The organism is Microbacterium binotii (assembly GCF_021398715.1).
Lineage (GTDB): Bacteria > Actinomycetota > Actinomycetes > Actinomycetales > Microbacteriaceae > Microbacterium > Microbacterium binotii_A.
Map to the genome: position 1 here is coordinate 1,063,101 of NZ_CP090347.1, position 115,343 is coordinate 1,178,443.

A 115,343-nucleotide genomic window follows, 5' to 3' on the forward strand; every position below is an offset into this window, starting at 1 on the left:
TGAGAGCCGCTACTTCGCGAGTTCGGCCTTCGCGTAGGCGACGATCGCGTTGGCGTGGCCGTGCCCCATCGCGTGAGTGCTCTTGAGCTCCGACACGACGGTCATGTGGGTCTCGCCCGCCGTCAGTCGCGCCACGACGAAGTCCAACCACTCCTGCATTGGACGGCCGTAGGTCTTCTCGATGCTCGGGAAGTAGGACGCCGGGCCCTTCGGTGTGCTGCCCGGCTCCAGCGGCGGGGCGACGACGCGCTTCGCAGTCATGCGCTCAGCGTAGGCCCCGGTTCGCGGCGTCACGAAGCGTCACCCGAATTTGCCGGTCGCACGGCGCGCGGGATGCTGGGATTCCCCCACCGACCCGGAAGACCCATGAGCACGCCCACCACCGCATCCGCGCACGACGACACCATCCGCAGCCTGCTCGAGGAGCGCCGCACTTTCGCGCCGCCGGTCGACTTCGCGGAACGCGCGAACGTGACCGAGGAGTGGATCCGTCGCGAGTGGATCGAGCGTGCGGATCGGGACCCCGAGACGTTCTGGGCGCACCGGTCCGAGATCCTCGACTGGGCAGAGCCCTGGCACACCGCTCATCGCTGGGAGCCCACGGACGGCGAGAGCATCCCATCCGCGGAGTGGTTCGTCGGCGGTCGCCTGAACGCCTCGGTCAACGCGGTGGACCGGCACGTGGCCGCCGGGCACGGCGACCGGGTCGCGTTCCACTTCGAGGGTGAACCCGGTGACCGGCGCACGATCACGTACGCCGAGCTGCAGCGCGAGGTGGCGAAGGCCGCCAACGCGCTGAGCGCGATGGGGATCGGCAAGGGCGATCGGGTCGTGGTCTATCTCCCGGTGCTGGTGGAGACGGTGATCATCCAGCTCGCCGTGGCGCGGATCGGCGCCATCCATTCGCTCGTGTTCGGCGGGTTCTCCGCGGAGGCCGTGCGCTTCCGCGTCGAGGACACCGGCGCGAAGCTCCTCGTCACCACTGACGGCCAGTTCCGCCGCGGAGCCGCCGTGCCCGTCAAGCATCAAGCGGATGCGGCGGTCGCCGGTGTCGCCTCGATCGAGCACGTGCTCGTCATCCGCCGCACGGGCGACGACGTCGCCTGGACCGAGGGTCGCGACCTCTGGTGGCACGAGACGGTCGACGTCGCGCCGGATACGCATGAACCGGAGTTCTTCGACGCCGAGACCCCCCTGTTCATCATCTACACCAGCGGAACCACCGGACGGCCCAAGGGCCTCGTGCACACGACCGGCGGTTGGCTGACGCATGTGGCGTGGACGTACTGGGCGGTGTTCGACGCGAAGCCCGAGACCGACGTGTACTGGTGCACCGCCGACCTCGCCTGGGTCACCGCGCACAGCTACGAGACGTACGGGCCCCTGCTCAACGGCGTCACGAGCGTCCTCTACGAGGGCACGCCCAACACCCCGGACTGGGAGCGGCATTTTCAGATCCTGGAACGGTATGCGGTGACGACGTACTACACGGCGCCCACCCTCATCCGATCGCTCATGAGCAGATTCCCCGACGGCCCGCCGGCCCGCTACGAGCTCTCCTCGCTGCGGCTGCTCGGCACGGTGGGCGAGGCGATCAACCCCGAGGCGTGGATCTGGTTCCATCGCCACCTCGGCCGGGGCGAGACGCCGATCGTCGACACGTGGTGGCAATCGGAGACCGGCGGCGCGATCGCCGCCCCGCTGCCGGGCGTCTCCACGCTCAAGCCCGGATCGGCGCTCACGGCGCTGCCGGGTCTGCGTGTCCGCGTCGTCGACGCCGAGGGCGCGGATGTGGGGCCGGGTGGCGGCGGACTGCTCGTCGTCGACGGCACCTGGCCGGGGATGTCGCGCACCGTCTGGGGCAACCCCGAACGGTACCGGGACTCGTACTGGAAGCGTTTCGCCGCGCAGGGGTACTTCCTCGCCGGCGACGGTGCGAAGCTCGACGCCGACGGCGACCTGTGGGTACTGGGCCGCGTGGACGACGTGATCAACGTTTCGGGCCACCGGCTCTCGACGATCGAGATCGAGTCCGCACTCGTCGCGCATCCCGCCGTGGGGGAGGCCGCGGTCGTGGGCGTCGCCGATGACGTCACCGGGCAGGCGATCGCCGCCTTCGTCACCAATGCAGAGGATGCGGCGGCGCTCCGCCGGCACGTGCGAACCGCGATCGGGCCCGTCGCACAGCCGACGTACGTCTTCACGGTGCCCGATCTTCCGAAGACGCGCAGCGGCAAGATCATGCGCCGCCTGCTCGTGGACCTCGTCGACGGACGGCCGCTGGGTGACACGACCTCGCTGCAGGACGACACCGTGCCGCCGCGGATCGCGGAGATCGTCCGCGAGTCCCTCGGTCGCTGACCGGTTGCCGGTGCCGGTTCTGCGCAGCATCCCGCCGGGTTGCTGAGCGCGGCAGAACCCCGGTTCGCCTGTCACAGATCGGCGCTGGCGCTGCGATCTGTGACAGGCGAACCGACAAGGCGACTATTCCCCTGTCGCAGATCGGCGCTGGCGCTGCGATCTGTGGCAGGCGAACCGAGAAGGCGAAGAAGGCCGGGGCGCGGGAAGTGGACGTCAGGGGCGGGTGGAGACCGTGACGGTGAACTTCGCGTTGCGGGCGACCTGCCGCGTCGGGCCGACGAGACGCTGGAGGGCCGGGCGATAGCGCAGGGCCGAGTTCCACACCGTCCACAGCTCACCTCCGGAGCGGAGCGCCCGCGCCGCATCCTGGAACAGAGGCGCGGCGAGGTCGGTCGTGACGGCGGCGCCGGAGTGGAACGGCGGGTTCAGGGCGATGAAGGACACGCTGGCGTCCGGGAGCGCGGTGAGGCGGTCGTCCCGCACGACGCGGATGCGGTCGTCCACGCCGTTCGCCTCGGCCGTCGCCCGCGCCGATGCGACCGCTGCCGCGGAGCGATCGGAGGCGTAGACGGTGCGGTCGGGATGGCGCAGCGCGAGGGATGCGGCGACCACGCCCGTTCCGCACGCGAGGTCGACGAGAGGGCCGCCCTCGGGAAGGCGCGCGGGAAGGTGCGCCAGCAGGAACCGGGTGCCGATGTCGATCGCCGTTCCCGCGAACGCGCCGCCGTACGCGCAGACGGTGATGCCGTCGTGGACCGCGCGCCGCGGCTCGGGGTCGTGTCCGGCAAGAGGGTCGCGGGCGACCAGTACGCGGGACTTCTGGCGAGCGTGCATGACGTCGAGCGTGCCGAAGAAGCGGCGGAGGACCTCGTTCATCGCCGTCGACATGTGCTTGATGCGTCCGCCGGCGAACACGACGACATCCGGTGCTGCGTGCGCGGCGATCAGGGCGGCGGCGTTCTCCAACGCGTCGAGGGAGCGGGGGAGTCGGAGCAGGACGAGCCGGGCGCCCGCCACGAGCGCGCCGGTCAGCTCCATCGGCCGATAGCGGTCCGTAAGGCCCAGTCGGTGCGCGTTGGCCGCCAGGGCCTGCTCGCCGGTGAGCGCGTCCTGATGCACCCGTACGATGCCGGAAGAGGCGGCCGTCGCGCCCAACGCGAGCGCGCCGTACTCGTCGCCGATGACAGCGATGTCATCCGCGCTCATCGAGGTGCGCCAGGCGGCGGATTCGTCGAGCAAAAGCCGGTCGGCGGCATCGACCGCGACGAGATCGGGAGACTCGACGTCTGGCCAGCGTCGCAGCACGTCGAACCGGAATTCCATCCCTTCACGCTACCGGCCGCCGCGGAGTGTCGACGGATACGATGGTCAGATGGCCGACAAGACGCACGGGGCGCCGCAGCCCGCAGGGCAGCGCCCGCCGTTCAGTCCGGTCATCGCGCTTCTGACGGTGTCCGCCGTCTGGGATACTCGTCTGAACGCGGCGCTGAAGGACCTCGGTCTCACGACCCGAAAGTACGGTCTTCTCGCGCACGTGCAGGCGACCCCGGGCATCTCGTTCTCCGAACTCGCCCGCCGCTCCCAGATCACGGTGCAGACGGCGCACACCGCCGTCAAGACGCTCGCCGGCGAGGGGTTGGTCGAGGACGCCACCGCGCATGCGGGCGCTGCATCCGATCTGCGTGTGACGACGAAGGGCGCGGCGGCTCTCGCCGAGGCGGATGCGCGTCTCGCAGCGCTCGACGAGGTGTTCGGCGCGGGCGTTCCCGCTCTCTCCTCCGCACTGCAGGGACTGCACGAGCAGCCGTTCGGAGAGATCCTTCAGCAAGACTGAAGATTTCCGGTCTAGGCTGCGAGGAGCGCCGACCCGAGCGCGTCGACCGAGCCCCGGAGTCTCCCGTGTTCCGCACGCCCTACGCCCTCTTCCGCACCCTCGCCATCGCCGAGATGATCTCGTGGACCCTGCTCATCGGCGGGCTCATCGTGCGGGCCGTGACCGGTTTCGCGCCTGCCGTGACGATCGGCGGAGGCATCCACGGGTTCATCTTCCTGTCGTACGGCGCGACGGTGATCCTCGTGGCCAAGAACCAGCGGTGGGGCGCTGCCGTGACCGCTCTGGCGCTGGTCAGTGCAGTCGTGCCCTACGCGACCCTGCCCGTCGAGCTGTGGCTGTCGCGCACCGGTCGGCTGAGGGGTGAATGGCGGATGCAGGCCGGCTCCGACCCGCGGGATGCGGCATGGCACGACCGTGTGCTGCGCTCCGTGCTGCGTCGGCCGGTTCTGTCGGCCGTCGTGATCGCCGCCGCCGTGGCCGCGGCCTTCACCGTGCTGCTCGTGATCGGCCCTCCCGGCGGTCGGGCCTGAGCGGACCTACTTCGCGCGGGCCCGCACGTGGATCGGCAGCGCCATCGCGGCCGAGATCAGCAGGATGCCGGCGACGAAGATGACGGCCTGGAAACCGGGCACCGAGAACGAGATGCCGAACGCGAACATCCCGAGCAGGAACAGCAGCAGGGACACGATGTACATGGCACTCCTTCGGAAGACTCCCTCCAGAGTACCGGGTCGCCTGCGTGCGAACCGACCGCATCCGCGTCCCTGAGCGGGATCACTCCTCGGTCGGCCACACGCTCGCCGCGAGGCGGGTGGCGCCCACCACGGCCGCGGGCATCGTGAACACCGCGCCGAGCGGGACGAGGAAGCACAGCTGCGTCATGATGCCGAAGCCGAGCGCCCGGCCGCGGGCTTGTCGCAGCAAGCGGCGCCGAGTGCGGCGATCGACGCCGCGCGCCGTCAGCGCGCGCCCGGAGAGCTCGTCCGCGAGGATCCACCCCGAGAGCACGACACCGGTCACTGCGCCGACCACGCCGCCGACCAGGGGGATGAAACCGAGCGCGAACGCGAGCGCGGCCGCGAGTGCGCCGCGCACGAGGAGACCGGTGGCATCGGCCAAGGCCGCCCGCCAGCCGGGGTTGCGTTCAGGGACGACGCCAGAATCGGCGATCTCGACGCTGCGCCAGATCCGGTCGTAGAACGGTTCGCCCACGATCAGGGTCAGCGCGGTGAAGGTCGTCGCGGCCAGCAGAAGCGCGCCGGCGAAGACCGCGACGCCGAGCGCGACGCGCAACGCGATGGTCCAGACCGCCGGCCAATCGTCGGCGAACGGTGTGACGGCATCCGTGAGCGGGGCCAGGGTCGTTGCGAGAGCGACGAGGGCCACCGAGAGGCCCGCGCTCACGATGAGCGCGGGCAGGAGTCCGAGGAGCATCAGGCCTGGGCGCCGCGTGAACCACCCGAATCCGCCGAGCAGCAGGCGTGCGCCGTGGAGCACCTCGTTCACTCGTTCTCCTCACCGCTGCGCTGGGTCGAGCGTAGTGGGAATATCGTCGCCTCTCCCGTGTTGAAGTTGATGTGTCGCCGCTCAACTCCGTTTTGCAGAGCGGCACCCCGAACCCGATCAGGAGAACAGATGCCTGAAGATTTCACCCCCGACGAGGGCCGCGACGCCTTCGACGACTTCCTCTCGCGCTACCTCGCAGGTGAGCGCGGACGCGCGGCGCGGTCGATCGATCTGTCGCGCTACCTCAGCGCCCGCACGCAGGAGACACTGCAGGATGCGGGGCGTTTCGCCCTCGCACGTGGCCAGCACGAGCTGGATGCGTTGCACGTGCTCCGCGAGATCGTGCGCGTCGACCAGGTGCGCGACGCGATCGCCCGACTCGGTGTCGATCCCGAGAGCATCGTCCGCGAGTCGGAGCAGCGTCTGCCGGCCAGCGCCGACGTGGCCGACGTCGACAGCGCGGTGGTGACGACGTCGGTGCAGCGCGCCCTCTTCCACGCGTTCCAGGTCGCGCGTTCCTCCGGCTCGACCTACATCGACCCGGAGCACCTCTTCTTCGCGCTGGTGCTGGCGCAGGACACGCCCGCCGGCCAGATCCTCGCGCGCGCCGGCGTGACGGCGGAGGCGCTCACGCAGAGCGTGCGCGAGACCGTGACCGGTGGCGATCGCGCTCCGGAGCAGGCGGCCGCATCCGAGCCCGCCACCATGCTGGAGCGCTACGGGCGCGACCTCACCTCCCTCGCCGAGGCGGGGGAGCTCGACCCGGTGATCGGCCGAGCGGACGAGATCGAGCAGACCATCGAGATCCTGAGCCGTCGCACGAAGAACAACCCCGTGCTCATCGGCGAGGCCGGTGTCGGAAAGACCGCGATCGTCGAGGGGCTCGCCCAGGCGATCGTCGCGGGTGATGTGCCCGAGCAACTGCGCGGCAGCCGCGTCGTCTCCTTGGATCTTCCCGCGATGCTCGCGGGCGCCCGCTACCGCGGCGACTTCGAGGAGCGCTTGACCGCGACGATGACCGAGATCGCCGAACGCAAGGGCGAGCTCATCGTCTTCATCGACGAGGTGCACACCGTCGTCGGCGCGGGCGCCGGCAGCGACGGCGCGATGGATGCCGGCAACATCCTCAAGCCCCGCCTTGCTCGTGGCGACCTGCACCTGGTGGGCGCGACCACGCTCGCCGAGTACCGCACCATCGAGAAGGATCCCGCGCTGGAGCGTCGGTTCCAGCCGGTGAAGGTGGGGGAGCCCTCGGTCGAGGATGCGGTGCGGATCCTGCACGGGCTGCGCCCCGCCTACGAGCAGCACCACGCCATCACCTACACCGACGACGCGTTGCGTGCCGCTGTCGAGCTCAGCGACCGCTACCTGAGCGACCGCGTCCTGCCGGACAAGGCGATCGACCTCATCGACCAGGCCGGAGCACGACTCCGGCTGCGGCTGGGCGTCGCGGTCGACGTGTCCGAGCTCATGGCGCAGCTGGCCACGCTCGAGGCGGACAAGAACGCAGCGGTGGCGGCTGAGCGCTACGAGGACGCGATGCGTCTGCGCGACGAGATCGCCGATGTGCAGCGCCGCATCGACGAGGCGACCCGTCGCGACGCGGTGCGCGGCGAGCAGGTCGTGGATGCCGAGCACATCGCCGCCGTCATCAGTCGCAGCACGGGCATCCCGGTGTCGCGTCTGACGGAGAGCGAGCGCGGGCGGCTGGCAGGACTCGAGTCCGAGCTGCACGCTCGGGTGATCGGTCAGGATGCGGCGGTCGCCGCCGTCGCGACGGCGGTCCGGCGCAACCGCACCGGTATGGGCGACAGCCGCCGACCGGTCGGGTCGTTCCTCTTCCTCGGACCCACGGGTGTGGGCAAGACGGAGCTGGCGAAGACCCTCGCATCCTCACTCTTCGAGGACGAGAACGCCGTGATCCGCTTCGACATGAGCGAGTTCGGCGAGCGCCACACGGTCTCCCGCCTCGTCGGCGCCCCTCCCGGATACGTCGGATACGACGAGGCGGGTCAGCTGACCGAACGGGTGCGTCGCGCCCCGTACTCGGTGGTGCTGTTCGACGAGATCGAGAAGGCGCATCCCGACGTGTTCAACCTGCTGTTGCAGGTGCTCGACGACGGTCGGCTGACCGACGGCCAGGGGCGCACGGTCGACTTCCGCAACACCGTCGTCATCATGACCTCGAACATCGGCAGCGAGTTCCTCGCATCGCGCTCCGGCGCGATCGGGTTCATCGCCGACGGCGGCGGGGCGACCGGATTCGGCGACGAGAGCGAGCTGCGTGCGCGTGTCATGGGCAAGCTTCGCGAGGCGATGCGGCCGGAGTTCCTGAACCGCATCGACGAGATCGTGCTGTTCCGCAAGCTCGAGAAGGCGCAGCTTCGCAGCATCGTGTCCCTCCTCCTGGAACAGAGCGCAACCCGGCTGGCGCGGCGTGAGATCTCGTTCGAGGCGACCGAAGCGGTCGTGGACTGGCTGGCCGAGCACGGCTACGAGCCCGAGTACGGCGCACGACCGCTGCGCCGGCTCATCCAGCGGGAGATCGACGACCGTATCGCCGACCTGCTCGTCTCCGGCGAACTGAGCGATCAGGGTGCCGTGCGCATCGACGTCGTCGACGGTCGGCCGGTGGCTGCGGCCGTGGTCCGCAGCGCCGTCGCCGCCTGACCCGAACAGACCGCCACCCCCTGCCGCGCAAGGGGTGGCGGTCCTCGTATGCACGCGGCAGGGTGAAGGGATGGTGCTTCCCGCTTCACTCTCCCTCGGACTGGCCGGGGCCCTCGGGCCCGATCTCGTCGCCGCCCTGGCCCCCGCCGCCGAGGAGGCCGGCTTCGCCACGCTCTGGGTGAACGACACTCCGAGCGGCGACGCGGTGGCGGCGCTCGCCGCCGCGGCGACGGTCACGGACCGGATCGGGCTCGCCACCGGGGTCGTGCCGCTGGACCGACGGGAGCCGGACTCGCTCGTCTCCGCGCTGCAGGCCGCGGACCTGCCGGCAGGCAGGCTCACGGTGGGCATCGGCTCCGGGTCCGCGCCCTCGCATCAGCTGGCACTCGTGGAGCGGGGGATCGAGGCCCTGCGCGCGGGCGTGCCCGGAGCGCAGGTCGTCGTGGGCGCCCTCGGCCCGCGGATGCGCCGGCTCGCGACATCGGTCGCCGACGGCCAGCTGCTCAATTGGTTGACCCCCGATGCCGCCGCCGCGCAGCGCGATCCGGACAGTCGCACCATCCTCTACGTGAGAACGGCGCTCGATGCGGCGGCGTTGCCGCGGCTGCTCGCCGAAGCCGATGCGTATGCCGGCTACCCCGCCTACGCCGCCAACTTCGCGCGCCTCGGATTCAGCGCGCGCGACACGGTGATCGGCTCCCTCGACGACGCGGCGCGTGTGATGGCGTACCGCGCTGCGGTCGACGAGGTCGTCCTCCGGGTGATCGTCGAACGGGACGACCCAGGGCACTATCTCGACTTCATCCGGACCGCGGCGGCGGCGCTGATCGACGCGGACGCGTCATGAGCGCGGTGTCCGAGCACGCAAGCGCACCGACCGGGTGGGGCTCGACAGGCGTCTCGAAGCGAGGTGGAATCAGAGCATGAGGATTTTCGCACGGTGGGCGCTGGGCGCCGCCATGGTGTTCGCCGGTGTCAGCCACCTGTTCTGGGCGCGAAAGGAGTTCCGCGCGCAGGTGCCCGACTGGGTCGTGGACGCCACGCCCCTCGACGAGGATGCGGTCGTGCTCGCGTCGGGCGCGGTGGAGATCGCCCTCGGCACGGCCCTGGTGGCACTGCCATCGCAGCGCCGGCGGATGGGTGCCCTGCTGGCGGCGTTCTTCATCGCGGTGCTTCCGGGCAACTGGGCCCAGTTCACCCACCGTCGCGACGGCTTCGGGCTCGACACCGACGTCAAGCGACTGGTCCGACTCTTCTTCCAGCCGGCGCTCGTCGCCTGGGCGCTGTGGAGCACGCGCACCCCGCGCGACTGAAGGCGAGCCGGATGCGGTCTGTCAGCGCTTGGCTTCGACCAGCCGCATCCGGACGATGTTGTCGGTCTCGTCCATCTCGGCGATGTCCGGATGCGCGGCGACGAACTCGGTGAAGCTGCGGTGGCCCAGGGCCTTCTCGCTGAACGAGGAATCGAGGCGGGTGATCAGGCTCTTGACGGCGGACGCGTGCTGCCACTGCGACGGGTCCTTGTCGTTCTCCAGGCGCAGCGCGCGCTCGAGCAGATCGGCCGCGGGATCCACGGACCGCTTGCGCGAGCGGGGAGCGTTCGAGCCCGCATCCTTCTTCGCGGGTTCGGGGACCTGCACGCCGGGCAGCGAGTCGTAGGCGTCGAAGCGGTCGCAGGCGGCCGCGAGCGATTTGGCGGTGGAGCCGGCCACTCCCACACCCACGACGAAGCGCCCGAGGCGCTTGCACCGCTGCGCGAGGGGCACGTAATCCGAGTCGCCCGCGACGATCACGACGTGCGTCAGATCCGGCAGGCGGAACATGTCCTCCACGGTGTCGACCGCGAGTCGGATGTCGGCGCCGTTCTTGGCGTAGGCGGCCGCGGGGAACAGCTGCACGAGGTCGACCGCGCGCGCCACCAGCTGCGACCGGTACTCGGCGTTGACCGGCGACGACCAGTCGGCGTAGGCGCGTGTCAGCACGAGCGTGCCGAACGATGCGGCGTAGTCGATGATCGCGCCCACATCGACCGTCGCGCGCGCCAGCTTCTCGGTGATCTCCGGATCGTGCGGCTGCTCAGCGATGCGCGACCGGTCGCGCGAATAGGCGTTGCGGCCGTGCACGCGGTCGTACCAGCTCATGACGATGTTGTCGAAGTCCAGATAGACGGCCACGCGGCTCGTCGACAGATCCGCCATGTCAGCCCTCGCTCGGGTAGCGCACGCCGATTTGCGTGCGGATGTCGTCGAGCTGTCTCATGATCGCGACCGTCTCGGCGATGGGCAGGCGATCACTGTCCCGGCGACCGTCCGCGATGATCTGCTCGGCCGCAAGCGCCTGGTACTGCATGCCGCGCCCGGCATCCGGGCAACGGAACGTCTCGACGACATCGCCGGAGCGGTTCGTGAGCGTGAAGCCCGTCGCGTTGTACCAGGTCGGGTCGATCTCGATGCGGGCATCTGCGCCGATGATCGCGGCGCGGTTCGGCCCGACGCCCTGGGCGGAGGAGAAGGTGGTCGCCAGCGCGCCGTTCGCATAGGAGGCGAGGGTTGCGACATCGATGTCGGCGCCCGTCTCACCCCGCCGCCCGCTCGCCGTGAGCCGGACGGGCGCCCCCAGCACGTCCCAGGCGAACGACAGCGGGTAGATGCCGAGATCGAGCAGGGCGCCCCCGCCGAGCTCCAGCGCGTTCAGGCGGTGGGCGGGATCGGTCGAGATGAACTGGGTGTGATCCGCCGTCACGGCGCGCACCTCGCCCAGCGCACCGTCGGCGAGCAGCTCCTGAATGCGCATCATGTGCGGCAGGTACCGGGTCCACATGGCCTCCATGGCCAGGAGCCCTGCTTCCTCCGCCGCGACGCGCACGCGCTCGGCCTCATCGCCGGTCAGGGTGAACGGCTTCTCGACGAGCACGTGCTTGCCCGCTGCGAGGGCCTCCAGCGCGTTCTCGGCATGAGCGGGATGCGGGGTCGCGATGTAGACGATGTCGATCTCGTCGTCGGCCAGCAGTGAGGCGTAGTCGCCGTGCGCATGGGGGATGTCGAACTCCGCGGCGAAGCGTTGGGCGCTTTCGAGCGAACGCGAGCCGACCGCGCGGACGTCGAGGCCCGCAGTGCGCAGATCGCTCGTGAACGTGTGGGCGATGTTGCCGGTGGCGAGGATGCCCCAACGCAGGCGAGAACTCGAGACAGTGGTCATGCGACCACCGTACCCAAGGGGTACGGCAGTAGGCTCGGCTCGTGGCGACGGCACTGGACAGACTGCGCGAACTCCTGATGATCGCGACGGTCTCCTACGCGGACGAGTCGCGGGTCGACACGGCGGCGTTCGACGAGTTCCACGCCGCGCTCGAGCGCCTGTATCCCCTTGTGCACGCGCGGCTGCAGCGGGAGCTCGTCGCCGGTCATGCACTCCTGTTCCGATGGCCGGGGCGTTCGTCGGAGCGACCGGTCGTGCTCATGGCGCATCAGGACGTCGTCCCCGTGGTCGAGGAGGACTGGGATCGTGATCCGTTCGGCGCGGAGCTCGTCGGTGACGGAGCCGACCAGGCGGTCTACGCGCGGGGAGCGATCGATGACAAGGGCGCGCTCGTGGCCATCCTGGAGGCCGTCGAAGAACTGCTGATGCGCGAAGTCGTGCCCGCGCACGACGTGTACCTCGCCTTCGGGCACAACGAGGAGACCGCAGGCGACGGCGCGCGCGCGATCGCGGAGGCGCTGCGCACGCGCGGTGTGCGGCCTGCGCTCGTGGTCGACGAGGGCGGTGCCGTCGTCGACGGGGTGCTTCCGGGGATCGCGCGTCCGACGGCGATGATCGGTGTCGCCGAGCGCGGCACGATGACGGTCTGGCTCACCGCGCGCGAGCAGGGGGGTCACGCATCCACGCCGCCGGCGCGTCCGGCGACGGCGCGGCTGGCACGTGCCGTCGACCGGCTGGCCCGGCATCCGTTCCCCGTGCGGCTCGTGCCTCCGGTGCGCGCGATGCTCCGCACGCTCGCACCGCACGCGCCGAGGCCTCTCGGCACAGCCTTGCGCTCCCTCGCGTTCACGGGCCCGCTGATCGCGGGTGTGCTGGCGCGGCTGGGCCCCGAGACGAACGCCCTGGTGCGCACGACCGCGGTGGCGACCGAGCTCGAGGGTGCGCCGGGGGAGAACGTGCTGGCCGCGACGGCGCGTGCGGCGATCAACGTGCGCCTGCTCACCGGTGACACGGCCGCATCCGCCGTCGCGCGGATCCGCCGCGTCATCGCCGACGAGACGATCGAGATCGAGGTCCGCGCGGCGAGCGAGCCCTCACCCATCTCCCCGTGGCGTGGTGAGCCGTGGCGTCGCATCGCGCGCGCGATCGACTCGTCGCTGGGCAGCGAGATCGTGGCGACGCCCTACATCCAGTTGGGTGCGAGCGACAGTCGCTGGTTCACGGGGATCTGCGACAACGTCTACCGCTTCACGCCCTTCCACCTCACCCGCGCCGAGCGCGAGGCGCTGCACGCGCACAACGAGCGCATCCGCGTCGAGGTGTGGCTGCGGGGGATCGGCTTCTACCGGGACCTCATCACCGGGAGCTGAGAGGGCGCGGCGCCACATCGTCGAGCGCCAGGACGAACCGCAGGATGGCGCGGCCGGTGTCCGTGATCACGGGGCCGCGCCCGAACTCCCACTCCTCGTCGCTCGCGCGGACGGTGTGGCCGCGCAGCGCCGCGCGTCGATCGAACGGTGCGGTCGTCGCGGCGTAAAGCGCGACGGCTCCCGTCACCCCGGCATCGACACGCGGGGCGACGGCGAGCGCATCGCCGAGCACCAGAAGCGCCCGGACGACGCGGGTGAGCATGCGGATGCTGCGCTTGCGTCCCTGGCGGACGGCGACCGCGAGAGCCCGGAGCTCGTCGGGGTTGCCCCCCGCAGCGCCCGTTCCGAGGCCGGCCTCCTCGAGGAACCGGCGCGCCCTGGCGCAGTGCTCCGCGTCGTCGGACGCGGACTCGGCGAGCAGACGTGCCGCCTCATCGAGCGCATCGGCGATGGCCGCGCGTCGGTCGCCGCTCACGGCGGACTCGTCTCGGCGCTCCCTGTTGCTCAGGGGGAGACGTCCGAGGAAATCCGCCATGGATCCACAGTAGACCGTGCGCCTCGGCCTGCACCGGGAAGTTTGTCCGATGCCTCCTATGCGACTGTCACACGGCCGCAGGAAGCGGGCTGCCGCGGGCATGGCGTGCATAATGGCAACGGGCGTGTGACCGTGCGCACGGCCCGGGAGATCCAATGAGCGACGATGCGACGGGGCGACGGCCCAGTATCCGCGATGTCGCGCGCTTGGCGGAGGTCTCCCATCAGACCGTCTCACGGGTGATCAACAACCATCCGAGCATCCGGCCGGAGACGCGCGAGCGAGTCCTCGCCGTGATGGCGCAGGTGCAGTACCGGCCCAATCGAGCCGCACGGGCGCTGGTGACCAGCCGCTCGCAGACCATCGGGATCCTGTCCGCGTCCAGCACGCAGTACGGACCGGCATCCAGCATCGCCGCCATCGAGTCCGCCGCTCGCGAGCGCGGCTACTGGGTGAGCACCGCGAACATCTCGCCCCATGACCCCGATTCGATCCCCGACGGCATCGCGCATCTGATGGCGCAGTCCGTCGAAGGTCTCGTCGTCATCGCGCCGCAGGTCCGCGTCTTCCGCGCGCTCGCCGAGCAGCACCTCGACGTGCCGTACGTCACGCTGCAGTCCACCGAGCTCGATCCGCAGCACGCGCTGTCCGTCGACCAGATCGCAGGCGCCCGCCTCGCCACGCGCCACCTGATCCAGCTCGGCCATCGCTGGATCTACCACCTCGCGGGGCCACAGGACTGGATCGAGGCGGAGGCACGGATGCGGGGCTTCCTCGAGGAGATGAGCGCGAACGACGTGCCCACCACCGCCCCCATCCTCGGCGACTGGACCGCGGAGTTCGGCTACTACGCGGGCCGGGAGCTGCTGCGCGTGCGGGACTTCACGGCGGTGTTCGCCTCGAACGACCAGATGGCTCTGGGGCTGTTGCATGCGATCCGCGACGAGGGCCTCGATGTCCCGGGGGACATCAGCGTCGTGGGCTTCGACGACATCCCCGAATCCGCGCACTTCTGGCCGCCGTTGACCACGGTCCGCCAGGACTTCGCCGACCTCGGCCGGCGCTGCGTCGACATCCTGCTGGGACCGGCGGACGGCTCGGATGCGGTCGTCGCTCCCATCGTGCCGGAACTCATCGTCCGGGGATCCTCCGGGCCGGTCAGCCCGATCTGACGGGCGTTACCAACCCGAGATCTCTCAGCGGGTTGACAGGAAGCCGATCCGTGGCGTTACACTTGCGCAGCAATGTGAACGGTCACATCGATCGTCACAACGGGGTTTCGAGAGACGAAGGAGTCGACGCGTGTCCGCAATCGATGCCGCTCGAGGCGAGGGCTACGCCACGGGGGTGAAGACCGAGGTCGTGATCGCTCGCGTGCGTGCCGAGGTCGCAGCCCTTCACGGCGAGCTCATGCGCTACGGGCTGGTCGTGTGGACAGGCGGCAACATCTCGGAGCGCGTGCCGGGTGCGGATCTGTTCGTGATCAAGCCGTCGGGGGTCTCGTACGACGACGTGGCGCCCGAGAAGATGATCCTCTGCGACCTCGACGGAAGGGTCGTGGAAGACACCCCCGGCAGCGACCGTCAGCCCTCCAGCGACACGGCGGCGCACGCATACGTCTATCGGAACATGCCTGCCGTGGGCGGCATCGTGCACACGCACTCCGACTACGCGACGGCCTGGGCCGCGCGCGGCGAAGAGATCCCTTGCGTCATCACCGCGATGGCCGATGAGTTCGGCGGTCCGATCCCGGTCGGACCGTTCGCGATCATCGGCGACGACTCGATCGGCAGGGGCATCGTGGACACGCTCACCGATCACCGCTCGCCGGCGGTGCTGATGGCCGGGCACGGCCCGTTCACGATCGGCGCCACGGCGAGGGATGCGGTCAAGGCCGCGGTCATGCTCGAGGACGTCGCCCGCACCGTGCACCTCGCCGCCCAGCGCGGCTCGCTCACGCCGCTGCCGGAACAGGTGATCGATCGCCTCTACGAGCGCTACCAGAACGTGTACGGCCAGCACGGCGAAGCGCACCGGACTCCTCGTTCGGCAGCCTGAAGACTTCCCCCCTACGTACAACTGAACACAGCAGACAGAGACGTCTTACGAAAGGACACACTGTGAAGAGCACCAAGTTCCTGTTCGCCGCGGCAACCGTTGCCGCCGGCGCGCTCATGCTCTCGGGCTGCGGCAGCAGCGCGGGCGGCAGCGGCGGGGACAGCGGCGGAGACGGCGGACTCATCGGCGTCGCCATGCCCACCAAGAGCTCCGAGCGCTGGATTCAGGACGGCAACGCCGTCAAGGAGCAGCTCGAGGCGCAGGGCTACACGGTCGACCTGCAGTACGCAGAGGACGACATCCCCACGCAGGTCTCGCAGATCGAGAACATGATCACCAAGGGCGCCAAGGCCCTGATCATCGCCTCGATCGACGGCACGACGCTCACCAGCGTCCTGCAGGAGGCCGCCGACGGCGACATCCCCGTCATCGCCTACGACCGCCTCATCCGCGACAGCGAGAACGTCAACTACTACGCGTCGTTCGACAACTACAAGGTCGGCGTGCAGCAGGCCAACTCGCTGCTCAACGGCCTCGGTCTCACCGACCTCGACGGCAAGGCCGCGGCATCCGCTCCGGCCGGCCCGTTCAACATCGAGCTGTTCGCCGGTTCGCCCGACGACAACAACGCCACGTTCTTCTGGAACGGAGCGATCGACACGCTCCAGCCCTACATCGACAAGAAGGTCCTGGTCGTCAAGAGCGGTCAGACCGACTTCCAGCAGGCGGCGACGCTGCGCTGGGACGGCGAGACGGCGCAGAAGCGCATGGAGAACATCCTCACCTCGACGTACTCCGACGGCTCGAAGGTCAACGCGGTGCTCTCGCCCTACGACGGCATCTCGCGCGGCATCATCTCGGCTCTCACCGACGCCGGCTACTCGGTCGGTGCCGAGTGGCCGATCATCTCGGGCCAGGACGCCGAGATCGACTCCGTGAAGGCCATCGTCGCCGGTGAGCAGTACGCGACCATCTTCAAGGACACCCGCAAGCTGGCCGAGGTCGCCGTCAAGATGGCCTCCGCTCTGCTGAAGGGCGAGGAGCCCGAGGTGAACAACACCGAGGACTACGACAACGGCAAGAAGGTCGTCCCGTCCTACCTGCTCGAGTCGCAGATCGTGGTCAAGGACAACATCCAGGAGGTCCTGGTCGACAGCGGCTACTGGACCGAAGACGAGATCAACGGCTGATAACCGAGGATCCGTGCCGGGCGGCCCCGTGCCGCCCGGCACACTCCCGTCGGCGACAGGAAAGAGGAGCAACGATGTCCCAGAACATCCTCGAGATGCGTGGGATCACCAAGACATTCCCGGGAGTCAAAGCGCTCTCGAACGTGAATCTCGCCGTCCAGCGCGGCGAGGTGCACGCCATCTGCGGTGAGAACGGCGCCGGTAAGTCGACGCTCATGAAGGTGCTGTCGGGTGTCTACCCCCACGGCACGTACGACGGACAGATCGTGTACAACGGCGAGGAGGTCGCGTTCCGCAACCTCCGCGACAGCGAGGCCAAGGGCATCGTGATCATCCACCAGGAGCTGGCGCTCAGCCCGTACCTGTCGATCGCCGAGAACATCTTCCTCAACAACGAGCAGCGGGGCCCGCTCGGTCTCATCGACTGGAACGCGACGAACTTCGAGGCGGGCAAGCTCCTCGCCCGGGTCGGTCTGCGGGAGAACCCGACGACGAAGATCAACCAGATCGGCGTCGGCAAGCAGCAGCTCGTCGAGATCGCGAAGGCGCTCTCGAAGGAGGTCAAGCTGCTGATCCTCGATGAGCCGACCGCCGCGCTGAACGACGAGGACTCCGCCCACCTCCTGGATCTGATCCTGCACCTGAAGGGTCAGGGGATCACGTCGATCATCATCAGTCACAAGCTCAACGAGATCAAGAAGGTCGCCGACACGGTCACCGTCATCCGTGACGGCAAGACGATCGAGACGATCGCGAAGAACGACGTCACCGAGGACCGCATCATCAAGGACATGGTGGGTCGCGACCTCGAGCACCGTTACCCGGATCACGAGCCCCACATCGGCGAAGAGCTGCTGCGGGTCGAGAACTGGACGGCCCACCATCCCGTCGACACCTCGCGCGTCGTCGTCGACGACGTGTCGATCACGGTGCGGGCGGGGGAGATCGTCGGGATCGCGGGCCTCATGGGCGCCGGTCGCACCGAGTTCGCCATGAGCCTGTTCGGCCACAGCTACGGGACGCGGATCTCCGGTCGGGTGTTCATGCGGGGCAAGGAGATCAAGACGCGCACCGTCTCGGAGGCCATCGACAACGGACTCGCCTACGCGACCGAGGACCGCAAGACGTACGGGCTGAACCTCATCGAGGACATCAAGCGCAACGTCTCCATGGCGTCGCTCAAGAAGCTCGAGAAGGCGGGCCTGGTCAACGACAACGAGGAGTACCGCGTCGCGAACGAGTACCGCCGCGACATGAACATCAAGGCACCCAGCGTGCTGGTCAAGACGGGGAAGCTCTCCGGCGGCAATCAGCAGAAGGTCGTGCTCTCGAAGTGGATCTACTCGGATCCCGACGTGCTGATCCTCGACGAGCCGACCCGCGGCATCGACGTGGGTGCGAAGTACGAGATCTACACGATCATCAACAAGCTCGCCGCATCCGGGAAGGGCATCATCGTCATCTCGTCCGAGCTGCCCGAACTGCTCGGCATCTCCGACCGCGTCTACGCGCTGTCCGAGGGTCGCATCACGGGCGAGCTGCCGATCGCAGAGGCGAGCCCCGAATCCGTTCTCAAGCTCATGACCATGGAGAAGCCCCGCTGACGGGGCTCGCAGGAGACAACGACATGTCGAACAACGACACCGCCGCCGGGGCGACGATCAACCCGGTCGACAACAAGGCCACCCGCTGGATCACGCACGTGCTCACCGACCTGGGCAAGAACGGCATCTTCATCGCGCTGCTCGCGGTCGTGGTGCTGTTCGCCGTCCTGACCGACGGCATCCTGCTGCGTCCGCAGAACATCTCGAACCTGGTCGTGCAGAACGGCTACATCCTCGTGCTCGCGATCGGCATGGTGATGGTCATCATCGCCGGTCACATCGACCTGTCGGTCGGATCGGTCGCCGCCTTCATCGGCGCGGTCTCGGGCGTCTTCGCGGTGCAGTGGGGATTGCCCTGGTGGCTCGCGATCATCCTGTCGCTCGCCATCGGCGCGCTCGTGGGTGCGTGGCAGGGCTTCTGGGTCGCCTTCGTCGGCATCCCCGCCTTCATCGTGACCCTGGCGGGCATGCTCATCTTCCGCGGGCTCGCGCTCGTGGTGCTCGGCAACGCGAACATCGGCTCCTTCCCCGACGAGTACCGCGCGCTCGGCAACGGCTTCCTCGACGGCATCTTCGGCGGCGACCCGGATGTGTTCACGCTGCTGATCGGTGCCGTCGGCATCATCGCCCTGGTCGTGCAGCAGTGGCGCACCCGTGCCGGACGCCGCAAGTACGGACAGGATGTCGAGCCGATCGTCTGGTTCGTCGCCAAGCTCGTGCTCATCGCCGCAGCGATCGCGTTCTTCACTTACTCGCTCGCCGCGTACAAGGGGATCCCCGTCACGCTCATCGTGCTGGCCGTTCTCGTGCTCGTCTACGGCGTCGTCATGAACCGCTCGGTCTTCGGCCGCCACATCTACGCGATCGGCGGCAACCGCCATGCGGCGGAGCTGTCGGGTATCAAGACCCGCCGGGTCGACTTCTGGCTGTTCGTCAACATGGGACTGCTGGCAGCGCTGGCCGGCCTCATCTTCACCGCTCGTCTCAACCTCGCCGGACCCAAGGCCGGTGACGGCTTCGAGCTCGAGGCCATCTCGGCGGCCTTCATCGGCGGCGCGGCGGTGCAGGGCGGCGTCGGAACCATCGGCGGTGCGATCATCGGTGGTCTGATCATCGGTGTGCTGAACAACGGTATGTCGATCATGGGCATCGGCATCGAGTGGCAGCAGGCGGTGAAGGGCCTCGTGCTCCTGCTCGCCGTCGCCTTCGACGTGTACAACAAGCGGCGCTCCGGCAACTGAGCACCGTCACCATGACGAAGGGCCCCGCCGATCGGCGGGGCCCTTCGTCATGTGCGTGTCAGCGCACGGCGAGCCGCTCGGCGATGCGTGAGGGCAGGGTGCCGTCCGCCGCGCTCGCGCCGTCGGTGAAGGCCCCGCGGTAGCGCGCGGCCGGATGCGTGTCGGCCACCCGGGCGTGGCCGGCGCCGTAGAGCGACTCGCGCAGCGTCGATCCCGCGTACTCGGTCTGTGCCCGACCGCGGCGCTGGAGCTCGGGCACGACGAACTCCACGAGATCCTCGAACGAGCCCGGTGTGATCGCGTACGCGAAGTTGAAGCCGTCGATCTCGCCCTCGTCGACCCAACGCTCCAGCTCGTCGGCGACGGTTTCGGGGCCGCCCACGATGACCGGCCCCATGCCGCCGATCGAGCGCTGCGCGACGATGTCGGCGGGGGTCCACCGGCGTTCGGGGTCGATCTTCGCCAGAGAGGAGAGCACCGAGCGAAGGCTGTCGTTCTCCACCTCTTCCAGCGGCTGGTCGGGATCCCACTGCCCGAAGTCGATGCCGGTCCAGCCGCCGTAGAACGCGAGCATCCCCTCGCCCGAGGCGTAGGACAGATAGTCCTCGTACTTGGCCTGAGCCGCCGCATCCGACTCGGCGGTGATGACGGTGACCAGCGCGAAGGTCTTCACGTCGTCGGGGTCGCGCCCCTCCGCCGCCGCGCGCGAGCGGATGTCGCGCACGATCTCGCGTGCCTGGGCGGGGTTCGCGGGACTGATGAAGACGCCCTCGCCGTGGCGGGCGGCGAAGGCGCGACCGCGCGGGGAGGCGCCGGCCTGGAAGATCACCGGGGTGCGCTGCGGCGACGGCTCGCTCAGGTGGATGCCCGGGACGGAGTAGTACGTGCCCTGGTGGCCGATCGGATGCACCTTCGCCGCGTCGGTGTACACCCCGCGTTCGCGGTCGGCGACGACGGCGTCCTCTTCCCACGAGCCCTCCCAGAGCTTGTAGGTGACGTCGACGAACTCCTCCGCGATCTCGTAGCGGTCGTCGTGCGCGATCTGCTTGCTCAGGCCGAGGTTGATCGCGGCGCTGTTCAGGTAGCTCGTCACCACGTTCCACGCGACGCGACCCTTCGTCAGATGGTCGAGCGTCGAGAACTTGCGCGCGAGCGCATACGGCTGCTCGTACGTCAGTGCCGCTGTGACGCCGAAGCCGAGGTGCTCGGTGACGAGCGCCATCGCCGGAACCTGGAGGAACGGATCGTTCACCGGCACCTGGTCGGCGTCGCCGAGCGCCGTGGCCGCGGAGCCCCGGTACACGTCGTACGTGCCCAGCACGTCCGCGATGAACAGCGAGTCGAACCGACCGCGTTCGAGGAGCTTCGCGAGCTCGGTCCAGTACTCGAGGTCCTTGTACGTCGTGGCCCTGCTGTCGGGGTGGCGCCAGGTGCCCGCGGACTGGTGACTGACGCACGTCATGTCGAAGGCGTTCAGGATGATGCGCTTTGCCATGCGGCGAGTCTCACACCGGCGCACGCGGGAGGCCACCGCGCCGACACGCGGCGTCATCGACGTGTGGACGTCAGGGCACGAGCGTGATCTTGCCCGGCGCATGCGCCTCGATGAGACGGTGCGCCTGCGGTGCGTCCGTGAGCGGAAGCTGCTCGCCGAGCTCGACCGAGAAGTGGCCCGCCGAGAGCAGCGCCAGAACGACGGGAACAGCCTCCGCCCGCCACGCGAGCTGTTGGTCGGTGAGCGGTTCGGGGGAGCCGCCGGAGAACGCGCGGATGCCGAATCCCGCCGCATCAGCGCCGCGCACGATCGTCGCGATGCGCGAGCGGTCGTCCACGAGGGCGAGGGAGGCGGCGATCGCCTCGTCCGTTCCCGCCGCGTCGAACGCGGCGGTGTAGCCCTGGGGCGCGGCCTCGCGCAGGCGCTGTTCGAGTCCTTCGCCGTACGCGACCGGGGTCGCGCCGAGTTCGCGGAGTCTGTCGAAACGCGAGGGGGACGAGGTCGCGACGACCGTCGCGCCCCAGAGCACGGCGAACTGCACCGCGGCCTGACCGACGGCGCCCGAGCCCGCGTGAACGACGAGGGTGTCGCCGCTGCGCACATCGAGCGAGCGCAGCGACTGGTAGGCGGTGCCGACGGGGATGCCGAGGGCGGCGCCCGTCGCGGCATCCACCTGGGGAGGTCGCGGCTGGAGCGACCCGACCTTGACGATCGCCTCTTCTGCGTAGAGGCCGCCGGCGGAGAAGATCACGACCGCATCCCCGACGCGGAAGCCTTCCACGCCTTCGCCCACAGCGGTCACCACGCCGGCGCCGTCGCTGCCGATGCGGCGGGGGTGGGTCATCGGGACCGGGCCGCGCATGCCCGCTCGGAGTTTCGCATCGATCGGGTTGACGCCCGCGGCTTCGATCCGCACCGACACCTGGCCGGCGTCCGGGGAGGGGATCTCGACTTCGGTGAGGGTGAGGACGTCGGGGCCGCCGTGCTCGGAGTAGACGATCGCGTGTGTCATGGTGCTCGCCACTCTGCCCTGTGTCGAGCCCCGACGCAACGCGCCCCGTGGCGGACCGACGATCGACTCGCCGGTCCGCCACGGGGCGGGACGCCGGGACTCAGCCGCAGGCGAGCGACGGGTACGGCGCGGTGAGGTTCGCGGTCGCACCCGCCTGGGTCACGGAGACCGTGGCCGTTCCCGCGGGCATCGCCCCGAGCCGCGTCGTGAAGGCGGTCGACGCGCTCTTGCCCGCCGCCACCGTGACAGTCTTCGCGCCGTACACGGTCGTGATGGTGGCCGAAGCCGAGCTGGTACCCGTGTTGCTGAGGACGACTGAGACCACGGCTGTGCCCGCCAGGCAACGCGCGCTGGTCGTGGCCTGCACGGACACCGCGGGGGTGACGGTGACGGTGGCTTCCACCGGCATGCGCGAGTCGTCCTGTGCGATGCCGGCGACCGTGAACGTGCCCGCGGCGGCGTAGGCGGCGGGAGCGACGGCATCCCAGACGACGTCGACACTCTGCTGCGAGCCGTCCGCCTTCGTCAGGTGCGCCTGCGGCAGTGCGGGCGCGACGCCCGCCCGCGTCGTCACCGCGATCTCGTCGACCGAGGCGACCGCGATGTCGGTCGCGTAGGCCTCGAGCACGCGCTGGTACTCGGTGCGCGTGATGGGAATGACCGTGCCGTGGCGCGGCTTGCCGCCGTCGGCGTTCTGGGGGAGCGACTGGCGCAGTTTCGCACCGAGCGGCTGCCAGGCGTTCCCGTCCTCGAGGTTCGTCGTTCCGAACGGCACGTAGTGGTTGGGGCCGCCGTGGTAGTTGGGCTGGTCGATGAACAGGAACCAGTCCAGGCCGTTCACATCACCCGCGTTGGCGGGGAAGATGTTGGCGCCCTCGCCGCTGGTGAACGTTCCGCCGGGCTCGCCGTTGGGCAGGCCGCCGGCGACCCGCTCCTTCACGAGCGTCCACTCGTCCGCCGGTCCGGTCGTGCCCGGCAGTGTGCCCGTGATCGTCGCCAGCAGATCGGTCGACTTCTCGTGGCGGATCGTCATGCTCGCCTCGTCCTTGGTAAAGCGGTGGTAGACGCCGTCGACTTTCGCGACGGTGGAGTCGATGAGACCGAGCCCCGAGCCCCGGCGCACGTCGCTCCAGATCTGCGGTTCGGAGAAGGTGACGAAGTCATCGGTCGTCGCGTACATCATCCGGTTGTAGGTGACGGCCGTGCGATCGGCGGCGTTCGTGGTCGGGTAGAGGTTCGACGCCCAGAAGACGACGAACGTGTCCAGTTCTTCGTCCCAATAGGCCTCCGGCGCCCAGGTGTTTCCGGCGTAGTCGCTCGAGACCTTCACATGACGCTGCTCGGACCAGTTCACCAGGTCGTCGGACTCCCAGACCTCGATGTAGCGCGAGCCGGAGATCTGCGCGGTCGTGAATCCGCCGGCCAGGCCGTCGATCTTCAGGTCCGTCGCGATCATGTAGAACTTGTCGCCCTCGGGCGCGCGGATGATGAAGGGATCGCGCAACCCCTCGGTGCCGACGGTGGAGGTGAACACCGGCTGTCCGTCGTTGAGGGTGTTCCAGCTGAGCGCGTCGTTGCCCTTGGACGCGGCGATGCTCACCCGCTCGGCGCCCTGGCCCTCACCCGTGAAGAAGGTCCAGAAGTACGCCTCGGTCTCCTCGTTGCCCGCGGGCAGCGGTTGGATGCGAGCGGAGAAGGTGCGACTGGCGGTCGACGTTCCGTGGGCGACCGTCGCGGTCAGCTCGACGACGATCTCGGGGGAGCCGGCCGCGGGTCGTGTGACGTCCACCGTGCGCGAGTCGTCGCGCACGCCGGGCCGCAGCGTCGCATGCGCCGCATCCACCGTCCAGGTGATCGTGGACCCCTGCGCGCCGATGGCGGGGACGGAGAAGTTGGTGCGGACGTCGTCGAGGTTCGCGATCTGGATCGCCGCCAGGTCTGCCGCCACGCGTTCGGCGTCGGAGAGCAGCTGCGGCACCCGCACCGGATAGGTCTGGATGCGGGTGGCGCCGCCCACGCTGAAGGTGGCGGTCAGTGTCACATCGGCGTCGCCCGAGCCCGCGGCGGGGCGGGTGACGGTCGCGGTGCCGCCGGCGACGGCGACGGCCGGGTTGTTCGATCCCCAGCTCACGGTGACGCCGGCGCTCGTGGTGGGGACGGCGAAGTCGGCTTCCGCGGTCGCGGGGACCGTGACGGCGGCGACGGCGCGGTCCAGAGCCTCGCCGTTGTAGAGCGCCAGGACGTCGGCGTCGCTGAGCGCCTGCCCGTAGATCGCGAAGTCGTCGACCAGTCCGCTCCAGCTCGCGTCGTTGTAGGTCGAGCGGCCGAGGGCCGCGACGAGACTCGAGCCGAACGCGGCGACGTCGCGGGCGATCGCGGTCTGCGAGATGCGCGCACCGTTCACGTAGACGCGCAGCTGACCCGTCGTGCCGTCGATGACCGTCGTGTACAGGCTGAGGCCGGCGGGGGTGCGGATGCCGGAGGTCGCGGCATTGGTGGCACCGGGACCGACCTCGGTGGTCCACGGCGAGCCGGGGGAGACGGCGTTGGTGACGACCGACTTGACGTACCCGTTCGGATTGGCGGGGTTGAGCAGCCAGTATCCCGACGAGTAGGAGTTCCCGGATGCGACGGGGGCGCCGATGAAGGCGGCCGCGGTGTTGCCGGCGCCCGAGCGCGGCGAGAGCCAGGTCGAGATCGTCAGGTCCTTCTTGCCGACGAGACCGGTCGTGGGGATGTCGAGGTAGGCGGCGGTGCCGCGGGACCCACCGGGCAGCGAGAGGCTGCCGTCGGCGACGGCGCCCCCGCTCTGCTGCAGGGTCGCGTCGAACCCGTTGCCGCTCGCATCCGGGATCGTCGTACCCGCGACGCTGTCAAAGGTGTAGTGCAGCAGCGGCGCGGGCGTCGCGGCCTGGGCGGCGGTCGGGACGACCGCGCCGGCGACGGCGAGCGCGAGAGCGGTCCACACCGCTCCGCCCCTGGTCAGCATTCGGTATCTGTGGCGCGTGCTCACGCGGAGGCTCCTCGCTCTCATCGAAGGGCGAGACGCGGCGGAGCGTGCGCGGGGACGTCACGGTCCCCGCGGCGATCGGTTGAGCGTCGTCGCGCAATCGTGTGCCGCGGATGCGGCCGGCAGTCATTGTTACCGAGAACATTCTCGGCCTGGGATCACCGTATTGGCTGTGCGGAGACGTTGTCAACGTCCCGCCGCGCGCCGGGGGCATCGCGCACGCGGCGGCGCGCTCGGCCGAGATCAGCCGCGTAAGGTCTTGAGGATGCGCTGGGCGGAGACAGGTTCGGCCGTTCCCAGACGCTGCGCGAACAGACTCACGCGGTACTCCTCGAGCAGCCACCGGGCATGCACGAGAGACGCAGGCGCGGTGTCTGCGGGCGGGATCGTGCCGCCGGCATCCGTGTACGCGGCGGCGGCGCGCTCGTACTCGGTGAGGCGTTGCCGATCCCGTCCGGGCTGGTCGGCCAGCTGCGCCAACCGTTCGGTGACCGCCGCCAGGTAGCGCGGCAGATGGGCGAGGCGCTCCGTCCCGGTCCGCGAGACGAAACCGGGGGAGACGAGGCCATCCAGCTGGGCGCGGATGTCGCCGAGGGCGCCGAGCAGCGTCAGCGAGTTCTGCCGCTTCATGGCGCGCTCGATCTCTCGCAGGGAGAGCAGGATCCGGGCGACGAGGCTCGTCGCCCGGAACAGCTCATCCGTGACCGCGGCGCTGAACGCGTCCCTGAGGCCCTCGAAGCCGGCGCGATCGCGCACGATTCCGTCGGGGGCGATGCGGGTGATGACCGCATCCGCGACCGCGACGCGCGCGTCCTCGACGAGAGCCTTGGCGGAGGGGTAGGGGGAGGCGGCGAGCGCGAGCTTCTCGTTCGCGGTGAGGTGGTCGAGCACATAGGAGACGGGGGAGGGCACCGCATGGAGGACGAGACGGCGGATGCCTGCGCGCGTCGCCCGGGCTGCCGACTCCGGGGTCGCCTCGATGCGCAGCGACACGCTCGCGCCGTCGTCGATGATCGCGGGGTAGCCGCGGACGACACCGCCCGCCACGCGCGTGTCGACCTGTGCGGGGAGCGTCCCGAAGTCCCAATCCGTCACCCCCGTGCGCTCCGCGAAACCGTCGGCGGTCGCGGTGACGCGCGCACCGGGTGTGCCGGGTGCGGCGACGACACCGGGGGCGGCGGGACCGCGGCGCAGCGAGCGTGCGACGGAAGAACGGGCGCGATCGGAGTAACGCTCCTGCAGGGCGACCAGGTCGCGGCCGGAGCCGGCCGCACGGCCGCGCTCGTCGACCGCGCGGAACGAGATCAGCAGGTGGTCAGGCACGCGCTCCATCTCGAAGTCGGACGCGCTCACCGGCTGGTTGGCGACCCGCTGGATGCGGGTGGCGAGGGCGTCGCGAAGAGGGAGCGGGGGAACACCCCCGTGATCCTCGGGGCCCGCGCCGCTCAGCTCCTCGGCGAAGCGCGCCGCCCAGTCGGCCGCCGGCACGACGTGGCGTCGGATGGCCTTCGGCAGTGCTCGCAGGAGCGCGGTGATGAGTTCGTCGCGCATGCCCGGCACCTGCCAGTCGAATCCGCGCGGCGACAGCTGCGCCAGGAGGGCGAGCGGGACGATCGCTGTCACGCCGTCGTCGGCGGCCCCCGGTTCGAACCGGTATGCGAGCGAGAGCACTTGGTCGCCCTGCGTCCATCGGGTCGGGAAGGCGCGTTCGTCCGCGCGCTCAGCGCCCTCCAGCAGGTCGGCCTCGCTCAGATCGAGCAGGCGCGGGGTGCGACCGATGGCGTCCTTCCACCAGGACTCGAACGAGCGGGCGTCGAACACGTCGGCGGGGATACGTGCGTCGTAGAACGCGTAGACCGCCTCGTCTCCGGCCAGGATGTCGCGGCGGCGCTCGCGCTCCTCGACCTTCTCCAGGCGTCGGCGCAGCTCGAGGTTGCGGCGCGCGAAGGCGGTGAGGGGCTTGCCCAGGCGCGAGGGATCCCACTCCTCGTCGACGAGCGCATGGCGCACGAACATCTCCCGCGCGAGCGGGCGGTCGAAACGGGCGAGCTGCACGCGCCGTCGGGGGATGATCTCGACGCCGAACAGGGTGACCTTCTCGTAGGCCGTGGCGGCGCCGGCATCCTTCGACCAGTGCGGCTCGCTGAGCTGCCGTTTGGCGAGATCGCCCGCGAGGGGCTCGGCCCAGGCCGGATCGATCGCCGCGACCGTGCGGGCGAAGAGGCGACTCGTCTCGACGAGCTCCGCGGCCATGACGGCGGTCGGCCGCTTCTTGCGCAGACCGGATCCGGGAAACAGCGAGAAGCGCGTGCCGCGGGCCCCGCGATACTCCGCGCGCGTGCCCTTGCCCTCTCGGCCCTTCTCGCGCTCGTCGAGGATGCCGATGTGCGAGAGGAGCCCGGACAGCAGAGCGCGATGCACCGCGGCGGGATCCGCAGCGCCGGGCGCCCGCTCGGCATCGCGACGAAGGCCCAGTAGCTGCGAGAGCTGGCGGTGCACGTCGAACCACTCCCGCACGCGCACGTAGTTGAGCATCTCCGCCCGGCACAGCCTGCGGAAGGCGCTCGAACCGAGCTCGTCCTGCTGCTCACGCAGGTGGTTCCAGAGGTTCAGGAGAGTCAGGAAGTCGCTCGTGGGATCGACGAATCGCGCGTGCAGTCGATCCGCTTCCTCGCGGCGCTCCTCGGGACGCTCACGGACGTCCTGGATCGACATGCCGGCAACGATCGCGAGCACGTCCGGCAGCACGTCGGTGCGCCGCGCCTCGACGAGCATGCGAGCGAAGCGCGGGTCTATCGGCAGTCGGGAGATCTCCCGCCCGAGCTGCGTGAGCGCGGACCCCTGCCGACTCCGGCGGACGGCCTGCAGCTCGACGAGCAGGTCGAACGCCGACTGGACGCCCCGGGAGTCGGGAGGGGTGAGGAAGGGGAAGGCGGAGATGTCGCCGAATCCGAGCGCGAGCATCTGCAGGATGACGGCGGCGAGCGAGGTGCGCAGGATCTCCGGCTCGGTGAAGACGGGGCGGCGCTCGAAATCGCCCTCCCCGTACAGGCGGATCGCGATGCCCGGCGCCGTTCTTCCGGCACGGCCGGACCGCTGCTGCGCGGAGGCCTGCGAGATGGCCTCGATCGGCAGCCGCTGCACCTTCGATCGGTTGCTGTAGCGGGAGATGCGGGCGGTTCCGGTGTCGATCACGTAGCGGATGCCGGGAACCGTCAGGCTCGTCTCGGCGACGTTCGTGGCGAGGATCACCCGACGTCGCACTCCCGCGACGCGAGACCGCTCGAACACGCGATGCTGCTCGGCCGCGGACAGCCGGCCGTAGAGGGGCAGCACCTCGGTGGGCGCCGTGGCCGAGGCGTAGGCGGCGCGCACCGCATCCGCCGCGTCGCGGATCTCGGCCTCGCCGGGAAGGAAGACGAGGACGTCGCCCGGCGCCTCGGTGTCGAGCTCGCGCAGCGCCTGGACGATCGCGGTCACCTCGTCCTCGGTCTCGGAGGCGGGCACGGCGGCCTCCTCGGTCTCATCGTCGGCCTCCGGCACGAGCGGTCGATACCGGATCTCGACGGGGTAGGTGCGGCCCGACACCTCCACGACGGGAGCGGGAACACCGTCGGCGTCGGCGAAGTGGCGCGCGAAGCTCTCGGGATCGATCGTGGCGGAGGTCACGATGACCTTCAGATCCGGGCGCTCGGGCAGGATGCGGCGGAGGTACCCCAGCAGGAAGTCGATGTTGAGGGAGCGCTCGTGGGCCTCGTCGATGATGATCGTGTCGTAGCGGCGCAGAAGCCGGTCGCGGTGGATCTCGTTGAGCAGGATGCCGTCGGTGACCAGGGCGACGCGCGTGTCGGCGGAGACCTTGTCGGTGAAGCGCACCTTGTAGCCGACCGTGGAGCCGAGCGGGACCTGCAGCTCTTCGGCGATGCGCTCGGCGATCGTCCGCGCCGCGATGCGTCGCGGCTGCGTGTGCGCGATACGGGTGCGCCCGAGTTCCAAGCAGATCTTCGGCAGCTGCGTCGTCTTGCCGGAGCCCGTCGCGCCGGCGACGATCACGACCTGGTGGTCCTCGATGGCGCGCGCGATCTCCTCCCGGGCCGCGCTGACGGGCAGCTCGGGAGGGAACGAGATGACGGGTTCCGGCGTTGACACAGCCTTCGATGCTAACCCGAGCCGAGGCTCAGATGCTCAGCAGCGTCGCGAGGCCGACGATCGAGCCCACGAACACGACCGCCGAGACGCCCGCGAGCACCGTGAGACGGGTGCGGGTGGCACGGCGCCGGGCGATCCGGGCCGCGAGCCCACCGTCGCCGATGTCGACGACCGGGGATGCGGCGGCGGTCGCCGGCGCGGACGTGATCGTCGGCGTGCGGATCGCATACCGCTCGCGTGCGGGCGTGCGATCGGTCTCGGCATCGGGAGCGAACGAGGTGGTCTGCCTCGCGGCACCCCGGCGTGCGCGCGTGAGACGCGGCGAGGCGCCCGCCGTCGCCCCGCGCAGCGACAGGCTCGTCGCGTCGTCCGCTACGGCGTCGCGCGGACGCAGCACGGTGTCGTCCGCGTCCGCATCCGTCGGCCGGTCGCGGCGGCGCAGCAGCGTCGCGTCCTGCGGCTCGTCGCGGGGACGCAGGACCGTGTCGTCCTCATCGAGCGGGTCAACGGACGCGGGTGAGCGAGGGGTGAGGATCGTGTGCTCGTCCTCGTCCTCCGCATGAGCGGCGGGGGTCGGCAGCGAACGGGCGACCACCACGGTCGCGTCCGTCGGCGGAGCGGGCCGGCGCACCAGCAGGGTGCCGTCTTCAAGTTCATCCGAGGGGGGTGCCTCTTCGGGCGACGGAGCCTCGGCCTCGGCCGGACGCCGCACCAGCGCGGTGCGGTCCTCCACGTCCGCCGCCGTGACCGTCGCTGCGGTCGGCGAACGGTCGACGATCACGGTCTCGTCGACGGGCGGAGCCGGCGTCTCGCGCGACACGATGGCGGTGGCATCGGTCGCCTCCGCGGCGGCGGACGCGTTGCGTCGGTCGCGTCGGCTCACGAGCTGGGTGCTGTCTTCGGGCTGGTCGGTCGCACCGGGCTCGCGTCGTGAGAGGCGGGTGCTGTCGTCTGGCTCGGTCATGCGTCCCCCACGAAGCGGATGCGCGCACCCCCGGCGAGCTCCGCGCTGGCGCCCTCGCGTACTTCGACCGCGCGGTCCGGCACGAGCAACCGCGCGACGCCGTCCGCGTCGATGACGGCCGTCCCACCGGGCGTCGCGAGATCCTCGATCTGTACGCGGGTACCGTCGGTCCAGATCTTCACATGCGCACGGGAGACGTCGCGTGAGACGTCGCCGAGCGCCACCAGGGTCGGGAGGTCATCGCCTTCGACGCGGGAGCTGCGCGGTCCGCGCCCGACCAGCATCGTGCCGTGGATCGGCACGATGTCGCCGCCGGGCAGCTCGATGGCGCGCGGGGCTCGCGGGGTGCGCGGAGCGGGTTTCGGAGCGAGTGCGCTCGAACTCGTCACGATGGTCTCGTCGTCGGCGGGATCGGATGCGGCAGGGCGCGGTGCAGGGGGTGCGGGGGCGGGAGGTCTGGCGGCCGGAGGAATCGGAGGGCGCGCCACGGCGGGGCGCCCGCGGAGCATGACGCCCGCAGCCGTCGTCGGCCCGACCCGTACGGGACGCTCCGGCGTCGGCCCCAGATCGAACAGCTTCGGTTCCGCGTCCGGGGCGCCGGCCCAGGCGCGCACGACGGATGCCGCCTCCACCTCGCGCCAGGTGTGGGCACCGACGCCGTCCACGCGCCACACCCGGCGGGAACGGTCTTCGAAACGGAGCACGAACTCGCCGCGAACGAAAGCGGTCAATCGGTCGTCGTCCAGAGCGACCACGGCGAAGGCCGGCACCGCGGCGATGCCGTCGGCGAGCAGGGCGTCCAGGATCTCGGGTGTTCCGGGCATCGTGCCCGTCGACAGCACGCGTCGCGCAGCGGCGACCGCGGCGTCGCCCCCGACGATCACCGCGAGCGTGTCGGTGGCGATCGCGGGCAGAGGCCCTTCGAACCAGGTCCGCTCAGCCACGGATCGGCCGCTCTCTTCGAGAGGTGATGGTGTCCACCTCGATCGACTGCACCGCCGCCTGCTCGCTCGTCGCGAAGCCGCCCGTCACCTCGTCGGCACGGGGAGCGAGTCCTCCTGAGCGCACGTCCACCACGACGGCGCTGATGTTGTCGCGTCCGCCGCGGGCGAGCGCCTGGTCGACGAGCGCGTAGGCGGTCTGCTCGGCGGAGCCGCCGAGGCTGAGCCCGGCCAGGACGGCCTCGTCGCTCAGATCGTTGGACAGACCGTCCGAGCACAGCAGCATGCGCTCACCGGTCACGATGGGGGAGAGCCAGTAGTCGGCCGGGCTCTGGCTGTCGCCGACGGCGCGGGTGATGACGTTGCGTCCCGGGTACGTGGACATCTCGGAGCGGCTGATCCTTCCCGCATCCACCAGCTCCTGCACGACAGAGTGATCGACCGTGAGCTGCTCGAGGGAGCTGCCGACCAGCCGGTACACCCGCGAGTCGCCGATGTTCACGACGAGCCACGCGTGCGATCCGTTCTGCACCACGGCGACCAGGGCGGCGAGGGTGGAGCCGGCGCCGCGCGCGTGGCGCCCCGCGACCTGAGACACCGCGGCGTGGGCGGACTCGACAGCGGTGACCACTTCCTCCGGCTGCACGTCGTCGCGACCGACGAGGTGGCGGAACGCATCCACGACCGCGGCACTGGCCAGATCACCCGCCTCGTGGCCTCCCATGCCGTCGGCGACGAGGAACACGGGGTACTGCGCGAGCACCGCATCCTCGTTCAGCTTGCGTACGCGGCCGACGTCGGAGCGCGCTCCGGCCATGACGACGATCCCGGTCATGGTCGTCCCCTTCCATCTCGCGACGCAGCCTCGCGCAATCCGCGTGCGAATGAGCGTAGCGACAGCCGAGCCTTCCAGCGCGCCCACAGGCCGCCTGTGGATGCGAAACGCTGTCGTTCCTGGTCGATGAGCTCCCAGAACCGTGCGGATTCCTCTTCGGTGGTGGTTCCCGGAGCGAACACCGCCCGGTCGGCGAGAGCCGCGAGAGTCGCTGGATCAGCGGTCTCCGCGTCGCCGACGGCGGTCGCGGTCTCCGACCGGGTCGCGGCGGGAGGGATGCGGTGGCCGTGGTCCACGGCGGTGTCGAGGTACTCCTCCCAGCCCCCGACGACCCGGTCGACCGGGTCCGCAGACGAGCGCCGGGCCCGTCGACGCATGATCTTCGCCGCGAGCACCGCGATGGCGGGCATCAGCAGGATCAGCAGCGCGAAGATCGCGATGCCGGAGATGCGCAGAGTGGCCCACAGCCACGCGAGGTCCACCGGATCCGTCGGCTCGTCGCTCTGCGGCGGCGAGGCGTCGGCGGGATCCGCCTCGGGAGGCAGGACGGTGTCGGCCTGCTCCGGCTCGACCGGGGTCATGTTCTGCGGGTCGCGACGCTGCTGGACGTCGGGCGAGAGCGGCACGCGGTGCTGCGGTGTCGTGTCGATGGCCGTCCAGGAGCCGTCCGCGTCGCGCACCTCGATCCACGCCGACAGGTCGCCGCTCGTGCACGTGCCGTCTTCGCACACCGCCAGATCCGCGTCGTCGCTGCTCAGGCGGGTGCCGAGCACGACCCGGGCAGGAAAGCCGAGGTGATCCGCGATCAGGGCGCCGGCCACGGCGAACTGCTCGTCGTCTCCCGCGGCGGCGACCAGCAGGGAGTCATCGGTTCCGCCGGTCTCGTTCTGCTTCTTGAGCAGCTGCGTGAACAGGTCGCCGATGCGGTCGGTGGAGTGCCCGCTGCGGCTGGGTTCGAACGTGTAGTCGCCGAGCTTCTGCGCCCACACCGGGACGGCGCCGGGATCGAACGCCAGCGCGTGCGAGAGGAGCCCGCGCGCCCGCAGGCGTGAGATCAGCTCGACCAGGCCCGCGCCGCCCGAGGGCGCGTCCTGCGCGCTCACCCATTCCTCGAGCGACTCGGGGACGAAAGCCGGGTCGAACGTTCCGGAACGGGAAGGGGTCAGCGTCCCGGGATCGCGAGGAGCGTCTGCGACCACCCCGGTCTGCGTGTAGCTGACGCCGGAGGCGAGCCCCGGGTCCGACAGCTCGACGCCCGTGGCGGAGTCCGGGTTGTAGAAGAAGCCGTCAGAGAGCGCGGCCCGCGTCGATCCCGAGAAATCGATCGAGGTGAGATCTCCCACGGCGGGCACCCAGATGCCCGTGTAGTCGCCGATCGTGAACGTGGCGGAGGCGCGGTCGCCCGTGTCGGCGGGCAGGGAAGCGGGAACCCGTCGGAACTCCGTGCTGTCGGAGCGGTCGCCGGTCTGGGGGTCGGTGGCCCGCATGACCCGGCCGTCGTAGTAGCTGAGAGTCGCCAGACGCACCCGATCCACGCCGGAGTCGGCGGCGACCGTGAACAGCACATCGTCGAACCGCTCGTCGGAGAAGGCGGCGCGGTAGTCGGCGAGGGGGCTCAGCGTCTGACGCACCTTCAACACCGGGTCGACCGCCGTGCGCAGCACGTCGCGGGAGGAACCCGCCACTGCCCAGGGCGCGAGCGCGAGTCCCAGGGTGAGGGCGATGACGAGCATTCCAGCGGCGAGGGCGATGCGACTGCCGAGGGTGCGCGCGACACGGACGGAGGAGCGCACGCCGCTCGCCGAGCGCGCGACGCGCAGGGCGACCCGACGCGTGTGGACGTTGCGCCACACGTACCAGGCGAAGCCCGTGAGCAGCGCGCCGAGCCCGACCGTCGCCTCCCAGACGCCATCCAGTTCCCACGGCCCGATGCGCCACGAGCCGTCCACGGCGCTCGATCCGAACAGCACGCCGAACGCGGTGATCAACAGCGCGAGCGGCGCGGCGAGCACCCAGAGCCTGCCGGCGCGCAGCGCCAGCAGGAGAGCCAGGGTGCCGAGAGCGAGCATCAGGAAGAAGGGGAGCGCGAGGGTCGCCTGGTACACCCCGAGCGGCAACTCGAGCGTCAACAGGTTCTTCCACCCCGTGACGGGTGCGCTCACGACGCCCCAGACGCCCGGCAGGATCGTCGCCGGGTCGGTGATCATCGTCGGTGCGGCGACCGGAACGCCGATGACGACGTACGCGCCCGCGGTGATGAGGGCGAGCTGCCACCAGCGCAGCGGGCGCCAGACGGCGAGCAGGGCGATCCCGGTGGAGAGCGCGATCGCCACCCCGGCGACGAGCACGAACCAGCCGCTGCGGTAGATCGCCCACGCGGATGCGGCGCCGATCGCCAGAAGGGCGTCGATGAAGGCGATGTTGCCGACCAGGAACGCGATGTCGCGTTCGGTGCGGCGGGGGCGGCGCGCGCGGGCGCGTGCGTCGGGGGCGCTCATGACTGCGCACTCCGAGCGAGGATGTGACGGAGGTCCTCGAGCAGACCCATCGTCACGATCGAGGCGCCGCCGATGGTGCGGAAGCCGGGCTCCGCCGAGGGGTCGCAGACGATGGCGGCCACGCCCGTGTCGGCGGGGAAGGCGAGGGCGGCGTGCTGCAGCATCCGCAGCGTCGGGGTGGATCCGCAGATCAGGAACCCGATGGAGACGTCGCGGTGCGCCTCCACGGCCAGGCTCGCGACGTCGCGGAGTCCGGTGATGCGCTCGGCCTTCTCCACACCGGCGAGCTCGTCGAGCAGGGTGCGCGCGGTGATGGTGGCGAGATCCCGGGAGGAGCGCACGGCTCGGCGGGCGAACTCCGGCACCTCGCCGCCGACGACGACGGAGACGTCGCGTCCGTCGCGGATGCCGCGCACACCCAGCGAGGCGGCGGCGCTGACGGCGAGCTCGAACTCCTCGTCGTCGGCGTAGTCCTCTTCGCCCGTCGCCAGCACGATCACCATCCGTGAGCGGCGGGACTCCTCGTACTGGCGCACCATGAGGGTCCCGGTCTTCGCCGTGGACTTCCAGTGGATCTGGCGCTGCGAGTCGCCGGGAGCGTACTCCCGGATGGCGTGGAACGAGATGTCGGCGTCCACCACGAGGGAGGAGGGGTTGCCTTCGAGGTCCTTGATGAACCCGGTCGCGGTGCTCGGGATCGCGGTCGTCACGGGGTGGACGTAGAGCGTGTGGATGTCCTCCCACACGACCTCGCGGCGCAGGATGCCGAGCGGGTCGCCGCGGACGGCGCGGGCGGGTCCGATGTCGAGCACACCGCGGCGCAGCCCCGGAATCGTCAGCACCTCGTCATGCGCGGCCTCGTGGCGCAGCAGCGGGATCGCGACGTCGACGAGGCCCTCGCCGACGGGCACGTCGACCCGACCGGGCAGGGCGACGCCCTTGCCGACGTTGACGACGCGCAGGGAGAGCGCGACCTCGCTGCCGGCGATCACCCGATCGTGCGCGAGGCCGAGGCTCACGCGGTAGGCGCGCGCACCGAACAGGAACGGTGCCGCGCACAGGACGAGAACGGCGGCGACGGCGCCGGCCAGGACGAACTCGATCCACCCGAACACGATGCCCAGGCTCAGACCGATCGCGGCGGCTCCGATGAGCAGCCACCCTCCCGCGGTGACGGTGTCGCCGACAGCGCGGGCGCTGCGGGCCACGGCTCGTCGTACGCGCCGCCAGAAGCGGATGCCGCCCACGACGATGACGGTCGTGGAACGCGACGTGTCGTAGCGCGTGCGCGTGCTCCCGGCGGTCGACGTCGAGGTGGACGTCGAGCCGATCCGGGTGATGCGGGAGGAGGAATCGGTCACGCGGACTCGCGCTGCGTCGGGGGAGCGACGTCGAGCATGACCTGACCGATCACCGCGCCGGCGGTCACGCCGTCGAACTCCGCCTCGGGGTCGAGGATGAGGCGGTGGGCCAGCACGGGCTCGGCCAGAGCCTTGACGTCGTCGGGGGTCACGTAACCGCGGCCGTGCGCCAGAGCCCAGGTGCGCGCGGCGCGGGTGAGTGCGAGTGCACCGCGAACGCTGACGCCCAGGCGCACCTGCGCGGCCTGGCGGGTGGCTTCGACGACGCGCGCGATGTAGTCCAGCACGAGCGGGTTCAGATAGGCGTCCTGCGCGATCTGGCTGAGCGTCTGCACGGCCTCGGGCGTGATGACGGCGCCCACCTCGCGCTTGCCGGCGGCGCTGCCCTCCAGGATCCGCACGGTGGCGGCGTGGTCGGGGTAGCCCAGCGACGTCTTCATCAGGAACCGGTCGAGCTGCGCCTCGGGCAGGCGGTACGTCCCGGCCTGCTCGACGGGGTTCTGGGTCGCGACCACGAGGAACGGGCTTCCCACACGCCGCGAGACGCCGTCGACCGTGACCTGACCCTCCTCCATGACCTCCAGCAGCGCCGACTGGGTCTTGGGGCTGGCGCGGTTGATCTCGTCGGCCAGGACGATGTTGGCGAAGATCGGGCCCGAGTGGAACTCGAACTCGCCGCGCTTCTGGTCGTACACCGTGATGCCGGTGACGTCGCCGGGAAGCAGGTCGGGCGTGAACTGGATGCGGGAGCTCGTGCCCTGCACGCTCTCGCCCATCGCGCGCGCCAGCGAGGTCTTTCCGGTGCCGGGGAAGTCCTCCAGTAGCAGGTGCCCCTGCGAGACGAGCGCGGTGAAGGCGAGCTCGATGACGTGGCGCTTGCCGAGCACGACCTGCTCGACGTTCTCCACGAGGGCGGAGAACGTCTCCTGGAACCAGGCGGTCTGTTCTGGGGTGACGGTCATCGATTCAGCCTCCGTTGTTGGGGGGAGTGTTGGGATCGGAGGGCGGGGGCGTCTGGGTGCCCGAGCAGCCTCCCCGACCCGTGTCGAGATTGAAGGAGATGTCGCCATAGCCGGCGGCTGCATCGGTGAAGGTGAAGGTCGCCTTCGCCGTCGCCCTCGTGGTGCCGTTGGGAACGATCATCCTGTCGTCCCCGGGAGGGATCTCCTGCGGGAACAGTCCGCCGAACGCGCCGTCGCTGTAGTACTTCGGGGTCGTCGGGTCGATCACGAGTTTTCCGACCGCGCCCGGCTGCTGGTCGATCGTCGCCTTCAGCTCGCTGCCCACGACGCACTGGTTGATCCGGGCGTTGCCCACATCCACCTGCTTGGCACGCGTCGGGTCCGCGGGCTTGATGGCGGTGGGCTGACCGCACCGCGAGAGATCGGAGCCCCGCACGCAGTACTTGACCTGCATCGAGCCCTCCTGGCCCATGGCCGGCTGCTGCCACTGCGTCGACTCGCCCTGGTGGCCGAGGTACACCGTGTCGAAACCGTTCGCGTTCGGCACGTCCACGCTGCGCACGAGGTACGTGCCGTCGCCGTTGCCCCAGCCGTTGGGGATGCTGTAGGTCGGGTTCTGCGGGACCGGAGCACCCGCTTGGTCCCACGCCCACCCGTCGGCGGTGGCGCTCTTCGCGGCCCCGAAGCCGTTGCTCACGCACGCGCCGACGGTGTACTTCTGGTTCTCCTGCAGGCCGCTGATCGTGGTCGAGGTGGACGTCTGGCCGTTGACCCGGGCCTGTAGGTTCTGGCCGTTGTTGTCCACGTCGCAGGAGAAGTCGCCGAAGCCCGCACGGTAGGCGACGTAGATGATCTCGCGGCCGCGGTTGCTGCCGTTCATGTCGACGTTGGGTCCGGTCACGACGAGCGCGTTCTTCTGCTCCGCCGCGATCCCGACGCCGTCCGTGCGGGGCAGACCCGCCACCTGCACGCCCACGTTCTTCGTCTGACCCACCGATCCGCTGCCGTCCGGGGCCGAGTTCGCGCTGTTGGCCGTGACGGTGATGGTCGCCTGCCCGACCGGCAGAGTGACGGTCAGTTCGGTCGTGTCGCCGCCCGAGCGCGGCACATCCCCGTTCGCTCCCGTGACGGAGTACGTGCGCACCTCGGGATCGACGTTCTGGATGCGGATCTTCACCGCGCCCGCGTCACCTGTCGTGCGCTGCCTGTCGTAGATCGGATCGGCGGTGACGTTGCCGACGGCCGGCTGACGGTAGGCCCACGCCTGGACGGTGACCCCGGTCCGGGACTCGCCGACGGAGTTGAACGCGCGGGCCTCGTAGGTACGGCGGTCGCCGTTGCTGGCGACCTGGAAGGGCTCGCACACTCCGGCGGCGGAGCACGTGGTGACCTGCTGGCCACCTTGCAGGATGTGGAAGCCCTGCAGCGCGGGGTAGGCGTTGCCCGCGGCGCCCGGCTCGACCCGCAGAGTGATCGTGCGGTCGCCGAAGCCGGTCTGGGTGACGTTGTTCGGAGCCTTCGGGTACCCCTGGAGATCGAGCGTGACCTGGCCGTTGCGGTCGCCCGCCGACTGGCGCCCCTGCGCGTCCTCGACGGTGAAGCCGACCGTGCAGCGCGTGCCGTCGGCATCCGGCGACCAGTTCGCCTGGATCGCGGTGGAGCTGGCGACGCCGAAGGAGACGCCGGCGCAGCTGCCGCCGGAGGCGCCGCCGACGGCGACGAGCTTGAGGGGCGTGCCCGGAAGCGGGTTGATCTCGCCGCCCTGACCGATGACGTTGATCGTGCACCCGTTGCCCGCGGACTGCAAGCACGACTGGGTGAGCGTCGCGCCCTTCGGCAGCGTCGAGGGAGCCGGACCCACCTGGAGTGCGAGGGTGGCGGGACGCACGTCGCGGTGGCTCGGCAGGGTGACGGTGACCGGCTCCTGCCGGCCGGGGCGTGCCGCATCCCGCGCGGTCACGGTCACCTGCGATCCAGAGGTCTGCACCGTGAACTGATCGCCCGCGTACGAGGTGGCGTACTGCAGCGCGCCCCAGTCCTCCGTGCCCGCCCACGAGGTCATGTCGCGCAGCTCGAATGTCGCGGAGGAGCCCGGGCTGACCGTGAGCGACGCTGCGCGCAGCTCTGGCTGCGGGTCTTCGGCGATGACGTCGACGCGGATCGTCAGGTACGTGTAGGTGTCCTGACCGACCAACCGCACCGGCACCGTGCAGCTGTCGGTCCACGGCGCCCCTGCCCCCGCGGAGTAGCGGACGGTCGTCCCGGAGGTGAGCGCGCAGGTGGCCTGTGCACGGCCACCGCCCGCGGCGACGCGGGACGCGTCGATCTCGATGTCGGCGCCCGGGGGCAGCGCCACGGCGCGCGCGAGGTCCACATCCACTGTGCCGCGCTCATCGACCTGCACAGAGGCGGCCGACGCGCGCAGGGTCAGCTGCAGATCGTTCGTCCCCGGCACCTTGAGGAAGCCGTAGGAGGTCACTTCGCTGCCGTCGAAGGCGGTGCCGGTCACCTGGAACGGGATGAGCTCGGTCTTGTCGGGCAGGCGGCCCGAGATCTTGCGGCCGTCGACCGAGATCCCGTCGGGGTCGCCCCAGAGCGAGAGCTTCAGCGAGGAGACGTCGCCGGCGTTCCAGGAGACCTTGCCCGTGAGCACGTCGACGCCGTCGGGGAAGTCCTCGCGCGTCTCGACGGTCAGCGTGGTGTCGCGCACGGCGGGGTAGTCGGGCACGGGGTCGCGCACGACCTTCAGCACGATGAGGCCGATGGCGGTGTCGCCCTGCGCGTTTCGCACCGTGTACGCGAACGAGTAGGTGCCGAGCTGCGTGCCGGCCTTCAGGCGCACCTCGTTGTCCTCGACGCCCTGCATCATGGCGTCCATCGCGCGATACTCCTCGGAGCCCACATCCGCGTTGGGTCGCACATCGATGACCTCGAGCGTCGTGCCCGAGGGGTCGAGGTCGTTGTCCGCGGGACGCACGACGGCCTCGGAGTCCGCGCCCGCCTGCACCTGCACGTAGTCGCTGTAGGTCACCGGTGCGGGGCTCGACTCCGCGTCCAGGACGCCGACACGCACCTCGCCGACGCCGACGGCGCCGAGGGTGTCACGCACCTGGTACGTGAAGGAGACCTGGCCCTTGTCGCCGGGCGAGCTCGTGTAGAGGATGGCGTCGCCCTCGGCGGAGATCGTCGCCGAGCCGCGGTCGGGCTGCGCCGAGATGCGGTCCAGTGTCACGGCATCCCCGTCGGGATCGACGGCGAAGCGGTCGAACGGGATCGACACGGTGGCGCCGCTCAGCACGCGCCCGACGAGTGTGTGGGGCACCGGGGCGGAGTTCGAGTCCTCGGGCAGGACGGTGACGGTCACCTTGGCGGTGTCGGTCATGTCCGGGAAGCCCATACGGTAGATCGTGTAGCCGAGTGTGTAGGTGCCGGGCTCGCTGGGCGCGAGATAGCGCAGCAGGCGGCCGGTGGCGAAGGCGAGGCCGGTGTTCGACTCGTTCGTGATGGTCGAGGGGTCGATGGCGAACTGCGCGCCGGCCGGGGCCGTGTCGTTGTCGAGGACCGGGATGTCGATCTGCGCGCCGGCGCGCACGGTGGCCGCGTCGTCGACGGCGATCGGGGGCTCCGCCGTCGGCGCGGGCAGCAGCACGACCGTGGTCTCACCGGTCGTGGTCGTATAGCCGTTGCCCGTACCGTCGGACACCGTGTACGTGACCACGCCGAGCGTTCCCGGCTGCGCGTTGTCGGTGGAGCCCGCGACACGCAGCATGCTCTGGCCGACGAGGTCCACGCTCAGCGACGCGCTGTCGTCGGGGGTGACGACGACGTCACTGGCCAGGAGCACGAGACCTGCAGGATTCGAGACCGGCGAGATCACGTCGATGGTCGAGTCCTCGCCGGGGCGCACGAAGGCCGTGAGCGGCGGCGTGGAGATCTGCGTGGCGGCGGGATCGACGACGGTCACCCTGACGGTCCCGGTCGCCTCGGCGAGCGCGTCGGCGACGGTGTACTGCACCAGATAGGAGCCGGGGGCGGCGGCGGAGAAGACGAAGGTGCCGGCGACACTGTTGACGGTGATCTGAGCCGCGGCGTCCGTGATCGAGTTGGCGCTGCGCATCGTGATGGCACCGTTCACCCCGGTCACGTGCGGTCGCACATCGATCGTGGTGGGAGCGCCGATCGTGCCCACGGCGGCGAACGAGGCCGCCGTCAGCTGGGGGCTCGGGGTGATCGCGATCTCGAGAGGCTTCTCCGTAGACAGCCCCTGCGCGTCGGTGACCGTGACGAGGATCGTCACAGACTGGGCGTCGGCCTGGTTCGGGTTCGGGTGCTGGAAGGTGATGGTTCCCTGCGGGTCGAGGGCGACCGAGCCGATGCCGCTCTGGTTCACCGCCGAAGAGATGTAGAGCGGATCGCCGTCAGGGTCGACCCAGCCCTCGAGCACGTTCACCGAAACGGTGCCGCCGGGCACGACCTGCGGCGACGGCCAGGTCGCGAGGCAGGCTTCCACACCGCACCAGACGGGCGCGCTGTTCGCCCCGGGCGGCGACACGGTCAGTGTCACGGTCGCCGGTTGCGACGTGAGCCCGTCTGTGGTCGTGCCGTCGGTGATGCGGTACCGGAACGTCGCCGATCCGCTCGCCTCCGGGGACAGGCGCACGACGAGCTCCTGCTGCTCGTTGGAAACGGAGACCGTTCCGAACGCGGGATCCAGTCCCTCGACGGATGCGGCCACGATGCTCAGCACGTCCTCGTTCGGATCGTGGTCGTTGAGCAGGGCGGGCAGCACGGCGCTGCGCCCGGCGCGCACCCCGAACGCGTCGTCGACGGCGACGGGCGGCTTCGGATCGATCACACGCTCGGCCTGGATGTCCTCCTGCTGCTGCGTCGGAACGTCCTGGTCGGAGTCCCACTGCTGCGAGGACGGCACGAGGGCGCCGTTCGGAAGCGTCCAGACCCAGCCGGAGCGGGTCTCGTTCAAGATCATGCGCGAGCCGTTGCTGAGGAACTCCGGCGCGACCTCGTCGCCGAGCGAGCCTCCGGCGTAGTCCAGGTCGCTCTGTCCCGCATCCGAGGACCACAGCGTTCCCTGCGCCTGGCTGTTGGGCAGCCAGGCCGCGTACATCACGCCCTTCGCCTCGGCCGGGGCTGCGGGGGTGCCCTGCGCGGCGTCGACGACGCGCTCGGGACCCGAGCCGTCGATGGGAACGGAGACGAGCCCGGTCGTGTCGGCGATGTAGACCTGGTCGCGCGCCGTGCCCGACTTCTGCAGGACCCCGCCGATCGTCCCGGTCTCGAGGGGCTGATCGCGCCCGCGCATCCAGAGCAGACCCGAGTCGGGCTCGAGGAGCGCCCAGGTCGTGCCCACGGCGCTCAGCGTCGCGGATGCCGGTGCGTCGGACACCGTGTCCGAGCCCTCGATCTTGCCGGTGCGGGCGTCGGCGCGCACCACGCGCTCCTCGGCGGACGAGTAGGCGTAGACGATGCCGTCCACCCCGACCGCGATGCTGTCGGCGACGAAGACGGGTCGTTCCTCGCCCTCTGCGACCTGCGTCCCGGCGTACGGATCGACGGGTACGGTGCTGCTCGGAGAGGCGAGCGAGCCGGCGAAGACCGCCCCGTTGTCGGTGCGATAGGCGATCGTGTCGCCCGTGGAGACGACGTCGACCGTGCCCGGAGGAGTGTTCTGGAACGCGTCTTCCGCGTCGGCGTTGAGATCGGCCGGCATGGCCATGTCCACGTCCGCGAAGCGGGTGTCGCCCTCGGCATAGACCAGCAGGCGGTCAGCGTTCTGCACGAGCGCGCTGGGGTTCTCCACCTGCTTGACGGTGTCGATCTCGCCGACGGTCGTGTTCACGCGGGCATATCGCCGACCCTCGCCGGACTGCATCGCCCAGATCGTGCCGTCGTCGGGCGGCGTCTGCTGGGCGTCGAAACCGGGCCACACCACGGCGAGCGTCGTCACGATGGCGAGCACGGCCGCGACGGAGCCGCCGATGATCCAGCCGCGGCGATCGGAGAGCGGGGTGCGGGGGGCCTCGGCCATCTCAGGCTCCTCCGAGGACGAGGACGGTCACCAGGACGGCTGCCGCCGCGACGAGGGCGGCGCCTCCCACGAGCAGGGCGATCATCCCGCCGGACAACCCTCGCCCGCGCGGCGATGCGCCGGCGAGGACCGTGCCCTCGTCCGGACGGCGACCGCCGCGGTCGCGTGAGCGCACCGGCCGGAGCGACTCGTACTGGACGTTCGGGCGCACCGGGCCGCGAGCCCGATCATCGGCGAAGTTCACCGGGGTGCCGGCGGAGGCCCACTCGTCCACGGCGACCTCCATCGGCGTGTGCGGCAGGCCGAGCTCGTGCTGGATGAGCTGCAGCTCGTACGCGAACTGGGCGGCCGAGGGATGGCGGCCGGCGGGGTCGCGGTTCATCGAGCGCGACAGCACCGCCTCGAGGCTCGCGGGGACGTCGGCCCGGCCGATGGGGGTGTAGGCGGCGCGACGGATGCGGGCCTTCAGCTGATCGCGGCCGTTCTGGCCGCTGCCGGGGCGCTCGAAGGGGCTGCGTCCCGCCAGCAGCGAGTAAACGGTGGCCCCCAGTGCCCAGACCTCGGCGGGGACGGAGCCGGCGATGCGCTCGTCGATGATCTCGGGCGCGCTCCACGGCACGGACATGGCGAACACCTCGTCATCGCCGCGCCCGCCCACGGCGGTGGCGATGCCGAAGTCGGCGAGGACGGGAGCGCCGAAGGCGGTCACCAGCAGGTTGGAGGGCTTGATGTCGCGGTGGAGCAGACCCGAGCGGTGCGCCGTCTCCAGGGCGGAGCCGATCCGGATGCCCGCCTGGAGCACCTCCGCCAGCGGGATCTCCTCCCGCCGATAGCGCGAGCCGAGGGATCCGGGGCAGTACTCCATCACCAGGTAGGGCCGCCCGTCGGAGGAGATGCTCGCCTGGTAGATCGTGAGGATGGACGGATGGGCGCTCAAGCGCGCCATCACGTCGGCCTCCGCGTTGAACATACGCAGCAGACCGTCGTCGACGATGTCCTCGAGGAGGACCTTGACGGCGACCGGGCGGCGCGGCATGTCCTGCTCGAACAGGAAGACGTCGGCGAAACCGCCCGTGCCGAGAGGACGGACGTAGGTGAAGCCGGGAAGAACGGGCGGTGCCGCGGGCAGTCTCTGCGCCACCGGCGTCCCCCTTCCGCGTACGACGTGCACACCCGACGTACGCGCGGGACTCTGCCGAACCTTCCTATCACAGCGTCGCGAGAGCATCCGATTCGGAAACCTACGCTTGACACATGTCCTCCGAACTGTCCCGAGCGGCGAGCCCCTACCTCCGTCATCACGCGGAGCAGCCGGTGGCGTGGCACGCATGGGGTGAGGCCGCCTTCGCCGAGGCGCGACGGCGCGACGTGCCGGTCATGGTCTCGATCGGCTACGCCACGTGCCACTGGTGCCACGTCATGGCCGCGGAGTCCTTCTCCGACCCCCACATCGCGGCGCGCCTGAACCGGAGCATGGTCTCGGTCAAGGTGGACCGCGAGGAGCATCCCGAGGTCGACGCGGTGTTCCTCGCCGCCGCCGCGGCCTTCACCCCGCACCTCGGCTGGCCGTTGACGGTCTTCACGACCCCGGAGGGCAAGCCCTTCTTCGCCGGGACGTACTGGCCGCCGACGGCGCGGGGCCGGCTCCCCGGGTTCGCCGATGTCATCGACGCCGTCGATCAGGCGTGGCGTGAACGCCGGGAGGCCGTGACCGAGACTTCCGGTGCGCTCCAACGCGCGCTCGAAGAGGCGGCGCGCGAGAGGGGCGATGAGGCGCTCGGCCCGGCGTGGCCCAGCCGCGAGGTGCGCGCGCAGCTCGCCGCGCGCATCGCGGCGCATGAAGACCCCGATTTCGGCGGCTTCGCTCCGGCGGGAGCGGATGCGGCCACCCCCAAGTTCCCGGTGTGGCCGGTACTCCGCTTCTTGCAGACCGAGCCCGACGAGACGTCGCGATCGCTGGCCGGGCGCACGCTGGACCGCATGGCCCGCTCGCCCCTGCGCGATGCGGACGGCGGGTTCTTCCGGTATGCCACCCGACGCGACTGGAGCGTGCCCCACTACGAGCGCATGCTCACCGACAACGCCGGTCTCATCCAGGTCGCCCTCGCCGCGGGCCGCGCCGACATCGCGTCCGCGGCTGCGGGCTTCCTCGTCGACTCGCTCCAGCTCCCCTCCGGCGGATTCGCCGCCGCGCAGGACTCCGAGTCCTGGATCGACGGCGAGCGCAGCGAGGGCGGTTTCTATCAGCGCGCCCTCGACGAGCGGAGCGCCCTGGAGCCGCCGCGCATCGACGGCAAGCTCGTCAGCGGCTGGAACGGTCTGGCCGTCGCGGCGCTCGCCGCGACGGGGGCACGCCTCGGGCGCGCCGATCTCGTGGACGCAGCCGTGCGTGCCGCCCTCGCCGTCGAGGAATCCAACGTCGCCGACGACGGGACCCTGCGCCGGGCGTCGCTCGATGAGATCCTCTCGGCCGCGCCGGCGACGCTCGAGGACTACGGCGCTCTCGCCCAGGGTCTCGCGGTGCTCGCGGCGGCCACGGGATGCGCGGCCTATGCCGTCCAGGCGCGCCGTCTCGTCGACCTGTGCTGGCCGACCGAGCAGATGGCGCTCGTGCCTGGCGGGCGCGACCGGGTGCTGGCGGCTCTGGGGGCGCCCGAGGTCGACGACGCCGACACCGACCGCCCGTCCGGCGCGGCATCCCTTGCCGAAGCCTCCCTCACCCTGTGGCGTCTGGGCGCGGGGGAGCGGTATCGACGGCGAGCCCGCACGATCGTCGCGGGGCGTGCGACACGCGCCGTCGAGGACCCGTTCTCGCACGCTGCGGTGCTGCGCGTCGCGGCGCTGCTGGAGAGCGCCGGGCGCCAGATCGTGGTGGTCGCGGACAGCGACGACGATCCGCTCGCCCGTGCGGCCCACGCGACGGGCGCCGATGTCGTCGTGCGGGTGAGCGAGGCGGATGCGGTGGCCTGGTCGGAGGCCGGCTTCTCGCTGTTCACCGACCGCACGGCGACGGGCGGAAGGCCCACGGCGTACGACTGCCGGGAGTTCGTGTGCCGCCTGCCTATCCACGACGTGAGCGGGTTCTCCGAGCCGGAGGCCTGAACTCGCCCTATCATCGAGAGCATGCCCGAGCTGGAGGCGCCGCACAGCGGCTACTGGTACGCCGATGATGAGGAGTCGCGCAAGCGCCGCGCCGTCGATCTGCTGCAGGCGTTCCGGGTGTATCGCGCAGCGGAGGTCGCGATGCGCCGCCGCACGCGCGAGGCGATGTCCATGGGGGAGAACGACCTCCTCGTGCTGCGTTATCTGCTGCGCGCCCGACAGCGGGACGAGAGGGTCTCCCCGGGCGAGCTCGCACGCTACCTCGGTGTGTCCACCGCCTCGATGACGGCGATGGTCGACAGACTCGAGAAGTCCGGGCACGTCCGGCGCGAGCGACACGAGACCGACCGGCGCAGCATCTGGGTCGTTCCCACCGTCGACAGCGACGAGGAAGTGCGCCGCACTCTCGGCGACATGCACGAGCGGATGATGGATGCCGTCATCGACATGTCTCCGGATGAGATGCGCGTGGTCATGGAGTGCCTGGGGCGTCTGCAGGCCGCGGTGGACCAGGTCGACGCCCACACCGCCGTCGGCTGAGCGACGCACATGGCTCGCCGCGAGTCTTGCTCGTCTGGCTAGCTATCTGCCCTGACGGCCCGGAACCGACGTCGCGGTGGCAGCATGGGCATCATGAGCCTTTCGCCCGACGCCGTCGGTGAGCACGACGCGACCCACATGGTCGACGGTTGGCTGCTCACGTCGTACGCCGGTGTGGTCGCGCGCCTGCAGGCCCGCCATCCGCTGCTGCGCCTGGCGGAGATCGAGGCGATCGTCGCGAGGGAGTACGACGCCTTCACGGGAGGGCGGCCGATCGCGGTTCCCGTCGACGTGGAGTCCGGCGCCGAGGAGATCCTGCAGATGCACGCCGACGAACAGAGCGTCTGAGCTAGATCCAGCTCGGCAGCCAGTTGTGCAGCCGCCAGAACTCGTAGGGCACCGGCATCGCCGTCCACACCGGGTACCAGAACGCGGACAGCACGATGCAGACCACGAGGAACACGGTGACCACGCGCTGGCCGGCGATGCGCCGGTCCGCGTCCGCCGATCCCGCGATGCGTCGGGCCGCGAGAGCGATGGCGATCACGAGGAACGGCAGCATCACGACCGTGTAGAACTGGAAGATCGTGCGCTCGGGGTACAGCAGCCACGGGACGTAGGTCGCAGCGAGGGCCACGAGGACGAACGCCGACTGCGCGTCGCGGGTGCGGACGAACCGGTAGAGCAGGTAGAGCGCTGCAGCGATCCCCGCCCACCAGATCAGCGGGTTCGGGATGCTCGAGACGGCTTGGACGGTGTCGCCGCTCTGGTGCCAGTACATCGACGTCGGACGCACGAGCAGCGGCCACTGCCACGCGGGGCTCTGGTAGCCGTGGGGCGTCGTGAGCCCCACGTGGAACGCGTAGATCGACTCGTGGTAGCGCCAGAGACTCGCCAGCGCACCGCCGAGACCCTCGGATGCGGCGGCGCGTCCGTATCCGCCCGCGCTGGCCAGCCAACCGGTCCACGACGCCAGGTACACGACCGCCGAGACCGGCACGAGCAGCACGAACGCCGCCGCGCCCTGGCGCACCGCATCCACCGGCCACTGCACGATGCCGAGTCGGCGCCGGGCGAGGGCGTCGGTGACCACGACGTACAGGCCGAGGGCCGCGAGCACGTACAGCCCCGACCACTTCACGGCCGTCGCGGCGCCGAGGGCCGCTCCGGCGGCGATGAGCCACGGCCGGTTCCAGAACACCGGCCCCCATCCGGGCCCGGACGCCTCCTCGCCCTGCGCCGGGAGTGCCCGGCGCAGGCGTTCCAGGTGCGTGCGGCGATCGAGGAGGACGAACCAGCATCCGAGTGCGACGAGGAGCGCGAGGATGCCGTCCAGGAGAGCGATCCGGCTGAGCACGATGGCAAGACCGTCGATGGCCATCAGGCCGCCGGCGATGGCGGCGACGGCCGTCGAACCGGTCAGGGTGCGGGCGATGAGATAGACGACGAGCACAGTGAGGGTGCCCGCGGTCGCCACCGCCACCCGCCACCCCACCGAATCACCGGGGCCGAGCAGCCACATCCCCAGCCCGATGAGCCATTTGCCCAACGGCGGATGCACGGAGAAGCTCCCCGTGATCAGCGGGGCAGGGACGTCGCCCTGGGCGAACAGGGCGTCGGCTCCCTCGGGCCAGTTGGCCGTGTAGCCCAACAGCCACTGCGACCACGCGTCCTTCACGTAGTACGTCTCGTCGAAGACCAACGACGACGGCGTACCGAGGTTCGCGAAGCGCAGGATTCCGGCGAACAGCGTCAGCAGGACGGGTGTCCACACCTGTACGCGCCGGTCGAGGACGCGGGAGCCGCGGACGCGGTCGGAGAACGCGTCGAACGCCGAGCGGCGCGGCGGGGGCGCAATCGGCGGGGCGCTCAAGGTCACGCCCTCCACCTTATGCTGGGGCCGTGATCATCCTTGCGGCGACTCCGATCGGAAACCTCGGGGACGCCACCCGCCGGCTCGTCGAGGCGCTGGAAGCGGCGACCGTGATCGCCGCGGAGGACACCCGCACGACGCAGCGGCTGCTTGCGGGGCTCGGTGTCGCGAACCGCCCGCAGCTGATCGCGCTGCACGACCACAACGAGAAGCAGCGCGCCGCGGAGCTGGCGCGCCGCGCGGCGACCGAGGACGTGCTCGTGCTCAGCGACGCCGGTATGCCCACCGTCAGTGACCCGGGCTACGGGCTCGTGGCGGAGGCCGTGGCGCAAGGAGTCGAGGTGATCGCGCTGCCCGGGCCTTCCGCCGTGCTGACGGCCCTCGCGGTCTCGGGTCTTCCCACCGACCGGTTCGCCTTCGAGGGCTTCGTGCCGCGCAAGCAGGGGGAGCGCAGGGCGATGTTCGCCCGGCTGGCGGCCGAGGAGCGCACACTGGTGTTCTTCGAAGCGCCGACCCGCCTCGCGGACACCCTCGCGGATCTCGCGGACGCGTTCGGTGCGGACCGCCCCGCATCCGTCTCGCGAGAGCTGACCAAGCTCTACGAGCAGACCGTGCGCGGCCCGCTGTCCGAGCTCCTGACCTGGGCCGCCGACGGCGTGCGCGGCGAGCTCGTCATCGTCGTGGGCGGGGCCGAGCGCGCCCGCGTCGCCTTCCCCGACGCCGTCACGCAGGTGCTGGAGATCGTCCGCACCGGAGTCCGTCTCAAGGATGCGGCCGGTGAGGTCGCCGAGGCGACGGGTCACTCCTCGCGCGAGCTCTACCAGGCGGCGCTCGCCGTTCGCGGCTGACGCGCCCGCCCGGCCGGACGCCGACTCCGCACCGCGGGTGGGAGCCGGCGCCTCGGCTCACCGTCGCCGCAGGCGCCGATGCCGGGTGAGCAGCGCGAGGCCGACCGCGAACACGAGCGTCGCCGCGACGAAGAGCGCGACCGGCGCCTCCCGGCCGGTGCGGGCGAGTGCGGCGGGAGCGGAGGTCGTGTCGCTCTGCGGGTCGGCGGTCGTCGGGTCGGCGGCGCCGGGTGAGGGGTTCGTCCCCGGTGTCTCGAGCAGCGTCAAGGCGTCGAGCGCCGCGGAAAGCAGCGCAGTCGCCGCATCGACGCGCTCCTGGGAGGGGGACTGCGCGCCGCCGAGGAATCGCGCGATCTCCATGGCGTCGTCGACCGCGGCGAGGGTCGCGGGCGTGTAGAGGGAGCGTTCCAGCGCTTCGGCGCGGGCGATCAACGTCGTGAGCGGCGTGAGATCTGCCGCCGTCTCGAGCACGCGTTCCAGCTGCAGGTCGTCGATGGTTCCCCAGGACCCCGGGGCGAGGTCTCCGGCGACCCGCACGGTGATCGTCGCGCCGTCGGGGACCGTGACGGTGTCCGTCGTGGGGGTCGACCAGTTGCGCCACCCGCCGAGGACGAACGGTGCCGATGTGTCCTGAGCCCCGGACGAGACCGTGAGGCGCACCGTGTCGCTGAGTTGGCCGCCGCCCTGGAGGGCGCCGGTGGCGCGATAGGTCCCGGCGGGAACGGGCCCCACGGACTGCTCGAGGGTGAAGGTGAACCGATCCGGCGAGTAGAAGTGCGCGGAGCGCGATCCGGTCCGTGGGTCATCCCACGCGCCCACCGTCAGGCCGGTCCCTGATGTGCGCCACATGGAGGTGTCGTCATCCTCGAAACCGGGGTTCATGAGCAGGTTCGCCGAGGTCACCGTGACGGTCGCCTGGGTCGACAAGCCGGCCGAGGTCGTGCCGTGGAACACATAGGTGCCCGGGCCCGAAACCCACTCGGGGCCGGGCGTCCACGTGACCGACTGTTCCTCGGTGGTCAGGTCGTTGTACGAGACCGCGACGGTGCTGGGCAACGCGATCGTCGCGCCATCGGGCACCGTCAGCTCGACGGACGCGATGCCGGTGACCCCGCGAGGGGCGACGGCGCCGGTGCGGGCGTACGAGAACACGTTCAGCGACTCCAGCGGGGTCCCGTCGTGGGCGAACAACGCCTGGTTGTCCCAGGCGGAGCCGCCGAAGTGGACCCCGGCATCGTTCGGGTCGTACTCGCCGGCGAAGCTCGCCGCCCAGCCGGAGCCGTCCCGTTCCCAGAGAGCGGCGTTCTGCGCTGCCGCCTCCGGCGGACCCACCGGCAGCCATGCGGGCTCCCAGTAGTACACGCCGAGGCCCGCCGCCCCGACATCCGAGACGGCCTGGATGACGTCGCGCACCGCGAGCGCCTGCCCCTGCACGCTCACCGGGTAGTTCGTCGCCTCGCCGGGAAGATCGATCACATTCGTGTGCCCGTCGCCGTCCTCCAGCGTGTACGCCCAGCTGGTCTCCGCCACGATCACGTCTTTGCCGTAAGTGTCGGCGACCTGTGTCAGCACACTCGTCAGGTTCTGCAGCGTGCCGTGCCAGAACGGGTAGTAGGACGACGCGAAGACGTCGTAGTCGACGTCGCGGTCGTCGAGCTGTTTCGCGATGTTCGCGTAGCTGCCTGGCCGCTCCGGATTGGTGAAGTGCAGCGCGACGAGGGCGTCCGGAAGGACCTCGCGCACGGCCGCGGACCCGGCGGAGAAGATCTGCGCCATGTCGTCCCATCCGCTGACGCCCGCGACACCGCTCGTGGTCTCATTGCCGATCTGCACCATCCGCACGTCCACTCCGGCCGCTTCGAAAGCCGTGAGCGCCTCAGCGGTGAATGCATGGGTCGCCGCCGCCTTGTCGGCGACACTCAACGCCGCCCACGCCTTCGGGGCCTTCTGCTTCGCGGGGTCCGCCCAGAAGTCGGAGTAGTGGAAGTCCACGAGCACCCGCAGTCCCGCATCCGTCGCGCGTTCACCGATCTCGATGGCCCGCGCGACGTCGACAGTGCCGCCGCCGTAGCCGTTGCCGGCGGCGTCGAACGGGTCGTTCCACACCCGCACGCGCACGTCGGTGACGCCGGCGTCGGCGAGCACGCCGAACAGGTCGGCGGGCTGACCCGCCGTGTCGCGGAAGACGACGCCCGAGTCCTCCAGGGCGATGACGGAGGACACGTCGACGCCGTTGATGAAGTCGGGTGAGAGGTCGTCGACTCTGGGCACCGTGATGCCGGCCGCGACCGGCTCGTCCGCCGCGACGGCGGGGGTCGCGACGAAGACGCCCGCCACGGCGACGCCGACTGCGGTCGCGGCGGCGGCGGATCGGAGGAGGGAACGACGGATGCGACGCTGCATGGGTTTCCTTTCTTTCGGGCGGCTCAGCCCTTGACGGAGCCCTGGGTGAGTCCGCCCACGATGAATCTCTGCAGGGAGAGGAACAGGGCGAGCACGGGGATGGCGGCGATGACGGCGCCGGCGGCGAACAGGCCCCATCGGGAGGCCAGCTGGTTCGAGACCCACTGGTACATGCCCACGGCGAGCGTCCAGTTGTCTTCGCTGGTGAGCACGATCTTCGCGAGGATGTAGTCGCCGAAAGCGGTGATGAAGGCGAGGAGCGCGACGACCGCCAGGATCGGGGTGACGAGCGGGATGATGAGGCGCCAGAAGATCTGGGCGTGTGTCGCGCCGTCGATCTTCGCCGATTCGTCGATCTCGATCGGGATCGTGTTGAAGAAGCCGTACATGAGGAACGTGTTCGCCCCCAGCGCGCCGCCGAGGTAGACGCAGATCAATGCGAGCTTCGAGTTCAGCCCGAGCGCCGGCACGATCTCGCCGATCGCGAGGAGCATCAGGAAGATCGCGACGAACGCGAGGGCCTGCGGGAACATCTGCACGATCAGCAGCGACGTGAGACTCACACGCCGGCCGCGGAAACGGAACCGCGAGAACGCATAGGCGGCCGACGCCCCCATGATCACGGCGCCCACGGCCGACACGCCGCCCACGAGCAGCGTGTTGCCGACCCAGGTCCAGTAGCTGGTCGTGCCCAGAGCCGCGAAGTTCGACAGGTCGAAGGCGCTGAACAGGTTGTTGGAGCCGGAGAGCGTTCCGCGCGGGTTCAGTGCCGCAGACAGCACATACACCAGCGGGAAGACGGCGTAGAAGACGACGATCGCGGCGAAGAAGTACTTCCAGCCGACCTCGAGCCACCAGCGGCGGCGACGGATGCGGGTGCGTGCCGTGGACATCACTGGAACTCCTCGAGCTTGCGGGTCTGGCGGAAGGCGATGGCGGAGATGATGCCCACGACGATGAAGACGATGATCGAGAGGGCGCTGGCCAGGCCGTAGTCGGCGGCGCCGCCGGCGACACCGGAGACGCGGTAGATCGCCGAGATCAGGATGTCGGTCGATCCGAGCGTGTACGGCGCGCCGGGTATCGCGGGTCCGCCCGCGTTGAACATGTAGATGACGGTGAAGTTGTTGAAGCTGAACGCGAAGGAGGAGATCGCGAGCGGCGCGGTCGACACGAGCAGCAGCGGCAGCACGATCGAGCGGAACTGGCGCCACCGGCCGGCGCCGTCGATCGAGGCGGCCTCGAGGGTGTCGGAGGGGAGCGCCTGGAGCGCGCCGGTGCACACGAGGAACCAGTACGGGAAGCTGAGCCACACGTTCACCCACAGCACCGCCGCTTTCGCCAGCCAGGGGTCTCCCAGCCAGTTGATCTGGCTTCCGAAGAAGAACAGGTCGTTGATGACGCCGAACTCGGCGTTGAACATGCCGCGGAACAGCAACGCGGACATGAAGGCGGGGAAGGCGTAGGGGAGGATGATGAGCGTGCGCAGGTACTTGCGGGCGCGCACGCGCGGGTCGTTGAAGACGAGCGCGAAGACGAGTCCGAGGCCGAAGCTGATGACGACCGAGCCGGCCGCGAAGGCGAACGTCCAGCCGGTCACCGACAGCAGCGGGCCGGCGAGCGAGGGATCGGTGAACACCCGCAGGAAGTTGTCGAAGCCCACGTTGACGTACCAGCCCGCGGGGAGCCGTGTGCCGTCGTCGGCGATGAAGCTCCCGACCGTGTCGTCGGCGGTGTAGACCGTGCCGTTCACGGTGTCGGTGATGGTGCCCGCATCCGCGTCCCACACCATCGTCGGTGTGTAGAGCACTCCGGTGGAACCGTCGCGGGTGCGGATCGAGCCGTCGTTGGGGTCGTCGGAGAACGGGACCCGCAGCGCCTCGATCGCGCTCTGAAGCTCCTGATCGGTGATGACCTGGGTGCGGGGGATCACCGTCCACCCGTCCACGGATGCGGGCGCCTGGCCCGCGGGGGCGGTTCCGGCATCCGTCAGCGGCGACTCGGCGCTGCCGACCCGGACGTCGCCGCCGTCGTTGATCGCCAGGCCGTACTCGCCGAAGCGTTCGACGACCGACAGCGGATAGGTCTCCGAGCCCTCGATGCGCCGCTCGCCCTGGATGAGCGCCGCGTCCACGGCTTGCTCCTGCGACCCTGCGTGACCGGTGCCGTAGTTGGTGAAGGCGATGTAGGCCGTGTAGCCGAAGACGAACACCTGGAAGACGAGCAGGAAGACGAGTCCCGGCATGAGGTACTTCAGCGGCAGGGCGCGCTTGGTGAAGTACACGATGTCGGCGGCGATCACGAGCGCCGCCGTGACGCCGAGCAGGATCCACGACTGGGCCGAGAAGGCCGAGAGGATCGCCATGATCCCGAGGGCGTTGATCAGGCCCATCACGATGAGCTTGACGATGAACCCCCACCCGATGCCGCGCCACGAGCGGGCGTGGGACTCCCTCGGGGGCCTCGAGGGCGGGGTGAGAACCTGCGACTGCGCCATGTGTGTCGTCTCCTGTCGACGGCCACGAGCGGGGCGGGCCACAGGGCCCGCCCCGTCGCGGTCAACCCGCGAGGGTGCCCTGAAGGTCGGTGATCATCTTGTTCCAGGTGCCGGACGGGTCGGCGCCGCTGATGATCTGCGACTCGGCCGCGTTCCAGAAGTCCCAGACGGAGCCCATCTCGGGGATCGAGGGCATCGGCACGCCGTTCTGCGACGAGGCGAGGAAGCCCGCGATGATCGGGTCGCTCGCGACCTCCTCGGCGAGGCTGCTCCACGCCGGGATGCGGGGGTCGGCCTCGTAGAGCGCGCGCTGCGCGTCCTCCGTTCCGAGGTAGTTGACCAGGAACTCCTGGGCGAGCAGCGCGTTCTTGCTCTGCGAGCTCAGGTAGAAGCCCTGCACGCCCACGAAGGGCGCTGCCGGCTGGCCGCCCGCGGAGGGGATGGGGTTCACCGCGACGTTGACGTCGGGGAAGGAGCTGATCGCCCAGGGGCCCTGCACCGTGTACGGCGCCTTGCCGGAGGCGAACAGCTCGTTGTTGATGTCGTAGTCGATCGTGGTCGACAGGTAGCCGGTGCCGGCGGAGCCGTTGGCGTGCAGCCACTGGGCGAACGCTTCGCCGGCCGCACCGCCCATGCCGACCTCGTTCGTGTATGAGCCGCTCGAGTCCTGCACGAAGACAGGCGCGCCGAAGGAGGTCTGGAACCCGTACATCGTGTAGCCGTCACCGGTCTCACCGGCCGTGTTGATGACGAACGGACGCTCGGTGCCCGCGGCCAGGCCCTTCTGGATCATCTCGTCCCACGAGGCGGGGGCATCGGCGCCGACGAGGTCGACGTTCTGCACCAGCGCGACCGTTTCGAGCGAGTAGGGCAGCGCGTAGAGCTGACCGTCGTAGGTCATCGCCTCGATCGCGACCGGCTCGAACTCCGACGCCTTCTCGCCGAGGTCGATCGTGTCGACGACGCCCGCCGCGACCAGTGCGCCGAGCCAGTCGTGGGAGCCGACGGTGATGTCGGGGCCCTCGCCGGTGGGCACCTGCGAGATGAAGTCGTTGCGGAGGTCCTCGAAGTTCTTCTGCACGAGGGTGACCTTCGCGCCGGTCTCGTCCTCGAATGCCTTCGCTGCCGCCGTGATGGCGGCCTCGCGCTCCTGGTCGGTCCAGATGACGAGCTCCGCCGATGAGTCGGCGGTCTGCTCGGCGGCTCCGCCGCCGGAGCAGCCGGCCAGCAGCAGCGCGGATGCGGCGGCAGCGACGCCGATTCCGATGATCTTGCGCATGTGACGTGTTCCTTTCAGAACGGTGGTCGAGGATGCGCGCCTTCGTCGACGTCGCATCGTCACGACCGGATGGGGAAGCGTCCGCCCGTTGACGGACGCCGAGGTTCGGGGGAGTCGCGGGTCAGCGACCACCCCCGCGGGTCGGAGGGGTGCGAACGACGGCGACGCCGCCGGCGGAGACGACCGTCTCGTGGTCGGAGGCGTTCCCGGTGAGCAGGTCCGTGCCGGCGACGGGGGCGGCGAGGGCTTTGTCCGAGTGGTTGACGAGCACGACGTAGTCGGCGTCGTCGCCGTGACGGGTCACGGTCTCCAGGCCTGCCGGGAGACCGGCGGGGGTGAGCCCGGCATCGGCGTACACCTGCGTGAGGATCGCGGCGAGCCCCGCCGCATCCGGCCTCGTGCTGACGTACCAGCCGACACCCGCGCCGTGCGGGTTCCGCGTGACGGCGGGGGCGTCGTCGGCGGGCCCGCCGACGTAGCGTGCGCGCACCTCGGCGCCGTCGACGCGGAGGTCTTCGCTCCACTGATCGATCGTCAGACGGTCGCCGTCGAGATCGATCGCGGCGGTGTCGCCCTCGCGCAGGGGGAGGAACTCCTCGACTCGCACGCCGAGTGCCTCGGCCAGCGGCGCGAGGTACCCGCCCTCGTGGACCGCGTCGTTCTCGTCGACGACCGCGGAGAAGTAGGAGACGAGCAGCGTGCCGCCGGCGGCGACATACGCGGTGAGGTTGGCTGCATCCTTCGTCGTGAGCAGGTACTGCGCGGGGGCGAGGACGAGCGAGTACGAGGAGAGATCCTGGCCGGGCAGGGCGAAGTCCACCGTGATGCCGTCGCGCCAGAGCTGCGTGTAGTACGCGCGCACCCGCTCGTCGTGGTCGAGGAGATCCGACGGGCGCCATTCGAGATCCTGCGCCCAGAACGACTCGAAGTCCCAGAGGATGGCGACGTCGGAGTTCACGCGGGAGCCGCGTACCTCGGCGAGGGCGGCGAGGTCGGAGCCGAGGGCGGTGACCTCGCGGAACACGCGGGAGTCGGTGCCGGCGTGCGGCAGCATCGCGGAGTGGAACTTCTCGGCGCCGGAGCGCGAGGCGCGCCACTGGAAGAAGAGGATCGCGTCCGCCCCGCGTCCGAGGTGGGTGAGGGAGTTGCGCGCCATCTCACCCGGGCGCTTCGCGACGTTCTGCGGCTGCCAGTTGACGGCGGACGTCGAGTGCTCCATGAGGATCCACGGCTTGCCGCCGCCCACGGAGCGGCTGAGATCCGCCGCGATCGCGAGGCCGATCTCGCCCTCGCGGTCGGGCGCCCAGAGGTAGTGGTCGTCCGAGACGATGTCGACCTCGCGCCCCCACGCCCACAGGTCCGTCGTCTGGCTCTGGTTCGCCATGAAGTTCGTCGTGATCGGCTGGTCGGCGTACTGCCGGAGGGCGTCGCGCTCGGCGATGAAGCAGGCGCGGAGCTGGTGGTCGGTGAAGCGCGCGAAGTCGAGCCGCTGCGCGGGGTTCACCACGGAGGGCGCCGCGGCGGGCGCCCCCACGTGCTCCCACTCGCCGTAGTGCTGACCCCAGAAGGCGGTTCCCCACGCGGCGTTCAGCGCGTCGAGGCTGCCGTAGCGTTCACGCAGCCAGAGTCGCCAGGCGGCGACCGCGTGATCCGAGTAGTCCTCGCCGACGGGCACGCCGTACTCGTTGTGGACGTGCCACATGACCACGGCGGGGTGTGCGGCGTACCGGCGGGCGAGCTCGGTCGCGATGCGCACCGAGGCCTCGCGGTAGGCGGGGGCGGAGTGCGACGCCATCCCGCGCGAGCCGAAGCCCATCGTGGTGCCCTCGCGGGTCACGACGCGCGCGTCCGGGTGGTTCGCGAAGAACCATGCCGGCGGCGAGGCGGTGGGAGTGCCCAGATCGACGCGGATCCCGTTCGCGTGCAGGAGGTCGAGGAGCTCGTCCATCCAGGAGAAGTCGAAGACGCCCTCCGCGGTCTCGATCAGACTCCACGAGAAGATGCCGACGCTGACGAGATTGACCCCCGCCTCGCGCATGAGCGCGACGTCGTCGTGCCAGATCTCGACGGGCCATTGCTCCGGGTTGTAATCGCCGCCGTACGCGATTCCGTCCAGCTGCGGCCAGGGTGAGCTCTGGGTCATGACGCTCCGTCGGGTCGAGGGTGGTCGGTCCCGGCCAGGTGCGACTGGGACCGGTCACAGTCTGCGCAGCCACGATCGGGGCGATCAAGCCCGTGACCCGTTCGTTATCAAACTGTGACCGGTCCCAGTTTCCTCGGCACGTCGCGTCACCGCCGCGCAGGGCAGGCGATAGAGTCCTCGCGTGGAAGACACGACCATCGCCCGGCGCCGCCCCACCATCCGGGACGTCGCCGCCGCCGCCGGCGTCTCGCGCGGCACGGTCTCCCGCGTGATCAACGGCGGGCACTGGGTGTCGCCCGACGCCCGCACGGCCGTCGAGGAGGCGATCCGGCGCACCGGATACACGGCCAACCACGCCGCTCGCTCGCTCGCGACCGGACGCGCCGGCTCCCTGGCGTTCCTGCTGACCGAGCCGCAGCATCTGCTGTTCGCCGACCCCAACTTCTCGCTGCTGCTGCGCGGCGCCGCGGAGGCCCTGTCCCAGCGGTCGATGACCCTCGTGCTGCTGGTCGCCGGCACTCCGGAGGAGCGTGCCAACGTGGCGCACTTCGTCAGCGCGGGGCACGTCGACGGCGTTCTGCTCATCTCCTCGCACGAGGCCGACCCGCTGCTCGACTCCCTCCTGGATGCGGGCGTCCCCACCGTCTCGTGCGGGCTCCCACTCGGGCACCAGGGCGACCTCGCCGCGGTCGCGGTCGACGAGGAGGGCTCTGCGCGCGTGATGACCCGCCACCTCCTCGATCGGGGACACCGGCGCATCGCGATGATCGCCGGTCCCGACGACACCCCGGGCGGACGCTACCGGCTCGTGGGCTTCCGGGAGGAGCTGGGTGAGGCGTTCGACCCCGACCTCGTCGAGCACGGCGACTACAGCCGCGAATCGGGCGCCCTCGCCATGTCGCGACTGCTCGAGCGCACCCGCGACATCGACGCCGTGTTCGCCGCATCCGACATGATGGCCGCCGGCGCTGTCGTGGCGCTGCGTCGCGCCGGTCTTCGCGTGCCCGAGGACGTCGCGGTGGCGGGCTTCGACGACTCCGGACTCGCCGCCGCGCACGAGCCCCCGCTGACCACCATGCGCCAGCCTTGGGACCGCATCAGCGCCGAGATGGTCACGCTGCTGCTCGAGGTGATCGAGGGCGAGCCGCGGCGCAGCATCACCCTGCCGACCGAGCTGGTCGTTCGAGACAGCGCCTGAGCAGACCCGTCACAGGGCGGCGGGCCCCTCAGGCGCCGCCTAGAATCTACGGGTGAGCAACGGCCGTTCCTTCTACATCACGACGCCGATCTACTACCCGAGCGATGTCCCGCACATCGGTCACGGGTACACGACGGTCGCCGTGGATACGCTCGCGCGCTGGCACCGCCAGTCGGGGGACGACACCTGGATGCTGACGGGCACCGACGAGCACGGGCAGAAGATGCTCCGCGCGGCCGCGGCCAACGGCGTCACGCCGCAGGAGTGGGTCGACAAGCTCGTGAGCGAAGCCTGGTTCCCGCTGCTGGAGAGCCTCGACGTCGCGAACGACGACTTCATCCGCACGACCCAGGAGCGCCACGAAGAGGGCGTCAAGCGTTTCGTGCAGGCCATCTACGACCGCGGGTACATCTACGCGGGCGAGTACGAGGCGCTGTACTGCGTGGGCTGCGAGGAGTTCAAGCCGGAGTCCGAGATCCTCGACGGCACGGGGGCGTTCGAGGGTCTCAAGGTCTGCGCGATCCACTCGAAGCCGCTCGAGCTGCTGCAGGAGAAGAACTACTTCTTCAAGCTGAGCGAGTTCGCGGAGCCTCTGCTGAAGCTCTACAAGGAGAACCCCGACTTCATCCGTCCCGAGTCGGCGCGCAATGAGGTCGTCTCCTTCGTGCGCTCGGGCCTGAAGGACCTCTCGATCTCCCGGTCGGCGTTCGATTGGGGCATCCAGGTGCCGTGGGACCCGCAGCACGTGATCTACGTCTGGGTCGACGCGCTGCTCAACTACGCGACGGCCATCGGCTACGGCGTCGACGGGGAGGACTTCGAACGCCGCTGGCCCGCGTACCACGTGGTCGGCAAGGACATCCTGCGCTTCCACGCCGTCATCTGGCCGGCGATGCTGATGGCCGCGGGTCTCGAGGTGCCGCGTGGCGTCTTCGCCCACGGCTGGCTCCTCGTGGGCGGCGAGAAGATGTCGAAGTCGAAGCTCACCGGTATCGCGCCCACCGAGATCACCGACGTGTTCGGGTCGGACGCCTACCGCTTCTACTTCCTCTCCGCGATCGCCTTCGGGCAGGACGGCTCGTTCTCCTGGGAGGACTTGTCGGCGCGCTACCAGGCCGAGCTCGCGAACGGCTTCGGCAACCTCGCCTCGCGTACGGTCGCGATGATCGAGCGCTACTTCGAGGCGATCGTGCCGCCGGCCGCGACGTACACCGACGCGGATCTGGCCATCCAGCAGACCGTGGCGGATGCGGCCGCATCCGCCGACGCGGCGATGGAACGTTTCCGCATCGACGAGGCGATCGCATCCATCTGGACGATCGTCGACGCACTCAACGGGTACATCACCGAGAACGAGCCGTGGGCGCTCGCAAAGGATCCGGAGCAGGCCGGGCGCCTGGGCACCGTGCTCTACACGGCGGCCGAAGGACTGCGCGCGCTTGCCGTGCTGCTGTCGCCGGTCATGCCCGTCGCGACCGAGAAGCTGTGGGTCGCCCTCGGGGCGGCCGAGTCCCTCGGGCGGCTGCAGGACCAGCCCCTGCGCGAGGCCGGGGTCTGGGGCGCGCTGCGACCCGGGACGAGCGTCAACGGGCTCTCGCCGCTGTTCCCTCGCGTCGAGCAGTGACCCGATGAGCGATCCCAGCCAGTACGTGCGCCAGCGCGAGAAGGGCAGCCGCGACGTCAGCTACCCGCCGTCGCCGGAGCCCCTGGGCGTCGCGCTCTACGACAACCACTGCCACCTGGAGATCCAGGACGGCGACGAGGCGATGTCGCTGGACGAACAGCTCGAGCGCGCCGCATCCGTCGGCATCGCCGGGGTGGTGCAGGCCGGCGGCGACATCGAGTCGAGCCGCTGGTCGGCGTGGGCGGCCGCCTCGCATCCGCGGGTGCTGGCCGCTGTCGCGATCCACCCGAACGAGGCACCCGCCTACGCGGCGGCGGGGCGGCTCGGAGAGGCCATCGCCGTGATCGACGAGCTCGCGGCCCAGCCGCGCGTGCGCGCGATCGGGGAGACGGGTCTGGACTTCTTCCGGACCGAGTCCGAGGGGCTGGCAGCGCAGCACGAGAGCTTCGAGGCGCACATCGCGCTCGCGAAGAAGCACGGCATCGCGATGCAGATCCACGACCGTGACGCGCACGAGGCGGTGCTCGAGACGCTTGCGCGCGTGGGTGCGCCCGAGCGCACGGTGTTCCACTGCTTCTCCGGCGACGCCGACATGGCGCGGATCGCGGCGGAGCGCGGCTACCGCCTGTCCTTCGCGGGCAACATCACCTTCAAGAACGCGCAGAACCTGCGCGATGCGCTCGCCGTGACGCCGTTGGAGCACATCCTCGTCGAGACCGACGCGCCGTTTCTCACCCCCACTCCCTACCGAGGGCGTCCCAACGCGCCCTACCTCGTGCCGGTGACGGTGCGGTTCATGGCCGCGGAGCTGCACATGGACGCCGACGAGCTGGCCGCGCAGCTGGCCGCCAACACGCTCGCCGTCTACGGCTCCTTCGACTGACGGCGCGCCGCATCCGCATCGCAGGAATAATCCCCCCTGCAGGATGATCTGTCTCTGATCGTCCTGCAGGGGGGATTTCTCCTGTTGGAGGGATGCGGCTCAGCGGTCCTCGTCGTCGAGGCGCTTCTCCTCCTGCGCCTCGAGGCGGTCCTTCTCCTTCTGCGCCTTCTCCCGCTCTTCGCGGATCTCCTCGTGCGACTTGGAGTTGTTGGTCATGTCGGCTCCTCTCACTTCTTCTGACGGGGTTTCTTGACGAACAGCGTCTCGGTCTGTTCGAGCTCCATGCCCTTGGTCTCAGGGATCTTCCAGAGCACGAAGACGAACGACAGAGCCGCGAAGATCGCGTACATGAGGTAGGTCAGGGGCAGCGACCAGGCCGAGAGCTCCGGGAAGGTCCACGACACGAGGAAGTTCGCGATCCACTGCGCACCGGCGGCCACGCCGAGGGCCTTGCCGCGGATGCGGCTGGGGAAGATCTCGCCGAGCAGGACCCAGACGAGCGGACCCCACGAGGCGCCGAAGCCGACGACGAACAGGTTCGCCGCGACCAGGGCGACCGGCCCCCAGGGACCCGGCAGGGAGATGTCGGTGCCCTCTCCGGTGGCGAACGAGAACGACAGCGCCATGGCCCCCAGCGACAGCGCCATCAGGACGGAGCCGGTCAGCAGGATGGGCTTACGTCCGACCCGGTCCACGAGGAAGATCGCGATGAGGGTCACGAGCACGTTGGTGACGCTCGTGATGACGCTGACCAGCAGCGCGTTGCTCTCGTCGAAGCCGACCGCCTGCCAGAGCGTCGTCGAGTAGTAGAAGATCACGTTGATGCCCACGAACTGCTGGAACACCGACAGGATGACGCCGATCCACACGATGGGATTCAGCCCGAGCGCGGGGCCGGCGAGGCTGGCCTTCGCGTTCTTGCGGTCCGTCTCGATGGCGGTCGTCAGCTCGTTGACGGTCTTGTCGAGGTCGGCGGCGGGAACGAGGCGGGCGAAGATCTCCTTCGCCTCCTGGGTGCGGCCCCGCGCGAGCAGGTAGCGGGGGGACTCGGGCATCGTGAACGAGAGGATGCCGTAGACGGCGGCGGGGATCACGCCGATGAGGAACATCCAGCGCCAGGCCTCCAGCCCCCACCAGAGCGTGTCGTCGGCACCGCCCGCCGCGCCGGCGAGGACGGCGTTGCTCAGGAGCGCGGCGAAGATGCCGAGCGTGATGGCCAGCTGCTGCAGCGACGCCAGCGACCCGCGGATCTGCCGCGGGGCGACTTCCGCGATGTAGGCCGGCGCGACCACCGAGGCGATGCCGATGCCGAGACCGCCCAGCACGCGCCACACGATCAGGTCGGGGACGCTGAAGGTCAGCGCGGAGCCGACCGAGCTGACGAGGAACAGCACCGAGCCCAGCAACATCACGCGCAGGCGACCGAAACGGTCGGAGAGGGCGCCGGCGAGGATCGCACCGACGGCGCAGCCGAGGAGTGCGACCGCCACGACGAAGCCGGTGAGGATCGGCTCCTTCGTGTAGTCCGCCTCGATGGATTTCACGGCGCCGTTGATGACGGAGGAGTCGAACCCGAAGAGGAACCCGCCCACGGCCGCGGCGACGGAGAGTCCGATCGCCCGGCGTCCGAACGGACTGCGCATCGAGAACGTCCCCGTGGGGAGTGCTTCGGTGGTCATTTCGTCACCCTAACCCTGCCAGCGTTCTCTCAGGGTCGGACTTGGCTCGACGGTTGTCTAGGGTTATACACATGACCGTGCACCTGCTCGGCGCGGCCGAGATCCGCGCGCTGGCCGCCGAGCTCGATGTCACTCCGACGAAGAAACTGGGGCAGAACTTCGTCGTCGATGCCAACACGGTGCGAAAGATCGTGCAGGTCGCCGGCGTCGCGGCCGGTGAGCACGTCGTGGAGGTCGGGCCCGGGCTCGGCTCCCTCACCCTCGCGATCCTCGAGACGGGCGCGAGCGTGGTGGCGGTGGAGATCGATCACCGGCTCGCCGAGCGACTGCCGGCCACCGCACGCGCCCACGGGGTGCGCGATGGGATGCTGCGCGTCGTGGATGCGGATGCGCTCACCATCCGGGACCTGCCCGGCGAGCCCACGGTGCTCGTGGCCAACCTGCCCTACAACGTCTCGGTGCCGGTGCTCCTGCACTTCCTCGAGCACTTCGGTCACCTCCAGCGCGGCGTCGTCATGGTGCAGGCGGAGGTCGGCGAGCGCCTCGCCGCCCCTCCCGGGTCCAAGGTCTACGGCGCCCCGAGCGTCAAGGCCGCCTGGTACGGCTCGTGGCGGCTGGCGGGGACCGTGTCGCGCCATGTCTTCTGGCCGGTCCCGAACGTCGACAGCGTGCTCGTCGGATTCCGACGCGACGCCCAGGCGCGCGGCGACGAGGCGGAGCGCGTCGCGACGTTCCGCGTCGTGGACGCCGCGTTCCAGCAGCGCCGCAAGATGCTGCGCCAGGCGCTGTCGGGACTGTTCGGCGGGTCGGCCGCATCCGCGAGCGCCGTGCTCGAGGCGGCCGGGGTGGATCCGACCCTCCGGGGCGAGCAGCTGACGATCGACGACTTCCAGCGGATCGCCCGCGTGCGGCCCAGCGAGCTGCGCACCCTCACCGACTGAGCGCTCCCGCCCCGGATCGTCACCGGCTGCAACTGAGGGATTCACCGTGTGTTCAGCCGCCGGTACGAAACATGCCGGTAACATTCGCGGGAACGAAGGCCGCGCCCGAGCGGCCCGTGAAAGGGACGGACCCATGCGTGCTGGGGAGTATCCGGCGGCCGAACGCGTACTGCTGCACCTGAGCGACACCCACCTGCGAGCGCCGGGGCCGAAGCTGTTCGACCGCGTGGACGGGCTCCGCCTGCTCGAGCGCGCGCTCGAGCGCATCGAGACGAGCGGCATCCGTCCCGACGGCATCGTGTTCACGGGCGACCTCGTCGACCTGGGCGAGGCGGATGCGTACACGGCCCTGCGCGGCCTCGTCGAGCCCTTCGCCCGACACCTGGAAGCGCCGGTGTTCTGGGTGATGGGCAACCATGACGAGCGCGGAGCGTTCCGTGCGCGCCTGCTGGATGCGGCCCCCGCCACGACCCCCTTCGACCGCGTCGACGAGATCGACGGACTCCGCCTGATCACGCTCGACACGAGCGTCCCCGGTGCTCACCACGGCGAGCTGCGCCCCGCACAGCTCGCCTGGCTGCGGGAGCAGTTGGCCCAGCCGGCGCCGCTCGGCACGATCCTCGCCATGCACCATCCGCCCGTGCCGAGTGTGCTCCCGCTCGCGGCGAGCGTCGAGCTGCGCGATCAGCGCGCGCTCGCCGACGTGCTGCGCGGCAGCGACGTGCGGGCGATCATCGCCGGCCACCTGCATTACTCGACCTTCGCGACGTTCGCCGGCGTCCCGGTCTCGGTCGCGTCCTCGACCTGCTACGCCCAGGACCTCACGGTCCCGGTCGGCGGAACGCGCCCGCAGGACGGCGCGCAGTCGTACAACCTCGTGCACGTGTTCGCCGAGACCGTCGTGCACTCCGTCGTCACGGTCGACGCGCCGCATCCGCTCGAGTACATCGACCCGGTCGAGGCGCAGCGCCGCCTGCACTCGGCGGGCATCGCGCAGGACGTCAGCGCAGGGCGGACGCCTCCGACCGCTCCCATCCCGATGCTGCGCTGACCGCGGGCAGTTCCCACGGCGCGCGTACCGGGAACATGCGCTCCAGGAGCTCGGTCACCACGCGCACGCGCACCTCTTCGGGAACCTCGGCCGAACCGCCGTCGTTCAGGCAGAACATGTCGACGTCGCGGCGCTCGGCAAGCCTGCTCATGCGTCGCAACGACTCCGCCATGGTCGTCTGGTAGTAGCGGGTGCGCGGAGCCGTCGTCGCCACCGCGCGCCCGGTGAAGGCGGCGTAGTAGTGGTACAGGCTGTTCGTCACCGAGATGTCGGTGGCCGAGCGGAACCGGGATGCGGCGGTGCGCGCGAAGTCCTCGGCGAACGTCTGCTCCAGCTCGGCCATCACGCTGCGGCGAAGGGGCGTCGCGCAGTGCTCGAGGTCGTGCGTGATGGTGCGTCCGAAGCGCTCGCGCAGGAGCTCGCGGTTGACCCGCAGGGCGTTGTCGTGGCCGCTGCGGTGCGGGGCGTTCGGCCCCGTGCCGATGCGCACGTCGCACTCCACGAATTGCGAGATGCCGGCGGGGGAGAAGAACAGCTCCGGCGCGACGCTCCGGCCGAAGAACATGTCGTCGTTCGAGTAGAGGAAATGCTCGGCGAGCCCGTCGATGCGGTGCAGCTGTGCCTCGACGGCGTGCGAGTTGTGGATCGGCAGCACCGAGGTGTCGGCGAAGAACTCCTCGCTGCGCACGACCGTCACCCGCGGGTGGTCGGCGAGCCAGGCAGGTGTCGGCGAGTCGGTGGCGATGAAGATGCGACGCACCCACGGCGCATACATGTAGACGCTGCGCAGCGCGTAGCGCAGCTCGTCGACGTGCCGGTAGCGGGCCGGTCCGTCGTCGCCTTCGCCCACCACGTAACCGGCCATCTGCGCCGCGCGCTGGCGCTGGAACTCGCTCGACGACCCGTCGACCCACGAGAAGACCATGTCGATGTCGTCGACCATCTCGTTCGGATGCGGGTCGAACATGCCGCGCAGGCTCTGCCAGGTGCGGCCGTGCCGCTGGATGCTGACACGCTCGATGTCGGCTGCGGCGATGGTGCGCCGGGTCAGCGCGTTGGCATGCGGTGCTTCGACCGTCTCGGCGCCGAAGCGCCAGAACTCGAGGCGCACGCCGTGCGCTGCGCCGTAACGCAGCGATCCCGCCAGCCGCGGGCGGAAGACGCGCAGGGCGCTCGGCGCGCCGCGTCGCGGGGTGTGGTCGGGGGCGGGCACCGCGCTCAGGCCCTTGGGCTTGACGTACACCGGTTCGCCGACGCACAGCCGCGTCACGGCCTCCCATGCGCGGTCCTGATCGGCCACGTCCACGACGATCGCCTCGTCGCGCAGCCCGTGGCGGATCAGCAGCGGCTCGATGCCGGCGTCCGTCAGCGCGTCCGCGATCATCGCGAGATCCGCGAGGTGCGCGTCGAGCGGGGAGAGATCGTCGTGACGCAGGTGGAGCATGCCCGATTCGAGCACGATGTCCTCACGCGTCAGAAGCGCCGCCCAGGGGTGGGGGCCGGCGGGGAGAGCAGACAGAGAGACCATCTCGTCAGCGTAGACCGCGCGCGTTTCCGGCGAGTTTCGCAAGGGCCCGCGCTCGGAGGTCGCCGTGGATAGGCTTCAGGGGTGACTGCGCCGCGTTTCCGTCCGAACGTCCCCGAGATCCACCGTCCCTACACCGCCGCCGACGAGCGCTACGGTGCGATGGACTACCGCCAGGTCGGCCGATCGGGTCTGTACCTGCCGCCGATCTCGCTCGGACTGTGGTGGAACTTCGGTGACAACGTCGCGTTCGACAAGCAGCGCGAGATCCTCCGCCACTCCTTCGACAGCGGCATCACACACTTCGACCTCGCCGACAACTACGGTCCTCCCTACGGCGCCGCGGAGACGAACTTCGGGCGCATGATGCGCGAGGACTTCGGTCGTTACCGCGACGAGCTGATCATCTCGTCGAAGGCGGGCTGGGACATGTGGCCCGGTCCCTACGGCGACTACGCCTCGCGCAAGCACATCCTCGCGGGCGCCGAGCAGTCGCTGAAGCGGATGAACCTCGACTACGTCGACATCTTCTACTCGCACCGGGTCGACCCCGTGACGCCGATCGAGGAGACCATCGGCGCCCTCGACACCCTCGTGCGCCAGGGCAAGGCGCTCTACGTCGGCATCTCGTCGTACAGCGCCGAGCGCACGGCCGTCGCGTCGGCCGTGGCGCGCAGCCTCGGAACACCGCTCGTGATCCACCAGCCCGCCTACTCGATCCTCAACCGCTGGGTCGAGGACGGTCTGACCGGCGTGCTGCGCCAGGAGGAGATGTCGGCCATCGCCTTCACGCCGCTGGCGCAGGGCCTGCTGACCGGCAAGTATCTCGGAGACGGGCGCGGTCAGCGCTCGCAGACCCGGAGCTCGCTGCCCGACAAGCCGCTCTCGCACGCCACGATCGCGGCGCTGCGCGGACTCAACGTGGTGGCGAAGGAGCGGGGTCAGACCCTCGCGCAGATGGCGATCCAGTGGGTGCTGCGCGAGCCGACGGTCGCGTCCGCGCTCATCGGCGCGTCCAGCGTCGAGCAGATCGACGAGAACGTCGCCGCTCTCACCGGGGCCGCCTTCGACGCCGAGGAGCTGGAGCGCATCGACGCGCTGGCCGAGGGCATCGACGTCGACCTGTGGGCGGTGTCCTCGAAACTGTGAGCATCTCGCGAGTGCCGTCGCGCGTCCATGTGCGCGCCCCGGGGAAGATCAACGTCTTCCTCGAGGTCGGTCAGGTGCAGGACGACGGCTATCACGACGTCGCGAGCGCGTACCAGGCAGTGTCGGCGTTCGAGGATGTCTGGGTGACGCCGGCCGACACGATCAGCGTCGAGGTGACGGGCTCCGTCGACGTGGCGGGGGTGCCGCTCGACGACCGCAATCTGGCCGTCCGCGCGGCACGGCTCCTCGCGGCCGAGACCGGCCACCGGGGCGGCGTGCACCTCGAGATCCACAAGGGCGTCCCCGTCGCGGGAGGCATGGGAGGCGGATCCGCGGATGCGGCGGCGACCCTCCTGGCCTGCGATGCCCTCTGGGACACCCGGCTGGGAACGCCGCAGCTGCAGGCGCTCGCCGCGCGACTGGGGGCCGACGTGCCCTTCGCGCTCATGGGCGGCACCGCGGTCGGTGTGGGCCGGGGCGACGAACTGAACCCCGCGCTCGCCCGCGGCCGGTTCGACTGGGTCATCGTCACGAGCCAGGACGGTCTGTCCACGCCCGAGGTGTACCGCGCGCTGGACGAGCATCGTGCCCGGCACGCGCTCGACATCTCGCCGGCCTCACGGCGACCCCGCGTCGACAACGACGTGCTGCACGCGCTTCGAGCGGGGGATGCGGCCATGCTGGCCTCGTCGGCCCGCAACGATCTGCAGGTCGCGGCGTTGAGCCTGCGTCCCCGTCTCGGCGAGGTCCTGGAGGCGGGGGAGCGTGAGGGGGCGCTGGTGGGTCTCGTCTCGGGATCAGGGCCCACGCTCGCGTTCCTCGCCGCCGACGCCGAGTCCGCGATCGAGCTCCAGATCGTGCTCAGCGCGAGCGGGTACGTTGCCCACCACGTGCACGGGCCGGTGCCCGGCGCCCGAATCATCGACTGAGCGCGCGCCGCTCATCAGGAGGACACGCATGTCTGCCCACGACCTCATCACCCGTCAGCACGAGGGGCCCGTCGACGCCGCATCCGCTGCGCGTCTGGCGGGCGACGGCCTGCAGCTCGTGCGTCTCGCCGACGACGACGATCGCGCCTTCGACGGCTGGCAGGCCGCGGTCACCCGCGGGTTCCTGGGAGACGAGCCCACGGATGCGCAGCGCGAGACCGGTCGCGGGTTCCGCGGGCATCGCCGCATGATCGCGGTGCTCGACGAGTCCGTTCCCCAGCCCGAGGTGCCCGTGGGGACCCTCGCCTCGTGGGTGGGGGAGCTCACCGTGCCCGGCGGCGTCGTCGACTCCTGCGCGATCAGCTCCGTCACCGTGGCGCCCACGCATCGCCGGCGCGGCATCTGGCGCGCGATGATGGAGGGCGAGCTGCGCACGGCCGCGGCGCTCGGGCTGCCGGTCGCGAGCCTGACGGTGAGCGAGTCGACGCTCTACGGCCGATTCGGGTTCGCGCAGGCCGTGGCCGCCGCGAGCATCGAGATCGACGTCAAGCGCGCCGCGTGGGCGGGACCCGCCCCGTCGGGTCGCGTGGACTTCATCGCCCGGGAGAGTTGGCGCGAACTCGCCCCGGACCTCTTCGATCGCATCCGCGCGCACGCGCCCGGTGAGGTCGAGATGCCGCGCGGGCACTGGGACCGCTTCGCGGGCACGCGCGCCGATGCGGAGAAGCCCGGGCACACCCGCGCGGTGCAGTACACGGCCGCATCCGGCGAGATCACCGGTCTCGCCCTCTACTCCGTCGACGAGAACCACGACGACTTCACGCGATCGACCGTCACGATCACCTACCTCGCCGCGGCGGACGCGGACGCCTACGCGGGTCTGTGGCGTTTCTTCATCGAGATGGATCTGATCGGCACGGTACGCGCGAGCGAGCTGGCCGTGGACGAGCCGTTGCTGTGGATGATCTCCGACCGCCGGGCCGCCACGCTCACCCTCCGTGACCACCACTACCTGCGCGTTCTCGATACGCCCGCGCTGCTGAGCGGGCGGCGCTACGAGGGCGCGGGGTCGGTCGTGCTCGACGTGCACGACCCCTTGGGTCTCGCGGGCGGCCGGTTCCGCCTGAGTGTCGACGAGGGGGGAGTTGCCTCCGTGACCGAGACCGGCGATCCCGCCGACGCGCACCTGGGCGTCGCGGAGCTCGCCGCGATCTTCCTGGGTCAGGTCTCGGCGGTGACGCTGGCCGCGGCGGGTCGTATCGACGCCCAGGACCCCGTGGCGCTCGCCCGTCTGTTCGGATGGCACCTCCCGGTGCGTCTGAGCTACTGGTACTGATGTGATGCGAGCACATGACGCCGCGTGACGCAACCGCCGGAGCCCGTGTCGTCGGGGGTCGGTAACGTGGGTGCACCTCCGCTGTTCTGCGGGGATCTGGCCCGGCTGGGAGGCGGCGATGAAGGCTCTTTTGGGTGACACGGTGCTCGCGGAGGCTCCGAAGGAAGATCTGATCCGCATCGAGGGCAACTGGTACTTCCCGCCGGCGAGCATCGCCGAAGGCGTGCTCGTGGACAGCCCGACGCCCTACACCTGTCCGTGGAAGGGCGCGGCGCACTACTTCACGGTCACGGCGGACGGCCGCGAGCTCGCCGACCGCGCATGGTCGTATCCCGAGCCCTATCCGGGCGCGATCGAGAAGGTCGGCGCGGACTTCTCGGGATACGTGGCCTTCTGGAAAGAAGTCGAGGTCACCGAGTGACCGCGGCGCGGGACCGGGCATGATCGAGTTCCGCGGCGTCGACAAGCGGTTTCCCGACGGCACGCGCGCGGTCAACGACTTCTCCTTGGTCATCCCGTCGCGCCAGACGACCGTGTTCGTCGGCTCGTCTGGATGCGGCAAGACGACGTTGCTGCGCATGATCAACCGCATGGTCGAGCCGACCGCAGGCGTCATCGAGATCGACGGAGAGAACGTCTCGGCGGGTTCGCCCGTGTCGCTGCGCCGGCGGATCGGCTACGTCATGCAGAACTCCGGTCTGCTGCCGCACTTCACCGTCGCCGACAACATCGCCACCGTGCCGGTCCTGGGCGGCACCTCTCGCCGTGATGCGCGGCGGCGGGCGCTCGAGCTCATGGAGACCGTCGGGCTCGACACGGCCCTCGCCGACCGCTATCCGAGCCAGCTCTCCGGCGGTCAGCAGCAGCGGGTGGGCGTGGCGCGCGGACTCGCGGCCGACCCCAACATCCTCTTGATGGACGAACCGTTCGGCGCGGTCGACCCGATCGTGCGCGCGGAACTCCAGCAGGAGCTGATCCGACTGCAGCGCGACCTCGGCAAGACCGTGGTGTTCGTCACCCACGACATCGACGAGGCGTTCCTGCTGGGCGACCAGGTCGTGATCCTCGCGAAGGGGGCGCAGAAGCTCCAGGTCGGCAGTCCGAGCGAGATCATGCAGGCTCCCGCCGACGACTTCGTCTCCGCCTTCATCGGCGCCGATAAGGGCAAGCGCGCGCTCCGGCTGAAGGACGTGGGCGGGCGCACGGTCGTCGTCGACGCCGAGGGCCGCACGCAGGGCGCCCTCGTCGAGGACGGCGGGTGAGATGAGCTGGGTCCTCGCGAACCTCGGGATGATCGCGGAGTTGGCTCTCGACCATCTGCGCCAGAGCCTCATCGCGATCGTCGTCGGGTTCGTCCTGTCGATCCCGCTGGGGTGGGTGGCGTGGCGGTATCGTCTGCTGCGCGGCTGGGTCATCACCGTCACAGGCCTGCTCTACACCATCCCGTCCCTCGCGCTGCTGATTCTGTTGCCGACGGCTCTCGGCTACCGCATCCCGACCGAGTTCAACCTCATCGTCGGACTCACGATCTACGCGATCGCGATCCTCACGCGCGCCGTGACGGACGGCCTGGACTCGGTGGATGCGGGCATACGCCAGGCGGCCACGGCCATGGGCTACGGCGGCTTCCGGCGGTTCTTCGCCGTCGACCTCCCGTTGGCGGGGCCGGTGATCCTCGCGGGCCTGCGCGTCGCGGCGGTCTCGACGATCTCGCTCGCGACGGTCGGCATCCTCGTCGGCGTCACCAACCTCGGCTATCTCTTCACGAACGGACTGCAGCGCCGCATCCTCGAGGAGGTCTTCGCGGGTGTCGTCGCCGTCGTCATCCTGGCGCTCCTCATCGACCTCCTGCTGGTACTGCTCGGGCGCTTGCTGATGCCGTGGAGCCGCACCGTCCGCCCGACCCGTCGTCGTGTGGCCGCGCGAGCGGAGGCCGCGGCATGAACGTGTTCTGGGATGCGATCGTCTGGCTGTTCTCGCCCGAGCAGTACAGCGGTCCGAGCGCGCTGCAGGTGCTGCTGCTCCAGCAGCTCGGCTACACGGCGGTCGCCGTGGCGATCGCAGGGGTGATCGCGATTCCCGCGGGCCTCGCCATCGGCCACACCGGCCGCGGCCGCGAGATCGCGGTGGCCATCTCGGGCGCCGCCCGCGCTGTGCCGTCTTTCGGCCTGCTGGTGCTGCTGGTGCTGCTCATGGGCGTGCTGCACAAGCCGGAAGCGGCGGTCGTGACCTTCGTCGTCCTCGCCATCCCGGCGCTGCTCGCCGGCGCCTACACCGGGCTCGAGGCCATCGACCGGCGCGTCATCGACGCCGCCCGCGCGATGGGGATGACCGAGTGGCAGACCCTGTGGCGCGTGGAGATTCCGCTCGGCCTCCCGCTGCTCGTCGGCGGCATCCGCTCGGCCGTCCTGCAGGTCGTCGCCACCGTGACGATCGCCGCCTACGTCGGCCTCGGCGGGCTCGGCCTGCCGATCATCCAGGGCATTCCTCTGCGGCGGATCGACCAGGTGCTGGGCGGGGCGATCGTCGTCGCCCTCCTCGCGCTCGTGCTCGATGCGCTGCTCGCCCTCGCCCAGCGTGCCGCCGTACCCGCCGGCATCCGTGTCCAGGCGTCGTCGCGCACGCCGCGGCGGCTGCGCTCCCGATCCGTGCAGGCCGTCTGAGCCTGCCGTACACGTCCCGAATCCACCAGGAAGGAACACCATGTCCACAGCATTCCGTCGCCGCGTCGCCCTCGTCGGCGCCGTCGCGCTCACCTCGGCGCTGGCCCTCGCCGGCTGCGCGTCCTCTTCCGACCCGCTCTCGGACGGCGACCAGACGAAGGCGCCGTCCGACACGATCGTCGTCGGCTCGCAGGACTACTACTCGAACGAGATCATCGCGGAGATCTACGCCCAGGCGCTCGAGGGCGCCGGCTTCACGGTGCAGCGCGACTTCACGATCGGTCAGCGCGACGCGTACCTGCCCGAGCTCGAGAGCGGCGCCATCACGCTGTTCCCGGAGTACACCGGCAACCTGCTCCAGTTCTTCGAGCCGGACACGGAGGCGCGTTCGTCCGACGACGTCTACGCCGCGCTCGAGGAGGCCCTGCCCGAGAACCTCACGGTGCTCGACCAGTCGACGGCGAGCGACCAGGACTCGTACACGGTCACAGAGGCGTTCGCCGAGCAGTGGGGCCTCGAGACCATCGCCGACCTCTCGAAGGTCACCGAGCCGCTGACCCTGGGCGGCCCGCCCGAGCTCGCCGACCGTCCGTACGGACCCACCGGTCTCAAGAGCACCTACGGCATCGACGTGACCTTCCAGGCGACCGGCGCGACCACGGTCGAAGACCTCGTGGCCGGCACCGTGAACGTCGCCAACGTGTTCACGGCCGACCCGCAGATCCAGACCCAGAAGCTGAAGGTCCTGGAAGACCCGAAGTCGCTGTTCCTCGCGTCGAACGTCGTTCCGCTCGTCAACAAGGACGTCGCCGGCGACATCGCCGACGTCATCAACAAGGTGAGCGCCGCGCTGACGCCTGAGGGCCTCGTCGCGCTGAACGTCGAGAGCACGGTCGACAAGGCCTCCTCCGCCGACATCGCAAAGAAGTGGCTGGCGGACAACGGCCTGAGCTGACCGCCTCCATCAGCGAAGGGACCTCGGCGTGCACCGCGCCGGGGTCCCTTCGTCGTGGGACCTTCGCCCCTGCTGCGTCCGGATGCGCGCGCCTAGCGTCGAAGACACAGGGCGCCGAGGGGATCGGCGCGGAAGGGCTCATCATGCAACGCGCACTCGTCGTCGGCGGCACTGGCCTCCTCGGCTACCACACCACGCAGGAGCTCCTGCGTCGCGGCTATCGGGTCGCGACCCTCGCGCTTCCCGCGACCGATGCTCCGGAGCTTCCGGTCGAGGTCGATGCCCACTGGGGCGACCTGAACCTGATGACCGACGGCGAGCTGGCCGACCTGCTGACCGGCACGGATGCGGTGTTCTTCGCGATGGGCGCCGATGAGCGCACGCTCCCGCCCGCCCCCGCATCCCGCTTCTACTACGAGGCCAACGTCGTCCCGACGCAGCGCCTCGCACGCCTCGCGCGCGCGGCCGGTGTCGGGCGCTTCATCGTCTTCGGCTCCGACACCGCCGAGTGGGGCGAGCGCTGGCCCGAGCTCGGGTTCCGCACCCGCAACGCCTACCCGCGCTCCCGTTACGCGCAGGAGGAGGTCGCGGTGCTCGAGGGCGACGGCGCGATGGATGTCATGGTGCTGCGCCTGCCGTACATCTTTGGCGTCGTGGCCGGGCAGCGCCCCCGCTGGCAGGCCGTGCTGGATGCGGTCGCATCCAGCGCCGGTCCGATCCCGGTGCTGGGCGGGTCCACATCCGCGGTCACCGTGCGCCAGGTCGCGCAGGCCGCCGTCGGAGCGATGGAGCGGGGCACGCACGGCAGCCGGTACACCCTGAGCGCCTACGAGCTCAGCCACTCCCAGTTCCTCGAACTGTGCTGCGAGGCGGTCGGGCGCGACCCGCACGACGTCGCCGTGGTGCCGCTCGGCGACCTGCTTCCCACCTCCGAGGCCCGCGAGGCCGAGGTGCAGGCGGTCGGTCGCGAGTTCGGTCTGCACCCCGCAGACACGGCACTCTTGGGTGAGAAGCGCGCGGTGGGGGATGTGGCAGACACGATCGCCCTCGACGTCGAACCCGACGATGTCCTGGGCGAGATCCGCGCCTGCCTCGCCTGGTGCGTCGAGCATCCGCGCGAGACCGTCCCGGCCTGACGAACCTTCGGCGGGGCGCTCAGTCGTCGAGCGCCTCGCCGAGTTCCAGCCAGCGCTCTTCGAGGCCGGCGACCTCGGCGACGTACCCGTCACGGGTGCGCTGCAGCTCGAGGAGCCGGTCGTAGTCGTCGTGGGCGTCGGCGAACCGGGCGTCCAGCGCGGCGATCTCGGTCTGCAGCTTCGCGAGGCGCCGGTCGATCGCCGACAGCTCCTTCTCGGCGGCGCGACGCTCGGCACCCGCGAGCGCGGGGGATGCGGCCGCCGCATCCGCCGGCTTCTGGCGCTCCGCTCCGGTGTTCGCCGGCTGTGCGGCACGCAGGCGCAGATACTCGTCGACGCCGCCGGGCAGGTGCCGGAGTCGGCCGTCGAGGATCGCGTACTGCTGGTCGGTGACGCGCTCGAGGAAGTACCGGTCGTGCGAGACGACGACGAGGGTACCCGGCCACGAGTCGAGCAGATCCTCCATCGCCGCGAGCATGTCGGTGTCGAGGTCGTTGGTCGGCTCATCGAGGATCAGCACGTTGGGCTGTGAGAGCAGGACGAGAAGCAGCTGCAGGCGCCGCTTCTGGCCCCCCGACAGGTCCTTGACCGGTGTCGAGAGCTGCGCGCTGGAGAATCCGAGGCGTTCGAGCAGCTGACCGGGGGTGAGCTCCTGCGCCTTCGACCCCGCCCCGAACGAGTAGGTCGTGCGAAGACCTGCGAGCACGACGCGCACGGGGGAGTCGAGATGCTCGTCGAGCTCGTCCATGCGCTGCGAGAGCGTCGCGACCTGCACGGTCTTGCCGCGCTTCACGCGCCCCGCGGTCGGTGCGATCTCGCCCGAGACGAGCCCCAGCAGCGTGGACTTGCCGGCGCCGTTCACCCCGAGGATGCCGGTGCGCTCGCCGGGGGCGATGCGCCACTCCACCTCGTGCAGCACTTCGCGGTCGTCGTAGGAGACGGAGGCGTCGAGCAGGTCCACGACGTCTTTGCCGAGTCGGGCGACGGCGAGGGAACGCAGCGACACGCTGTCGCGGATCTCGGGGACATCGGCGATGAGCTCGTTCGCCGCATCGATGCGGAACTTCGGCTTCGACGTGCGTGCGGGCGCGCCGCGGCGCAGCCACGCCAGCTCCTTGCGGGCCAGGTTCTGCCGCTTCGACTCGATGGCCGCAGCCTGGCGGTCGCGCTCGACGCGCTGCAGGATGTACGCGGCGTAGCCGCCTTCGAAGGGCTCGACGATGCGGTCGTGCACCTCCCAGGTCACGGTGCAGACCTCGTCGAGGAACCACCGGTCGTGTGTGACCACGAGCAGGCCGCCGGCGGTGGCGGGCCATCTCTTCTTCAGGTGCGCGGCGAGCCAGCTGATCGCCTCCACGTCGAGGTGGTTGGTGGGCTCGTCGAGGGCGATGACGTCCCAGTCGCCGGCGAGGAGTGCCGCGAGCGCCACGCGGCGCCGCTGGCCACCGGAGAGGGTGGCGACATCCGCATCCCAGTCGAGGTCGCCGAGGAGTCCCGCGATGACGTCGCGGGCGCGGGCGTCGCCCGCCCACTCGTGCTCGGGGCGGTCGCCGACGACGCTCTCGCCGATCGAGCGTCCGTCGACGAGGGTGTCGGCCTGATCCAGCACGCCGATCCGCACGCCGCCGCGGACGGTGACCCGTCCGCTGTCGGGTTCGGTGCGTCCGGCGAGCATTCCGAGAAGGGTGGACTTGCCGTCGCCGTTGCGGCCGACGATGCCGATGCGGTCGCCCTCGTTCACACCGAGCGAGACGGAATCGAAGACGACCTTCGTCGGGTATTCGAGGTGGAGGGCTTCGCCGCCGAGTAGATGAGCCATGTTGCTTCCAGGCTAGATGACCGCCTCGCGCGCCCGGTGCGGTTGCTACGCTCGCAGCATGCAATGCCGGTGACCCGCCTTCTTCTCCCGTCAACGCGCGCTCGCGCGCCTCGGAAAGGGTTCACCCATGCACGCAGATCTTCCCCTGAGCGGCCGGACCGCTCTCATCACCGGCGTCTCGCGCCGTCGCGGCATCGGCTACGCCGTCGCCCGCGCACTCGCCGCACGCGGCGCGCACCTCGTCATCCAGCACCATCGTCCGCACGACGCCGACCAGCCGTGGGGAGCCGACGATCTCGACGCCGTCCGCGCCGGCATCCGTTCCGAGCTCGCGCCCGGAGCGGTGCTGACCGACATCGGCGCCGATCTCGCCGACGAAGGGGCCATCGGTCGGGTGATGGATGCGGCCGCCGCCGCGACCGGCGCCGTGGACATCCTCGTCTGCAATCACGCCAAGAGCGGCGACGACGGCAGCATCCTCGACATGACGCCCGCGCGTCTCGACGCCTTCTGGCAGGTGAACGCGCGCTCGACGTTGCTGCTGACGGCGGAGTTCGCCCGCCGAAAGGCTCCGAGTCGGGACGAGCAGCGGCGCCCGGGCGAGCGTGTGAGCGGCGCGAAGCCGTACGCTGCGCCGCAGGGTCACGTCATCTGGATGACCTCCGGTCAGATCCACGGGCCCATGCGGGGAGAGATCGCCTACGCGACGAGCAAGGCCGCGCTCGCCGGCATCACCGCATCGGTCGCCGCGGAGCTGCTGGAGCTGGGCATCGTGCTCAACACGGTGAACCCTGGTCCGGTGAACACCGGCTACATGGACGCCGAGACCGCGGACCGTCCGCTGGACGGCGTCGAGGAGTACCTCCGGACGACCCCGTTCGGACGCTTCGGTCGACCCGAGGACGCGGCGGAACTGATCGCCTGGCTGACCAGCGCCGCGGGCAGCTGGGTGGTGGGGCAGGTGCTCACCGGTGACGGCGGGTTCTCTCTGGGATGAGCGGCACCGCTCAGTGCAGAAGGAACTCCAGCATCACGACCAGCAGGCCCAACAGCGCTGTGCCGAGTGCGCCGAGCAGCCGCACCCAGAGCTTCGCGCCGGTGCGGGCGTAGGCCGAGAAACCGAGGACGGCGAGCATCGCGAGGGCCGTCCAGATCGCCGCATCCTGGACGTCGCCCGCATCCGTCGTGAAGAACGCCGTGATGATCATGGCGATCGTCGACGGGGCGCACGCGTAGATCATGCCGAGGGAATGGACGAAGGCGAGCCGTGTCGCCGCCCCGAGGCCGTGGCGGCCGTGGTCCGACAGCGTGTGCGCGAACACGTGAGCGAGGTAGAAGACGATGAGGCTGCTGATCGCGATCGCGAGCATCTCGCTGACGGGGGCCTCCTCGTCGGCGATCAGCACGACCGTCGTGTAGACGATGAGGCCGTAGATGGCGACCGGTGTGCGGAAGCGGTTGTCGAACCAGCGCTGCAGCCTGCTGTGCCCGGCCGCATCCGGAACGGGAGTGATGGCGGTGTCTTCGCTCATGTGTCGAATCCCAGGGAGAGTTTGCGCAGCAGGGCGGCGAGGCGGTCGCGGTCGCCGCGGGAGAGTCGCTGCAGCAGCAGGGCCTCCGCATCGACCAGGCGGGTGATGGCGGCGTCGACGCGGGTGCGGCCCTCGTCGGTGAGGATCACGTGCACGCTGCGGCCGTCGGCGGGATCCGCCTCGCGGCGCACGAGTCGACGTCCGACGAGTCGGTCGATGCGGTTGGTCATGGTGCCGCTGGAGACGAGCGTCTGCTGCAGCAGCTGCTTCGGGCTGAGCTGGTACGGCTCCCCGGAACGCCGCAGGGCCGAGAGGACATCCCACTCCCAGGGCTCCAGATCGCTGCGACGGAACGCTTCCCGCCGGGCGCGGTCGAGGTGCCGCGAAAGGCGGTCGACACGGGAGAGCACCTCGAGCGGCGAGAAATCGAGGTCAGGGCGCTGGGTCATCCACGATCCGACGATGCGGTCGACCTCGTCGCTCTCTGTGGCCATGAGGACATTATGGCGACCGGCGCCCTCGGGCGCGCACCCGCCCGCACCGCCATCCCACATCCTCCCCGCGAGACTGCATTTCGAGCACGAGATCACTGTCATTACCCGTGATCTCGTGCAGAAGATGCAGTCTCGCGGGAAGCGGGCTGCCCGGACGGCGGCGGATCCGGATCCGGATGCGGGGGGGGGGGGGGGGGGGGGGGGGGGGGATCCGGATGCGGTGAGGTCGAGAGTGGATGCGGGCGCGTCGGGCGGCAGGTGGCAGACTGGGGGAGCCCGCCCGAGAGCGGGCGGTCCGCCGTGGTGTAATGGCAGCACGACAGCCTTTGGAGCTGTGAGGTCTAGGTTCGAGTCCTGGCGGCGGAGCATGTCGGAATCGCTTACCGCACCGCTCGCCGTCATCGTCCTCGCCGCCGGCCAGGGAACGCGTATGCGCTCCCGCCTGCCCAAGGTGCTGCATCCGCTCGCCGGGCAACCGCTCGTCGGCCACGTGCTGCGCACGGCGCACGTGCTCGAGCCCGCGCGCGTGGCGGTCGTGGTGCGGCACGAGCGCACGCTCGTCGCCGAGGCGGTTGCGGCGCTCGCGCCCGACGCGGTCGTCGTCGACCAGGACGAGATCCCCGGCACCGGACGCGCGGTCGAGCTCGGGCTCGCCGGCCTCGACACCTTCGACGGCGACGTGCTCGTGCTCAGCGGCGACGTGCCGCTGCTCGAGGCCGAGACGCTGCGCGCGCTCGTCGAGACCCACCGGGCGCGCGAGGCGGCCGTGACCCTGCTCAGCGCGGTCCTGGCCGACCCCACCGGCTACGGCCGGGTGCTGCGCGACGCGTCCGGCGACGTGGAGCGCATCGTCGAGCAGAAGGATGCGACCGACCACGAGGCCGAGGTCGCCGAGATCAACGCGGGGGTCTACGTCTTCCGTGCCGACGCGCTGCGCCGACACCTCCCCGAGGTCGGCCAGGCCAACGCGCAGGGCGAGAAGTACCTCACCGACGTCGTGGCACTGGCCCGCCGCGCCGGCGAGCGCATCGCCGTCGGACAGTCGCCCGACCCCGCTGCCGCCCTCGGCGTCAACGACCGGGTGCAGCTCGCCGAGGCCGCCCGCATCCTCAACGCCCGCACGGTGCGCCGCTGGCAGATGGCGGGCGCCAGCATCCTGGACCCGGCGACGACCTGGATCGACGTCGACGCGACCCTCGCCGAAGACGTGACCGTGCTGCCGGGCACCTACCTCCTCGGGGCGACGACGGTCGCCGCGGGCGCGACGATCGGCCCCGACACGAGTCTCACCGACTGCGAGGTCGGCGAGGATGCGGTCGTGCGCCGCACGGATGCGACCCTCGCCGTCATCGGCCCGCGCGCGAGCGTCGGACCGTTCGCCTACCTCCGCCCGGGCACGACCCTCGCGGCCGACGGCAAGATCGGAACCTTCGTCGAGACGAAGAACTCCCAGATCGGCGAGGGCAGCAAGGTTCCGCACCTGTCCTACATCGGCGACACGACGATCGGACGCGGCGTCAACCTCGGCGCCGGCGCGATCACCGCGAACTACGACGACATCGCCAAGCACCGCACCGAGATCGGTGACGAGGTGCACAGCGGCTCGCACAATGTGTTCGTGGCGCCGGTTAAGATCGGAGACGGCGCGAAAACCGGTGCCGGAGCTGTCATCCGCAAGGATGTTCCGGCCGGTGCCCTGGCTCTCAGCGTCGCCCCTCAGCGCAACGTCGAGGGATGGGTCGAGAACAACAGGCCGGGCACGGCCGCAGCTGATGCGGCGAAGCGCGCACGGACCGCACAGGAAGCTGGCGATGGCACGCAAAGATAAGACGGTCGATCTGGATCGTGAGCGCGGAATCGCTCCGGGACTGGTCGCCAAGACCAAGAAGCGTCTCGTCGTGGCTTCGGGGCGCTCGCACCCCGAGCTGGCGGTGGAGGTCGCCACGCAGCTGGGCACGCAGCTCGTTCCCACGGAGTACCGCACCTTCGCGTCGGGCGAGATCCTGACGCGCTTCGAGGTCTCGATCCGCGGCTGCGACTTCTTCCTGCTGCAGAGCTTCGGCCCCCCGGTGAACGAGTGGCTCATGGAGACGCTCATCATGCTCGATGCGGCCAAGCGCGCATCCGCCAAGCGCATCACCGTCGTGGCGCCGTACTTCCCGTACTCCCGCCAGGACAAGAAGGGCCGCGGTCGCGAGCCCATCAGTGCTCGCCTGGTCGCCGACCTGCTGAAGACGGCGGGCGCCGACCGCGTCATGAGCGTCGACCTGCACGCCGCCCAGATCCAGGGGTTCTTCAACGGTCCCGTCGACCACCTCTTCGCGAAGCCCGTGCTCCTGGAGTACTTCGAGCGCACGCTGAGCCCCGAGGACCGGGCGAAGCTCACGGTCGTCTCGCCGGACACCGGCCGGGTGCGGGTGGCCGACACGTGGTCCGACAGCCTCGGTGCACCGCTGGCGATCATCCACAAGCGTCGCGATCCCAACGTCGCCAACCAGGTCACCGTCAACGAGATCGTCGGCTCGGTCGCGGGCCGCGTGTGCCTGCTGGTCGACGACATGATCGACACCGGCGGCACGATCGTGAAGGCGGCGCAGGCGCTGAAGGCCAGCGGTGCGGAACGGGTCATCGTCGCGGCGACGCACGCCGTCTTCAGTGATCCGGCCACCGAACGCCTGCAGGATGCGTCGATCGACGAGGTCGTGGTGACGGACACGATTCCGCTTCCCGCAGAGAAGCGTTTCCCCGCGCTGACCGTGCTGCCGATCGCGCCGCTTCTGGGCCGCGCGATCCGCGAGGTCTTCGAGGACGGCTCGGTCACGAGCATGTTCGACGGCGCCGCCTGACCGTTCTTATCCACATTCCCCGGGATTCATAGGGGTCACAAAAGTCCACTGCGCAGGATGGTCTATGCCGCCGCATGAAGCGGACGGCTACGACAGCGCGAGGGACGTGCACGGCACACACGCCGCGCTCGTCTGTCGAGGCACCGCATCCAGGAGGACCGAAATGATCCGCACGAACGCCGTACCCCGCCCCGTCCGCACTGCCGCCGCCGTCGTCGGCGTCGCCGGAGCATTCGCACTGGCCGGTTGCTCCGCGCAGGCCGACACCGCGTCAACCACCACGGAGGCCGCGTCGACGCCGAGCTCGACCGGTTCGACGGCGACGACCGAGAGCTCGACCGGCAGCTCGACCGGGACCACGACGTACACGGACGGTACTTATACGGCGTCCGGTTCCTACCAGACGCCCGAGAGCGTCGAAGAGATCAGCGTCACCGTCACCCTGGCCGACGATGTCATCACCTCGGTCGAGGTGACCGGAGATCCGCAGGCGCGCGAGTCGCAGCAGTACCAGTCTCAGTTCATCGGGGGCATCTCCGACGTCGTCGTGGGCAAGGACATCGATGAGATCTCGGTCAGTCGCGTGGCCGGCTCGTCGCTCACGAGCGGCGGCTTCAACAAGGCCATCGAGGAGATCAAGAGCGAAGCGAAGGCCTGATGCCCGAGCTGTGGGGGTTCGATGCGATCGGCACCCGTTGGGAGATCGAGACCGCCGAGCCCGTCGCCGACCCCACCCGAACCCTCATCCGCTCCGTCATCGCGGGCTTCGACCAGGAGTGGTCGAGGTTCCGCGCGGACTCCCTCGTGAGCCGCCTCGCCGTCGACGGCGGCGAGGCGGCCGCGCCGGCTGACGCGGCGGCCATGCTCGACGCGTACCGCGAGCTCGACGCTGCCACGGCCGGCGCGGTGAATCCGCTGGTGGGGGAGAGCCTCGCCCGTCGCGGATACGACGCCGCCTCCTCGTTCGTCGACCGAGGGGCGACTCCCGCGCCGTCATGGCAGCAGGTGCTCGAATGGGATGCGCAGACGCTGCGCCTCGCGCAGCCCGCGCTGTTGGATGTGGGTGCGCTCGGCAAGGGGCGCCTGGTCGATCTGGTCGCGGCTGTCCTCGCCGATGCCGTCTCGGGCGGCTTCGTCGTCGACGCGAGCGGAGACATGGCCGTGCACGGAGGACCCGTCAGGGTCGGCCTCGAGCATCCCTTCGACCCGTCGCGCGCCATCGGCGTGTTCGAGGTCGAGGATGCAGCCCTGTGCGCGTCCGCGATCAACCGCCGCGCGTGGGGCGAGGGCCTCCACCACGTGCTCGATGCCCGTACCGGTGTCCCGGTGCGCACGATCGCCGCGACCTGGGCGCTGGCATCCGATGCGATGCACGCCGACGCCGCGGCGACCGCGCTCTTCTTCGACGGCGGCCCGGAGCTGGCCGCCGACTGGGGGGTGTCGTGGGTGAGAATGACCACCGACGGCACCGTCGAATGGTCAGCAGACCAGAAAGCCGAGTTGTTCCTGTGATCGCCTCCTTCACCGCCGGCGCGAACCGGGTCACCGCCCTGTTCGGGCGCCTGTCGATGTACCGGCTCGTCCAGCTCGCGCTGGGCGTGCTCGCCGCCATCGCCTTCGTGCTCTCGTTCTTCGGCCTCGTCGTCCCCACGCCGTGGGAGCTGCTGGTCACCGCTGCCGTGCTGGCCGTCGTCGGCGTCCTCGCCGACACCACCGCGCAGCGACTGCTCCGCCTGCCGCTGCGCACCGAGTCGACCCTCATCACCTCCGTGATCCTGCTGTTCGTGCTGCGCCCGACGATCGAGCCGATGGGGCTCGTAGGCATCGCGATCGCGGCGCTGGCCGCATCCGTCTCCAAGTACCTGCTGGCCTGGCGTGGCCGGCACATCTTCAACCCGGCGGCCGTGGGGGCGACGGTCGTCACGATCGTGTCCGCGCTCCTGCCGCTGGATTCGGGCATCGGCGGCTCGGCCTGGTGGGTGGGGACCCCCGTGCTGTTCGGTCCGGTGCTGCTGCTCGGGTTCGTCGTGCTCTGGCGCACCGAGAAGATCCGTGTCGTCGGGCTCTTCTTCGTCGTGGCCGTCGTCGTCAACCTCGTCCGGGTCTTCGTGCAGTACCAGCAGGCGGGACTCGCCATCGATGTGGGAACCGTCATCGGACAGGTGCTGACCGCATCCCCGTTCCTCTTCCTGGGAGCGTTCATGCTCTCGGAGCCGCTGACGCTGCCGCCGCGGCGCTGGCAGCAGTACGCCGTGGCGGCGGTCGTCGGTGTGCTGGCCGGCTGGCCGATCCCTGTCGGGTACATGACGCTGGGGCAGGAGCGGGCGCTGCTCATCGGAAACCTGATCGCGTTCCTGTTCTGCCTGCGCCGGGCCGTGCGTCTGACGCTCGTCGAGCGGCACTCGCCGAGCGCGACCGTGCGGGAACTCGTGTTCCGGGCCGAGCGCGGCCTCGCCTTCCGTGCCGGACAGTACCTCGAGCTCGATGTGCCGCACCGCCGCGCCGACGCGCGGGGGACCCGACGCGAGTTCAGCATCGTCTCGGCACCCGAGGACCTCCCGACCGTGCGCGTCGCGTACCGCGACGGCGTCGGGCCGCAGAGCTCGTACAAGAAGGCGCTCGGCGAGGTCCAGCCCGGCGCGAAGCTCGCCGTCACGGGGATCTGGGGCGACTTCGTCCTGCCGAAGGACACCTCGCGGCCCGTTCTGCTGGTGGCCGCAGGCATCGGCGTGACGCCCTTCGTGTCGCAGCTGCGTCACCTCACGGCGAACGGCATGCGCCGCGACATCGTGCTCGTCTTCGTGGCGTCGGATGCCGGCCAGCTCGTGTTCCGTGACGACATCGCCGCATCCGGGGTTCCGGTCGTCGTGTTCACACCCGACGATCCGGGAGCGCTGCCTGCCAACTGGACGTGGGCCGGTCCCGATCGGATCGATGCGGGGCACCTCGCCCGCGTCGTCCCCGACATCGGCGGGCGCCACGCGTACGTGTCGGGTCCGCCGCGGCTGATCGCCGATCTCGCGCCCGCGCTCGAGAAGGCCCGCGGCATCACGACCGACGCCTTCAGCGGTTACTGACCCTCCGGCCTGATCCGGGCATAGGGCATGCCGGGAGAGCCGCGGAACGGAACGACCCCACCACAACGCAGCGGCGCCGCACCCGGAAGGGGATGCGGCGCCGCTGCGCTGTGGCCCGGGGACGTCAGTGCGTGCGGTGGGCGCGGTAGTAGTCCAGCAGAGAGCGTGTCGACGCATCCTGCGCCGCAGTCGCGTCCGCGTCGCCCTCGATTGCGGGCGCGATCTGCAGGGCGAGCTGCTTGCCGAGCTCGACGCCCCACTGGTCGAACGAGTTGATGCCCCAGATCGCTCCCTGCGTGAACGTGATGTGCTCGTACAGCGCGATGAGCTGGCCGAGCACCGCCGGGGTCAGGGCTGGCGCGAAGATCGACGTCGTCGGACGGTTCCCCGCGAACGTGCGGGCGGCGACCAGCGCACCGGTGGTGCCCTCGGACTCCACCTCCGCGGCCGTCTTGCCGAACGCGAGCGCCTTCGTCTGCGCGAGGAAATTCGCCAGGAACAGCCCGTGCACGTCGCGGTCGCCGTCGCGCAGAGGGTAGGCGGGATTCACGAACGCGATGAAGTCGGCAGGGATGAGGCGCGTGCCCTGGTGGATCAGCTGGTAGAAGGCGTGCTGGCCGTTCGTGCCCGGCTCGCCCCAGAAGATCTCGCCGGTGTCGGTCGTGACGGGGGAGCCGTCCCAACGCACCGACTTGCCGTTGGACTCCATCGTCAGCTGCTGCAGATACGCGGGAAAGCGGCTCAGCTGCTGCGCATAGGGCAGAACGGCGTGCGACTGCGCACCGAGGAAATTGTTGTACCAGACGTTCAGCAGACCCATCAGCACGGGCACGTTGCGCTCGAGCGGCGTGGTGCGCACGTGCTCGTCGACCGCGTGGAAGCCCGCGAGCAGCTCGCGGAACACGTCGGGGCCGAGCGCGATCGCCAGCGAAAGACCGATCGCGGAGTCCACGGAGTAGCGGCCGCCGACCCAGTCCCAGAATCCGAACGCGTTGGTCGGGTCGATGCCGAAAGCGGCCACCTTGTCGAGCGCGGTCGACACCGCGACGAAGTGGTGCGCGACCGCATCCGTCCGGGCGTCGTCGTCGTCGGCGATGGCTCCGGATGCGGTGAGACCCGCCCACAGCCAGTCCCGAGCGAGGCGCGCGTTGGTCAGCGTCTCGAGGGTCGTGAAGGTCTTGGACGCGACGATGAACAGAGTCGTCTCGGGGTCGAGGTCCGCGGTCTTCTGGGCGAGGTCGGTCGGATCGATGTTGGACACGAACCGCGCCTGGATGCCGGCATCCGCGTAGGGCTTGAGGGCCTCGTAGACCATGACGGGTCCGAGGTCGGATCCGCCGATTCCGATGTTGACGACGTGGGTGACCTTCTTGCCCGTGACACCCTGCCACTCGCCCGAACGCACCCGGTCGGCGAACGCGGAGACGAGCTCGAGCACCGACTGCACGTCCTCGTCGACCTGCTGGCCGTCCACGACGAGCGCGGGCTCGGCGCCTGCGGGACGGCGCAGGGCCGTGTGCAGCACGGCGCGGTCCTCGCTCGTGTTGATGTGCACGCCCGCCAGCATCTCGCCGAAGCGCTCCTCGACGCCGGTCTGGCGGGCGAGCTCCACGAGCCGGGCGAGGATCTCGTCGGTGACGAGGTTCTTCGACAGGTCGACGTGCAGGTCGGCCAGCGGCAGGCTCAGGCGTGCGGCGCGGTCGGCGTCCGCGGCGAACCAGCCCCGCAGATCGGGGGAGAACCCGTCACGGAGAGCGGTGAGATCCGTCCAGGCGGAGGTGGTGGTGGGATCGATCGGAGTGGTCACCCCACCACGCTAGCGGCTCGGATCAGCCTCGGCTTCGACCGATCCCGGATCAATGGGCTTGGCGGGCACGCGGACGGAGAACGTCGTGTCGCCCGGCTGCGAGACCACGGTGATCGAGCCCGCATGCGCCTCCACGATCGCCCGGGCGATGGAGAGGCCCAGCCCGGTTCCACCGGTCTTCCGTGCGCGGGAGAGGTCGCCGCGAGCGAAGCGCTCGAACAGCTCGTCTCGCACCGCCGGATCGATGCCCGGTCCGTCGTCGTGCACGCGAAGCACCGCTTCGGAGCCCTCCCGGGTGACGGAGAGCGTGACGGTGGTGCCCGCGGGGGTGTGCGTTCGTGCGTTCGCGAGCAGGTTCGCGAGCACCTGCGTGAGTCGGCCCGTGTCGCCCGCCGCCACGACGGGCTCCTCGTCGAGGTCGAGCTGCCAGTTGTGGTCGGGGCCGGCCGCCTGCGCGTCACCCAGGGCCTCCACGGCGAGCCGGGAGAGATCCACCGCGCCGTAGACGAGCTCCTGCCCCTCCTCGAGCCGTGCGAGCAGGAGGAGGTCTTCGACGAGCGTGGTCATCCGCAGCGACTGGGCTTGGATGCGCTCCAGCGCGGACGCCGTGTCGGTCGTGAGGGATCTGTCACGCAGCGAGAGCTCGGAGTACCCGCGGATGGATGCGAGTGGTGTGCGCAGCTCGTGGCTGGCATCGGCGACGAAGCGACGCATGCGCTCCTCGTTCCGCTGGCGGGCCTCCAGCGAGCTGTCGACATGGTCGAGGAGCGTGTTGAGAGCGGAGCCCACGCGGCCGATCTCGGTGCGGTCGTCCGCCTCGGATGCCGCGACGCGCTCCGTGATGGAGACGGACCCCTCCGCGAGAGGCAGGGCGGCCACGCGTTGCGCCGTCGCTGCGACCTCCCGCAGGGGCCGCAGACTCCGGCGGATGACCATCGCGAGCACGACGCCCAGCAGCAGGAGACCGCCCACCGTGACCAGTGCCACCGTCGTGAGGATCTGGCCCATGACCGCCGTCACCTCAGACGTGGGCAGACCGACGATCGCCGCGCCCGTGGTGTAGACGCGGTACTCACCGAGGCCGTCGATGGAGATAGTGTCCAGACCGGTGTGCTTCACCGAGTTGATCAACTGGTACACCTGATCGGTGGTCAGCGTGGAGACGGACTCGTCGACGACGTAGGCACCCGTGGGATCCCCGCTCGGCCCGTGGTAGACCAGCAGGGCCCCCGACTCCTGGCGACCTCGATCGAGGATGTCCTGCGCCGTGTCGTTCGGGAAGACGCGAAGCTGGCCGAGCGCCTGCACCTGCGTGTTCAACGTGTCCTGCATGATCGAGCTCAGGATCGTTCCTGTGGCCAGTCCGACCGCGCCCAGGATCACCGCCACCATCCCGATCACGGCGACCATGAGCCGTGCCTGCAGCGTCAGCTGTCGTGGCGCGCGGCGAGGATGCAGTTTCGTCACTGCGGGGCTTTGATCATGTAGCCCACGCCGCGAACCGTGTGGATGAGAGGATCCCGGCCGGCATCGATCTTCTTGCGCAGGTAGGAGATGTAGAGCTCGACGACGCTCGATCGACCTCCGAAGTCGTAGTTCCACACCCGGTCGAGGATCTGGGCCTTCGACACGACGCGGCGCTGGTTGCGCATCAGATAGCGCAGCAGCTCGAACTCGGTCGCCGTGAGCTCGATCTCCGTGCCGGCTCGCTCGACCTCGTGACTGTCCTCGTTGAGGCTCAGATCGCCGACGCGCAGGATCGGCTCGGCCTCGCCCGCCTGCGCCGTGCCGGCGCGACGCATGAGTCCACGCAGTCGTGCCACGACCTCCTCCAGGCTGAACGGCTTGGTGACGTAGTCGTCGCCTCCCGCCGTCAGTCCGGCGACACGGTCGGCGACCGCATCCTTCGCCGTCAGGAAGAGGACGGGAACGTCGTTGCCCGACTGGCGCAGCCGCTGCAACACGGCCATTCCGTCGAGGTCGGGCATCATCACGTCCAACACCATGGCGTCCGGCGCGAAGTCCCGCGCGGCCTGCAGGGCCTGGAAACCGCTCGCCGCAGCGCGCACGTCCCATCCCTCCATCCGCAGGGCCATGGAGAGGAGGTCGGTGAGCATCTGTTCGTCATCGACGACCAGGACGCGCGGGGCGGTGCCGTCTGCGCGGTGCAGAGAGGGGGAGGGAGCCATCGAAGTCATGCCTCCGATTGTGAGGGTGAATCTATGCCGTTCCTATGGAGCCGGCTATGAGCCCGCTGTGAGAGGCGGTGCTCCTCGGTCTGCTCGAGAGACATCGTCGCATAGCTGAGACATAACGGCCGCATGCGGGTCGCATTTTCCCGATCCCTAACTTCGCAGAGACGGCCCGCACCGGTGGCCGGAAGGAGACCCATGTACGGAACGTACCTGCGCCGGGAGCTGGCCGGCCGCAAGAAACAGACGATCATCGTCGCCGCAGGATTGGCGATCGCGATCGCCCTGGTCATCGTCGTCAACTCCCTCGCCGCGGGCGTGCGGGATGCGCAGGCGCAGGCCCTGGAATCCGTCTACGGCGTCGGCACCGACCTCACGGTCACGGGCGCCCAGGCTGAGCCCGGTCAGGGTGGCGGCCCGCAGTTCGAGTTCGGTCAGGACGGCGGTTCCACGGGCGACGACGGGACCACGTCGCTCAGCCAGTCGCGGTTGATGACGGACATGATGCGCGGCACCCTCGACGCTTCGACCGTGCAGACCATCACCGGAGTCGACGGTGTCGCCGCCGCATCCGGTGCTCTGGCGCTGACGAACACGACGTTCTCGGGCGAGCTGCCCGAGGCGCCGACGCAGACCGACGGCTCGTCGGGTGCCACCCAGGGTGAGCCTCCGTCCGGCGGGGGTGGAGGCGGTGGCGGCGGCTTCGGCGGCGGATCGTTCGATCTCGACTCGTTCTCGGTGCTCGGCATCACGAGCGACGATGCCTCTGTAGGACCCCTGTCGGCGGTGACGGTGTCCGACGGACGCCTTCTCGACGCCGACGACGCGGGGCAGAACGTTGCCGTCCTGGACGCCACCTACGCCACCACGAACGAGCTCTCCGTGGGCGGCACCATCGATGTGGGGGGCACCGAGATGGAGATCGTCGGAATCGTGGCCTCGGCATCGAGTGAGGCCGACACGGCGGCGAACGTGTACATCCCGCTCGATGTCGCCCAGTCGCTCGCCGGTGTCGGCGACGTGGTGTCGACGGTGTACGTGCAGGCCTCATCGGCCGACGCGATCTCGAGCGTGCAGAGCGCGATCCAGACGGAACTGCCCGACGCCACCGTCAGCTCGCAGTCCGACCTGGCCTCCACCGTGTCCGGATCGCTCTCCAGCGCCTCCTCGCTGATCACGAGCCTCGGCACGTGGCTGTCGATCCTCGTGCTCGTCGTCGCGGTCGCGCTCGCCGTCCTCTTCACCATCTCGGGCGTCTCGCGGCGTACACGCGAGTTCGGCACGCTGAAGGCGATCGGCTGGTCCAACGGCCGCGTGATCGGGCAGGTCGCGGGGGAGTCGGTCGTGCAGGGACTCATCGGCGGCGTCGGCGGCCTGGTGATCGGTCTGATCGCGGTGTTCGCGATCAACATCGCCTCGCCGACCATCTCGGCGACCTCGGAGCAGATGCAGGGTCCCGGTGGATCGGGAGGCCCCGGCGGCGGATTCCGCCAGCAGGCGGCGCAGACCGCATCCGACATCGTGCTCAGCGCACCGATCTCGGTGGGCATCATCCTCGCCGCTGTGGGACTGGCCGTTGCCGCCGGGCTCGTCGCCGGAGCCTTCGGCGGATGGCGTGCCGCCCGCCTGAGCCCCGCCGAGGCGCTTCGCGCCGTGGCATGACCCGATTCAAGGACAAGGAATGACTGAGATGACCATCACCGACACCACGGCATCGGGAGCGGCTTCGGCTGCGACCACCGCCTATCGCATCGGCGGCGTGACCAAGACGTACCAGCAGAAGGGGCGGATCGTGAAGGCGCTCACGGGCGTCGACATCGAGATCGCGCAGGGGGAGTTCGTCACCATCCAGGGCCCGACCGGAGGCGGCAAGTCGACCTTCCTGCAGCTGCTGGGCGCGCTGGACCGGCCGACCGAGGGGCATGTGTTCCTCGGCGACACCGACATCGCCCGTGCCACCAACGCTCAGCTCGGGGAGCTCCGTGCGCACGAGATCGGATTCGTGTTCCAGGGCTTCAATCTGATCCCGACGCTCACCGCCGCAGAGAACGTCGACATGGGCCTCGAACCGCTGAAGCTCACGAAGCAGGAGCGGGCGCAGCGGGTGGCGGACGCTCTCCAGCACGTCGGACTCGCCGAGCGGGGCGACCACCGGCCGGGCGAGCTGTCGGGCGGGCAGCAGCAACGCGTGGCGATCGCCAGAGCCATCGCGAAGAAGCCTCGCGTGCTGCTTGCAGACGAGCCCACCGGCAACCTCGACGAGCACATGCGCGACGAGATCCTCGAAGTGCTGCAGGCCCTGAACCGCGAGGGACTCACCCTCATCGTCGTGACCCACGACTCCGCGGTCGCGCGGCGCGCATCGCGGCGCCTCCGCCTGGAGAAGGGAACGGTCCGCGACATCACGCGCTGAGCCCGGCGTCTGCGGCGGGGTCGCCGAGGGCGTGTCGCTGCTTCCCCCACAGCAGCGGCACGTCTTCGGGGGCTCCGCCGCAGACGTGCGTCCGTCGGTCGTTCAGCGGCGACGGATGCGGCGCGTCGCCGCGATCACGAGCGCGCCGACGACGGTGCCGGTCGTGTTCGAGACGAGGTCGCGTACATCGGCGACACGGCCGGCGAGGACCAGACCCTGCGTCGTCTCGATCCCGGCGCTGATGGCCAGCCCGATCGGGATGGCGAGCCACCACCGGCGTCCCAGCCACAGGGCCCCGAGAAGGCCGGCGGGCACGAACAGCACGATGTTCGCGGTGAACTCCAGCAGATCGAACGTGATCCAGCGGGTCCACGGCATGGCCCCGAAGGCCTCGGCCCACGTTCTCAGGATGCCGCCGGTACCGGCCGCGTCATCGGCCACGAGTGTGAGGCGCGCCAGCACCAAGAGATACGCCGCCGTGGCGACCGCCAGGAGCAGCGTGCTCCGGCGGCCGCGCACGGCGGCGTCCGTCATGACGGGGTCAGTGCGTGTCGACGGCCTCGACCTCGGAGCGGTCGCCCGACCACAGCGTGTGGAAGGTGCCCTCCTTGTCGATGCGCTTGTACGTGTGTGCACCGAAGAAGTCGCGCTGCCCCTGGATGAGGGCCGCCGGCAGGCGGTCGGCGCGCAGGCCGTCGTAGTAGGCCAGCGACGACGAGAACGCGGGGGTCGGCACGCCCGTCTCGACGGCGCCGATGACGACGCGGCGCCATGCATCCTGAGCGGTCGCGACGGCGTCGCGGAAGTAGGGCGCGAGCACGAGCGCCTGCAGCGACGGGTTCTCGGCGTACGCCTCGGTGATGCGGTTGAGGAACTGGGCGCGGATGATGCAGCCGCCGCGCCAGATCTTGGCGATGTCGCCCTTCTTGATGTCCCAGCCGTACTGCTCGGCGCCGGCCACGATCGCGTCGAAGCCCTGCGAATAGGCGATGATCTTCGACGCGTACAGCGCCTGGCGGACGTCCTCGATGAACGACTCGGGGTCGGCGACCGTTGCCGTCGAGGAGGGGCCGGGCAGCGACGTCGCCTCGGCGCGCTGCGCGGGCTTCGAGGAGAGCGAGCGGGCGAAGACGGCCTCGGCGATGCCGGAGACGGGGATGCCGAGATCCAGGGCGGTCTGCACGGTCCAGGCGCCCGTTCCCTTGGCGCCGGCCTGGTCGACGATCACGTCGACGAGCGGCTTGCCGGTGGCGGCGTCGACCTGCTTGAGCACCTCGGCGGTGATCTCGATCAGGTACGACTCCAGCTCGCCGCGGTTCCACTCGGCGAAGATCTCGGAGATCTCGGAGGGCGACTTGCCGGTGCCGCGGCGGATGAGGTCGTACGCCTCGCCGATGAGCTGCATGTCGACGTACTCGATGCCGTTGTGGATCATCTTCACGAAGTGACCCGCGCCGTCGTGACCGACGTGCGTGACGCAGGGCTCGCCCTCGGCGACGGCAGCGATGCTCTTGAGGATCGGTCCGAGCGTGACCCAGGACTCGTCCGAGCCGCCCGGCATGATCGAGGGGCCGTTCAGCGCGCCCTCTTCACCGCCCGAGATGCCGGCGCCGACGAAGTTGATGCCCGTCTCCCGAACCGCCTTCTCGCGGCGGATCGTGTCGGTGAACAGGGCGTTGCCGCCGTCGACGATGATGTCGCCCGGCTCGAAGACCTGCACGAGGTCGTTGATGACCGCATCCGTGGGGCCGCCGGCCTTGACCATGATGATCGCGGTGCGCGGCTTCTGCAGCGACGCGGCGAACTCGGCGTACGTCGAAGCCGGGACGAAGCCCGCCTCGGGGTGCTCCGTGACGAGGTGCTCGGTCTTGTCATAGCTGCGGTTGAACACGGCCACCGTGTTGCCCTCGCGCGAGGCGAGGTTGCGGGCCAGGTTCGACCCCATGACGGCGAGTCCGACGACTCCGATGTTGGCTGATGCCTCGGTCACGAAAAATACTCCTCGAACGAAGGGTGGGAACACGCCAATCGTAGTGTTCCCACGCGCCGCGAGGATGCCGTGCGACGTCGGGCGCCGCCGCGGAGTCAGGACTTGCGGTAGTTCTGGCGGCCCATCGACCAGAAGGCGCCGATGACGCCGATGAGGGATCCGAGCGAGAGCAGGCCGATGAAGCCGAGCAGGAGGTCGGAGGCGAGCTGAGCGTCCACGGGGGAGTCCTTTCGATCGGGGCTCGCGCCGGCGGGCGCATCTTTTCCATGCTACCGGGCGGCACTGGTAGAGTTGACGGGAACTTCGGCGAGGGATGCGGCACCCGCATCCGTAATCGACGAGGGTGTGCAGGCCTACGGCTTCCTCACGCGCTCGCGTTCGAGTCGAACCATCCCCGATCTGGGGCCCGTGGGCCCGCAAGGAGAATCATCATGTCGGAAGACAACAAGGTCACCGCTGAGGTGCGCACGCAGTTCGGCAAGGGCTTCGCCCGTCGCCTCCGCGCCGCCGGTCAGATCCCCGCCGTCCTGTACGGCCACGGCACCGAGCCCGTGCACCTCGCCCTGCCGGGTCACCAGGTCGCCCTGCTGATCCGCCGCGCGAACGCGCTGCTCGAGCTCACCGCCGACGGCAAGGACCACCTGGCCCTCGTCAAGGACGTCCAGAAGGACCCGGTGCGCCAGATCATCGAGCACATCGACCTGCTGGTCGTGAAGAAGGGCGAGAAGGTCGCGGTCGACGTCCCCGTCGTCGTCGTGGGCGAGCCCTTCGCCGGCACCATCGCGAACCTGGACGCGACGACCGTGTCGCTCGAGGTGCTGGCCACCAACATCCCGCAGAACATCGAGGTCGACGTCGAGGGCCTCGAGGACGGCACGCACATCACGGCCGCCGACCTGAAGCTCCCCCAGGGTGCGACGCTGGTGACCGAGCCGGAGACGCTGGTCGTCGCCGTTTCGGTGCCCGCCGCGACCCTCGCCGCGGAGGACGAGATCGCCGAGGCCGACGCCGAGGTCGCTGCTGAGCAGTCCGAGGAGGCCGCGGAGTAATCCGCCCCACTCGCACAGGAGAAATCCCGACGACAGGATCGATTCGCGAGAATCGTCCTGCGTTCGGGATTTCTCCTGTTTTACGTCCGTCTCAACGTCGCACTCGCGCCGCCTCCGGAAGGGATGACATGGCCGACACCTGGCTGATCGTGGGACTCGGGAACCCGGGACCCCGCTACGAGGCGACGCGCCACAACGTGGGCCAGATGGTGATCGACGAGCTCGCCGACCGCCGCAACGAGGGTTTCAAGGTGCACAAGGCGGGTGCGCGCATCGCGGAGGGGTGGCTGCGTCCCGGCGGACCGAAGCTCGTGCTCGCCAAGCCCAACACGTTCATGAACGTGTCCGGCGGGCCGGTCGCGAACCTCGCGAAGTTCTTCGACATCCCCGCCGACCGCGTCGTGGTCGTGCACGACGAGCTCGACATCCCCTTCGACACCCTCAAGCTCAAGACCGGCGGCGGACACGGCGGGCACAACGGCGTCCGCGACGTCGCAAAGGCGCTCGGCACGCCGGAGTTCCCCCGGGTGCGGGTCGGCATCGGCCGCCCTCCCGGCCGCCAGGACCCCGCCGACTGGGTGCTCGACGCCTTCGGTCAGACCGAGCGCAAGACCCTCCCGATCCTCATCTCGGATGCGGCGGATGCGGTCGAGCTCCTCGTCGACGAGGGCCTGGTCGCCGCCCAGCAGCGCTGGCACGCCCCCCGCGCCTGACCCAGCGCCCCCCGAAGCGGGTGTCGGTGGGGCGCCGTAGACTCTTGTGGTGACAGTTCCCGGGATCGTCCGCGCCCTCGCGCGCTCAGAAACGTTCCGAGACGCAGCCGGGGCGGCCTCCGTCGATGGGGACTTCTCCCTCGTCGACGGCCTCGACGCCCCGCTGCTCGCGGCCCTGCTCGAGCGGCGCCGCGAGGCCGGAAAGCCGGCCGTTCTGCTGGCCGTTGCGCCCACCGGCCGCCGCGCCGAGGCGCTGGGGCCCGCGCTCGAGGCGCTGCTTCCCGGCGCGGAGGTGCGCCACTTCCCGGCGTGGGAGACCCTGCCGCACGAGCGCCTCAGCCCGAGCGCCGAGACCGTCGGCCGCCGCCTCGCCGTGCTGCAGCGCATCGCCGAGTGGGAGGGCACCGCGCCGCTGGTCGTCACCGCATCCGTGCGCGGCGCGATCCAGCCGATCGTCCCCGGACTCGGGGATGCGGGCACGATCCGCCTCAGCGTCGGCGGCCGCGGACACGATCTCGCAGCGATCGTCGTGCGCCTCGTCGAGTTCGCGTACCACCGCGTCGACATGGTCTCGCGTCGCGGCGAGTTCGCGGTGCGCGGCGGCATCCTCGATGTCTTCCCGCCCGCCGCCGACCACCCGTATCGCGTGGAGTTCTTCGGCGACGAGGTCGACCAGATCCGCGCGTTCTCCGTCGCCGACCAGCGTTCGCTGCCCGGCGACATCGACCGGATCGACCTGCTGCCCAGCCGTGAGCTGCTGCTCACCGACGAGGTGCGCGACCGCGCGCTCGGCCTGGCCGACGCGTTCCCGTCGCTCGCGGGCATGCTCACGAAGATGGCCGAGGGCATCCCGGTCGAGGGCATGGAGTCGCTCATCCCGGCACTCGTCGACGGCCTCGTGACGATCGTGGACTACCTGCCGCGCGCGAGCGCCGTCGCCGTCGTCGACCCCGTGCGCGCAGCCACCCGCGCGACGACCCTCGCCGAGACCAACCAGGAGTTCCTGGATGCGGCGTGGAGCGCCGCCGTCGCCGGTGCCGACACCCCGGTCGATCTCGGATCGGGCGACTTCCTTTCGCTGCCCGAGCTGCACGAGGCCGCCCGTGCGCGCACCGACGTGTGGTGGGAGCTCTCCTCGTTCGACTCGGGGGCAGCGGATGCGGCCGCCGAAGGCCTCTCGGACGACGCCGGCGTCACGCGGATCGCCGCCGCATCCGTCCCGTCGTTCGCGGGCAGTGTCGAGGGCGCGATCGATCACGTCGCGCAGCTGCTCACCGAGCAGTGGGCGGTCGTCGTGACGGCGTCGGGTGCGGGTCTCGCCGACCGCGCCCGCGACGTGCTCGCCGAGCGGGGGATCGCCGCCCGACGGGTGGAGTCACTGAGCGAGCCGCCCGAGCCGGGACTCGCCACGGTCGTCGTGAGCACGCTGGAGCGCGGCTTCCAGGTCGCGGATGCGCGGCTCGCCGTGCTGACCGAGTCGGAGTTCTACGGCCGCACGATCGGCAGCGACACCCGCGCCGTCAAGAAGCTCGCCTCGCGCCGGCGCAACGTCGTCGACCCGCTGCAGCTGAAGCCGGGCGACTTCGTGGTGCACGCCACGCACGGCATCGGCAAGTTCGTCGAGCTCGTGCAGCGCGAGGTCTCCAGCGGCGGCCGCAACGCGGTCAAGAGCAAGCGCGAGTACCTCGTGCTGGAGTACGCCGCCTCCAAGCGCGGCCACCCCGGCGACAAGCTGTACGTGCCCACCGACCAGCTCGACCTGCTCTCGCGCTACGTCGGCGGCGAGGCGCCCGCGCTGTCGAAGATGGGCGGCAGCGACTGGGCCGCCGCCAAGAGCAAGGCCCGCCGAGCCGTTCGCGACATCGCGGTCGAGCTCGTGAAGCTCTACTCCGCGCGGATGGCGGCGAAGGGGTACGCCTTCGGACCCGACACCCCCTGGCAGCGCGAGCTGGAGGAGGCGTTCCCGTTCGCCGAGACCCCCGACCAGTTGCAGACGATCGACGAGATCAAGGCCGACATGGAGCGGCCGATCCCGATGGACCGCCTGCTGTCGGGAGACGTGGGCTTCGGCAAGACCGAGGTCGCCGTCCGCGCAGCCTTCAAGGCGATCCAGGACGGCAAGCAGGTCGCGATGCTCGTGCCGACCACTCTGCTGGTCAAGCAGCACCTCGAGACCTTCTCCGAGCGTTTCGCGGGCTTCCCGGTCAAGGTGCGCGCGCTCTCGCGCTTCCAGACCGACAAGGAGGCGAAGGATGTGGTCGCCGGCCTCGCCGACGGCACGGTCGACATGGTCATCGGTACGCACCGCATCCTCACCGAGAAGGTCGTCTTCAAGGACCTCGGGCTGATGATCATCGACGAGGAGCAGCGTTTCGGCGTCGAGCACAAGGACGCCCTGAAGAAGCTCAAGACGAACGTCGACATCCTCGCGATGAGCGCCACCCCCATTCCCCGCACGCTCGAAATGGCGGTCACCGGCATCCGCGAGATGTCGACGCTCGCCACCCCGCCCGAGGACCGGCATCCGATCCTCTCCTACGTCGGGCCGCGCAACGACAAGCAGATCGCCGCGGCGATCCGGCGCGAGCTGCTGCGCGAGGGACAGGTGTTCTTCGTGCACAACCGGGTCTCGTCGATCCAGCGGGTCGCGGCGGATCTCGCCGAGCTCGTGCCGGAGGCGCGCGTCGCCGTCGCCCACGGGCAGATGGGAGAGCACCAGCTCGAGCAGGTGGTCGACGACTTCTGGGAGCGCCGGGCCGACGTGCTCGTCTCGACCACGATCGTCGAGACCGGGCTCGACATCTCCAACGCGAACACGATCATCATCGACCGCGCCGACAAGTACGGCCTCAGTCAGCTGCACCAGTTGCGCGGCCGCGTCGGTCGCGGGCGCGAGCGTGCCTACGCGTACTTCCTGTACGACGAGACCAAACCGCTGAGCGAGACCGCGGCAGACCGGCTCGAGACGATCTCGGTCAACAACGACCTCGGCTCGGGCATGCAGGTCGCGCTCAAAGACCTCGAGCTGCGCGGCGCGGGCAACCTGCTCGGCGCCGAGCAGGCGGGGCACATCGCAGGCGTCGGCTTCGACCTGTACCTGCGCATGATCGGCGAGGCCGTGGCCACGTTCCGCGGCGAGGAGACCGAGGGACAGACCGAGCTGCGGCTCGAGCTGCCCGTGCAGGCCCGCATCCCCGAGGACTACATCGACAGCGAGCGCCTGCGCCTGGAGGCTTACCAGAAGCTGTCTGCGGCGGCATCCGCGACCGCGAAGGACGACGCGATCGACCTCGTGATCGAGGAGCTCACCGACCGGTATGGGCAGCCGCCGGCCGAGGTCGAAGGTCTCGTGGCCGTCGCCCGGCTTCGCCGTCGTGCGGCGCGTTCGTCGCTCGCCGACGTCGTCGCGATGGGACCGAACCTGCGCGTCGCGCCCGCGCACCTGCCCGATTCGCTGCGCGTGCGGATGCAGCGGCTGTACCCGAAGGCGAAGCTCGTCGCCTCCGGCGAGGCCCTCGTCGTGCCGCTTCCCACCGCGGGCGGCGAGCCGCTGGGCGATGCCGAGCTCATCGCCTGGACGAGCCAACTGCTCGACGCGCTGTTCCCCGTTCCCGAGCCGGCCCCCGCGGGCTGAGGTACCTCATGGACAACGACCTGTTCATCCGCATCCTGCTCGCCGTCGTGATGGTGGCCTCGGGCTGCCTCATGATCTGGATGGCGCGCGCCGCCGCATCCGGTCGCCTGAAGCGCAACGCCATCGCCGGTATCCGCACGTCCGTCACCATGGCGAGCGACGAGGCATGGCTGACCGCCCACCTCCGCGCGAAGCAGGCGACGACCTGGGGCGGCGTCGCCGGCATCGCAAGCGGCCTGGGCGCGCTGCTGCCGGTGCCGTCCGCCGGGCTCGCGGCGATCGTGCTGGCCGGATGCGCCGCGATGCTGGGCTTCGTGCTCTATGGCGCGGCGGTCGGCACCCGCGCGGCGGCCGCCCGCACACCCGAAGCCTGAGGACCGGTCGGCGTCAGATGACGCCCTGGGCCGCCATGGCGTGGGCGACGCGCTCGAAGCCCGCGCTGTTGGCGCCGACGACGTAGTCGCCCGGGCGTCCGTAGCGCTCCGCCGCGTCGAACGCGGCGTCGTGCACGTCGCGCATGATCTGGCGCAGCTTCGCCTCGCTGTCGGCGAACGTCCAGCGCTGGCGCGAGGCGTTCTGGCTCATCTCCAGCGCCGAGGTGGCGACGCCGCCCGCGTTGGCCGCCTTGCCGGGCGCGAACAGCACGCCGGCGCTGCGGAACGCGGCGATCGCGCCGGGGGTGGAGGGCATGTTGGCGCCCTCCACGACCGCGCGCACGCCGTGGGCGATGAGGGTCTGGGCATCCGTCTCGTCGAGCTCGTTCTGCGTCGCGCAGGGAAACGCCACGTCCACGGGCACCTCCCACGGCCGGGCGTCCGGCACGAAGCGGGCGCTGGGGCGGCGGGCCGCGTACTCCGCGATCCGCGCGCGCTCGGTCTCCTTCACCTGCCGCAGCAGACCCAGGTCGATGCCGGCGTCGTCGACGACGTAACCGCTGGAATCGGATGCGGTCACCGGCACCGCGCCGAGCTGTTGCGCCTTCGCGATGGCGTACACGGCGACGTTGCCCGATCCCGACACGCTCACGCGGCGGCCCTCGAGGCTCTCGCCCGCGACGCCGAGCATCGCCTCGGCGAAGAACACGGCGCCGTAGCCGGTGGCCTCCGTGCGCACCTCGGCGCCGCCCCACTGCACGCCCTTGCCGGTGAACATGCCGGACTCGTGGCGGTTGGTGATGCGGCGGTACTGGCCGAAGAGGTAACCGATCTCGCGCGCCCCCACCCCGATGTCGCCGGCGGGGACGTCGGTGTGCTCGCCGAGGTGCCGGTACAGCTCGTTCATGAACGACTGGCAGAAGCGCATGATCTCGGCATCCGATCGCCCGTGCGGGTCGAAGTCGCTGCCGCCTTTGGCGCCGCCGATGCCCTGGCCGGTGAGGGCGTTCTTGAAGATCTGCTCGAATCCGAGGAACTTGACGATCGACGCGTTCACGGTCGGGTGGAAGCGCAGCCCGCCCTTGTAGGGCCCGAGCACGGAGGAGAACTGGATGCGGAAGCCCCGGTTCACGCGAACGGTGCCGGCGTCGTCGACCCACGGCACACGGAACATGATCTGCCGCTCGGGCTCGACGATGCGCTCGAGGATGCCGAGCTCGGCGAACGCGGGATGGCGCTCGATGACGGGAGCCACCGAGTCGAGCACCTCGTGCACGGCCTGCTGGAACTCGGGCTCGTGGGGGTTGCGGGCGAGGACAGTGGCGAAGGTGGAGCGCACGGCTTCGGGCAGCGCGGCGAAGGTCTCGGTCAACGTGGTTCTCTCTGGCCGGGTATCGCGCGCGGCGCGATGTCCCAAATGGATGCGGACGCTCCCACACTAGCGGCGTCGGACCTGTCGCCTCGACGCGCGCTGCCCTAGGGTGACGGCATGCGCTACGAGCACCTCGGCGTCGCGCCGTCGGTCCACCCGTCGGCCAGCGTCGCACCCACGGCCGTGCTGAGCGGTGACGTCACGATCGGGGCGGGATGCCGCATCCTGCACGGCGCGATCCTCACCTCGGAGGGTGGACCGCTGACCCTCGGCGAGCACGTCATCGTCATGGAGAACGCCCTCGTGCGCGCGACCGCCGCCAACCCGGTGCACATCGGCGATCACACGCTGATCGGGCCCACGGCGAGCATCGCCGGGGCGACGATCGCCGAGGAGGTCTTCATCGCGACGGGCGCGCGCGTGTTCAACGGCGCGCGCATCGACCGTCGCAGCGAGGTGCGGATCGGCGCCACGGTGCACCTGCGCACGCACCTCGGTGAGGGCTCGGTCGTGCCGATCGGGTGGGTCGCCGTGGGGGATCCTGCGATCGTGGTCTCGCCCGACAAGCACGACGAGATCTGGGCGCGCCAGCAGGAACTCGACTTCCCCGGGTACGTGTTCGGCCTCGATCGCGACACCCCCGACCTCATGGTGCAGCTCACGGAGCGCTACGGCCGCAGCCTCGCGCGCCACGACGACGACCGCCTCCTCGACTGAGGCGCGGCCGCATCCGCCCGCCTGCGACCCCTCAACAGGAGAAATCCCGCCATCAGGACGGATTCCGGGTGGATCGTCCTGATGGCGGGATTTCTCCTGCGCAAGGGTGGCGCCGCGCGGCGCCGGATGCGGCTCAGCCGGTGTTCTGCAGGCCGGCCGCCACGCCGGAGACCGACAGCAGCAGCAGGCGCTGGTTGGCGGTGTCGGCGGGTGCATCGGCCGGGGCGTCGCGGAGGGCCCGCAGGGCCCGCAGCTGCAGGAGCGACAGGGCGTCGACGTAGGGGCTGCGCAGCTTCACGGCGCGCTGCAGCACGGCCTTGTTCGCGAGCGGGGCGTCGCCGCCGACGATGCGCACGACCCAGTCGCGGGTGAGCGACATCTCCTCCATAACGAGGGAGGCGAGGTCGTCGCGGTCGCCGAGGCGGAGGTACTCGCGGGCGATGCGGTCGTCGGCCTTCGCGAGGCTCATCGCGACGTTGTCGATCATCGCGCGGAACAGCGGCCACTCGGCGTAGGCGGTGCGGAGCAGCTGCTCGTCGCCCACGGTCTCCAGCGCCGTGCCGAGGCCGAACCAGCCGGCGAGGTTGATGCGCGCCTGCGACCATGCGAACACCCACGGGATGGCGCGGAGGTCTTCGAGCGACTCGACCGACAGCCCGCGGCGGGCGGGACGCGAGCCCAGGGCGAGGAGTCCGACCTCCTCCATCGGGGTGACGGTGGCGAACCAGGGCGCGAAGCCGGGTGCCTTCACGAGCGAGTAGAACCGCTCGCGCGAGGAGTCCTCGAGCACCTGGGCGATCTCGGCGAACATCTCGGCGCCGCGGCGGTTGCGCGCCTCGTTCGACGGAGCCGACGCCATGAGGATGGCGGCGGCCACCTGATCGATGTGGCGCATGGCGATCTGCGGGTCGCCGTAGCGGGCGAAGATGACCTCGCCCTGCTCGGTGAGCTTGAAGCGGCCGTCGACCGAGTGCGGCGGCTGCGCGAGGATCGCGCTGTTGGCGGGACCGCCGCCGCGGCCGAGGGCGCCGCCGCGGCCGTGGAAGAGGGTGAGCTCGATGTTGCTGGCCTGCGCCCACGCGGCGATCTCGGCCTGCGCCTCGTACAGGGCGAGGTTCGCCGCGACGGGTCCGACATCCTTCGAGGAGTCGGAGTAGCCGAGCATGACCTCGAGGCGACGGCCGGTGGCATCCAGACGCGCGGCGAACTCGGGGTGCTCCGCGATCTCGGCCAGGATGCCGGGGGCCGCCTGCAGGTCGGCGAACGTCTCGAACAGGGGGATCACGTCGAGCACGGGCGCCGTGCCGTCCGCACCCACCGCGTACCGCGCGAGGCGATGCACGTTGGCGAGGTCTTCGGCGGACTGCGTGAACGACACGATGTAGCGGCCCGCGGCGCGCGGTCCGAAGCGCTCCTGGATGTAGGCGATCGCGCGGAAGACCTCGAGCACCTCTTCGGTCAGCTCGCTGCGCTCACCGCCGGCTTCGAGCTCCGCGAGGACCTTCTTGTGGACGGCGGAGTGCTGGCGCACCTCGAGCTCGGCGAGGTGGAAGCCGTAGGTCTCGACCTGCCACACCAGCTGCTGCAGGGCGCCGTAGGCCTGGCGGGCGGCGCCCGCATCCGCGAGCGACTGCTGCACGGTGCGCAGGTCCGCGAGCAGGTGCTCGGGGTCGCGGTAGGCGAGGTCGGCGTTGCGGGTGCGGGTCGCGGCGATCCGGCGCGCGACCATCAGCAGGATGCGGCGGTGCGGCTCGTTGGGGGAGCGCTTCGCGATCTCGGCCGCTGCTTCCTCGTCGGCGCTGCGCAGGCGGTTCCAGAGGGCCACGAGGGCGTCGCTCGGGGGAGTGGATGTGGCGTCGAGGGTCAGCGTGCGCCCGATCCGCAGCGCGGTGCGCTCCAGACCCAGCAGCACGTGCTCGCTCGCGATGCCGGCGGCCTTGCGCGTGACCTTCGCGGTGACGAAGGGGTTGCCGTCGCGGTCGCCGCCGACCCACGTGCCCACGCGCACGAAGGGACGCACGAGCGGGGGGCGGTTGCCGGCGCCCTCGCCGAGCGCGTCGTCGACGCGGCGATACACGCGGGGGACGGTCGTGAACAGGGTGTCGTCGAAGACGGCCATGATCGCGCGCACCTCGTCGGTGGGCGACGGCTTCTCGGCGCGCAGCGGCGCGGTGCGCCAGAGGGTGTCGATCTCCTCCAGCATCCGACGGCGCGCGCGGCGCTGGTCGACGCCGCCCTCGGTGAGCGAGTCGTACTCGTCGAGCAGCTCGGACAGACGACGGATGCCGGTCGAGATCGCGCGGCGGCGCGCCTCGGTCGGGTGGGCGGTGAAGACGGGGTGGAACCGCAGGGACTGCAGGCGCTCGAGCGCCACGTCGTCGCCGACCTCGGACGCGAGCTGGCGCAGCGCCGAGCGGATGGAGTCGGTGCGGCCCTCGGGCTCCGGCTGGCCGTCGCGCTCGCGCAGCACCCGCACGCGCTGGTGCTCCTCGGCGAGGTTCACGAGGTGGAAGTAGACGGTGAAGGCGCGGGCGACCTCGTCGGCACGCTCGATCGTGAACGAGTCGGCGATCTCGGCGGCGCGCTCGAAGGCCTCGTCGCTCGGGTCGGTGTAGGCCTGGATCGTCGCCACACGGAGGCGTTCGACGTCCTCGTACAGACCCGCCGAGCCGCTCTCCTGCAGCACCTGTCCGAGCAGGGAGCCGAGCACGCGCACGTCCGCGCGCATCTGATCGGGGATCTCCTGCCCTGCCTCGTGGCGTCCGACGACGCGAATGGCCTCGGTGGGGGTGGGTTCGAGCATGGGAACAACGGTACTGGGAGCGGAAGGGCACTTCGGACACGCGAGGCACCTCGTTACGATGGGCACCCGAACGGCGGCGGGTCCGGTCGCCTCGTCGCCCGCGACGAACGCTCTTCTTCCTCCGGAGTCCCATGCATCTGCTTCGTTCCGAGCGCTTTCCCGCCGTCGTCCTGCTGATCGCGGCGGGGCTCGGACTGTTCCTGGCCAACTCGCCGCTCGCGCCGGGTGTGGTCGCGGTCAAGGAGGCGCACGTCGGCATCCCCGGACTGCTCGATCTCTCGGTCTCGCACTGGATCCAGGACGGCCTGCTCGCGATCTTCTTCTTCGTCGCGGCCATCGAGCTCTGGCACGAGCTCACCGAGGGGCAGCTGAGCTCGCTCCGCAAGGCCGTGCAGCCGGCGATCGCGGCCGCGGGCGGTGTGATCACCCCGATCGTCGTGTTCGCACTCATCGCGATGGGCACCTCGTCGGCGTCGGGGTGGCCGATCCCCACCGCGACCGACATCGCCTTCGCCCTCGGGGTGCTCGCCGTCTTCGGCCGGGGCCTCCCGCCGGGCGTGCGGGCGTTCCTGCTGGCGCTCGCGATCCTCGACGACATCGTGGGCATCGTGTTCATCGCCGTGCTCTTCACCGACGGCGTCGACCTCTTCCTCCTGCTCGCCGCCCTCGTGGGCGTCATCCTGTTCTCGCTGCTCAGCCGACGGCTCACCCGTCGCAACCGGGTGCCGCTGGGCATCGTGCTGGTGCTGCTGGGCATCCTCGTGTGGGTGCTCGTGTACCTCTCGGGCGTGCACGCGACGATCGCGGGCGTCGCGCTGGGGCTCGCGATGGCGTCGAAGCCCGCCGCCCGGGTGCGGGCGGGACTGGAGCCCTGGGTGAACGGGCTGGTGCTGCCGCTGTTCGCGCTGTCGGCCGCATCCGTCGCCATCCCCGCGGTCGGGCTCGACGAGCTGCAGCCGGTCTTCTGGGGCGTGCTGATCGCCCTTCCGGTGGGCAAGCTCCTGGGCATCACCGTGTTCGGCTGGCTTTCTCAGCGGCTGGAAGACCCGGAGGAACGCCTGCGGTTCGCCGATCTCCTCGCCGCCGGCGCGCTCGGCGGCATCGGGTTCACCGTGTCGCTGCTGCTGTCGGAGCTCGCGTTCGCCGACGACGCGATGCTGCGCGACGAGGCGACGCTCGGCGTGCTCGGTGGGTCGTTGGTCTCCCTCGTGGTGGCGGCGGTGCTCGTAGCATGGCGGGCACGGCACTACCGACGCGAGGAGCGCAGGGTATGAACGACGCGGATGCGGCCTCCGACGGTCTCCGGCGCGCGGCCGAGGTGATGCACGAGGTGCGTGAGAGGTGCGTCTGGTCGCAGCAGATCGACCACGCCGCTCTCGTGCCGTACCTCGTGGAGGAGAGCGCCGAGGTGATCGACGCGGTCGAGAACGGTGACCGCAAGGAGCTGCGCGAGGAGCTCGGAGATCTGCTGTGGCAGGTGCTGTTCCACGCGGAGATCGCCTCGCGCGACGTCGACGACCCGTTCGACATCGACGACGTCGCCGGCGACCTCGCCGACAAGATGGTGCGCCGGCATCCGCACGTGTTCGCGGGCGAGACGGCCACGACGCCCGAAGAGGTGCTCGTGCACTGGAACGCCGCGAAGGCCGCGGAGAAGCGCGAGCGGCGCAGCGTGCTCGACGGGATCCCCGCCGCGATGCCGGCGCTGGCCCGCGCGCAGAAGGTCGTCGGGCGCGCGCCCGGCGCAGCCATTCCGGCGCGTCCGCTCGAGATCACCTCGGAGGAGCAGCTCGGCGACGCCCTGCTCGCCCTCGTGGCGCGGGCGAAGGCCGAGGGGTGGGATGCGGAGCGGGCCCTGCGCACCCGCACGCGCGCGCTGGAGGAGGGTGTGCGCCGGGCCGAAGCCGGTTTGGGATGATGGTCTGGTGCCAGCAGTGAACCCCCCGCGCGGCATGCGCGACTTCCTCCCCGCCGACAAGGCCCGCCGCGAGCGCGTGCTCGCCGTCATCCGCGACCGCTATCGCGCGCACGGCTTCGACGAGATCGAGACGCCGGTCATGGAGGACTACGACCGGCTGCACGCCGGCATGGGCGGCGACAATGAGAAGCTCGCGTTCAACGTGCTCAAGCGCGCCCTGTCGCCCGAGGCGATCACGTCGGCCGCCGACGACCCGGCCGCCCTCAGCGACCTCGGGCTGCGGTTCGACCTCACCGTGCCGCTGGCCCGGTTCTACGCCTCGCACCGCGCCGAGCTTCCTGGCGTCTTCCGTTCCGTGCAGATCGCGCCCGTGTGGCGCGCGGAGCGCCCGCAGAAGGGGCGCTACCGCCAGTTCGTGCAGTGCGACATCGACATCATCGGCGACGCCGGAGCCCGCGCAGAGGCGGAGCTCATCGTCGCGACCCTCGACACGCTCGACGCCCTCGGTCTCGTCGGCGCCAGCGTGCGCATCAACGACCGCCGTGCGCTCGACGGGATGCTGGAGGTCTTCGGCTTCGAGGCGTCCGAGCGTGCCGGCGTGCTCATCACGATCGACAAGCTCGACAAGATCGGTCCGGACGGTGTGGAGGCGGAGCTGCGCGAGCGCGGGGCGACCGCATCCGCCGTCGACGCGTTCGCGGCCTTCCTCGCCCGTCCCGCAGCGGAGGACACCGCGTTCGGTGAGGCGCACATCCGCGCGCAGCTGCCCGACGGCATCGCCGACGAGGTCGTCGCTCACCTCGTGGGCATCGGCGAGGCGGTCAGCGCCGCGGTGGGGCTCGACGAGGTGCCGCTCGTGTTCGACCCGTTCCTCGTGCGCGGCATGGGCTACTACACGGGCACGATCTTCGAGCTCGCGCACCCCTCCGTGCCCTACTCGCTGGGCGGCGGCGGGCGCTACGACGGCATGATCGGCCGCTTCCTCGGTCAGGACGTGCCGGCGGTCGGGTTCTCGATCGGCTTCGAGCGCATCGTCGACCTCGTTTCGGCGGGGGAGGATGCGGGGCTCGACGCCGTCGTGCTGGTGCACGACCGCGACGTGCCGGTCGCCGAGCTCGTGGCGGTGAAGTCCGCGCTCGTGACGGCAGGCTCGCGCGTGCGGCTCGAGCAGCGCACCAAGAACCTGAAGGCGCTGCTGGAGCGCGCGGCCGCCGACGGCTACACGGCGTTCGCGACGGTGGCCGCGGGCGACGACCCGTCCGAGCTCGAGCTCAAGCCGCTCGCGTAGGGCTGCGGCGGCCGAACACGAGCCGCAGCACCACGCCGACGGCGAGCACCCCCGTTCCGGCGAGGGCCGCCTGCCACGGCAGCGTCACGGCGAGCACCGCGCAGCCGGCGGCGCCGAGGGCGGCGAGAGCACGCGGGAAGCGGCGGTGCGCCGCATCCTGTCGCAGCGCCGCGAGGTTCGCGACGAGGTAGTACACGAGCACGCCGAGCGAGGAGAACCCGATCGCGCCGCGCAGGTCGACGAGGGCGACCGCGACCATGACGATCGCGCCGACGGCGATCTCGGCGCGGTAGGGCGTGTGCCGCGACGGATGCACGGCGGCGAAAAAGCTGGGCAGGTCGCCGCCGCGCGACATCGCGAACGAGGTGCGCCCGATGCCGGCGATGAGGGCGAGGAGTGCGCCGAGGGATGCGGCGGCTGCCCCCACGCGCACGACCGGCTGCGCCCACTCCCAGCCCGCGGCCGAGACGAGTTCGGCGAGGGGTGCGGATGCGGCCGCCAGCCGTTCCGGGCCGAGCACGAGCAGGCACAGCACGGCGAGGACCGCGTACACCGTGAGGGCGCCCGCGAAGGCGCCGAGGATCGCGCGGGGGATCGTGCGGGCCGGATCGCGCACCTCCTCGCCCATCGTCGCGATGCGGGCGTAGCCGGCGAAGGCGAAGAAGATGAGCCCTGCCGACTGCAGCACCCCGTACGGGCTGACCTCGCCGCCCGTCCAGCCGGCGCCGGTGGGCAGCGACACGGCACCCGCGGCCACGACGACGGCGAGGCACAGCAGCACGATCGCGACCAGGATGCGGGTGAGCCGGGCCGTGCGGGTGACGCCGAGCAGGTTCACGATCGTCAGGGTCGCGACCGCCGCGACGGCCACCGGCCGCTCGAACCCGGCCGGCGCGGCGTAGGCCGCGAAGGTCATGGCCATGGCGGCGCAGCTCGCGAGCTTGCCGATCACGAACCCCCAGCCTGCGACGAATCCGGCCCACGGTCCGAGTTCGGCGCGGCCGTACGCCCACGCGCCGCCGGCGACCGGATGCGCGGCGGCGAGCTGCGCTGTGGAGGTGGCGTTCGCGAAGGCGACGACCGCCGCGATCGCGAGACCCACGAGCAGGCCCGCGCCGGCGGCCTGCGCGGCGGGGGCGAAGACGGCGAACACGCCGGCGCCGATCATCGAGCCCAGACCGATCGCTATGGCGTCACCGAGTCCGAGGCGTCGCTGGAGGGTGGGGCCGGTCACGCCGGGCACCCTACTGCAGCGGTGTGAACCGCCGGGGATCCGATCGGTCACCCAGCCGTCACGACCCGTTCACCGCGAGGGGTTCGGATGGGTGCGTGGCCCGCATCCGATTCCCCGCGCGCACGGTCGCAACGTTCGCCGGCGTCGTCGCGTTCGCGCTCGCCGCCGCCCGCGAGGTGCTGCGGCGCCAGGCCGCGCACGCCCGCCGGCAGATCGGCAAGCCGCTCGGCGAGCAGGCGCCGGAGGCCGATCGCGTGTGGCGTCCCGGCTACGACGGCACCCCGATCGAGCTGCTCGTGCTGGGGGACTCGATCGCCGCGGGACTCGGTGCCGAACGGCGCAAGGACACCCTCGGCGCGCGCCTCGCCCGCGCGCTCGCCCGCCGCACGCAGCGCCCCGTGCGTCTGCGCACCGCGGCGGTGGTCGGCTCCGAGTCCGCCGCGCTCGCCGGCCAGCTCGACGCCCTGCCCGACGACTATCGCGCGGACGTCGCCGTGATCGTGGTCGGCGGCAACGACGTGACGCACCGCATCCCGATCTCACGCTCGGTGGCTTCACTGGAGGACGCGATCGAGCGGCTGCGACAGGAGGGCACCGAGGTCGTGGTGGGCACCTGCCCGGATCTGGGTGCGCTGCGACCGGTGCCGCAGCCGCTGCGCTCGCTCGGCTCACGCCTGTCGCGCCAGCTGGCGCAGGCGCAGGCGCGCGCCGCGACCGCAGCCGGCGCGTGGGCCGTGTCGTTGCGACACGTCGTGGGATCGTTCTTCATCTCGAACCCCGACGAGATGTTCAGCCTCGACCGGTTCCATCCGAGCGCGGTCGGCTACCGCCGTACCGCCGACGCGCTGCTGCCGTCGGTGCTCGCCGCGCTCGGCGAAGACGTGCGGCTGCCCTCCGGACACCGGGCCCCTGACACGCGGGACGCGCTCGCCGGCAGGGGTTGACCTCGTCGGGCGCGGCCCGATTGGCTGGCGGGCATGAGCGACACGAACCCGGCACCGACGCCGGACGGCTGGCGCGCCGTCGACGCGTACCTGACCGAGACGCTGGTCGAGACGGACCCCGCGCTGGAGGATGCCCGCGCGGCTCAGGATGCGGCGGGCCTTCCCGCCATCGAGGTCGTGCCGCTGACCGGGAAGCTGCTGCACCTGCTGGCGCGGATGATCGGCGCCCGCCGGGTGCTCGAGATCGGCACGCTCGGCGGCTACTCCACGATCTGGCTCGCGCGCGCCGTGGGGGAGCGAGGGCGGGTGACGACGATCGAGGCCGAGCCGCGCAACGCCGCGGTGGCACGGCGGAGCATCGACGACGCGGGTGTGGGCGAGCGCGTCGAGATCCGCCAGGGGAGGGCGGCGGACGTCCTCCCGCACCTGGAGGGACCGTTCGATCTCGTCTTCATCGACGCCGACAAGGAGTCCAACACGATCTACCTCGACTGGGCCGCGCGTCTCGGTCGCACGGGGACCGTGGTCGTGGTCGACAACGTCGTGCGCGCCGGGCGCATCGTCGATCCGGAGAACCACGAGAGCCAGGTCGAGGGCGTGCGGCGCACGCTGTCGATGCTCGCCGACGACGATCGGTTCGACGCGACGGCCGTGCAGACCCTCGATGCGAAGGGCTGGGACGGCTTCGCGGTGGCGCTCATCACGCATCCGGGGCTTTCTTCCGGTGGGTCTCGCGCCGAGCGTCACTAGACTCGGAAGCGGACCGATGTCGCTCCGAGATCACACCCCCAAACTCAAGGAGTCCCCTGTGGCACTTATCGAGGCTGTAGGCGCGCGCGAAATCCTCGACTCGCGCGGTAACCCGACCGTCGAAGTGGAGGTGCTCCTCGATGACGGTGTCGTGCAGCGTGCGGCAGTGCCCTCCGGCGCATCCACCGGCGCGTTCGAGGCGTACGAGCTGCGCGACGGCGACAAGAGCCGCTACGGCGGCAAGGGCGTGCTGAAGGCCGTCAACGCCGTCATCGACGAGCTCGGCCCGGCGATCGAGGGTGTCGAGGCGAGCGAGCAGCGCGTCATCGACCAGATCCTCATCGAGACCGACGGCACCGAGAACAAGTCGCGCACCGGAGCGAACGCCATCCTCGGCGTGAGCCTGGCCGTGGCCAAGGCCGCCGCCGACTCGGCCGACCTGCCGCTGTTCCGCTACCTCGGCGGCCCGAACGCGCACCTGCTGCCCGTTCCGCTGTTCAACGTCATCAACGGCGGCGAGCACGCCGACAACGGCATCGACTTCCAGGAGTTCTTCCTCGCGCCCATCGGTGCGGACACGTACGCCGAGTCGCTGCGCTGGGGCACCGAGGTCTACCACGTCCTCAAGGGCGAGCTGAAGGCGGCCGGCTACAACACGGGCCTGGGCGACGAGGGCGGCTTCGCCCCCGACCTCCCCAGCAACCGCGAGGGCCTCGACTTCCTGCTCAAGGCCATCGAGAAGGCGGGCTTCACGCCCGGCTCCGACATCGCCGTGGGCCTCGACGTCGCCGCGACCGAGTTCTACAAGGACGGCGTGTACACCGTCGAGGGCAAGCCGTGGAGCCCCGCGCAGCTCGTCGACTACTTCGCCGACCTGGTCGCCAACTACCCGATCGTCACGATCGAGGACGCCCTCGCCGAGGACGACTGGGACAACTGGAAGGCCCTCACCGAGGCCATCGGCACCAAGGTGCAGCTCGTCGGCGACGACCTGTTCGTCACCAACCCGAAGCGCCTGCAGCAGGGCATCGACCTCGGTGTCGCCAACGCGCTGCTGGTGAAGTTCAACCAGATCGGCTCGCTCACCGAGACGCTGGATGCGGTGGCTCTGGCCACCAGCAACGGCTACCGCTCGATGTGGTCGCACCGCTCGGGTGAGACCGAGGACACCACGATCGCCGACCTCGCCGTCGCGACCAACGCGGGTCAGATCAAGACCGGTGCGCCCGCTCGGAGCGAGCGCGTCGCGAAGTACAATCAGCTTCTGCGCATCGAAGAGGAACTGGGCGAGGCGGCTGTGTTCGCCGGCCGTGCCGCGTTCCCGCGCTTCAAGGGCTGAGTGACGACCGAACGTCACTGAACGAGAGGAGGAGCCGTGGCAGCACGAACGGCTCCTCCTTCTCGTTCCCGGCGTTCTTCGGATGCGCCCCGCCGCCGCGTCGACGTGCGCGACTGGCTCGGCGGCATCCGGCTCTCCGGCTTCATGATCATCATGCTCGGCCTCGTCGTGCTGGGCGTGCTCGTGCTGGTGCCGACCGTGGGCACCTACCTCGACCAGCAGCAGCGGATCGCGGCACTCCAGAACTCGGTGCAGCTGACCGAGTCGCAGATCGCCGACCTGCAGGCGCAGAGCGAGCGTTGGGACGACCCGGCGTACATCACGACGCAGGCGCGTGAGCGGCTGTACTACATGAATCCGGGCGAGATCGCCTACATCGTCGACAACGACCTGACCGAGGCGCAGCAGCCGCGCGAGCAGGATGCGGTCAGCGACGAGGTGCAGCAGACGCGCACCGACTGGATGGCCCAGCTGGTCGGCTCCGTCATCACCGCGGGGGCTGCGAAGACCGCGGTCGCCGACCCCTCGGCTCCTGCGGACGGCGGGACGCCCGCTACTCCCGCGCCCTGAGCCCGGCCTCCCAGGCGGCTCACGGTAGCCTGGGAGGGTGAGTTCCGCGCCTTTCCCCCCGGTCACCGACGCCGAGCTCGCGGTGCTCCGCTCCCAGCTGGGGCGCCCGGCGCGCGATGTCGTCGGGATCGCTGCGCGCTGCGTGTGCGGCAACCCGACCGTGGTCGCCACCGCACCGCGACTGGCCGACGGCACGCCGTTCCCCACGTTCTACTACCTCACGCATCCCGCCGCGACCGCAGCGATGTCGACGCTCGAGGCCGAGCACGTGATGCCCGAGTTCGCGGCGATGCTGGCGGACGAAGACACGGCCGCCGCGTATCAGGCGGCGCACGAGGCGTACCTGGCCGACCGTGAGAGCTTCGGCGAGGTGCCCGAGATCGCCGGTATCTCCGCCGGTGGCATGCCTACCCGTGTGAAGTGCCTGCACGCCCTCGCCGGTCACTCGCTGGCGGCCGGCCCCGGCGTCAACCCGATCGGTGACGCGGCGCTCGAGCGCAGCACGTGGTCGCCGACTCGCTGCGTGTGCGCCGACCCCGGCGCGGCGCTCGCCGAGGGCACCCCGGGGTGAGAAAGCTCGCCCTGCGGGTCGCGGCCGCCCTGGTTCTCGTCGCGCTGACGGTGGGCATCGCGCCCGCCGCGTATGCGCAGACGACGCCCGCGCCGGTGCCGCAGGAGAGCCCGGGCGTCGACCCGATGCGCGCGCAGGAGTACTGGCTCGACGCGTACGGCATCCGCAAGGCGTGGGAGACCACGCGCGGCAAGGGCGTGAAGATCGCGATCATCGACACGGGCATCGGCAAAGCGCCCGAGTTCGACGGCGCGGTGGTCGGCGGCACGGATGTGTCGGGCCTCGGCACGGCGGACGGGCGCACGCCCGTGGGCGCGGTCGACGCGAACCACGGCAGCTGGGTGGCGTCGCTGGCCGCATCCCGCGGGCTGCCGAACGAGACGGGCATGATCGGGGTCGCGCCGGAGGCGTCGCTGCTGTCGGTGTCGGTCGGGTTCGGCACGAGCTCGCCGGTGCCGTTCTCCGAGCAGATCGCCAACGCGATGCGGTGGTCGGTCGACAACGGCGCGAAGGTCATCAACCTGTCGTTCACGACGAACACGCTCGACTGGGATCCGAGCTGGGACGACGCGTTCCAGTACGCCTTCGAGCACGACGTGGTCGTGATCGTGGCGGCGGGCAACCGCGGTTCGGGCACGGCGCGCGTGGGTGCGCCGGCGACGATCCCCGGTGTGCTGCCGGTCGCGGGCGTCGACCCGCAGGGCAAGGCGAGTGTGGAGGCGTCGACGCAGGGCATCACGCTGGGCGTCTCGGCGCCCAGCGAGCAGCTGCTCGGTGTCTCGGCAGACGGCCAGGTTGTCGTGTGGAAGGGCACGAGCGGTGCGGCGCCGATCGTGGCGGGCATCGCCGCGCTCGTGCGGGCGGCGCATCCCGACCTGGATGCGGCGAACGTGATCGAACGGCTGATCGCGACGGCGAAGGCACCCGCCGGGGTGGGTTCGCTGCCGGACGATCAGTACGGGTATGGCTTGGTGGATGCGGCCGCGGCGGTGTCCGCATCCGTTCCCGAGGTGTCGGCGAACCCGATGGGAGACCTGTCGGAGTGGATCCGCGTGCACCGTCGGGCGCAGGAGTCCCCGGCGCCGTTGCCGACGGTGGGGGAGGCGTCGGTGCCGCCGCTGCCGCCTGCCGAGGCCGGTTCCCGGCCGGCGTCTCCGCTGCTTCCTAGCATGGATACGCTTTTGTACGGGTCGATCCCGTTATTGGTGTTCTCGGTGGCCGCTATACTGATAGCGCTCGGCGTCAGTGCTGCTGTCCGTCGCATCCGATTGGCGCGTGTCGAACGCGCGCGCAGCCGTTGAATCGTCTAGGAGTTCGTTCCACCGTGACCAGCACCGTGCCCAGGATCCTCATTGTCGGCGGCGGCTACGCCGGCTTCTATACCGCCTGGAAGCTTGAGAAGCATCTGCGCAAGGGCGAAGCCGAGGTCACCATGGTCGACCCGCTTCCCTACATGACGTACCAGCCGTTCCTGCCCGAGGTCGCCGCCGGCGAGATCGAGCCGCGGCACGCGGTGGTGGGTCACCGTCGTCACCTGAAGACCACGCGCGTCGTGGCCGCGAAGGTGACCGGCATCGACCACGCGAACAAGGTCGCCACGATCACGCCCGAGATGGGTGAGCCGTGGCAGGAGGAGTACGACCAGATCGTCGTCACCGCCGGTGCCGTCTCGCGCACGTTCCCGATCCCGGGTATCGCCGAGAACGCGATCGGTCTGAAGACGATCGAGGAGGCCGTCGCGATCCGCGACCGCCTGATCAAGAACTTCGAGCTGGCGTCGAACCTGCCCGCCGGCCCCGAGCGCGACCGCCTGCTGAGCGTCGTCGTCGTCGGCGGTGGCTTCGCGGGTATCGAGGTGTTCGCCGAGCTGCGCGCCCTGGCGTCGTCGCTCGTGAAGGACTACCCGACGCTGACGTTCGACGACACGCACTTCCACCTCATCGAGGCGATGGGGCGCATCATGCCCGAGGTTTCGCAGAAGACGAGCGAGTGGGTGCTGAAGAGCCTCGCCGAGCGCGGTGCGTTCGTGCACCTCGACACGCAGGTCAAGGGCGCCGTCGACGGCAACGTCGAGCTCTCGACCGGTGAGGTCATCCCCACCGACCTGATCGTGTGGACCGCCGGTGTCATGGCCAACCCGACCGTCGTGCGCGGCGGAGACCTGCCCGTCGAGGAGCGCGGCCGCATCCGTGCGCGTGCCGACCTTCGCGTGGGTACGCCGGAGGAGATCGTCGAGGGCGCCTGGGCCGCCGGTGACGTCGCTGCTGTTCCCGACCTGTCGGGTGGCGGCGTGGGCGGCTACTGCGTGCCGAACGCGCAGCACGCCGTGCGTCAGGCCAAGCTCATGGCCAAGAACATCACCGCTGTGATCCGTGGCGAGCTGCCGCGCGAGTACGTGCACAAGAACCTCGGTGCCGTCGCGGGCCTGGGTCTGTACAACGGTGTGTTCCAGTCGGGCAAGTTCGCGATGAAGGGCTTCTTCGCCTGGCTCGCGCACCGTGGTTACCACGGTCTGGCGATGCCGTCGTGGGAGCGCAAGTGGCGCGTGATCGGCGACTGGCTGCACAACTTCTTCCTGGGCCGTGACAACGTCACGCTCATCACGGTGCAGAACCCGCGCGAGACGTTCGAAGCGTTCGCCGCGCGTCCGCGTCCGGCAGCTGCCGAGGCTCCGGCCGAGAAGCCGGCGATCGACCCCAAGAGTGTCGCGAAGGATGAGGGCGCCGCAGCTGTGGCCCCCGCCGAGAAGGACAAGAAGGTCGCCGCCAAGGGCTGACCCTCTCTCGCTTGGATGATGCCCCCGTCACTTCGGTGACGGGGGCATCGTCATGTGTGGCCGACTTCCGGTGGCGCGCTAGCGTGGAGGCGGGCCCCCATAGCCCAATGGCAGAGGCAGGCGACTTAAAATCGCTTCAGTCTGGGTTCGAGTCCCAGTGGGGGCACGGGGCTGTAACTCTCCTGCTTCGCAGGATCAGCTCCCGGTTTGAGTGCCCGTCGCAGACGTCAGCCGAAGATGCTCGGCGGCATGGAGAGCACGCGCGCGTCAGCGATCATGCCCGCGGGATAGGAGGGATTCGCTACCTTCAGCTTGTAGTCGGCCATCGCGAAGTTCGGGGCCCCGTAGCCCGCGTTGTTCAAGCTGAAAGGAGCGGCGAGTTCGGTGACGCTTCCGCCGGGGTTGTAGGGCGAGCGCCAGCAGAAGAGCAGTCGCGAGTAGTGGTAGTTCGCGGCGATGATGTCGACGACGACGAGCGCGTGTCCTGCGACGGTCTTGTCTCCCCACGACAGCAGGTCGAACCCGCC

At 70.4% G+C, this 115,343-nt stretch carries 94 protein-coding genes and 2 tRNA genes (2 of these 96 cut by a window edge); 56 read left to right on the plus strand and 40 right to left on the minus strand.

From position 1 onward, the window contains the following. Nucleotides 1-3, plus strand: the end of a protein-coding gene (locus tag LXM64_RS16040; RefSeq protein WP_267955135.1) for a hypothetical protein. It extends 129 nt beyond the left edge of the window; 3 of the gene's 132 nt are visible here — the last part of the coding sequence; its start codon lies beyond the left edge, outside the window; its stop codon occupies nt 1-3. 6 nt (nt 4-9) lie between these two features. On the opposite strand, the gene LXM64_RS05420 is transcribed toward LXM64_RS16040, so the two are convergent. Beyond that, on the minus strand, nt 10-261 hold the full coding sequence (locus LXM64_RS05420; protein ID WP_234074945.1) for a DUF4287 domain-containing protein: 252 nt from the start codon (nt 259-261) through the stop codon (nt 10-12). A gap of 105 nt (nt 262-366) precedes the next feature. On the opposite strand from LXM64_RS05420, the gene acs reads away from it, so the two are divergent. Further along, nucleotides 367-2,361 (plus strand): acetate--CoA ligase, encoded by a 1,995-nt coding sequence (acs, locus tag LXM64_RS05425; RefSeq protein ID WP_234074946.1) that lies wholly within the window; start codon nt 367-369, stop codon nt 2,359-2,361. A gap of 213 nt (nt 2,362-2,574) precedes the next feature. Here acs and LXM64_RS05430 read toward each other — a convergent pair whose 3' ends face one another. Continuing rightward, entirely contained in the window at nt 2,575-3,684 is a 1,110-nt protein-coding gene (locus LXM64_RS05430; protein WP_234074947.1) for a class I SAM-dependent methyltransferase, read from the minus strand. Nucleotides 3,685-3,733: 49 nt separating this feature from the next. Between LXM64_RS05430 and LXM64_RS05435 the strand changes: the two genes are divergently transcribed. Together LXM64_RS05435 and LXM64_RS05440 are read left to right on the plus strand one after the other, a co-directional pair. Beyond that, on the plus strand, nt 3,734-4,195 hold the full coding sequence (locus tag LXM64_RS05435; protein WP_137417579.1) for a MarR family winged helix-turn-helix transcriptional regulator: 462 nt from the start codon (nt 3,734-3,736) through the stop codon (nt 4,193-4,195). Between the two features lie 65 nt (nt 4,196-4,260). After that, a complete protein-coding gene (locus tag LXM64_RS05440) occupies nt 4,261-4,725 on the plus strand; it encodes a DUF3817 domain-containing protein (RefSeq protein ID WP_234074948.1) in 465 nt (154 codons plus the stop codon). A gap of 6 nt (nt 4,726-4,731) precedes the next feature. On the opposite strand, the gene LXM64_RS05445 is transcribed toward LXM64_RS05440, so the two are convergent. Continuing rightward, a complete protein-coding gene (locus LXM64_RS05445; RefSeq protein ID WP_161594070.1) occupies nt 4,732-4,890 on the minus strand; it encodes a hypothetical protein in 159 nt (52 codons plus the stop codon). 79 nt (nt 4,891-4,969) lie between these two features. Beyond that, entirely contained in the window at nt 4,970-5,701 is a 732-nt protein-coding gene (locus LXM64_RS05450; protein WP_234074949.1) for an EI24 domain-containing protein, read from the minus strand. Nucleotides 5,702-5,830: 129 nt separating this feature from the next. On the opposite strand from LXM64_RS05450, the gene LXM64_RS05455 reads away from it, so the two are divergent. The 3 genes from LXM64_RS05455 (at nt 5,831) to LXM64_RS05465 (ending at nt 9,684) form a co-directional block, all read left to right on the plus strand. Next, a complete protein-coding gene (locus tag LXM64_RS05455) occupies nt 5,831-8,371 on the plus strand; it encodes an ATP-dependent Clp protease ATP-binding subunit (RefSeq protein WP_137417577.1) in 2,541 nt (846 codons plus the stop codon). Between the two features lie 70 nt (nt 8,372-8,441). Next, nucleotides 8,442-9,218 carry an LLM class flavin-dependent oxidoreductase gene (locus LXM64_RS05460; RefSeq protein ID WP_234074950.1) on the plus strand — a complete coding sequence of 259 codons (777 nt, stop codon included), beginning with the start codon at nt 8,442-8,444 and terminating at the stop codon, nt 9,216-9,218. A 76-nt stretch (nt 9,219-9,294) separates the two neighbouring features. Continuing rightward, the gene (locus LXM64_RS05465; RefSeq protein WP_234074951.1) at nt 9,295-9,684 is read left to right on the plus strand and encodes a hypothetical protein; all 390 of its coding nucleotides are present in this window, start codon (nt 9,295-9,297) and stop codon (nt 9,682-9,684) included. 21 nt (nt 9,685-9,705) lie between these two features. Here LXM64_RS05465 and LXM64_RS05470 read toward each other — a convergent pair whose 3' ends face one another. Together LXM64_RS05470 and LXM64_RS05475 are read right to left on the minus strand one after the other, a co-directional pair. Continuing rightward, a complete protein-coding gene (locus tag LXM64_RS05470) occupies nt 9,706-10,569 on the minus strand; it encodes an NYN domain-containing protein (RefSeq protein WP_234074952.1) in 864 nt (287 codons plus the stop codon). 1 nt (nt 10,570) lies between these two features. Beyond that, nucleotides 10,571-11,569: a Gfo/Idh/MocA family protein gene (locus LXM64_RS05475; protein ID WP_234074953.1), complete on the minus strand. Its 999-nt coding sequence runs from the start codon at nt 11,567-11,569 to the stop codon at nt 10,571-10,573. Nucleotides 11,570-11,610: 41 nt separating this feature from the next. Between LXM64_RS05475 and LXM64_RS05480 the strand changes: the two genes are divergently transcribed. Next, the gene (locus tag LXM64_RS05480) at nt 11,611-12,939 is read left to right on the plus strand and encodes a M20/M25/M40 family metallo-hydrolase (RefSeq protein WP_234074954.1); all 1,329 of its coding nucleotides are present in this window, start codon (nt 11,611-11,613) and stop codon (nt 12,937-12,939) included. Here LXM64_RS05480 and LXM64_RS05485 read toward each other — a convergent pair. Further along, nucleotides 12,926-13,474, minus strand: coding sequence for a hypothetical protein (locus LXM64_RS05485; RefSeq protein ID WP_234074955.1), 549 nt, complete (start codon nt 13,472-13,474; stop codon nt 12,926-12,928). The genes LXM64_RS05480 and LXM64_RS05485 overlap by 14 nt on opposite strands. 155 nt (nt 13,475-13,629) lie before the next feature. Between LXM64_RS05485 and LXM64_RS05490 the strand changes: the two genes are divergently transcribed. The 5 genes from LXM64_RS05490 (at nt 13,630) to mmsB (ending at nt 19,567) form a co-directional block, all read left to right on the plus strand. Continuing rightward, nucleotides 13,630-14,646, plus strand: a complete 1,017-nt coding sequence (locus tag LXM64_RS05490; RefSeq protein ID WP_137417570.1) for a LacI family DNA-binding transcriptional regulator — start codon at nt 13,630-13,632, stop codon at nt 14,644-14,646. Nucleotides 14,647-14,785: 139 nt separating this feature from the next. Continuing rightward, on the plus strand, nt 14,786-15,532 hold the full coding sequence (locus LXM64_RS05495) for an L-ribulose-5-phosphate 4-epimerase (RefSeq protein ID WP_419144864.1): 747 nt from the start codon (nt 14,786-14,788) through the stop codon (nt 15,530-15,532). A 116-nt stretch (nt 15,533-15,648) separates the two neighbouring features. Beyond that, nucleotides 15,649-16,722 carry a multiple monosaccharide ABC transporter substrate-binding protein gene (gene chvE, locus LXM64_RS05500; protein WP_234075407.1) on the plus strand — a complete coding sequence of 358 codons (1,074 nt, stop codon included), beginning with the start codon at nt 15,649-15,651 and terminating at the stop codon, nt 16,720-16,722. Nucleotides 16,723-16,796: 74 nt separating this feature from the next. After that, nucleotides 16,797-18,326, plus strand: coding sequence for a multiple monosaccharide ABC transporter ATP-binding protein (gene mmsA, locus LXM64_RS05505; protein ID WP_137417569.1), 1,530 nt, complete (start codon nt 16,797-16,799; stop codon nt 18,324-18,326). Nucleotides 18,327-18,349: 23 nt separating this feature from the next. Beyond that, nucleotides 18,350-19,567 (plus strand): multiple monosaccharide ABC transporter permease, encoded by a 1,218-nt coding sequence (mmsB, locus tag LXM64_RS05510; protein WP_234074956.1) that lies wholly within the window; start codon nt 18,350-18,352, stop codon nt 19,565-19,567. Between the two features lie 58 nt (nt 19,568-19,625). Here mmsB and LXM64_RS05515 read toward each other — a convergent pair whose 3' ends face one another. From LXM64_RS05515 to LXM64_RS05570, 12 genes are all read right to left on the minus strand, one after another. Further along, entirely contained in the window at nt 19,626-21,062 is a 1,437-nt protein-coding gene (locus LXM64_RS05515) for an LLM class flavin-dependent oxidoreductase (RefSeq protein ID WP_234074957.1), read from the minus strand. A 70-nt stretch (nt 21,063-21,132) separates the two neighbouring features. After that, nucleotides 21,133-22,074, minus strand: a complete 942-nt coding sequence (locus tag LXM64_RS05520) for a quinone oxidoreductase family protein (RefSeq protein ID WP_234074958.1) — start codon at nt 22,072-22,074, stop codon at nt 21,133-21,135. A gap of 100 nt (nt 22,075-22,174) precedes the next feature. Then, complete coding sequence (locus LXM64_RS05525) at nt 22,175-25,087, minus strand: immunoglobulin-like domain-containing protein (protein ID WP_234074959.1); 2,913 nt, start codon at nt 25,085-25,087, stop codon at nt 22,175-22,177. 240 nt (nt 25,088-25,327) lie between these two features. Continuing rightward, the gene (hrpA, locus tag LXM64_RS05530; RefSeq protein ID WP_234074960.1) at nt 25,328-29,233 is read right to left on the minus strand and encodes an ATP-dependent RNA helicase HrpA; all 3,906 of its coding nucleotides are present in this window, start codon (nt 29,231-29,233) and stop codon (nt 25,328-25,330) included. Nucleotides 29,234-29,261: 28 nt separating this feature from the next. Further along, nucleotides 29,262-30,197, minus strand: a complete 936-nt coding sequence (locus LXM64_RS05535) for a hypothetical protein (RefSeq protein WP_234074961.1) — start codon at nt 30,195-30,197, stop codon at nt 29,262-29,264. Beyond that, a complete protein-coding gene (locus LXM64_RS05540) occupies nt 30,194-31,141 on the minus strand; it encodes a hypothetical protein (RefSeq protein ID WP_234074962.1) in 948 nt (315 codons plus the stop codon). Before LXM64_RS05540 ends, LXM64_RS05535 begins: the two co-directional genes overlap by 4 nt. Then, on the minus strand, nt 31,134-31,973 hold the full coding sequence (locus LXM64_RS05545; RefSeq protein WP_234074963.1) for a PP2C family protein-serine/threonine phosphatase: 840 nt from the start codon (nt 31,971-31,973) through the stop codon (nt 31,134-31,136). The genes LXM64_RS05540 and LXM64_RS05545 overlap by 8 nt, the downstream gene beginning before the upstream one ends. Next, nucleotides 31,970-34,471, minus strand: a complete 2,502-nt coding sequence (locus LXM64_RS05550; protein ID WP_234074964.1) for a DUF3488 and transglutaminase-like domain-containing protein — start codon at nt 34,469-34,471, stop codon at nt 31,970-31,972. Before LXM64_RS05550 ends, LXM64_RS05545 begins: the two co-directional genes overlap by 4 nt. Further along, nucleotides 34,468-35,832 (minus strand): DUF58 domain-containing protein, encoded by a 1,365-nt coding sequence (locus LXM64_RS05555; RefSeq protein WP_234074965.1) that lies wholly within the window; start codon nt 35,830-35,832, stop codon nt 34,468-34,470. The genes LXM64_RS05550 and LXM64_RS05555 overlap by 4 nt, the downstream gene beginning before the upstream one ends. After that, nucleotides 35,829-36,794 (minus strand): AAA family ATPase, encoded by a 966-nt coding sequence (locus LXM64_RS05560; RefSeq protein ID WP_234074966.1) that lies wholly within the window; start codon nt 36,792-36,794, stop codon nt 35,829-35,831. Before LXM64_RS05560 ends, LXM64_RS05555 begins: the two co-directional genes overlap by 4 nt. Before the next feature lie 4 nt (nt 36,795-36,798). Beyond that, nucleotides 36,799-42,840 (minus strand): Ig-like domain-containing protein, encoded by a 6,042-nt coding sequence (locus LXM64_RS05565; protein ID WP_234074967.1) that lies wholly within the window; start codon nt 42,838-42,840, stop codon nt 36,799-36,801. Nucleotide 42,841: 1 nt separating this feature from the next. Further along, a complete protein-coding gene (locus tag LXM64_RS05570) occupies nt 42,842-43,981 on the minus strand; it encodes a serine/threonine-protein kinase (RefSeq protein WP_234074968.1) in 1,140 nt (379 codons plus the stop codon). 113 nt (nt 43,982-44,094) lie between these two features. On the opposite strand from LXM64_RS05570, the gene LXM64_RS05575 reads away from it, so the two are divergent. The 3 genes from LXM64_RS05575 (at nt 44,095) to LXM64_RS05585 (ending at nt 46,830) form a co-directional block, all read left to right on the plus strand. Next, nucleotides 44,095-45,942: a thioredoxin domain-containing protein gene (locus LXM64_RS05575; RefSeq protein ID WP_234074969.1), complete on the plus strand. Its 1,848-nt coding sequence runs from the start codon at nt 44,095-44,097 to the stop codon at nt 45,940-45,942. Between the two features lie 21 nt (nt 45,943-45,963). Then, entirely contained in the window at nt 45,964-46,482 is a 519-nt protein-coding gene (locus tag LXM64_RS05580) for a MarR family winged helix-turn-helix transcriptional regulator (RefSeq protein WP_234074970.1), read from the plus strand. 93 nt (nt 46,483-46,575) lie between these two features. Next, the gene (locus LXM64_RS05585) at nt 46,576-46,830 is read left to right on the plus strand and encodes a three-helix bundle dimerization domain-containing protein (RefSeq protein ID WP_234074971.1); all 255 of its coding nucleotides are present in this window, start codon (nt 46,576-46,578) and stop codon (nt 46,828-46,830) included. Between the two features lies 1 nt (nt 46,831). Here the strand turns inward: LXM64_RS05585 and LXM64_RS05590 are convergent, their stop codons facing one another. Then, nucleotides 46,832-48,361 (minus strand): dolichyl-phosphate-mannose--protein mannosyltransferase, encoded by a 1,530-nt coding sequence (locus LXM64_RS05590; RefSeq protein WP_234074972.1) that lies wholly within the window; start codon nt 48,359-48,361, stop codon nt 46,832-46,834. A 23-nt stretch (nt 48,362-48,384) separates the two neighbouring features. Between LXM64_RS05590 and rsmI the strand changes: the two genes are divergently transcribed. Further along, complete coding sequence (gene rsmI / locus LXM64_RS05595) at nt 48,385-49,203, plus strand: 16S rRNA (cytidine(1402)-2'-O)-methyltransferase (RefSeq protein WP_234074973.1); 819 nt, start codon at nt 48,385-48,387, stop codon at nt 49,201-49,203. A gap of 57 nt (nt 49,204-49,260) precedes the next feature. Here rsmI and LXM64_RS16100 read toward each other — a convergent pair whose 3' ends face one another. The 5 genes from LXM64_RS16100 to LXM64_RS05625 form a co-directional block, all read right to left on the minus strand. Further along, nucleotides 49,261-51,606: a glycosyl hydrolase 53 family protein gene (locus LXM64_RS16100; RefSeq protein ID WP_326490542.1), complete on the minus strand. Its 2,346-nt coding sequence runs from the start codon at nt 51,604-51,606 to the stop codon at nt 49,261-49,263. A 23-nt stretch (nt 51,607-51,629) separates the two neighbouring features. Next, complete coding sequence (locus tag LXM64_RS05610; RefSeq protein ID WP_234074974.1) at nt 51,630-52,499, minus strand: sugar ABC transporter permease; 870 nt, start codon at nt 52,497-52,499, stop codon at nt 51,630-51,632. Beyond that, a complete protein-coding gene (locus LXM64_RS05615; RefSeq protein ID WP_234074975.1) occupies nt 52,499-54,103 on the minus strand; it encodes an ABC transporter permease subunit in 1,605 nt (534 codons plus the stop codon). The genes LXM64_RS05610 and LXM64_RS05615 overlap by 1 nt, the downstream gene beginning before the upstream one ends. 61 nt (nt 54,104-54,164) lie before the next feature. Continuing rightward, a complete protein-coding gene (locus LXM64_RS05620) occupies nt 54,165-55,382 on the minus strand; it encodes a sugar ABC transporter substrate-binding protein (RefSeq protein WP_137417547.1) in 1,218 nt (405 codons plus the stop codon). A 121-nt stretch (nt 55,383-55,503) separates the two neighbouring features. Next, the gene (locus LXM64_RS05625) at nt 55,504-57,525 is read right to left on the minus strand and encodes a beta-galactosidase (RefSeq protein WP_234074976.1); all 2,022 of its coding nucleotides are present in this window, start codon (nt 57,523-57,525) and stop codon (nt 55,504-55,506) included. A gap of 181 nt (nt 57,526-57,706) precedes the next feature. On the opposite strand from LXM64_RS05625, the gene LXM64_RS05630 reads away from it, so the two are divergent. Genes LXM64_RS05630 through LXM64_RS05640 form a run of 3 tightly spaced genes read left to right on the plus strand, consistent with a single transcriptional unit; the run spans nt 57,707 to nt 61,230 of the window. Continuing rightward, a complete protein-coding gene (locus LXM64_RS05630; RefSeq protein WP_137417545.1) occupies nt 57,707-58,723 on the plus strand; it encodes a LacI family DNA-binding transcriptional regulator in 1,017 nt (338 codons plus the stop codon). Nucleotides 58,724-58,775: 52 nt separating this feature from the next. Further along, the gene (gene metG / locus LXM64_RS05635; RefSeq protein WP_234074977.1) at nt 58,776-60,347 is read left to right on the plus strand and encodes a methionine--tRNA ligase; all 1,572 of its coding nucleotides are present in this window, start codon (nt 58,776-58,778) and stop codon (nt 60,345-60,347) included. 4 nt (nt 60,348-60,351) lie between these two features. Beyond that, a complete protein-coding gene (locus LXM64_RS05640; protein ID WP_234074978.1) occupies nt 60,352-61,230 on the plus strand; it encodes a TatD family hydrolase in 879 nt (292 codons plus the stop codon). A gap of 227 nt (nt 61,231-61,457) precedes the next feature. On the opposite strand, the gene LXM64_RS05645 is transcribed toward LXM64_RS05640, so the two are convergent. Continuing rightward, nucleotides 61,458-62,909 (minus strand): sugar porter family MFS transporter, encoded by a 1,452-nt coding sequence (locus tag LXM64_RS05645; protein ID WP_234074979.1) that lies wholly within the window; start codon nt 62,907-62,909, stop codon nt 61,458-61,460. Between the two features lie 71 nt (nt 62,910-62,980). On the opposite strand from LXM64_RS05645, the gene rsmA reads away from it, so the two are divergent. Beyond that, complete coding sequence (gene rsmA / locus LXM64_RS05650) at nt 62,981-63,850, plus strand: 16S rRNA (adenine(1518)-N(6)/adenine(1519)-N(6))-dimethyltransferase RsmA (RefSeq protein ID WP_234074980.1); 870 nt, start codon at nt 62,981-62,983, stop codon at nt 63,848-63,850. A 133-nt stretch (nt 63,851-63,983) separates the two neighbouring features. Continuing rightward, on the plus strand, nt 63,984-64,901 hold the full coding sequence (locus LXM64_RS05655; protein ID WP_234074981.1) for a phosphodiesterase: 918 nt from the start codon (nt 63,984-63,986) through the stop codon (nt 64,899-64,901). On the opposite strand, the gene LXM64_RS05660 is transcribed toward LXM64_RS05655, so the two are convergent. Continuing rightward, nucleotides 64,852-66,429, minus strand: a complete 1,578-nt coding sequence (locus tag LXM64_RS05660; protein WP_234074982.1) for a stealth conserved region 3 domain-containing protein — start codon at nt 66,427-66,429, stop codon at nt 64,852-64,854. The two genes, LXM64_RS05655 and LXM64_RS05660, sit on opposite strands and share 50 nt — an antisense overlap. A gap of 159 nt (nt 66,430-66,588) precedes the next feature. Between LXM64_RS05660 and LXM64_RS05665 the strand changes: the two genes are divergently transcribed. The 9 genes from LXM64_RS05665 (at nt 66,589) to LXM64_RS05705 (ending at nt 74,594) form a co-directional block, all read left to right on the plus strand. Continuing rightward, nucleotides 66,589-67,575 carry an aldo/keto reductase gene (locus tag LXM64_RS05665; protein ID WP_234075409.1) on the plus strand — a complete coding sequence of 329 codons (987 nt, stop codon included), beginning with the start codon at nt 66,589-66,591 and terminating at the stop codon, nt 67,573-67,575. Continuing rightward, nucleotides 67,572-68,504, plus strand: a complete 933-nt coding sequence (locus LXM64_RS05670) for a 4-(cytidine 5'-diphospho)-2-C-methyl-D-erythritol kinase (protein ID WP_234074983.1) — start codon at nt 67,572-67,574, stop codon at nt 68,502-68,504. The genes LXM64_RS05665 and LXM64_RS05670 overlap by 4 nt, the downstream gene beginning before the upstream one ends. A 28-nt stretch (nt 68,505-68,532) precedes the next feature. Continuing rightward, complete coding sequence (locus LXM64_RS05675) at nt 68,533-69,840, plus strand: GNAT family N-acetyltransferase (protein ID WP_234074984.1); 1,308 nt, start codon at nt 68,533-68,535, stop codon at nt 69,838-69,840. A gap of 118 nt (nt 69,841-69,958) precedes the next feature. Beyond that, nucleotides 69,959-70,261: a DUF427 domain-containing protein gene (locus tag LXM64_RS05680; RefSeq protein WP_234074985.1), complete on the plus strand. Its 303-nt coding sequence runs from the start codon at nt 69,959-69,961 to the stop codon at nt 70,259-70,261. Between the two features lie 19 nt (nt 70,262-70,280). Beyond that, on the plus strand, nt 70,281-71,102 hold the full coding sequence (locus tag LXM64_RS05685) for an ABC transporter ATP-binding protein (RefSeq protein WP_234074986.1): 822 nt from the start codon (nt 70,281-70,283) through the stop codon (nt 71,100-71,102). A 1-nt stretch (nt 71,103) separates the two neighbouring features. Further along, nucleotides 71,104-71,784, plus strand: coding sequence for an ABC transporter permease (locus LXM64_RS05690; protein ID WP_234074987.1), 681 nt, complete (start codon nt 71,104-71,106; stop codon nt 71,782-71,784). Further along, a complete protein-coding gene (locus tag LXM64_RS05695) occupies nt 71,781-72,503 on the plus strand; it encodes an ABC transporter permease (RefSeq protein ID WP_234074988.1) in 723 nt (240 codons plus the stop codon). The genes LXM64_RS05690 and LXM64_RS05695 overlap by 4 nt, the downstream gene beginning before the upstream one ends. Nucleotides 72,504-72,543: 40 nt before the next feature. Next, nucleotides 72,544-73,458 carry an ABC transporter substrate-binding protein gene (locus tag LXM64_RS05700; RefSeq protein WP_234074989.1) on the plus strand — a complete coding sequence of 305 codons (915 nt, stop codon included), beginning with the start codon at nt 72,544-72,546 and terminating at the stop codon, nt 73,456-73,458. Between the two features lie 143 nt (nt 73,459-73,601). Beyond that, a complete protein-coding gene (locus LXM64_RS05705; RefSeq protein ID WP_234074990.1) occupies nt 73,602-74,594 on the plus strand; it encodes an NAD-dependent epimerase/dehydratase family protein in 993 nt (330 codons plus the stop codon). Between the two features lie 19 nt (nt 74,595-74,613). On the opposite strand, the gene LXM64_RS05710 is transcribed toward LXM64_RS05705, so the two are convergent. Beyond that, the gene (locus LXM64_RS05710; protein WP_234074991.1) at nt 74,614-76,413 is read right to left on the minus strand and encodes an ABC-F family ATP-binding cassette domain-containing protein; all 1,800 of its coding nucleotides are present in this window, start codon (nt 76,411-76,413) and stop codon (nt 74,614-74,616) included. Nucleotides 76,414-76,540: 127 nt separating this feature from the next. Here LXM64_RS05710 and LXM64_RS05715 point away from each other — a divergent pair, with 127 nt between their 5' ends. Then, nucleotides 76,541-77,410 carry an SDR family oxidoreductase gene (locus LXM64_RS05715; protein ID WP_234074992.1) on the plus strand — a complete coding sequence of 290 codons (870 nt, stop codon included), beginning with the start codon at nt 76,541-76,543 and terminating at the stop codon, nt 77,408-77,410. 10 nt (nt 77,411-77,420) lie between these two features. Here LXM64_RS05715 and LXM64_RS05720 read toward each other — a convergent pair whose 3' ends face one another. Beyond that, complete coding sequence (locus LXM64_RS05720; RefSeq protein WP_234074993.1) at nt 77,421-77,945, minus strand: hypothetical protein; 525 nt, start codon at nt 77,943-77,945, stop codon at nt 77,421-77,423. After that, the gene (locus LXM64_RS05725; protein ID WP_137417526.1) at nt 77,942-78,439 is read right to left on the minus strand and encodes a MarR family winged helix-turn-helix transcriptional regulator; all 498 of its coding nucleotides are present in this window, start codon (nt 78,437-78,439) and stop codon (nt 77,942-77,944) included. The genes LXM64_RS05720 and LXM64_RS05725 overlap by 4 nt, the downstream gene beginning before the upstream one ends. Before the next feature lie 294 nt (nt 78,440-78,733). On the opposite strand from LXM64_RS05725, the gene LXM64_RS05730 reads away from it, so the two are divergent. From LXM64_RS05730 to LXM64_RS05755, 6 genes are all read left to right on the plus strand, one after another. Then, nucleotides 78,734-78,805: transfer RNA gene (locus tag LXM64_RS05730), tRNA-Gln, on the plus strand. 1 nt (nt 78,806) lies between these two features. Then, a complete protein-coding gene (glmU, locus tag LXM64_RS05735) occupies nt 78,807-80,267 on the plus strand; it encodes a bifunctional UDP-N-acetylglucosamine diphosphorylase/glucosamine-1-phosphate N-acetyltransferase GlmU (RefSeq protein ID WP_234074994.1) in 1,461 nt (486 codons plus the stop codon). Next, nucleotides 80,251-81,285 carry a ribose-phosphate diphosphokinase gene (locus LXM64_RS05740; protein WP_234074995.1) on the plus strand — a complete coding sequence of 345 codons (1,035 nt, stop codon included), beginning with the start codon at nt 80,251-80,253 and terminating at the stop codon, nt 81,283-81,285. The genes glmU and LXM64_RS05740 overlap by 17 nt, the downstream gene beginning before the upstream one ends. A 163-nt stretch (nt 81,286-81,448) precedes the next feature. After that, nucleotides 81,449-81,943 (plus strand): FMN-binding protein, encoded by a 495-nt coding sequence (locus LXM64_RS05745; protein WP_234074996.1) that lies wholly within the window; start codon nt 81,449-81,451, stop codon nt 81,941-81,943. After that, complete coding sequence (locus LXM64_RS05750; protein WP_234074997.1) at nt 81,943-82,797, plus strand: FAD:protein FMN transferase; 855 nt, start codon at nt 81,943-81,945, stop codon at nt 82,795-82,797. The genes LXM64_RS05745 and LXM64_RS05750 overlap by 1 nt, the downstream gene beginning before the upstream one ends. Continuing rightward, nucleotides 82,794-84,362, plus strand: coding sequence for an FAD-dependent oxidoreductase (locus tag LXM64_RS05755; protein ID WP_234074998.1), 1,569 nt, complete (start codon nt 82,794-82,796; stop codon nt 84,360-84,362). Before LXM64_RS05750 ends, LXM64_RS05755 begins: the two co-directional genes overlap by 4 nt. Before the next feature lie 124 nt (nt 84,363-84,486). Here the strand turns inward: LXM64_RS05755 and pgi are convergent, their stop codons facing one another. Genes pgi through LXM64_RS05770 form a run of 3 tightly spaced genes read right to left on the minus strand, consistent with a single transcriptional unit; the run spans nt 84,487 to nt 88,367 of the window. Next, nucleotides 84,487-86,169, minus strand: a complete 1,683-nt coding sequence (gene pgi / locus LXM64_RS05760) for a glucose-6-phosphate isomerase (protein WP_234074999.1) — start codon at nt 86,167-86,169, stop codon at nt 84,487-84,489. A gap of 9 nt (nt 86,170-86,178) precedes the next feature. Then, entirely contained in the window at nt 86,179-87,636 is a 1,458-nt protein-coding gene (locus LXM64_RS05765) for a sensor histidine kinase (RefSeq protein WP_326490543.1), read from the minus strand. Further along, complete coding sequence (locus tag LXM64_RS05770; RefSeq protein WP_137417520.1) at nt 87,633-88,367, minus strand: response regulator transcription factor; 735 nt, start codon at nt 88,365-88,367, stop codon at nt 87,633-87,635. Before LXM64_RS05770 ends, LXM64_RS05765 begins: the two co-directional genes overlap by 4 nt. Before the next feature lie 192 nt (nt 88,368-88,559). On the opposite strand from LXM64_RS05770, the gene LXM64_RS05775 reads away from it, so the two are divergent. Together LXM64_RS05775 and LXM64_RS05780 are read left to right on the plus strand one after the other, a co-directional pair. Beyond that, the gene (locus LXM64_RS05775; protein ID WP_234075000.1) at nt 88,560-90,023 is read left to right on the plus strand and encodes an ABC transporter permease; all 1,464 of its coding nucleotides are present in this window, start codon (nt 88,560-88,562) and stop codon (nt 90,021-90,023) included. A 28-nt stretch (nt 90,024-90,051) separates the two neighbouring features. Further along, nucleotides 90,052-90,774 carry an ABC transporter ATP-binding protein gene (locus LXM64_RS05780; RefSeq protein ID WP_234075410.1) on the plus strand — a complete coding sequence of 241 codons (723 nt, stop codon included), beginning with the start codon at nt 90,052-90,054 and terminating at the stop codon, nt 90,772-90,774. Between the two features lie 102 nt (nt 90,775-90,876). On the opposite strand, the gene LXM64_RS05785 is transcribed toward LXM64_RS05780, so the two are convergent. From LXM64_RS05785 to LXM64_RS16045, 3 genes are all read right to left on the minus strand, one after another. Beyond that, nucleotides 90,877-91,308 (minus strand): VanZ family protein, encoded by a 432-nt coding sequence (locus LXM64_RS05785; RefSeq protein WP_234075001.1) that lies wholly within the window; start codon nt 91,306-91,308, stop codon nt 90,877-90,879. A 7-nt stretch (nt 91,309-91,315) separates the two neighbouring features. Beyond that, a complete protein-coding gene (gene gndA / locus LXM64_RS05790) occupies nt 91,316-92,764 on the minus strand; it encodes an NADP-dependent phosphogluconate dehydrogenase (protein ID WP_234075002.1) in 1,449 nt (482 codons plus the stop codon). A gap of 95 nt (nt 92,765-92,859) precedes the next feature. Then, nucleotides 92,860-92,982: a hypothetical protein gene (locus tag LXM64_RS16045; RefSeq protein WP_267955137.1), complete on the minus strand. Its 123-nt coding sequence runs from the start codon at nt 92,980-92,982 to the stop codon at nt 92,860-92,862. 213 nt (nt 92,983-93,195) lie between these two features. Here LXM64_RS16045 and LXM64_RS05795 point away from each other — a divergent pair, with 213 nt between their 5' ends. The 4 genes from LXM64_RS05795 to LXM64_RS05810 all read left to right on the plus strand — a co-directional run bounded on the left by LXM64_RS05795 (nt 93,196) and on the right by LXM64_RS05810 (nt 98,534). After that, a complete protein-coding gene (locus LXM64_RS05795) occupies nt 93,196-93,813 on the plus strand; it encodes a 50S ribosomal protein L25/general stress protein Ctc (protein WP_234075003.1) in 618 nt (205 codons plus the stop codon). 128 nt (nt 93,814-93,941) lie between these two features. After that, nucleotides 93,942-94,526 carry an aminoacyl-tRNA hydrolase gene (gene pth / locus LXM64_RS05800; protein WP_234075004.1) on the plus strand — a complete coding sequence of 195 codons (585 nt, stop codon included), beginning with the start codon at nt 93,942-93,944 and terminating at the stop codon, nt 94,524-94,526. Between the two features lie 49 nt (nt 94,527-94,575). Further along, a complete protein-coding gene (gene mfd, locus LXM64_RS05805) occupies nt 94,576-98,160 on the plus strand; it encodes a transcription-repair coupling factor (protein ID WP_234075005.1) in 3,585 nt (1,194 codons plus the stop codon). A gap of 8 nt (nt 98,161-98,168) precedes the next feature. Further along, entirely contained in the window at nt 98,169-98,534 is a 366-nt protein-coding gene (locus LXM64_RS05810) for an SdpI family protein (RefSeq protein ID WP_234075006.1), read from the plus strand. 13 nt (nt 98,535-98,547) lie between these two features. On the opposite strand, the gene gdhA is transcribed toward LXM64_RS05810, so the two are convergent. Further along, nucleotides 98,548-99,906: an NADP-specific glutamate dehydrogenase gene (gdhA, locus tag LXM64_RS05815; protein ID WP_234075007.1), complete on the minus strand. Its 1,359-nt coding sequence runs from the start codon at nt 99,904-99,906 to the stop codon at nt 98,548-98,550. Nucleotides 99,907-100,023: 117 nt separating this feature from the next. Between gdhA and LXM64_RS05820 the strand changes: the two genes are divergently transcribed. Continuing rightward, nucleotides 100,024-100,623, plus strand: coding sequence for a gamma carbonic anhydrase family protein (locus LXM64_RS05820; protein ID WP_234075008.1), 600 nt, complete (start codon nt 100,024-100,026; stop codon nt 100,621-100,623). 133 nt (nt 100,624-100,756) lie between these two features. Here LXM64_RS05820 and LXM64_RS05825 read toward each other — a convergent pair whose 3' ends face one another. Beyond that, nucleotides 100,757-103,426, minus strand: coding sequence for a phosphoenolpyruvate carboxylase (locus LXM64_RS05825; protein WP_234075009.1), 2,670 nt, complete (start codon nt 103,424-103,426; stop codon nt 100,757-100,759). A 131-nt stretch (nt 103,427-103,557) separates the two neighbouring features. Here LXM64_RS05825 and LXM64_RS05830 point away from each other — a divergent pair, with 131 nt between their 5' ends. From LXM64_RS05830 to hisS, 3 genes are read left to right on the plus strand one after another with little or no spacing between them, the layout of a single operon-like run. Further along, entirely contained in the window at nt 103,558-104,700 is a 1,143-nt protein-coding gene (locus LXM64_RS05830; protein WP_234075010.1) for a Na+/H+ antiporter NhaA, read from the plus strand. Next, nucleotides 104,697-105,344, plus strand: coding sequence for a MazG family protein (locus LXM64_RS05835; RefSeq protein WP_234075011.1), 648 nt, complete (start codon nt 104,697-104,699; stop codon nt 105,342-105,344). Before LXM64_RS05830 ends, LXM64_RS05835 begins: the two co-directional genes overlap by 4 nt. Before the next feature lie 34 nt (nt 105,345-105,378). After that, on the plus strand, nt 105,379-106,632 hold the full coding sequence (gene hisS, locus LXM64_RS05840) for a histidine--tRNA ligase (RefSeq protein ID WP_234075411.1): 1,254 nt from the start codon (nt 105,379-105,381) through the stop codon (nt 106,630-106,632). On the opposite strand, the gene LXM64_RS05845 is transcribed toward hisS, so the two are convergent. Continuing rightward, nucleotides 106,616-107,866 carry an APC family permease gene (locus LXM64_RS05845; protein WP_234075012.1) on the minus strand — a complete coding sequence of 417 codons (1,251 nt, stop codon included), beginning with the start codon at nt 107,864-107,866 and terminating at the stop codon, nt 106,616-106,618. The genes hisS and LXM64_RS05845 overlap by 17 nt on opposite strands. A 95-nt stretch (nt 107,867-107,961) precedes the next feature. On the opposite strand from LXM64_RS05845, the gene LXM64_RS05850 reads away from it, so the two are divergent. From LXM64_RS05850 to LXM64_RS05885, 8 genes are all read left to right on the plus strand, one after another. After that, nucleotides 107,962-108,810 (plus strand): SGNH/GDSL hydrolase family protein, encoded by an 849-nt coding sequence (locus tag LXM64_RS05850; RefSeq protein ID WP_326490544.1) that lies wholly within the window; start codon nt 107,962-107,964, stop codon nt 108,808-108,810. Nucleotides 108,811-108,843: 33 nt separating this feature from the next. Next, nucleotides 108,844-109,560, plus strand: coding sequence for an O-methyltransferase (locus LXM64_RS05855; RefSeq protein ID WP_234075013.1), 717 nt, complete (start codon nt 108,844-108,846; stop codon nt 109,558-109,560). Between the two features lie 58 nt (nt 109,561-109,618). After that, nucleotides 109,619-110,899: a phosphopyruvate hydratase gene (eno, locus tag LXM64_RS05860; RefSeq protein ID WP_234075014.1), complete on the plus strand. Its 1,281-nt coding sequence runs from the start codon at nt 109,619-109,621 to the stop codon at nt 110,897-110,899. A gap of 36 nt (nt 110,900-110,935) precedes the next feature. Further along, nucleotides 110,936-111,469: an FtsB family cell division protein gene (locus LXM64_RS05865; RefSeq protein ID WP_234075015.1), complete on the plus strand. Its 534-nt coding sequence runs from the start codon at nt 110,936-110,938 to the stop codon at nt 111,467-111,469. A 37-nt stretch (nt 111,470-111,506) separates the two neighbouring features. Then, on the plus strand, nt 111,507-112,040 hold the full coding sequence (locus LXM64_RS05870; RefSeq protein WP_234075016.1) for a DUF501 domain-containing protein: 534 nt from the start codon (nt 111,507-111,509) through the stop codon (nt 112,038-112,040). Further along, nucleotides 112,037-113,341: a S8 family peptidase gene (locus LXM64_RS05875; RefSeq protein WP_234075017.1), complete on the plus strand. Its 1,305-nt coding sequence runs from the start codon at nt 112,037-112,039 to the stop codon at nt 113,339-113,341. The genes LXM64_RS05870 and LXM64_RS05875 overlap by 4 nt, the downstream gene beginning before the upstream one ends. A gap of 35 nt (nt 113,342-113,376) precedes the next feature. Then, nucleotides 113,377-114,816, plus strand: a complete 1,440-nt coding sequence (locus LXM64_RS05880; RefSeq protein ID WP_234075413.1) for an NAD(P)/FAD-dependent oxidoreductase — start codon at nt 113,377-113,379, stop codon at nt 114,814-114,816. 93 nt (nt 114,817-114,909) lie between these two features. Further along, nucleotides 114,910-114,982, plus strand: a tRNA-Leu gene (locus LXM64_RS05885). A gap of 61 nt (nt 114,983-115,043) precedes the next feature. On the opposite strand, the gene LXM64_RS05890 is transcribed toward LXM64_RS05885, so the two are convergent. Further along, a protein-coding gene (locus LXM64_RS05890; protein WP_234075018.1) for a hypothetical protein crosses the window boundary here: on the minus strand, nt 115,044-115,343 show its end. Its footprint extends 900 nt past the window's final position; the window shows 300 of its 1,200 coding nt (coding positions 901-1,200); its start codon lies off the right edge, out of view; it ends in the stop codon at nt 115,044-115,046.

Coding starts and splice junctions, on each gene's coding strand:
- LXM64_RS05420 (WP_234074945.1), bottom strand. CDS start 261: ATGACTGCGAAGCGCGTCGTCGCCCCGCCGCTGGAGCCGGGCAGCACA.
- acs (WP_234074946.1), top strand. CDS start 367: ATGAGCACGCCCACCACCGCATCCGCGCACGACGACACCATCCGCAGC.
- LXM64_RS05430 (WP_234074947.1), bottom strand. CDS start 3,684: ATGGAATTCCGGTTCGACGTGCTGCGACGCTGGCCAGACGTCGAGTCT.
- LXM64_RS05435 (WP_137417579.1), top strand. CDS start 3,734: ATGGCCGACAAGACGCACGGGGCGCCGCAGCCCGCAGGGCAGCGCCCG.
- LXM64_RS05445 (WP_161594070.1), bottom strand. CDS start 4,890: ATGTACATCGTGTCCCTGCTGCTGTTCCTGCTCGGGATGTTCGCGTTC.
- LXM64_RS05455 (WP_137417577.1), top strand. CDS start 5,831: ATGCCTGAAGATTTCACCCCCGACGAGGGCCGCGACGCCTTCGACGAC.
- LXM64_RS05460 (WP_234074950.1), top strand. CDS start 8,442: ATGGTGCTTCCCGCTTCACTCTCCCTCGGACTGGCCGGGGCCCTCGGG.
- LXM64_RS05465 (WP_234074951.1), top strand. CDS start 9,295: ATGAGGATTTTCGCACGGTGGGCGCTGGGCGCCGCCATGGTGTTCGCC.
- LXM64_RS05470 (WP_234074952.1), bottom strand. CDS start 10,569: ATGGCGGATCTGTCGACGAGCCGCGTGGCCGTCTATCTGGACTTCGAC.
- LXM64_RS05475 (WP_234074953.1), bottom strand. CDS start 11,569: ATGACCACTGTCTCGAGTTCTCGCCTGCGTTGGGGCATCCTCGCCACC.
- LXM64_RS05485 (WP_234074955.1), bottom strand. CDS start 13,474: ATGGCGGATTTCCTCGGACGTCTCCCCCTGAGCAACAGGGAGCGCCGA.
- LXM64_RS05490 (WP_137417570.1), top strand. CDS start 13,630: ATGAGCGACGATGCGACGGGGCGACGGCCCAGTATCCGCGATGTCGCG.
- chvE (WP_234075407.1), top strand. CDS start 15,649: ATGCTCTCGGGCTGCGGCAGCAGCGCGGGCGGCAGCGGCGGGGACAGC.
- mmsA (WP_137417569.1), top strand. CDS start 16,797: ATGTCCCAGAACATCCTCGAGATGCGTGGGATCACCAAGACATTCCCG.
- mmsB (WP_234074956.1), top strand. CDS start 18,350: ATGTCGAACAACGACACCGCCGCCGGGGCGACGATCAACCCGGTCGAC.
- LXM64_RS05515 (WP_234074957.1), bottom strand. CDS start 21,062: ATGGCAAAGCGCATCATCCTGAACGCCTTCGACATGACGTGCGTCAGT.
- LXM64_RS05520 (WP_234074958.1), bottom strand. CDS start 22,074: ATGACACACGCGATCGTCTACTCCGAGCACGGCGGCCCCGACGTCCTC.
- LXM64_RS05535 (WP_234074961.1), bottom strand. CDS start 30,197: ATGACCGAGCCAGACGACAGCACCCGCCTCTCACGACGCGAGCCCGGT.
- LXM64_RS05545 (WP_234074963.1), bottom strand. CDS start 31,973: ATGACCGGGATCGTCGTCATGGCCGGAGCGCGCTCCGACGTCGGCCGC.
- LXM64_RS05550 (WP_234074964.1), bottom strand. CDS start 34,471: ATGAGCGCCCCCGACGCACGCGCCCGCGCGCGCCGCCCCCGCCGCACC.
- LXM64_RS05560 (WP_234074966.1), bottom strand. CDS start 36,794: ATGACCGTCACCCCAGAACAGACCGCCTGGTTCCAGGAGACGTTCTCC.
- LXM64_RS05565 (WP_234074967.1), bottom strand. CDS start 42,840: ATGGCCGAGGCCCCCCGCACCCCGCTCTCCGATCGCCGCGGCTGGATC.
- LXM64_RS05575 (WP_234074969.1), top strand. CDS start 44,095: ATGTCCTCCGAACTGTCCCGAGCGGCGAGCCCCTACCTCCGTCATCAC.
- LXM64_RS05580 (WP_234074970.1), top strand. CDS start 45,964: ATGCCCGAGCTGGAGGCGCCGCACAGCGGCTACTGGTACGCCGATGAT.
- LXM64_RS05585 (WP_234074971.1), top strand. CDS start 46,576: ATGAGCCTTTCGCCCGACGCCGTCGGTGAGCACGACGCGACCCACATG.
- LXM64_RS16100 (WP_326490542.1), bottom strand. CDS start 51,606: ATGCAGCGTCGCATCCGTCGTTCCCTCCTCCGATCCGCCGCCGCCGCG.
- LXM64_RS05610 (WP_234074974.1), bottom strand. CDS start 52,499: ATGTCCACGGCACGCACCCGCATCCGTCGCCGCCGCTGGTGGCTCGAG.
- LXM64_RS05615 (WP_234074975.1), bottom strand. CDS start 54,103: ATGGCGCAGTCGCAGGTTCTCACCCCGCCCTCGAGGCCCCCGAGGGAG.
- LXM64_RS05620 (WP_137417547.1), bottom strand. CDS start 55,382: ATGCGCAAGATCATCGGAATCGGCGTCGCTGCCGCCGCATCCGCGCTG.
- LXM64_RS05625 (WP_234074976.1), bottom strand. CDS start 57,525: ATGACCCAGAGCTCACCCTGGCCGCAGCTGGACGGAATCGCGTACGGC.
- LXM64_RS05640 (WP_234074978.1), top strand. CDS start 60,352: ATGAGCGATCCCAGCCAGTACGTGCGCCAGCGCGAGAAGGGCAGCCGC.
- LXM64_RS05645 (WP_234074979.1), bottom strand. CDS start 62,909: ATGACCACCGAAGCACTCCCCACGGGGACGTTCTCGATGCGCAGTCCG.
- rsmA (WP_234074980.1), top strand. CDS start 62,981: ATGACCGTGCACCTGCTCGGCGCGGCCGAGATCCGCGCGCTGGCCGCC.
- LXM64_RS05655 (WP_234074981.1), top strand. CDS start 63,984: ATGCGTGCTGGGGAGTATCCGGCGGCCGAACGCGTACTGCTGCACCTG.
- LXM64_RS05660 (WP_234074982.1), bottom strand. CDS start 66,429: ATGGTCTCTCTGTCTGCTCTCCCCGCCGGCCCCCACCCCTGGGCGGCG.
- LXM64_RS05665 (WP_234075409.1), top strand. CDS start 66,589: ATGGACTACCGCCAGGTCGGCCGATCGGGTCTGTACCTGCCGCCGATC.
- LXM64_RS05675 (WP_234074984.1), top strand. CDS start 68,533: ATGTCTGCCCACGACCTCATCACCCGTCAGCACGAGGGGCCCGTCGAC.
- LXM64_RS05680 (WP_234074985.1), top strand. CDS start 69,959: ATGAAGGCTCTTTTGGGTGACACGGTGCTCGCGGAGGCTCCGAAGGAA.
- LXM64_RS05685 (WP_234074986.1), top strand. CDS start 70,281: ATGATCGAGTTCCGCGGCGTCGACAAGCGGTTTCCCGACGGCACGCGC.
- LXM64_RS05690 (WP_234074987.1), top strand. CDS start 71,104: ATGAGCTGGGTCCTCGCGAACCTCGGGATGATCGCGGAGTTGGCTCTC.
- LXM64_RS05695 (WP_234074988.1), top strand. CDS start 71,781: ATGAACGTGTTCTGGGATGCGATCGTCTGGCTGTTCTCGCCCGAGCAG.
- LXM64_RS05700 (WP_234074989.1), top strand. CDS start 72,544: ATGTCCACAGCATTCCGTCGCCGCGTCGCCCTCGTCGGCGCCGTCGCG.
- LXM64_RS05705 (WP_234074990.1), top strand. CDS start 73,602: ATGCAACGCGCACTCGTCGTCGGCGGCACTGGCCTCCTCGGCTACCAC.
- LXM64_RS05710 (WP_234074991.1), bottom strand. CDS start 76,413: ATGGCTCATCTACTCGGCGGCGAAGCCCTCCACCTCGAATACCCGACG.
- LXM64_RS05715 (WP_234074992.1), top strand. CDS start 76,541: ATGCACGCAGATCTTCCCCTGAGCGGCCGGACCGCTCTCATCACCGGC.
- LXM64_RS05720 (WP_234074993.1), bottom strand. CDS start 77,945: ATGAGCGAAGACACCGCCATCACTCCCGTTCCGGATGCGGCCGGGCAC.
- LXM64_RS05725 (WP_137417526.1), bottom strand. CDS start 78,439: ATGGCCACAGAGAGCGACGAGGTCGACCGCATCGTCGGATCGTGGATG.
- glmU (WP_234074994.1), top strand. CDS start 78,807: ATGTCGGAATCGCTTACCGCACCGCTCGCCGTCATCGTCCTCGCCGCC.
- LXM64_RS05740 (WP_234074995.1), top strand. CDS start 80,251: ATGGCACGCAAAGATAAGACGGTCGATCTGGATCGTGAGCGCGGAATC.
- LXM64_RS05745 (WP_234074996.1), top strand. CDS start 81,449: ATGATCCGCACGAACGCCGTACCCCGCCCCGTCCGCACTGCCGCCGCC.
- LXM64_RS05750 (WP_234074997.1), top strand. CDS start 81,943: ATGCCCGAGCTGTGGGGGTTCGATGCGATCGGCACCCGTTGGGAGATC.
- LXM64_RS05770 (WP_137417520.1), bottom strand. CDS start 88,367: ATGACTTCGATGGCTCCCTCCCCCTCTCTGCACCGCGCAGACGGCACC.
- LXM64_RS05775 (WP_234075000.1), top strand. CDS start 88,560: ATGTACGGAACGTACCTGCGCCGGGAGCTGGCCGGCCGCAAGAAACAG.
- LXM64_RS05780 (WP_234075410.1), top strand. CDS start 90,052: ATGACCATCACCGACACCACGGCATCGGGAGCGGCTTCGGCTGCGACC.
- LXM64_RS05785 (WP_234075001.1), bottom strand. CDS start 91,308: ATGACGGACGCCGCCGTGCGCGGCCGCCGGAGCACGCTGCTCCTGGCG.
- LXM64_RS05795 (WP_234075003.1), top strand. CDS start 93,196: ATGTCGGAAGACAACAAGGTCACCGCTGAGGTGCGCACGCAGTTCGGC.
- pth (WP_234075004.1), top strand. CDS start 93,942: ATGGCCGACACCTGGCTGATCGTGGGACTCGGGAACCCGGGACCCCGC.
- LXM64_RS05810 (WP_234075006.1), top strand. CDS start 98,169: ATGGACAACGACCTGTTCATCCGCATCCTGCTCGCCGTCGTGATGGTG.
- LXM64_RS05820 (WP_234075008.1), top strand. CDS start 100,024: ATGCGCTACGAGCACCTCGGCGTCGCGCCGTCGGTCCACCCGTCGGCC.
- LXM64_RS05825 (WP_234075009.1), bottom strand. CDS start 103,426: ATGCTCGAACCCACCCCCACCGAGGCCATTCGCGTCGTCGGACGCCAC.
- LXM64_RS05830 (WP_234075010.1), top strand. CDS start 103,558: ATGCATCTGCTTCGTTCCGAGCGCTTTCCCGCCGTCGTCCTGCTGATC.
- LXM64_RS05835 (WP_234075011.1), top strand. CDS start 104,697: ATGAACGACGCGGATGCGGCCTCCGACGGTCTCCGGCGCGCGGCCGAG.
- hisS (WP_234075411.1), top strand. CDS start 105,379: ATGCGCGACTTCCTCCCCGCCGACAAGGCCCGCCGCGAGCGCGTGCTC.
- LXM64_RS05855 (WP_234075013.1), top strand. CDS start 108,844: ATGAGCGACACGAACCCGGCACCGACGCCGGACGGCTGGCGCGCCGTC.